This is a genomic window from Bradyrhizobium sp. S69 (assembly GCF_009766005.1).
In the GTDB taxonomy this organism is placed as follows: domain Bacteria; phylum Pseudomonadota; class Alphaproteobacteria; order Rhizobiales; family Xanthobacteraceae; genus Bradyrhizobium.
This window is the reverse complement of sequence record NZ_LMUK01000060.1, coordinates 565,011-657,266: the sequence shown is the minus strand read 5'-3', so window position 1 is coordinate 657,266 and position 92,256 is coordinate 565,011. Positions and strand designations below refer to the sequence as shown.

Here is a 92,256-nt window from a genome sequence, read left to right as displayed (position 1 = left end):
CGACGCGATGGCGCCGCGGCTGCGCGGCAGGTTGGACAAGAGCAAAGGCACGACACCGGAGGCCTATGACGAGGCGATTCGAATCGCGAGCAAGGCCAGGCATGCACTGGCGGCGATATTCGACGACGTCGATGTGCTGCTGACGTTCTCGGCGCCGGGCGCCGCGCCAAAGGGATTGGGGTCGACCGGCGATGCCCGTTTCAACTCGCTGTGGACCCTGATGGGCGTGCCGTGCGTGAACGTTCCGACTTACATCGCCGAGGGCGGGTTGCCGGTCGGCGTGCAGGTGATCGCCCGATATGGCAACGACGCCGGCGCGCTGGCGGCGGCAAGGTTCGTGGAGCAGGCGCTGGCGCGGTGAACCAATTTTTGTCGTTCCGGGGCGCGAGTGAAACGAGCGAGTCCGGAATCCATAACGCCTGCAGGGTGTTTGAAATTATTGATAACACTCATACTTTAGCAGAGATTGTCCAAAAGCTCATTCTATGAGAGCTAAGGAAAATACTGGAAGCCGTTTAGCGAGCCAATAAGAAAAAATATCGAAGCCGTCGCCGAGCGTCACACCCACAGCACATCGGCTTTCAAATATGCCGTTTCGGCGGATAAGAGTAGTGGCACTTGTTGATGGGGCATACCGCGGGCTATTCTCCGTGTTAGAGAAGCCAAGCGGTGAACTCATCATCCCCATCACACATGGCGGTCGCTATAGTGACTGGTCAACGTTGGATTACGATTCCGCCCCTACGATTTTAGAAGAACGAATTTCGATTCACCTGAGTCCGAATAGCGACGAGTTTACAACGATAAAAAAGTCGACCGTTCTTGCCGATGGAAGGCGAATTACGGCGGTCGCACTGACGGACGCTGCCAAACGAAAAACAGGCTTTAGCAATATCTTCGTTCGTCGCTACGAAAACCTGAGCGGAGAGGGATACGCACCCATTGGTAAGGCCAAAGTAGGGGACCGCTTACTTGTCGTCCCTGAGCATGACCCCAAATTTGATACGATGTTCAGCGGCTTGTATTTGGGTCATCCCGATGTCGAGTTCAAGGTCGCCAACAAAGACCCAATGCTTCACATTGAGGCGATAAGGTTCCGCAATTTCCAACTGGTGGTAATGTTTTCGTTGCAGCCCTTTCGTTCGCATTACACGACACACGTCGGGAGCAATGTTACATCTAATCCAAAGTCAGGTTCTGAAAGCAGGAGAGTACTCTTAGACGCTTTGATGCGCGGGAAGTCTGCTCAGATTTGCGTGGCGCAGTACCATATTGCCGTTTGGGCAATGTCGCGGCTTGTTCTGCGTATCGAATTAAAAGAAGCAACCAACCCTGAGGCAATCAAATTCTTCAAGAAATGTCTCAGACAAATACCCAAGTCGGTCACTCGGACTAGGCGGAGCAAAAGCAGGCCATCGACAACGTTCTTATACCCGCCCATCACTGAATTCGACTAGCAAGAACTGCTGGTCGCTTCTGTGCCAACCTCTTGGCGCGGACGAATGATCGGCCCCGCCGAGCGCGGAAGTTTCGCGCGAACAATTTCATGGCGCCGCGTGCGCACGTTTATTTTCACCGGGCAACCCCGAAAGGCTGCGGCTTTAACGCTTAGCCCTTCTGCCCGATCTTGCTTTCGGTCCCCGCCAGCAGCCGCTTGATGTTTTCGCGATGCACGAAGAACACCAGCAAGGTCAGCACGGCGAACAGCGCGGCGAGGGCGAGTTGGCCGAACCACCACAGCAGGATGGGCGTCACCAGGCTCGCGATCAGCGCCGATAGCGAGGAGTAGCGGGTGATCACGGCAACCGCGAGCCAGATCAGGCAAAACACCAACGCGGCGGGCCATAACAGCCCGAGCAGAACGCCGATATAGACCGCGACGCCTTTGCCGCCTCGAAACTTGAGCCACACCGGGAAGAGATGGCCGAGAAACGCGCCGAGTGCTGCCAGCATTGCGGCGTCAGGCCCGCCGAAATAGCCCGCTATGATGACCGCGATGGTGCCCTTGAGCATGTCGCCGATCAATGTCGCGGCGGCGAGGTCCTTGCGTCCGGTGCGCAGCACGTTGGTGGTGCCGATGCTGCCGGAGCCGATCGAGCGGAGATCCTGCGTGCCCGCCAATCTCGTGAGCACCAGACCGAACGGGATCGAGCCGAGGAGATAGCCGATCACGAAGGCTACGATGAGGAACATGTCAGCAGACATCGAAATTGCTCCTTGCGCCCGCTTCGCAAGCTCTAGAGCCTTTTCCGTTCCGACGGAATCGGAACGGGGCTCTGGTCTTTTGTTTTGACGCGTTTTCTTGACGCGAACCGGTAACCACTTCGCTCGAAAACGCTCTAGACATGCTCGTAGACCGTCCGTCCGCCGACGATGGTTCGCACGACGCGGCCGGAAAACCGCGCTTCGTCGAACGGCGTGTTCTTGCATTGCGATTTGAGATCGGCGGGATCGAGCACCCAGGGTATGTCCGCATCGATCACGATGATGTCGGCGGGCGAGCCCGCGCGCAGCGATCCACCCGGCAGTCCCAACAACTCGGCCGGGCGCGTCGACATCGCCCGTATCAGCGTCTTGAAATCCATCTCGCCGTTGTGGATCAGCCGTAGCGCCGCCGGCAGCATGGTTTCGAGGCCGATCGCGCCAGCGGCTGCTTCGGCAAAGGGCAGGCGCTTGACTTCGACGTCCTGCGGATTGTGATCGGACATCAGCACGTCGATCAGGCCGGAGGCGACCGCGCTGACCAGCGCCCGGCGATCGTCCTCGGTACGCAGCGGCGGCGACAGTTTCAAGAATGTCCGGTAGGGGCCGATGTCGTTCTCGTTCAGCGTCACATGGTTGATCGAGACCGAGGCGCTGACGTCGAGCCCGGCGTCGCGGGCGCGCTTGAGGATTTCCAGCGATTCCATCGAGCTCAGCGACGCCGCGTGGTAACGTCCGCCGGTCAGCGCGACCAGGCGCATGTCGCGCTCCAGCATCACGGCTTCGGCCGCGTTGGGAATGCCCGTCAGTCCGAGCCGGGCGGCGAATTCGCCCTCGTTCATGACGCCTTCCCCGACCAGATCGGGATCTTCGGTGTGATGCACGATCAGCGCGTCGAAATCGCGCGCGTAGGTCAGCGCTCGCCGCATCACCATGGCATTGGTGATGCTCTTGTCGCCGTCGGTGAAGGCCACGGCGCCGGCGGCCTTCAACAGGCCGATCTCGGTCATCTCCTCGCCGCGCATGCCTTTTGTCAGGGCTGCCATCGGGTGGATATTGACGATCGCAGTGTCGCGGGCGCGGCGCAGCACGAAGTCCACCGTCGCCGAATTGTCGATCACCGGTGAGGTATCGGGCTGGCAGATGATGGTGGTGATGCCGCCGGTCGCCGCGGCCTGGCTCGCGGAAGCAAAGGTTTCGCGGTGGCTGGCGCCGGGCTCGCCGACAAAGGCGCGCATATCGACCAGGCCGGGGGCGACGATCTTACCGGCACAATTGATGATGTCGGTGCCTTCGGGGACGCCGGCGGCGCCGATGCCGCGCCTTGAATCGCGGATCACGCCATCGGCGATCAGGACGTCGCCGGGGCCGTCGAAATCGCGCGAGGGATCGACGATTCGAGCGTTGGCGAGCAGGATCGGGCGGCGATCGGTCAGCATGATGTCACGCGTTCGGCAGGTTGCGGGCCAGTGCTTCGAGCACCGCCATCCGCACCGCCACTCCCATTTCCACCTGTTCGCGGATCAGCGATTGGGCGCCGTCGGCTACGATCGAGTCGATCTCGACGCCGCGGTTCATCGGCCCCGGATGCATCACCAGCGCATCCGGCTTGGCGTAAGCGAGCTTCTTCTGGTCGAGGCCGAAATAGTGAAAATATTCCTGGCTCGACGGCACGAACGAGCCGTTCATGCGCTCGCGCTGCAACCGCAGCATCATCACGATGTCGGCGCCGTTCAACCCCTCGCGCATGTCGCGGGCGACTTCGACGCCCATCCGCTCGATGCCACGTGGCAAGAGCGTGGAGGGCGCGACCACACGAACCCGGGCGCCCATGGTGTTGAGCAGGAGGATGTTGGAGCGCGCCACCCGCGAATGCATCACATCGCCGCAGATAGCGATCACCAGGCCCTCGAGCCGGCCCTTGTTGCGGCGGATGGTGAGCGCATCGAGCAGCGCCTGGGTCGGATGTTCGTGCGCGCCGTCGCCGGCATTGATCACGGAGCCGTCAACCTTGCGCGCCAGCAGTTCCACCGCGCCGGAGGCATGGTGCCGCACCACCAGGATGTCCGGGTGCATGGCGTTCAGTGTCACGGCCGTATCCATCAAGGTCTCGCCCTTGCGGATCGAGGACTGCGACACCGACATGTTCATGACGTCGGCGCCGAGCCGCTTGCCGGCCAGTTCGAACGAGGATTGGGTGCGGGTCGAGGCCTCGAAAAACAGGTTGACCTGGGTGCGGCCGCGCAGACTGGTGCGCTTCTTGTCGACCTGCCGGTTGAGCTCGACATATTCCTCGGAAAGGTCGAGCAGGCCGGTGATGTCGGCAGCGGAAAGGCCCTCGATTCCCAGCAGATGCCGGTGACCGAGGACGAAGGTCGATTTCGATGCAGGGGTCATTAAAACGAGAGCTATAGGGACGGATGCGGGGCGGGGCAAGGCCCAAACGGGACCAGGGGAGTTATCCCCTGAGATGTCGCCGACACGGTAAATCTGGGCGCCGCAAAGTCGCCATAGCTCGGCAGCATCGATCACGCCGGCGCGATCCGTTGGCGGTCGCGATGACCCGGCAAAGCTTGTGAACAAGGCTTGTGAGCAAGGCTTTGTGAACTATCCGAAGGCGTGCTGGCATTTTTCGCTGCCGGGCGCGGGCGGGGAGGCCTATGATTTCGCTACTCAACCGCGCCGCCATTGATTCCTGACAATCCCGTGAGGGACGGCCCATGACCCAGCCTTCATTCGCGACCCCTGAGGTCTTCAACCAGTCGCCGCCGTTCGAAGGCGTCGATCTGTTCACACTGGACCGGCCGCTCCAGGCGGCTGTCGCGGCCAACGGCGGAGCCTCGGCCGCGCAGGAACTAGCCGAATTCGGCAGGCATTGGGGCTCCGCCGCGATGGCCGAGCGCGGCCGTCTGGCCAATGAGAACACGCCAAAACTGCGGACCTTCGATGCGCGTGGCAACCGGCGCGATCAGATCGAGTTCCATCCGGCCTATCACGAGTTGATGGCGCGCAGCGCCCATGCGGGAATTCACAATTCGACCTGGACCGCGCAAGGAAAACCCGCCGGCGGGGCTTCCGAAGTGGTGCGCGCGGCAAAATTTTATATGGCAGCCCAAGTCGAGACCGGGCATCTCTGTCCCATCACGATGACACGGGCGTCGGTCGCGGCGATGGGGTCGCAACCCGATCTGTTGGCGAAGCTGATGCCAGTGATCGCAACCGATGCCTATGACCCCAGTTTCGCGCCGTGGTGGACCAAGCGCGGCATGACGCTCGGCATGGGAATGACCGAGAAGCAGGGCGGCACCGATGTGCGCGCCAACATGACGCGCGCGGAGCGCGACGGCGGGGCTTACCGTATTACCGGCCATAAATGGTTCATGTCGGCGCCGATGTGTGACGCGTTCCTGGTGCTGGCGCAGGCCGATGCGGGCCTCAGCTGTTTTTTCATGCCGCGCTTCAAGCCGGACGGCTCGGTCAACGCGGTCCATTTCCAGCGGCTCAAGGACAAACTCGGCAACCGCTCCAACGCGTCCTCCGAGGTCGAATTCGAGAACGCCTACGCATCACCGGTCGGCGAGGAGGGCAAAGGCATCCGCACCATCATCCAGATGGTGCAACTGACCCGGCAGGATTGCGCGATTGCCTCGGCCGGGTTGATGCGCTCGGGACTGGCGCATGCGCTGCATCACGCCCGTCACCGCAGCGTATTTCAAAAACATCTCGCCGATCAGCCGCTGATGCAGGCGGTGCTGTCCGACATGGCGCTGCATGTCGAGGCGTCGATCGCGCTGGTGATGCGGCTCTGTCGCGCGTTCGACCGCGCGCCCGACGATGCCGGCGAGGCGGCGTATATGCGGCTTTTGACACCCGCGATCAAATATTGGGTGTGCAAGAACGCGCCGGGATTTCTGTATGAGGCGATGGAGTGCCTCGGCGGCAACGGCTATGTCGAGGAGGGCATTCTGGCGCGTCACTATCGTGAGGCGCCCGTCAATGCGATCTGGGAAGGCTCCGGCAATGTGATGTGTCTCGACGTGCTCAGGGCCTTGTCGCGCGAGGCCGACGCGGCGATGGCGGTGTTGCAGGCGTTGACTCAGGAGACCAAGGGATTGTCCGGCGCCGCTGATACGGTTTCGTTCATCGGCAAGACATTCCGCCGGCCCGATGGCGAGCGCGTGGCGCGGCTCGCGGTCGAGCGACTGGCGCTGCTGGCGGCTGCGGCGGCCTTGAATGCCGTGTCGCCGCATCACGCCGAACTGTTCGCGCGGACGCGGTTGGCTGCACCCCACGCCGGCATGTACGGCGCAGTCGATCTCGCCCATGACGATATCCAAAGCCTGCTGGTGCGGGCCCTACCTTGAAGCCTTGCCTTGAAGCCTTGCCTTGAAAGCCAGTTGATGGATTCCCTCGATCCCGAAAGTCTTCCACCCGTCACCGTCACGCCTGTCCAGCGCCCGCCGCGGATCTGGAAGTTCTGGGGCACCGCGCTGTGGGGCCTTTTCATCTTTGCCGCGATGTTTGTCGGCCAGCTCGCGGTGGTGGGCTGGTTTCTGCTGCGGCAGGAGGGGCCGCTCGACATGGCGGCGGCGGTGCATGTGCTCGGCGGCGGCCTGACGATCTCGCTGTCGGTGATCACGGGTCTGCCCGCCGTGGTTGCCGCGGTGTGGGTGCCGGTGCGGCTGTCACGGACGCCGTTTGCGGATTATCTCGCGCTGCGCTGGACCAGTTGGCAAAACGTTCTGATCGGTATCGTCGCCATGGTCGTCGTGGTGATGGGCTGGGATATGGTGTCGCGCGCGACCGGGCGCGAAGTCACGCCGGGATTCATGGGCGACGTGCTGCAATCGGCGCGGGCCGATGGCGCTCTGTGGCTATTGGTGCTCGCATTCGCCGTCGCAGCGCCGGTCACCGAAGAATTTTTCGCGCGCGGCTTTCTCTATCGCGGCTGGTCGGAAAGCTTTCTGCGCGTCCCCGGCGCGATCCTGCTGTCGTCGCTGGTGTGGACCTCGCTGCATCTGCAATATGACTGGTTCTTTCTCGGCGAGGTATTTTCGATCGGCCTCGTGCTCGGCTATGTCCGCTATCGCAGCCAATCGATCTGGCTGACGGTGCTGCTGCACGGCCTCAACAATCTGGCCGCCTGCGTGCAGACGATGTGGCTGGTGGGATAGGCCTTCGTGTGGCAGGTAGAAGTATTGGGATTTTCTTCTGCAAGTTGTCACGAAAGTCGGTATGTCGAACGTCAAAAAGGCAGGTCCTCGAGTCCCGGTCTCGTCGTCACCACTCCGTACCTGGGACTTTTTCGAAACCACTCTTGTCGCGTTGATTGCCTATGGCGTACTCACCGAGACGGGCTGGTACGCCGCGATTTTCGCATTCAAAGCGTATGGCAGTTTCGAGGCTTATTCTCCGGCAGAACTGCGGGCGGCTTGGCTTAGGCTCCACGGAACCTGGCAAGGCGCCGGCTCTATTGTAGCTGTGCTGCCGACGATCGCCGTCCTGTGGGTTGCTATCCGAATGGCCGGCAGAGGGTTCGTGGAATATTTGGCGTTAAATTGGCCAACGCCGCGCGAAACGGCAGTCGCGTTCGGCGTCATGTCCATCGTCATGGTGGGCGAAAGCCTTCTCGGATATCTTGTCGGTGCCAAATCGGGCGTGACCCATTCGCATCTTGCCGTTCTTGGGCCAAGTGGCTTGATGATCATGTTGATAGGTAGCTGCATTGCAGCGCCGGTCGCTGAAGAGTTTTTGGTTCGCGGCTTCATGTTTCGCGGTTGGTCACAGTCATTTCCAGGGGCGACCGGAGCCATTGTGCTGACATCCGCAGCGTGGGCGATGAATCACACCCAGTATGATTGGTTCTTGCAATTGAAGATATTCGGAGAGGGTGTTGTGCTCGCCTATTTTCGCTGGCGTACCGCTTCGACTTGGCTGACAATCATGATTCATTCAGCCATTAATACTTTTGTATTTCTTCCGATAGGATCCTACGTTTAAGGCGAAGCCGCCGCGAGGCGATGGCAACCGGTATCGCAATTCTTCTCAGCGGTCGCCGCCGGCATTGCGCAGGGTCGCCAGCCGGTCGAGCGCGCCTTGCAGGATGAAGATCGCAGCGTGTTCGTCGATCACCTCCTTGCGGCGGGCGCGGCTCATGTCCATGCCGATCAGCTCGCGCTCCACGGCGACGGTGGAGAGCCGCTCGTCCCATAGTGCGATCGCGAGTGCTGTGAGTTGCGAGAAATTGCGGGCAAAGGCGCGGGTCGATTGCGCGCGCGGGCCTTCGCTGGCATCCATGTTGATGGGCAGGCCCAGTACAAAGCCGACCACGTTGCGTTCGGTCGCGATGGCCAGCAGACGGGCCGCGTCGGCTTTAAAAGCCTTGCGCTGGATGGTCTCGACGCCGGTCGCGAGTTTGCGGTCGGGATCGGACACCGCAACCCCGATGGTCTTGGTGCCGAGATCGAGCCCGACCAGCGCCCCGCGTTCAGGCCAGTGCGGCACGGCGTCGATCAGCGGTAAGATGAGGGCAGGCATCGCTCCGCATAGCACGCGGCCGGCAATGCGTGCAAAGTGCAAGAAAAAGCGGATGGATGACGATGGATCGGCTGACCTTATTCGGACTGTTCGCGGTCACCGCGATGCTGGTGTGCTACGCGCTGGAGGATCGCAGCCGCTGGTTCGTGCTCGGCTTTGCGGTCGCCTGCGCGCTGGGCTCGGTCTATGGATTCCTGCAAGGCGCCTGGCCGTTCGGGCTGGTCGAGGCGATCTGGTCTGTGGTCGCGCTGCGGCGGTGGAGTGTCAGGCGGCAATGACCTGATCGTTCTTGTTCAGGCAGCCCACAAAACCTTCCAGCGCACTGTAAAGATGCGCGCTGCGGCGCTGGATGAAGAGCGTATCCACCCGCGACTGCGCAGGGCTCAGCGTGTGCAGCGTGATGCTTTCACTTAAATCGCTGCGCGCCACGACGGCGCGGGGCAACAGCGTCACCCCCATGTCGGCGGCGACGCAGCCGATCATGCCGTCCAGTGTGCCCAATTCGAACCGGGTCGCGGACGGCCAGCCGAATTCCGAAAACAATTGTTCGAGCCGTTGCCGGTAGGTGCAGCCGGTACGGAACACCAGCGCGGTCGGACCGGATTGCGGCGTGCCGGCGCGCAGCGCGGCGAGGCTGCTCCAGCGCCGCGCCGTGACCAGCACCAGTTCTTCCCTGAACGCGATGACGGATGTGAGTTCGGCGTGATCGATCGGACCGGCGACGAAGGCGCCATCGAGCGAACCATCGAGCACGGCGGCCACCAGATCCGCGGTCGGGGCGGTGCGCAGGCTTAGTCGCACCGCCGGAAAACGCCGGTGGAAGTCCGCCAGCAGTGACGGCAGGCGAACCGCCGCTGTGGTTTCCATCGAGCCGATCGCCAGCGGCCCTTTCGGCTCGCCATCGTCACGCGCCGCCAGCACCGCTTCGCGCGACAACGCGGCCATTCTCTCGGCGTAAGGCAACAGCCGGCGGCCGGCGCCGGTCAGCGTCATGCCGCGGCTGTGCCGCTCGAACAGAGCGGTGCCGATTTCAGCCTCCAGCGCCTTGATCCGCTGGGTGACGTTGGACTGCACGGTGTTAAGCTCGTCGGCGGCGCGGGTGATGCCGCCGGTGCGCGCGACCGCCGAAAAAGTCACGAGGTCTGTCAGCTCCATAGCCGTTCCGTTTCATTTTAGAGATGGCAGAGTTCTCTAGTATTCATTTTTCGAGAATGGTAAATCGGCCTAGGGTCGCTGTCCAGACCGGAGCCCAAGGATATGCCGATCGAGACCTCATTGACTGCGCTGCTTGGCGTCAAACATCCGATCCTGTCGGCGCCGATGGATACCATTGCCGGCGCACGTCTTGCCGCGGCGGTCAGCGCCGCCGGAGGCTTCGGGATTTTGGGCGGCGGCTACGGCGACAAGGCATGGCTCGAACGGGAGACCGCGAAGCTCGCGGCCGCATCGGTGCCGTTCGGCATCGGCTTCATCACCTGGAGTCTCGCCAAAAAGCCCGAACTGCTGGACATCGCGCTCGGCGCCAAGCCGCGCGCGGTCATGCTGTCGTTCGGCGATCCCAAGCCGTTCGCGCCGCATATCAAATCCGCCGGCGCGCGGTTGATCTGTCAGGTTCAAACCGAGGACATGGCGCGGCAGGCGCTGGATGCGGGCGCCGACATCCTGATCGCGCAGGGCACCGAGGCCGGCGGCCACGGCGCCTCGCGCACCACGATCGACATTGTGCCGGCGATCGTCGATCTCGCGGCCGGCCGTGTGCCGGTCGTGGCGGCAGGCGGCATTGCCGACGGACGCGGGCTCGCCGCCATGTTGATGCTGGGCGCTTCCGGCGTGCTGCTCGGCACGCGCTTTTATGCGAGCCAGGAATGCGAGGGGACAGAAGAAGCCAAAAAGCTGATTTGCGACGCGAGCAGCGGCTCGACGACGCGCGGTGTAATCTTCGACCTGTCACGCAACATCATCTGGCCTGGGCCGTTTACCGGGCGCTCCCTGGTCAATGACCATGCGCGGCGCTGGATGGGCCGAGAGATCGAACTCCTGCAAAATATGCCGGCGGTTGCCGTCGAGTATGCGGCGGCCAGAGAGGCCCGCAATTTCGACATTGCGGTCGTCTTTGCCGGCGAGGCTGTGGGGCTGATCCACGACATTCCTCCGGCGGCCGAGATCGTTGAACGGATCGCCAGCGAGGCCGAAGGGATATTGCTTGGACGGCGCAACTCCTCCGCATCGTTACAGGCCTGATTCACTCTTCAATTCACGGAAGCGAGCAAACCATGTGGCCGGATCGCCGAATTATCGAGCTCTTCAAGACCGAGTTTCCGATCGTGCTGGCGCCGATGGCCGGCGTGATGGACGCCGAATTGGTGATCGCAGCAGCCCAGGGCGGCGCGCTGGGATCGTTGCCGTGTGCGATGATCTCGGCGGAAAAGGCCCGCGAACAGATCAACATTATCCGGCAGCGCGTGTCGGCGCCGGTCAACATGAACTTCTTCTGCCACCGACCGGTCGATGCCGATCCGGCGCGCGAAGCCGGATGGAAGAGGCACCTTTCGGGCTATCACGCGGAATTGGGACTCGATCCGGCGGCGCCGGTCAATGCCGCCAACCGCGCGCCGTTCGACGCTGCGATGTGCGAGACGGTCGAGGAATTGAAACCGGAAGTCGTCAGCTTCCATTTCGGACTGCCGGATCAGGCGCTGCTCCGCCGCGTCAAGGCAGCGGGCTGCCTGGTGATGGGCTCCGCGACGATCGTGAAAGAGGCGATATGGTTGGAGGAGAACGGCGCCGACATCATTATCGCGCAAGGCGCGGAGGCCGGTGGCCATCGCGGCATGTTCCTGACCGAAAACATCAGCGAGCAACCCGGCACCTTCGCGCTGGTGCCACAGGTGGTCGATGCGGTGAAGGTTCCGGTGATCGCGGCCGGCGGTATCGCGGACGGGCGAGGGATCGCCGCGGCGTTCGCGCTGGGCGCGGCCGGCGTGCAGATCGGCACCGCCTATCTACGGTGCCCGGAATCCAAGGTGATCGCGCCGGCACGCGTCGCACTGGCGCAGGCCGGCGACGATTCCACCGTCATCACCAATGTCATGACCGGACGTGCCGCGCGCGGCGTCGCCAACCGCGTGATGCGTGAACTCGGTCCGATTTCGCCGCACGCGCCGGCGTTTCCGCATGCCGCGACCGCGCTTGGGCCTCTGAAGGTGGCCGCCGAAAAGCTCGGCAAGGTCGATTTCACCAACCTGTGGGCCGGGCAGGCTGTCCGGATGGGTCGGGAAATGCCCGCAGCTGAGCTGACACGGGCGCTTGCCGGTGCCGCGCTGGCGCGGATGAGCGCGCTCAGCCGATAAATCTGGGGTCGGCGCGGTTCAGTGGGCCGGTTCGTCGCGGTGGACGTTTAAATGCTCAACCGCGAGGGACCGGTAGTGCGCGGCCATCTCGCGGTAATGTTGCCTTGAGATCGGATCGCTCGCGCTTTCGGCCCGGCGTTCGAACATTTCGGCCTTTTCCTGCAGTACTTTTGCGTCAGCCATGAATCCTGTCCTTGTTTCTCAGGCCAGGCAGGCGACGTAGAAGATCGCGGCGCCGAGCACGGTGCCGATCGACCAGAGCGCGAGGTCCCAGCCTTCCGACCGGGTGCTGTCTTCGCTCGTCCACATGAGGCGCCTCCAAATTCTTTGGTGCAGGACGAATAGAGCCCCCAACTGTTTCAGGACGACTACGCCGGGGGAGCAAAATGGTTTCGTCGAGGGGGCAGCACTGTCGAAATCGTGTACAGAAGTGGCTGCTTGGGTGCCCGAACCCGGGGCGACCTCGTTCCGGCGGTTGCGGCGCAAAAGGCCACTCTGCTATACGGCGGGCTGAATTCCGCCGTTTGGGACCCCATATCATGTCCGTCGATGCCGCCACCGTCCGCCGTATCGCGCATCTGGCGCGGATCGCGGTCACCGAAGCCGAGGTTCCTCACCTTCAGGGCGAACTGAATGCGATGCTGGCGTTCGTCGAGCAGCTGAGCGAAGTCGATGTCGAGGGGGTCGATCCCATGACGTCGGTGACGCCGATGGAAATGAAGAAGCGCCCCGACGTGGTCAATGATGGCGAGATCGCGGATGCGGTGGTCGCCAACGCGCCGGAGACCCAGGATCACTTCTTCCTGGTGCCGAAAGTCGTGGAATAATTTAGGGCGAGATTCCGATGTGCATGCTCTGCGACGACGAAAAGGCCTATCAGGCTTACATGAATTACCTCGACGAGATGGAGCGGCAGGGCAAGCCGGCGGATCCCGACAAGGCGATGGACGCCGTGCTCGACCAGCTCGAGGCCGCCGACAAAGCGCGTCGTGACGATCCCGCCAACGACAAGACGCTGTCTCCGTTCTTCTGCAGCCCGGTTGATAAATGACCGATTTGACATCGCTGACGATCGCCGAGGCTAGAACTGGCCTCGCGGGCAAATCCTTTACCGCGCTTGAACTGACCGACGCGCACCTAAGTGCGATCGAGGCTGCGCGCGTCCTGAACGCCTTCGTGCTGGAGACGCCGGATCACGCCCGCCGCATGGCGCGGCAGGCCGATGCCAAGATCGCCAAGGGCGAGGGCGGTCCGCTCGCGGGTATTCCGCTCGGCATCAAGGACCTGTTCGCGACCACGGACGTGCGCACCACGGCGTGCTCGAGAATCCTCGGCAATTTCGTGCCGCCTTACGAATCGACGGTGACCTCGCAGCTTTGGCGCGACGGCGCGGTGATGCTCGGCAAGCTCAATAATGATGAGTTCGCGATGGGCTCGTCGAACGAAACCTCGTGCTTCGGCCCGGTAGTCAATCCGTGGCGGCGCGACGGCTCCGATACCAGGCTGGTGCCGGGCGGTTCGTCCGGCGGCTCGGCGTCGGCGGTAGCGGCGCTGTTGTGCATGGGCGCGACCGCGACCGACACCGGCGGCTCGATCCGCCAGCCCGCGGCGTTCACCGGAACGGTCGGCATCAAGCCAACCTACGGGCGCTGCTCGCGCTGGGGCACCGTCGCCTTCGCATCCTCGCTCGATCAGGCCGGCCCGATCGCGCGCAGCGTGCGCGATGCCGCGATCCTGACGCGCTCGATGGCCGGTCACGACCCCAAGGACACGACATCGGTCAACCGCGCGGTGCCGGATTACGAGAAAGCGATCGGTACGTCGATCAAGGGCATGAAGATCGGCATTCCCAAGGAGTATCGCCTCGACGGCATGCCAGCGGAAATCGAAAAACTGTGGACCGAGGGCGCCGACTGGCTGAAGGCGGCCGGCGCCGAACTGGTCGAGGTGTCGCTGCCGCACACCACATATGCCTTGCCGGCCTATTACATCGTGGCGCCTGCGGAAGCCTCCTCCAACCTCGCGCGCTATGACGGCGTGCGTTACGGCTTGCGCGTGCCGGGCCGTTCGATCGGCGAGATGTACGAAAATACCCGTGCCGAAGGCTTTGGCGCGGAAGTGCGTCGTCGCGTCATGATCGGTACCTATGTGCTCTCGGCCGGCTATTACGACGCGTATTATCTGCGCGCGCAGAAAGTCCGCACCCTGATCAAGAAGGATTTCGAGGACTGCTTTGCCAAGGGTGTCAACGCGATCCTGACGCCGGCGACGCCATCGGCGGCGTTCGGCATCGGAGAGAAGGGCGCCGATCCCATCGAGATGTATCTCAACGACATCTTCACGGTGCCGGTGAACATGGCGGGATTGCCGGGCATCGCGGTTCCCGCCGGCAAGGACGTGCAGGGCTTGCCGCTCGGCCTGCAACTGATCGGCCGGCCGTTCGATGAAGAGACCTTGTTCTCGCTTGGCGAGGTGATCGAGCAGGCGGCGGGACGGTTTACGCCCAACAAATGGTGGTGAGGCGGTGATGAGCCCGGCGGATTTCAGGACCAGTCTGTCGGGTGCGGCTCCCGCATCGGACCTCGACGCGCCGCTCGCCGGCCTGTGGTGGGCCGCTAGAGGCAATTGGGACCAGGCCCACAAGATCGTGCAGGACGAATCGAGCGCCGACGCCGCCTGGGTTCATGCCTATCTGCATCGCGTCGAGGGCGATCTTGGCAATGCCGGCTATTGGTACCGGCAGGCGGGGCGGCCGGTCGCGACGGACTCGCTGGAGAGCGAATGGGAGCAGATCGTCGCGGCGCTGCTCGGGAGCGCACAAGCCTGAGCGTGAAGTTCCATTGGGCGCGTGCGGCTTTTGGGTTTGCGTTTCCTGGCGGGCTTGGTCATGGTTCGTTCATGAGCATGGTGCGCGTATGAGCGCTGACGATGGCGTCCCGCCTTCCCAGCAAATCGACCAGATTTTGGGTTCCTCGAAGCTCGCTTCGGCGCTCGAGAACGACCGCTACAAGCATTTGCTCGATCATGTTCCGGTCGCGGTCGCGATATCGCGCGGCACCGGCGATCAACAGCACATTGTCTACATCAACAAGGCTTTTGAACATCTGATGATGCTCGCGCCCACCGATGTGGAGGGGCAGAGCTGGACCAGCCTGGACGGCTTTGCGCTTGAGGACAGCGCGAGCACGACGCTGGGCGAGGCCATCAGGGACGGGGAAGATTTTATCGGCGTGTTCCGCCCCTCCGTGCCGCTCGACCGGCTGGTGATCGTGCAGGCCTATGCGTCGGTGATCGAAAGCGACAACGGGGTCGAGAATTTCCGGATCGCGGCGCTGGTCGATGTCGGCGGCCGCGAGCGGGCGCAAATCGAGCAATTCGAGAGCCAAATCCGCGATCGCGACATGCTGATGCGCGAACTTCAGCACCGGGTGAAGAACAACCTGCAACTCATTACGGCCTTGATCCGCCTGGAGGCGCGATCGGCCAAGGAAGGCGAGACGGTGGCGCTGGCCCGGCTTGCGAGCCGGATCGACGCGCTGACCGTGCTCTACCGCACCCTTTCGACCGAGGACGCCCCGGCCGAAATCGATCTCGGCCAGTATCTGTCCGATATCGCCAGCTCCGTGATGCAGGTCAGTGCGGCAGACAACATCAAGATCGACATCGAGACCGGCTATTGCCCGCTCTCGATCAACGTCGCGATGCCGGCAGGCCTGCTGGTCAACGAGATGCTGACCAACGCGCTGAAATATGCGTTTGTCGGCCGCAGCGGCGGCCAGTTGAAATTGATCTGCCGGCAGGAAAGCGGCCGCGTCACCATCATCGTATCCGATGACGGCGTCGGCCTCGACGAACATCAGCAATGGCCGTCACCCCGCAAACTCGGCGCCTTGATCCTGCAAACGCTGAAGGAAAATGCCGGCAATGTCGTATTCCGCGCCGAAACCATCCGCGGGCAGGGCACCTGGTTCACATTGATGCTCGATGCCGCGCCGGCCGCGATACCGAACTAAGCCGGTGACGTATGGCGGAGCTTTGCCGACCCCGACGCGCAAGCCTTTGATTCCGCGAGGCCCGTCCGTTATCCTGTCGATGTGTGGGGTAATTTGGGGAGAAGCGCGCGTGGGTGATCTGGCATGATGGGCAAGGCCACCGCCGGGGATTTTCTCGGCCGCTTTCGCGAGGTCATTTCCGATCCCCTGAACCTGTTGATTGAGCGTGTACCGGCGGCCGGCTTTGTCGATGGCGATCTCGTCTATCTCCACAACGGATTGCGCGTGCCAGTCGCGGGACCCGGCGCCTATTTCGGTCAGTTCAGCGAATTGCTGGTGCTCAACCGTGGCGTCCATGAGCCGCTGGAAGAGTATGTCTTCCAGCAGGTCCTCAAGCGCTTGCCCGATAGCCCCTCGATGATCGAACTCGGCGCGTATTGGGCCCATTATTCCATGTGGTTCAAGAAGCAACGGCCCAGGGGCAGCGTCATTCTGGTCGAGCCGGACGCGGAATGCCTGAAGGTCGGTCAGGACAATTTCGCGCGTAACGGCTTCCAGGGGGAATTCATCCAGGCGTTCGTAGGCGCCGGCAAATTCGAGATCGACGCCTTTTTCAGGAACCGCAAGATCAGGCAGCTCGACATTCTGCACGCCGACATCCAGGGCTTCGAGACCGAGATGCTGCAGGGGGCCCAGGACGTGCTGGCCAAACACCGCGTCCACTATCTTTTCATTTCGACCCATTCGCAGGCGATCCACGGCGTGATCGTAGGCCAGCTTAACCAGCTCGGATATCGCGTCGAGGTTTCCTGCGACGTCGATGTCCAGACCACGTCGTTCGATGGCTTGGTGTTCGCGTCCGCGCCCGAAGTCGCTCCTGTGTTCGGCGATATCCGCGTTCTCGGCCGCGAGGAGATCGCGCAATCTCGTCCGGAGGATGTCCTGAAGTCGTTGGTCGTACTTCACGGCGCCACGCCGGCCGGTTGAACGAAGTGATCGCGGCGACCCGCCCGCGGACCGCGATCGATCTCAGCGCACGATGCTGTTCGGCACGTGCCCGCCACGCCATATCTCAGCGTTGAGGTGATCCGGTGCCGGTGCCAGTAGCCGCGGCGGCAGCGCCACGGTTTCGCCTTTGCGCAGGCGCTGCAAAATTCGCCGACGCTCGATTTCGGCGGAAACAAACGGTTGCTTGCCCAGCCAATCGAGATCGACGCCTGAGTTGCCGAACAGCGATGAAAAGGCCACCGTTCGCTCGAACTGTTCGAGCGCCGCCGCCACGAACCATTCAACGACATTGGCGCCCGGCGGCACCTGGTCAAATCGCGGGTTCGCAGGCCAGAACGGCTCCATGATCCGGCCTTTTCCGCTTTTGAGCATATCCGCCATGATTTGCAGCACCCTGACGCTGATGGTGCGGCGGCCAATCTCGCATGCGATGCGGGCGAGCGAAGACAGCCTCGGCAGCGAGGCCTGCTGTTCGCACAGCGCCGTCAGGCTGTCGCAGGCGAACCGCAGCGCGGCGCAGCGTTCCGGCAGCGCAACGTCCTGGCAGCGCCAGATGGCGTAACCGGTGAGCGCATCGCGAAAGACAGGTTCTGCGGCGACCGCGCCGCCGGGCAACGCCGCGAACACCGCGGCGAACGGCTGCGCCTGGAAGAATTCCTGCGCCCTGGCCCGGCTGCGATCGTCCGGCGCCCATTCCGGGATCGCCTCGACCAAATATCCCTCCGCTGCGAGTGCGGCGGCGCGATCGGGTTTGGCTGCGAATAGATTGAGCTCGTAGCCGTCGAGCACCTCGTCCGCACCGGCGGGTACCAGCACCGGCGCCCCCGCGAGCAACCTGTAGAGGCCAAAGCCCATCGCGGCGAAGGCCGCGGGAAGATCGGCATTCTGCTTTTCGCCGGCGCGCACTTCGAACATCACGAGGGGCGAGCGGCTGGCGAAGAAGGCGGCAGCGCCCGCCAGAATTCGCTGCTCTTCGCCTTCGGCATCGATCTTGAGAAAATCGATCGCGCCCCAATTGCGGGCTTCTTGTTCCAGGTCCAGCGAGGTGATCTGCACGGTCTCCCCGGGGCCGCTGCCATCGAGCGAATTCAGCTCACTCGATGCCCCCAGCACCAGATGACCCTCGCGCTCGCCGTCGGACAGCGCGGCGGCGATGATATGCAGATTGTCGGCGCCGTTGCTGGCCTTGCTGATGGCGAGCAGACGGCGGGTCTCGGTTGCCGGCTCATAGGCGAACACCTGGCCCTCGGGCCCCACCAGCCGCGCCATCGGAAGGCTGTAGACCCCGAGATTGGCGCCGATATCGATCGCGGTCATGCCCGGCCGCAGCCAGCGGGCGACGAAAGCCGTCTCCTTCTCGAACCAGGTTTCCTGTTCGAGGATGACATAGGTCGTCATCGCGTCGAGCGAGGCGGGCACGGCGATCTGCGTTCCGTCGGTCATACGCAGAAGCATGTCAGCCATGGTGCCGTCTCGAAGCTGCCTGAGCGGAGAAAGATTGCGCTGGGATCTCCCGTGTATTGGCATGGATCGCCGCAAGTTTCATCCCCGTCGGGGTCGAAAAGCGCTGACGTCGCCGGTTGCATCGCCTCTCGCGCCGGCTTATTTTGCGGTGACACGGCATCATCCCGACGCATCGAGGCTGATCCGCCGCAAAACCATCGCCCAGCGAACGGATATCGAGCTATTTCGACGTCTTGGGCTGTGCATTCGCGTCGCAGGACGCGTAACCGACCGGGCCATTCATGAACGTTGCAGTCAAGCCATCCAACCTGATCAAGGGCGCCAGCGGCGATTGGGAAGTTGTGATCGGGCTCGAGGTCCACGCCCAGGTTACCTCGCACTCGAAATTGTTTTCGGGGGCCTCGACCGAATTCGGCGGCAAACCGGACGCGCATGTGTCGCTGGTCGATGCGGCGATGCCGGGCATGCTGCCGGTCATCAACGAGGAATGCGTCAGGCAGGCGGTGCGGACCGGGCTTGGCCTCAACGCGCAGGTCAATTTGCGCTCGGTGTTCGACCGCAAGAACTATTTTTATCCAGATTCGCCGCAGGGCTATCAGATCAGCCAGTACAAGTCGCCGATCGTGGGCGAGGGCGTGGTCGAGGTCGAGCTCGAGGGCGGCCACACCGTCACGATCGGGATCGAGCGGCTGCATCTGGAACAAGACGCCGGCAAATTGCTGCACGATCAGTCACCGACCATGTCCTATGTCGACCTCAACCGTTGCGGCGTGGCGCTGATGGAGATCGTCTCCAAACCGGACATCCGCTCGTCCGAGCAGGCCAAGGCCTACGTGACCAAGCTGCGGTCGATCCTGCGCTATCTCGGCACCTGCGATGGCGACATGGAGAAGGGTAGCTTGCGCGCCGACGTCAACGTCTCGGTGCGCAGGCCGGGCGGGCCGCTCGGCACCCGCTGCGAGATCAAGAACATGAACTCGATCAGCTTCATGGGTCAGGCGATCGAATATGAAGCGCGGCGCCAGATCGAAATCCTCGAGGATGGCGGCTCGATCGACCAGGAAACGCGCCTCTACGACCCCAACAAGGGCGAGACGCGTTCGATGCGCTCCAAGGAAGAGGCGCACGACTACCGTTATTTCCCGGACCCCGATCTCTTGCCGCTGGAATTCAGCGAAGCCTTTGTCGCCGACCTCAAGGCCGGGCTGCCGGAACTGCCGGACCAGAAGAAGGCCCGCTTCATCGCCGAGTTTGGCCTCTCGCCCTATGATGCCGGCGTGCTGGTGGCCGAGCGCGAGCGCGCGGAGTTCTACGAAACCGTATTGGCCCGGCTCGCCGACAAGGCCCGCGATGGCAAGCTTGCCGCGAACTGGGTGATCAACGAATTGTTCGGCCGTCTCAACAAGGAAGGCCGTGACATTACGGGCTCGCCGGTATCGGCGGCGCAGCTTGCCGCGATCGTCGATCTGATCGGACAGCGCACCATCTCCGGCAAGATTGCAAAAGATCTGTTCGAGATCGTCTGGCAGGAAGGCGGCGATCCCCACGCGCTGGTCGAGGCGCGCGGCATGAAGCAGGTCACCGATCTCGGCGCGATCGAGAAGGTGGTCGATGACATCATCGCCGCCAATCCGGACAAGGTCGCACAGGCGAAGGCCAAGCCGGCGGCGATCCAATGGTTCGTCGGTCAGGTGATGAAGTCGTCCGGCGGCAAGGCCAATCCGCAAGCCGTCAACGACCTCTTGAAGTCCAAACTCGGCATCTGAGCGGCGCGCGAAGCTCACGCCGCCGTCATCGGCGCGGTATCGATTGAACGCGCGCAAGTGAACGCGCGCGCGTTGGTCGAGGCGCCGTTCATCGTCTCGACCAAAAATCACCCTGCGAATCGGTGGCGGCGATTCGCGCGAAAAACCGGTTTTGGCGAGCGCCGATGAGACGCGATGGCGGCGACCGTGAAAATTTTTTCATTGCCAAAAACTGCGACTCAGAGTCCGTGCAGCGCGCTTTTGGTCGCCGCTACCGAGTCGGAATGGGCGCGATGACACAGGCATCGCTAGATGAAGAATTGCAGAAATGCCTGCCGCACAGTGGTTTCCTTCGATATTGACAAATGGATGTGTCGCGTTTCCGCATACTACTTGCATCGTCGCGCGGTTATCTTGTCGCGTTGACGATGAGCGCGCGTCGCACGCTCGGGCTTCGGCGTGTCAACACTTCCTTAAGCCGACACTGTTTTTTTCAATGTGTTGGTGTATTCGGGAGGTAGTGCATTTCGATTCCCGAGTGCACGCAGCGAATAAGCCATCTCACTTACATCGGAGGGCAACATGGCCAAGAAAGCTAAGAAGGCAAAGAAGGCGAAGAAGGCGAAGAGCGCAGTGAAGAAGACTGCGAAGAAGACCAAGAAGGTCTCCAAGAAGAAGTAACCTTCGCTTAAGAAATTGCCGGCGACTTGATGCCGGCACGTCACACGAGCCTTCAGGACATTCCGCTTCTCGAAGCGGTTTCCAACCCGGCGGCTCTGGTCGACGAAAGAGGGTGTCGGCGAGACATCAGGTCAAACGGCTGGATCGTCCTTTCGAAAGAGTTCGCTCTTGCGAAAACCGGTCCGGCAGAAGGAACCAGTTCCTTCGTTCGGTGCGGATCTCTGGTCCGCAATTTCATCGGGCCCAAAGCCCTCCATGAAATCTGGTCCTGACGTGTTCGCCGACGCCCTCGTTCCGCTGCCGTGGCTGAGCCCGGCACGCCAGATCTAGAAAATCTCCCAAAACAAGCGCTCGCCATCCACGGCCGCGGTCCCGCGTGGTTCCAGCGCGACGCCGGTCGTCCGCGGTCGTGCCCGGTTGCCGTTACCGCGCCCGAGGCGGGGCCGATTGCCGCGAATGGTTATCGTTTCGCGAAACGGCAGGGTAAACCGAATTGCCGAATTCGCCAGTAAGCCCCGTCAAATCGGGGTTTTTGCGATTTCCCGACAATCCTCGCGGCGCCTGCATTCACCTTCGATTCATCGCGATATTTAAACTGCCCTTCAAATTTGATCGGTCATGATGATCCCAACAAGCCGGCAAACGGCGTGGGGAATAACTGGACGTTTCAAACAGTGGACAGGGGCCGCGCTCGGCGACGGGACGGCGCAGAAAATCAAAAAGGGGACCAAGATGTTTCAGGGACACATCGATCTGGAAATGGCAATGCCGGTGGAAGCAAACGCGATCCCGGATGTGCTGTTCGAGCGTGGTTTGTATTGGGCCAGCGGGCGTTCCGGCGTGGTCAATCTCGTCGCCGCGCACAAATGGTTCAACCTCGCAGCCCTGAAGGGGCGCCGGGACGCCATTCCGATGCGCCGCGAAGTTGCCGAGTTGATGTCCGAGGTCGAGATCGCCACCGCCCAGCGCGAAGCGAGGGCCTGGATGACCACGCACTGAGCGCCGTCGGGAAGGGGTCTTCGGCCTCTCGCGATCGCTACGGCCAAGTTACCAAGCTACCTTGAAGGCCAAGTCCAGCTCGGTGGTTCGTAATCCTGGACCACCGTTTCGCCCAGCGTCTTTTCCAGCACGATCTGCCTGCTGTCGGGGTCGGCGTCGAGCGCCGAGACCAGCGCCTTCGCATGCGAGACCACGATCATCTGGGTCCGCTTGGAGGCCTGGACGATCAGGCGCGCCAGCGCGGGCAGCAGATCGGGGTGCAAGCTTGTTTCCGGCTCGTTGAGGATCATCAGCGCCGGCGGCCGTGGCGAGAGCAGCGCTGCGACCAGCAGAAGATACCGCAACGTGCCATCCGACAATTCCGATGCCGTGAGCGGGCGCAGCAGGCCGTGCTGCCGCATCTCGATTTCGAAATACGCCCCGGTCGTGGTCACCGCGACGTGGCCGCCCGGGAAGGCGTCGGCGATCGCGTCGTTCATCTGCCCGCCGTCGCCGATTTCGACGATGGTCTGCACTGCCGCGGCCAGATCCGCGCCATCGGATGCCAGCACCGGGGTGTAGGTTCCGACCTGCGGCTTGCGCGCCGGCGCTTCGGGGTCGGTTCGCATGTGATCGTAAAATCGCCAGTCCCGCATCCGCTCGCGCAGCACCAGGAGTTCGATCGCCTCGCGCGGATCGCTACAATGGGTCATCATGCTGTCGAAGGATGCGAGGTTTTGATGGGCCTGCCGCCATTCGCCATTGCCGTCTCGAATGCGTACGCTTGGACCGTTGCGAAGCGCGAAGGCGTTGGCCCGGCCCAGCCGTTCGCCGGTCCACAGGCTTTCGGCTTTGATATGCGGGTCAGTCGAGAACCTCGATGAACCGGGCGACGGGAGCCCGAGATCGATGGCGTAGCCGTAATCGGCGCCGGAGAATCCAAGCTTGAGGCTGATGGGGTTCTTGCGAACCAGTCCTTGCACGGGCTGGCTACCGGCCTTCATCGCGCGTGAGAAGGCTTCCGGACCTGCCCATAATGTCGATTGCAGGCCGCCCTCGGCAGCCAATGACTGGACGATACGACCCTGTGCGATCTCCGCCAGCAGCTTCAGCGCGCGATAGAGGCTCGATTTCCCGCTGCCATTGGCCCCGGTCACGATCGTCAATCCGGCCAAGCTGACCCTGATGTCGCGCAGAGAACGATAACCGGAGATCGCTAGTGTCGTCATCATGGCGTGTTGGCCTGGATCGATGGCTCATGCGGGCTAGCAACAAGCCTGTAGCAACGCTTGCGGCTTGTGTCCTATCCTTGCGATGACAGATATCAGAAAGACAGGCGAATGATCAGGTATGGGATGACCTTGTTGTGCTTGCTGCCGGCGCTGATCGCCTCAGCCAGAGCGGACAACTTAACCATTGAACCCGGGCAGTGGAAGGTAACCTCGACCACGGTGATGAATGGCGCGACCGCGCAGCCGGTGGTGAAGGGCCGTTGTCTGACGCCGGAACAGGCCGGTGACGTCGCCAAGACCTTCGGCGCGGTGAGTGGTACGGTGAATTCGACCTGTGAGCCCGCGGCATCCGAGACCGATGGCAGAACGCTGAAGTGGCATCTGCAATGCAAGGGACAGTTGAATCTTGATGTCCTGGGCAGCTTCAACTTCGACAGTCCAACTCATTACACCGCCACGGTCGCCAGCAAGGCCTGGATGGGCGGGTCATTGATGAGCGACGTGAAGACCGAACTGGAAGGCGAGCGTATCGGCGCGTGCGACGCGGCCGAAAAACCCAGTCCCGACGGGGGCGGATCGCATTAAAAACCGCTGTGTCGGAGCAGCCAAGTACCATATAGAGATCGCGGCCACGGGCAGACGGTTTGGCTTCGACGGCGATGATCTACTGCATCAGCGCAAGCCCTCGCGATCGAGAAAGATAGATGAGTTCCGCTGAAAAGATATTTCAGGATGCACTCGGCGCATTCAACCTTCAAAGATATGAAGATGCTGACCGGCTTTTCAAGAAATTCCTGAAAAGTCATCCGAGCCATGTCGGGGCGCTGAACCTCCTGACCATCGTGCTGATACGGATGGAGCGGTTTGCGGAAGCCGAGCCATTCATCGCCAGAGCCGTGAAACTCGATCAAAGCTCGGACGTCTCGTTCTATAATTACGGGATCATCCTGAGAACCCTGAATAGGCCGCAACAGGCATTGCAGCAATTTACCAGCGCGCTTGGCCTGAACGCAAAGGCGTGGGAAACCTGGAATAATCGCGGCACGGCCTACAATGATTTGCAGGCGTACGAAACAGCGCTGGCCGACTTCGATCAGGCGATTTCACTAAATCCCGCTTATGCCGATGCCGTCGTCAACAAGGGAAAATCCCTGGTCGGACTGAAGCGCTACGACGAGGCTCTCGCGGCCTACGAGAAAGCGCTGACGCTGAGGCCTGATTTGACCGAGGCATGGCTCGGTCGCGCCAATGCCTTGGCCGGCCTCGCACGCTATGTCGAAGCTCTCGCCGCCTATGACAAGGCGCTATCGCTCAGGGGCGATCTGGCCGCGGCCTGGTTTGGCCGCGCCAACGTCCTGCTCGATCTCCGGCGTTACGGCGAAGCCGCTGCCGCCTACGACAACACATTGACGCTGGAACCCGATCTGGCCGAGGCCCGGCTAGGTCGCGGCAATGCCCTGGCGGGCCTCGAGCGACACGACGAAGCCCTGGCGGCCTCGGACAGGGTGCTGTCGCTCAGGCCCGACTTGGCGGAGGCCTGGCTCAGCCGCGGCAATATCCTGGTCGAGCTTGGGCGCAGCGCAGAAGCCGTGACGGCCTATGACAAAGCGCTGTCGCTGAAGCCTGGTCTGATGGAGGCATGGCTCGGTCGCGGCAATGCCTTCACCGCGCTCAAGCGCGATGTCGATGCCTTTGCTTGCTATGACGAGGCACTTTCGCTGAAGCCCGATCTGGCCGAGGCCTGGCTCGGTCGTGGCAATGTCTTGTCCGACCTCAGGCGCCATGACGAAGCCGTTGCTGAATATGATAAGGCGCTGTCGCTGAACCCCGATATAGCGGAGGCTTGGCTTGGTCGCGGCAATGTCTTGTTCAACCTCAGGCGCCATGACGAAGCCGTTGCAGCATATGACAAGGTGCTATCACTGAAGCCTGGTATGTCGGAAGGCTGGCTCGGTCGCGGCAACGTCTTTTTCGAAACCCATCGCCCCGACGACGCCCTTGCTGCTTTCGGCAGGGCATTATCGCTCAACCCTGATCTTTCAGAGGGCTGGTCGGGGCGCGGCAACGTCTTCGTCGGGCTCAATCGCTACGACGATGCTTCTACGGCCTATGACAAGGCGTTCGCGCTCACGCCTGATCTGGCTGCCCTCGAAGGTGAGCGCATTCATTGCAGAACGCACCTTTGTGACTGGGGCAACTTCGAAACCGAACGCGATCATCTTGTTCGGTCGGTCCGCAACGGTAAGGAAAATACCAATCCGTTCGCATTTCTTGGGGTCGGTTCGTCCGCCGAAGATCAATTCGCATGCGCGCAATTGTGGACTCGAAAGCGATACCCGGCTTCAGGCCAGGCGGTCTGGCGCGGGGAGCTGTACAAGCACGACAAAATTCGTGTCGGCTATGTGTCTTCGGATTTTCGTCAACATCCGGTCGCGGACCTTATCGCCGGCGTTTTCGAATGCCACGACAGATCGCAATTTGATGTCCTGGGAATTTCCATTGGGGCGGATGACAATTCGGAAATCCGCCGGCGCGTGGTGCGCTCGTTTGACAAATTCATCGATGCCGAGGCGCTGGGCGCCGTTGAAATCGCCAAACGCATAAGCGAGGAAGAGATCGACATATTGGTCGATCTGAACGGCTCTACCCGTAACGCGCGCACCGAAATATTCGCTCGCCGTGCCGCGCCGATCCAGGTGAATTATCTCGGCTACCCGGGGACGATGGGTGCCGACTACATTGATTACATTGTCGCCGATCCCGTCCTCATTCCGGCGTCGCAGCAGAATAGCTATATGGAGAAGGTCGTTTATCTTCCCCACAGCTATTTGCCGCATGATGACACGAGCCGCCAGGTGTCGGATCGATCGTTCGAGCGCAGCGAGTTCGGGCTGCCCGCCGACGGCTTTGTGTTCTGCTGCTTTAATAACGCCTACAAACTCAACCCGCATCTGTTTCGATCGCGGATGAAACTGCTGAAGGCCGTTGACGGCAGCGTTTTGTGGCTGTCCGAACATAATGCGACGGCTGTTGATAATTTACGGAAAGAGGCCGCGGCCGCGGGCGTCGAGCCCGATCGGTTGGTGTTTGCCAAGCGTCTGCCATCGGCGGCGGACCATCTGGCGCGGCATCGTCTGGCAGACCTGTTTCTGGACACGCTGCCATATAATGCGCACACCACGGCAAGCGATGCCCTGTGGGCCGGCTTGCCGGTGTTGACGCAAATCGGCGAGACGTTCGCGGGCAGGGTGGCCGCCAGCCTGTTGAATGCGGTGGGTTTGCCCGAATTGATCGCCGAGACGCAGGATCAATTTGAAAGCATGGCCGTCGAACTGGCAACCACGCCGGAGCGGCTCTCTGCGATCCGACGCAAGCTCGCACAAAATCGTGCGACAAAGCCCTTGTTCAACACAAAGCTATTTACGAGGCATCTCGAAGGCGCCTACGCGGCGATGTACAGCCGCCGTCAAAATGGACTGCCGCCCGACCATATCCACGTTGCGCAATAGCGCGCGCCACGCCAGCGCGGCAGCAGGGTCGAGGTTGGCGGAGCCGGAGGGATTCGAACCCTCGATAGGGCTTTACAACCCTATAACGGTTTAGCAAACCGCCGCCTTCAGCCACTCGGCCACAGCTCCGTTACGGCCGATATGCCCGACACGGCGGCGTGCCGCAAGCGGCAGATTTCAGGCTGCCGGATTTCCGGCCATTTAAGAGTCTCCAGGCCGGATTAATCGACTGGAATTGATCGATGCGGACTGGCGTCCAGAGTTCGATCCCGGTCGTCTCCGGTCCTGGCACCGATGTGCCGCGCGTAAGTGGCAAAATGCAGCGCCGATTCGGACCGGTGTTGCGTCCGCAGATTCGCGCACGCCTTCCTTCACGTGGGTTTGCGCGCAGCTTTGGGCTCACACTCGCATCGGTATCGCGCGACAGGTTGGTATTGCGCCGCATGGAAAATCGCACCCGTCAAGATTGGATCGACGCTGTGTGACGCGCTGGCGTCGTACGCTCGCGATTCGTTTCGAGCCTGCGAGACAGGGGCTTTCTGCCACTTCGCCGGCGTTTGTCGGAACCCGTGTTTGGAACAATCCGACACAGGCAGCTGCTGACGGACCGTGCGGATTTCATTGCCTGCGCAGCGCTCGGAGCTAAATGACAGCGGTGTCATTCGCGCCCGTTGGTGCTGATACGCGATGGCGTAAGAAGGAACTATTCGCGGATATTTTGCGGCAAAGGGGTGGCTGTCACCGATCGATTCGGCACGTTTGGCGGCGTGGAACCTCGACGAGCCGGCGGCCCTATTCCCGGGCCGCGATCCGGAACAAAATAACCTCGAAAAAATTTTCATTTAAAATCAATTACTTGCACGAGAGGCGCAATCACATCTGCGTGTTATTTGTGCAACACCATTTTAAAAACAGTCTCTCGCCCAGCCTCCCGAGCGGTTCCTTTGTTGCGTGTGCATGGTCCTTCGGTAATTGTGGTGTTGCGACGGAGGGGGGCATCCCGAGGTCGTCCCGTTAGGTGGTTCGCTTAAGTCCCTCGCGTTTGCGGGTGTGTCCGATGGCGCGAAGCGACAAAGCGGGTTTCGAGGGATTAAGGGAACCAACCTCAAGGGTCTTTGTACCCGGCGGATCCGGAACCTTCCCTGCAGAGCAACTTGGAGGTTGAACATGAATATGGTTAAGAGCCTAGTCCTGGGCTCAGCGGCGACGATCGTTGCCCTGAGCGGGGCACAGGCGGCTGACCTTCCCGTCAAGGCCAAAGCGGTCGAATACGTGAGGATCTGCTCCCTGTATGGTGCGGGTTTCTATTACATCCCGGGCACCGACACCTGCATCAAGATCGGCGGCTATCTGCGCGCCGACGTGACCGTTCACGGCCAGAACAGCAACGGCCCGCTGTGGGGCGGTGACGGTGCGACCAACACCCGTTACCTGAATCAATATAACGACTACTCTCGTTTCGCGCTCACGGTCGATACCCGCACCGCGACCGAATACGGCGTCGTCCGCACCTTCGGACAGGCCGACTTCACATTCTCCACCCAAGGCTACTCGGGTGCGATGTCGAACTCGAGCAACACCACGGGCTCCGTCCTGACCGGCGGTACCGTCAACAACTATGCCGGCAACGGCGGTCTCGGTGTCGAATACGCGTTCATCCAGTTCGCGGGCTTCACCTTCGGTAAGTCGGCTTCGGCCTACGTCACGCCGTGGCAGGGCTTCCCGGGCAACAACACTTCGTATCTGGTCGGCGGTTACGACACCATCACCGGCATCAACAACGTCCAGTACACCGCCCAGTTCGGCAACGGTGTGTCGGCCTCGATCGGCATCGACGACAGCAGCGCCAGCGATTACAACCGTACCCAGATCGTCAACGCGGCAGTCGCCGGTTCAGCGAACAACACCGGCACCTCGCTCGTCCCGAGCACGGCCAACACGGCTTCCTGCGCCCTTGCGATGTATGGCGCTGCCAGCTCGAACTGTACCGCTCTGGGCACGTCTTACGGCGGCGCGCAGTTGCCGGACCTCGTGGGTAACGTCAGGATCGACCAGGCCTGGGGTGTCTTCCAGGTGTCGGGCGCTCTGCACGACGTCGATCCGGGCTATTGGACCACGGCCAATACGCTCACCAGCGGCAACTTCATTGGCGGCCAGGCCCAGACCGGTGCCCAAAACCTCGGCCATCCGGACTCGAAGGTTGGCGGCGCGGTCAACGTTGCCTTGCAGATCAAGAACCTGCCGACGGGTGCTGGCGACGACTTCAAGATCGAAGGCAGCTGGTCGCTCGGTGCGTCGAAGTACGTGTTGGGAACCTCGGCCCCGTTGGGCGGCTCCTTCTACCTGTTTGGTGATGGACCGACCGGCAGCGCGGGTAAACTTGCCATCGGTGCAATCACCGACGGTGTCTACTCGGGCGGTCCGGGTAACAGCGGAGCAGGCGGCACGCAGGTGCAGCTGACCCAGGGTCTGGGCATCCGTGGCGCATTCAACCACAACTGGAGCCCCGAGTGGTCGTCCAGCTTGTTCGGTGGTGCGTCGCAGTTGAGCTACAACAACACGTCCAAGGCGATCTGGTGCGCAAGCTACGTTGCCTCCGGCACGACCTTGACCCCCGGTTCGACCTGCAATCCCGGCTTCACGATGTCCGAAATCGGTCTCACGACCCGTTGGACTCCGGTCAAGAACCTGACGTTCAGCTCGGAAGTGCTGTACGCCTATCTCCACACCGACATGTCGGGTGGCGCGATCGGTACTGCGAGCGGCGCTTTCCCAATCGCATCGGGAACCGCAGCTTCGCCCTATATCTTCGGCGACAAGGGCACGGTTTCGGTCGAATTCCGCGCTCAGCGTAACTTCTGATCGGGTTCGTTCCACAAGAACGAAAACGGTTTGAGAATAGACCCTCGGCAGGAAACTGCCGGGGGTTTTTCTTTGTCGACATGATGCCGGAGCAGGGGCGTTTTGGACGACGTGGTCCATGGCGCGTGGTTTTTAAAACGATTGATCGGCATCAAGCGGCAGGTCCGACGGTTCAGGAGCCCGTGGCAAAAAATCCACGAGCCGGCTGCCCACGGTCACGTCCAGCGGCCGACGAAACCTGCGGTCCTATTCGACGTTGGCGCCGCGGTGCAGGTCGGCTTCGATCTGAAGCCGCGTTCCGCCGCCGAAGCGGGCGCGATAGACCTGCAGGTTCTCCATGATCCGCTGCACGTAATTGCGGGTCTCGGAGAACGGAATCTGTTCGACCCAATCGACCGCATCGACCTTGGGGTCGCGCGGATCGCCGTAGCGATCGATCCATTTTTTGACGCTGCCGCGCCCGGCATTGTAGGCCGCGAAGGTCATGATGTAGGAGCCGCGATAATCCTCGAGCAGGCCGCCGAGTTCAGCGGCACCGAGCGCGGCATTATAGACCGGATCGCTCTTCATCCGGCCGAGATCGAAATTGGCGCCGTATTTCTTGCAGACATAGCGGCCTGCGTCCGGCGTGACCTGCATCAGTCCGTAGGCTTGCGCCGGCGACACCACGGCGGGGTTGAAGGCGCTTTCCTGCCGCGCGATCGCAAAGATCACGCTCTGCTCGACGTCGGGTCCGATCGATCTGAACGGCGGGATGCCATTGACGGGGTAGGCGTAGAAATCAAACGGCAGCCCGCGATTGAGCGCGGCCTTGCCGAGCAGCAGCATGCCGCGCGCATCGCCGTTGCGCGCCGCCAGTTCGCCAAGGCCCACCAGCGCATCGGGATCGCCATTGTCACCCATATCGCCCAGGATCGGGATCGCGAGCTCGCGCTCGTCGAGCGCATACAGCAATTGCACCGCGCGAACGACTTCAAGCCGCTCGATGCCACGGCCGCGTGCGGCCGGCACGCCATTCAGTTCGATCTGCGGCAGGCCGAGCTTCGCACGCGCCAACTGACCATAATAGCTGGTCGATTGTTCCGCCGCCGCCGCGTAGGCCGCGCGCGCCTCCTGGGAGCGGCCGGCGGCTTCGGCAGCCCGGCCTTGCCAATAGCCGGCCCGCGCCAGCGCGGTCGGGTTGACGCTGCCGACGCCGATGCGCGCAAAATGCTGCGTGGCCGTCGCCGGATCGTTCAGGAAGCGCAGCGCAATCCAGCCCGCGGTGAACTCCTGCTCGGTCTTGTAGATGTCGCGCGCGGGAAGTGCCGCGTCGCGCGCGATCAGATAGGCGGTGCGGATCTCGTTGACGTCGAGCATCTTGCGCGCCAGCAGGCGGCGCTCGATCCACCATTCATCGACATTGTAGAGCCGGCCCGGATCCCTGGGCGCGCTCATCATCAGCTCGGCGGCCTCCGCGAATTTCTCCTCGCGGCGGAGCAACTGGATCTTGCTGAAGAGGTAACCGGCGTCGCCGCGCAATTCGTGCGGCACTTCCTCGAGCAGCGCCCTGGTGTTGGAGGATTTATGATTGGAGGCGATCCGCGCCTTGGCGAGGGCGACTTCGCCGCTGCCGAGCCGCTTCGCCGCGCGCAGCGCCGCGGCCTCCTGATCCGTGCCGTACAGCATCAGATCCATCCGCGCCTTTTGATCGCCCGGCGTCAGCAGCGCACCGAACAGATCGAGCGCGGTGTTCTCGGTGTCCTCGGACATCGAATCGTTTCGCCAGGCGTCGCGTACCAGGCGCTCGGCATTGGCTCGTTCGCCGCGGCCGATCATCACGCGTGCCAGCGCGAACTTGCCTTTGGCCGACACCGGTGACTCGTTTGCGAACCACGACCACACGGTGGCGTCGTCGCGATGGTCGTCCCACAGCGCCGCCTCCAGGCGCCGGCGCAGGAACGACTGCGAAGGCCAGCTTGGGTTGGCGGCGATGAAGGTGGCGTAGCGCTCGACCGACGCATTATTGTTGTCGCTGCGCAGCACGATCCACTCCGCGAGCTTCTTTGCAACCGGGTCCGATATCGTGGCTTCGGACTGGGTCGCATCGTCGGGCCGATGTTTGCCCACCAGCTCGACGACATTTGCCAGCGCCTCGGTGTCGGCTTGCGAGGTCGACGACGTCGCGGCCATCGCGGCCGGGATCGTCGGCTTGCGCGCCGGCGGCAGCGTTGCGTGCTGGCGGGTCGCGGCCTCGATCCCGGGCGGCGCGCGGGAGCCGACATTTTTCGCAGAGCTCTTGGCCTCGGTCTTGGCCTCGCTCGCTTTGCCCGTGGAACCGGCGTCATGGCCGGCCGGCCCCGTCTTCGGCCTGGGAACCTCTAACTTGCCGGCCTCTAATTTGGTAGCCTCTGACTTGGAAGCCTCTAGCTTGGAAGCCTTGGGCTTGGCGTCGGTCTTGGCCGTCTTATGCTTCGTCGTTTCAGATTTGCCAGTTTCAGATTTGGCCGCTGACTTGCCGGCTTCCGGTTTGGCGGCTTTGGATTTGGCAGATTCAGATTTCGCGGCTTCAGACTTTGAGGCTTCAGATTTGGCCGCCTTGGATTTGGAGGTATCTGACTTGGAAGCCTCGGATTTGGAAGCCTCGGATTTGGACGGTTTGGATTTGGAAGTATCCGACTTGAAAGTATCCGACTTGGATTTATCGGACTTCGATTTATCCGACTTCGACGCATCCGGCTTGGCGGCGTCGGGCTGGGTCGACGTTTGAGCGTATGCCGGTAATCCGCTGGTCAGTGCCAGGCCGGTTGCCACGCTGACCGACAAGGCCAGCGACAGGCTCATCGACAACGCCGTCGATCGCAAAGCGGCTGCGCGGGCGGACTGGGTCACGGCATTCCTTCGCGGCGAATCATCGATTCCCCTGGGCACAATGTCTATTTGCTTGAATATGTGGACAAAATACTAATTACGCTGGGCTTTTCTGGTGTCTGCACCATCACCACGGCAAAATCGCGGCCGGGACCCGGGCTTGCGCGGGCCTTTCGCAGGGACCCCAGAACCGATATGAGTTGGTCCCTTATCGGTTCAGACAACATTCAAGGCGCGTTCGGAGGAAGTCCATGGCAGCCAAGACGAATTTTCGGGGCTCATTCACCGCCTTGGTCACGCCCTTCAAAAACGGCTCGCTGGACGAGGCGGCCTTTCGTTCCCTCGTCAACTGGCAGATCGCCGAGGGGACCAACGGCCTGGTGCCGGTCGGCACCACCGGCGAAAGCCCGACCGTGAGCCATGACGAGCACAAGCGCGTGGTCGAATGGTGCATCGAGGAGGCCAAGGGCCGGGTGCCCGTGATCGCCGGCGCGGGCTCCAACTCGACCAAGGAAGCCATTGAGCTGGCGCAGCATGCGGAGAAGGCGGGCGCTAGCGCGGTGCTGGTGGTGACGCCCTACTACAACAAGCCGACCCAGGAAGGCATGTACCAGCACTTCAAGGCGATCAACGATGCGATCGGGATTCCGATCATCATCTACAACATTCCGCCGCGCTCGGTGATCGACATGAGCGTGGACACCATGGCGCGGTTGTTCGAACTGAAGAACATCGCCGGCGTCAAGGATGCGACCGCAAGCATGGTGCGGGTGTCGCAGCAGCGCGCGGCGCTCGGCGAGGATTTCAACCAGTTGTCGGGCGAGGACGCCACCGTGCTCGGTTACATGGCGCATGGCGGGCATGGCTGCATTTCCGTCACCTCCAACGTCGCGCCGCGGCTATGCGCCGAATTTCACTCGGCCTGGCAGAAGGGCGACGTCGCCGCCGCGCTCAAGGTGCACGACAAGCTGATGCCGCTGCACACCAATCTCTTCATCGAATCCAATCCCGCTCCGGTGAAATACGCGCTGTCGCTGCTGGGCAAGATGGATGAGAAACTGCGTCTGCCGATGGTGCCGGTATCGGAGCCCACGCGCGTGGCGGTACGCAGCGCGATGGTGCACGCAGGACTGATCAACTAGGATTCGAGTTTGCCGTGAACGTTTCGTTACATACCGCAGAGGCAAAGGGGTAGCAGATGCTCAAGGAATTCCGTGACTTCGCGATGAAGGGCAACGTGGTCGATCTCGCGGTCGGTGTCATCATCGGCGCTGCCTTCGGTGGCATCGTGGCCTCGCTGGTCAGTGATATCATCATGCCGATCATCGGCTCGATCACCGGCGGCCTCGACTTTTCCAATTATTTCACCGGCCTGTCGAAGGCGGTGACGGCGGGCAATCTCGCCGACGCCAAGAAGCAGGGCGCGGTGCTGGCCTGGGGCAACTTCCTGACCCTGACGATCAACTTCCTCATCGTCGCTTTCGTGCTGTTCATGGTCATTCGTGGCATGAACAAGCTGAAGCGGAAGGATGCCGCAGCCCCGGCCGCGCCGCCGAAGCCGACCCGCGAGGAAGAATTGCTCACCGAGATTCGCGATCTCTTGAAGAAGGCTTGATGTGGCCGAGAAGAACGAACGCCCGATCAAGGTTGTCGCCGAAAACCGCAAGGCCCGCTTCAACTATGCGATCGAGGACACGCTTGAGGCCGGGATCGCGCTGACCGGGACCGAGGTCAAATCGATCCGCAACGGCAAGACCACGATCGCGGAATCCTATGCGGATACCAAGGATGGCGAGATTTGGCTGATCAACGCCAATATCCCGGAATATCTGCAGGCCAACCGCTTCAACCACGAGCCGAAACGGCCGCGCAAGCTGTTGCTGCACCGAAAGCAGATCAACAAGCTGATGGGCGCGGTCGATCGCGACGGCATGACGCTGATCCCGCTCAAGCTCTATTTCAACGAGCGCGGTCGCGCCAAGCTGTTGCTGGCGGTCGCCAAGGGCAAGAAGCTGCACGACAAGCGAGAGAGCGAGAAGAAACGCGACTGGGGCCGCGAGAAGGGCCGCCTGCTGCGGGCGCGGGGATAAAGCGGCGAATAGGGGAGTAGCGAATGGCGAATGGGAGACTACCTTCGCCTCTATTCACCGCTCGCCATTCGCCACCTAGAGGATCGAACCAATGTCTCAATCAAACCTGCTCGACGTCGACTGGAGCAAAATCCCGGCACCCGCCGATGATGGCGCGGCGAAGCATCTTGTCGGCATGACGATTCCGCCGCTCGGCCTGCTCGCGACCGATGATACGTCGGTGACGCTGTCGACGCTGCCGGGCCGCACCGTGGTGTTCGGCTATCCCCGGACCGGCGAGCCCGGCAAGATCGGCCTGGTCGACGACTGGGACATGATCCCGGGCGCGCGCGGCTGCACGCCGCAGACCTGTGCGTTCCGTGATCTGTTCGCCGAATTGAAGGCCGCGGGCGCTGCCCACGTCTTCGGCCTGTCGACCCAGGACAACACCTACCAAACCGAAATGGCGTCACGGCTGCATCTGCCGTTCCCGGTTCTGTCGGATGAAAAGCTGTTGCTGACCGAGGCGCTCAGGCTGCCGACCATGCAGGTGGCAGGCCTGACCCTGATCAAGCGGCTGGCGCTGATCGTCGACGACGGGCGTATCACGCATGTGTTCTATCCGGTGTTTCCACCCGATCAAAACGCCGGTGATGTGCTGGAGTGGCTGAAGCACAATCCGGTTTAGCGGCGCTCTTTCCAGCCAAGAGAATCCAATGCTTGCCTCCCAGCGCCACCTGTTCGAGATGCCGCGCGACATCTGCTATTTGAGTTCGGCATCCTATAGCCCGTTGCCGCTGAAAACGCTGGAAGCCGGCTGCGCCGCGGTGGGACGCAAGGGCGCTCCCTGGACGCTCGACGCCGGCTTTGCGAACCGGCAGCACGAACGCGCGCGCGCGGCTGCCGCCGCGTTGATCCATGCCGATCCCGCCGACGTCGCGCTGATCCCTTCGGTCAGCTACGGCGTCGCGACGGCGGCGAAGCTATTTGCGATCGCCCGCGGTGCCCGCGTCATCGTGCTGGAAGACGATCATTCCTCCCCGGTGCTCGAATGGCGGATGCGGGCGGAGGCGGAAGGATTTACCGTCGATACGGTGCGCCGGCCGGACGACGGTGACTGGACCTCGGCGGTTCTCGCCGCGATCGAGCGGCCGGGCGCGCCGCCGGTCGGCCTGGCCTCGATCTCGTCGGTGCATTGGTCGGACGGGGGGCTGATCGACGTCGATGCGGTGGCCGCCGTGCTGAAGCGGCAGGGGGCGGTCTTTCTCATCGACGCGACGCAAAGCGCCGGCGTGCTGACGATGGACGTCAGCCGTCTCGACCCGGACTTTGTGATCTTTCCGACGTACAAGTGGCTGCTCGGCCCGTACGGTCGGGCGTTCATGTATCTGGCGAAGCGTCATCAGGGGGGCGTGCCGCTGGAGCAGACGGCGGCCGGCCGCCGCAACGTTCGCGCCGAGAACGAGGTCTATTTCACGGACCTTCGCTATGTCGCAGATGCACGGCGTTTCGACATGGGCGAGCGTGACCATTTTATCTCGATGGAGATGGCGGCGATCGGCATGGAAATGATGGCCGAGTGGGGCGCCTTGGCCGTCGCGCAGCGTCTGGCTTTGTTGACGGAGCGTATCGCCGAGGGCGTTCGCGGGATCGGCTTCTCCATCGCGGATCGCCGGTTGCGGGCGCCGCATATTCTGAGCCTCTCCTTCGCGCAGGCAATGCCGCAAGGGCTGATCGAGGGGCTTGCATCCGAAGGCATCTACGTCACCGCGCGTCTTGGTCGCCTGCGCGTTGCGCCGCACGTCTTCAACGACGAGGCCGACGTCGACCGTTTTGTTGCGGCTTTGGCGCGACGGCTGCGTTGAGAGGCTTCCAGGCTTTTCGAAGCTAACCGAGATCCGCCCGCACTTTCGCGAACACGCTGCGGAACATGTCGGGCGTCAGCACGCGCGTATTGGTGTTGTAACGCGAGCAATGATAGCTGTCGTAAAGCTTCAGCGCGCCGGCCTGATGGATCGCGCCGTGGCCAAACGGCGCCGCCGCGGCGCGCAGGCCCAGCGCCTTCAACGTCGAATCGTGCGCTATCCGTCCCAACACCACGATCGCGCGCAGATTGGACATGGTCTCGATCTTTCCGACCAGATATGGCCGGCAGGTGTTGATCTCCACAGGCAGCGGCTTGTTCTGCGGCGGCACGCAACTCACTGCATTGATGATCCGGCAATCGACCAGTGTCATGCCGTCGTCGGGGCGCGCCTGATAGACGCCCTTGGCAAAGCCGTATTCGAGCAGGGTCGCATACAGCAGGTCTCCGGCGTAATCGCCGGTAAAGGGTCGCCCGGTGCGGTTGGCGCCCTGCATGCCGGGCGCGAGGCCGACGATCGCGAGCCGACCGGCGGGATCGCCAAACGACGGCACCGGCGAATTGAACCATTCAGGATGGCGCGCGCGCGCTTCCTCGCGGAAACTCACCAGTCTTGGACAGAGCGGGCAATTGCGATCGGGATCGGAGCCGGGGAGGAATGTGAGGGCGAGCGGCGGTTTGCCGTTCGCGCTGACTTTCCTAGTCCTCGAAGTCGTCGTCATCAGCCCTCGGCGCCATGGTGGTCGCGCGCTGCAGGAATTGCGGCGCATGATGACGCGGCTCGCGCGGGGCGGGACGCTCGGACGGGTCGCGGCCGAGCTTGGATTGCAGTTCCACAAGGTCGGTGAAGACGTCGGCCTGGCGCCGCAATTCGTCGGCGATCATCGGCGGCTGGCTCGAAATGGTCGAGATCACGGTAACCCGGACGCCGCGGCGTTGCACCGCCTCGACCAGCGAGCGGAAATCGCCATCGCCGGAAAACAGCACGATCTGATCGACGTGCTCGGCGAGCTCCATCGCATCGACCGCGAGCTCGATGTCCATGTTGCCCTTGACCTTGCGGCGGCCGCTGGCATCGATGAATTCCTTGGTCGCCTTGGTGACCACGGTGTAGCCGTTGTAGTCGAGCCAGTCGATCAACGGACGAATCGACGAATATTCCTGATCCTCGATAATCGCCGTGTAATAGAACGCGCGTACCAAGGTGCCGCGGCTTTGAAATTCTTTAAGCAGACGTTTGTAATCGATGTCGAAGCCGAGAGTCTTGGCGGTCGCATAAAGGTTGGCGCCATCGATAAAAAGCGCGATCTTGTTCGAAGGAGATGACATCAAGTTTACTCGCGTTGTGAACGTTTTTGGCGCGGCGGCGACCGGCCGCGCGTTGCCGGGGAGGCTGTCTAAGTTCGGAAAATCCAACTCGCCAACGTCACCGCAAATGTGGTCTGGCGAGGGCGAAAAACCCGTCCTTTCGACTTGTAATGAAGTGCTTACTTTTTATGAAGCAATTTCTTGTCGCGGACAGTGCCAGAGACGTTTCTGGGCATGTCTGGACGCTCCGGCCTCCTGGCCCCGGCTTCCGTTAACAGGGCCGGTTGCGTCGGCCAAATCACAAATGGGTCTTGCGCAAGGCCGCCGGTCGCTATAACTAGCGGGTTCAACCTGCATTTTCGGTCCCAATTTAACGGAGCGACAGTCGATGGCGCGCGTCACCGTGGAAGATTGTATTGATAAGGTCGACAACCGGTTTGACCTGGTTTTGCTGGCGGCGCATCGCGCCCGCATGATCTCATCCGGCTCGCAGCTGACGATCGATCGGGATAACGATAAAAATCCGGTTGTATCGCTGCGAGAAATCGCGGATTCGACGATATCGCCCGAGGATTTGCGCGAAGAACTGGTCCATTCGCTGCAGAAATTCGTCGAAGTCGATGAGCCCGAGCCCGATACGGTGCCTTTGATCGGTTCGGCGGGCGCCAGCGTCGATGCCGACGACACCGAAGTCGCGGTCGAACGCATGACCGAGGAAGAGCTGCTGAAGGGTCTCGAAGGCCTCGCCCCGCCGGAAGAGCAGCCCGAAGAGGACGAATAAGCCGTCCATCTCGCGGCTCCGGCTGTCCCGGACCAATCTTGTTCACCAAAGGCCCAGGCATTCGCCTGGGCCTTTGCTTTTGTTGGGGTTTTTATGGTTACCTTGGGTCTCTCTCGGGCGCAGGCGCGATTCCGCGGAGCTGTCCTCGAATTGATCAGCGGGGCGCCGGTTTCGCGTTAGACTGCGCACCGTTTTGAAAAATCGAGCGTTTCCGCCGCACCTTGCCGTACCTTAAGATGCAGCGTCGCTCGAAAACGCACTAGATTGTACGGTGAGGCGGGCCGCATCCGATGGTCCGCACGAAGGCAGTGATTCGATGGTGAGTTGGCGTCGCACCCCCCGGCAGATGCAGGCCGCGAACGATTCGGTCGCCGTGGCGCCTGTCCTGCGTGAGGCCGCCAAGGAGACGGCCAAGGATTCGGTCAAGGCGGCCAAGTCGCCGCGCACGCGCATGATGCGGCAATATGATCTGGTTGAGCGGGTTCGGTCTTACAACCCGGACACCAACGAAGACATGCTGAACCGCGCCTATGTCTACGCCATGAAGGCGCACGGCACCCAGACCCGGGCGTCCGGCGATCCCTATTTTTCGCATCCGCTGGAAGTGGCGGCGATCCTCACCGACCTCAAGCTGGACGATGCCACCATCGTCGCGGCGCTGCTGCACGACACCATCGAGGATACCGAGGCCACCCGCGCCGAAATCGACCAGATCTTCGGGCACGAAATCGGTGCGCTGGTCGAGGGCCTCACCAAGCTGAAGCGGCTGGAGCTGGTTTCGCGTGAGGCCAAGCAGGCTGAAAACCTGCGCAAGCTACTGCTGGCGATCGCCGACGACGTGCGCGTGCTGCTGATCAAATTGGCCGACCGCCTGCACAATATGCGGACGCTGGAATTTGTGCCGCCCGCGTCCCGCCGTCGCATCGCCGAGGAAACCCTCGACATCTATGGGCCGCTCGCCGGCCGCATGGGCATGCAGGAGATGCGGGAAGAGCTCGAGGACCTGTCGTTCCGCATGCTCGATCCGGAAGCCCACGCGGTGGTGATGCAGCGGCTGGATTCGCTTGCCGAACGTAACCGCAATCTGATCGGTGAAATCGAAAGCCAGCTCTCGCGGAACCTGCAAAAGAACGGCATGGCCGCGCATGTCTATGGCCGGCGCAAGCAGCCGTTTTCGATCTGGACCAAGATGGAGCGCAAGTCGGTCGGCTTCGAGCAATTGTCCGACATCTTCGGATTCCGCGTCGTGCTGGATTCCGTCGAGGCCTGCTATCGCGCACTCGGCGTCGTGCACACGACCTGGCCGGTGGTGCCCGGCCGGTTCAAGGATTACATCTCGACACCGAAGCAGAACGACTACCGCTCGATCCACACCACGGTGATCGGGCCTGGCAATCAGCGCGTCGAGCTGCAGATCCGAACCGAGGAGATGGACCAGATCGCGGAGCTCGGCATCGCCGCGCATGCCTTCTACAAGGATGGCGTGGGCTCGCCGACCGAACTGCTCAAGCGAGAATCCAATGCCTTCGCCTGGTTGCGTCGTACCATCGGGATCCTGTCCGAAAGTGCCAATCCGGAAGAGTTTCTCGAACACACCAAGCTCGAGCTGTTTCACGACCAGGTGTTCTGCTTCACCCCGAAGGGAAAACTGATCGCGCTGCCGCGCCAGGCCAATGTGATCGATTTTGCCTATGCCGTGCATACCGATGTCGGCAACAGCGCGGTCGGCTGCAAGATCAACGGCAAGTTCGCGCCATTGTCGTCCGAACTGCAAAACGGCGACGAGGTGGAAGTGCTCACCTCGAAGGCGCAGGCAGCACCGCCGTCGGCGTGGGAAGCGCTCGCGGTGACCGGCAAGGCACGGGCGGCGATCCGGCGCGCGACCCGCACCGCCGTGCGCGATCAATATGCCGGCCTCGGCCGCCGCATCGTGGAACGTCTGTTCGTGCGCGCCAAGATCGAATACGCCGACGACAAGCTGAAGGGGGCGCTGCCGCGGCTGGCGCGGGCCTCGATCGACGACGTGATGGCCTCGGTGGGACGCGGCGAGTTGAAGGCCTCCGACGTCGCCCGGGCGATGTATCCGGACTACAAGGAAGAGCGCATCGGGCGGTTCGGCGCCAAAAAGAGCCTTGCCGACAAGCTGAAGCTGAAATCGCCGTCCGATCCCGCGCGCAGCCCGTCCGCTATTCCGATCCGAGGCATCAATTCGGATTTGCCGATCAAGTTCGCGCCGAACGGCGGCGCCGTGCCGGGCGACCGGATCGTCGGGATCGTCTCGCCGGGCGAGGGCATCACGATCTATCCGATCCAGTCGCCGGCGCTGCGGGATTTCGAGGAGGAGCCGGAGCGCTGGCTCGACGTGCGCTGGGATGTCGACGATACGACGCCGCAGCGCTTTCCGGCGCGGATCATGGTGGACAACGTCAACGAACCCGGAAGCCTTGCCCAGGTCGCCACCGTGATCGCCGAGCACGACGGCAATATCGACAACATCAGCATGTCGAGGCGCTCGCCGGATTTCACCGAACTCACCATTGATCTCGAGGTCTATGACCTCAAGCATCTCAGCGCTATCATCGCCCAGTTGCGCGCCAAGGCCGTCGTCGCACGGGTCGAACGCGTCAATGGGTAGCTTTTTTCGTCATTGCCGGGCTTGACCCGGCAATCCATCTTTCTCAAGTAGATGGATGCGCGGGTCGAGCCCGCGCATGACAATCGGGTTAGCGAGTTCGTCATGCTCAAACTTCCCCCCCTGCGTCTCGGCGTCAATGTCGATCACGTCGCCACCTTGCGCAACGCGAGGGGAGGCGAGCGGCCGGATCCGCTGCGCGCCGCCCAGGTTGCGATCGAGGCTGGTGCCGACGGCATTACCGCGCATCTGCGCGAGGACCGGCGCCACATCCGCGACGACGACATGGCGCGGCTGAAAGCCGGGATTTCAAAGCCGCTGAATTTCGAGATGGCGGCGACCGCGGACATGCTGCGGATTTCGCTCGCGACCAAACCTCACGCGGTGTGCCTGGTGCCGGAGCGGCGGGAAGAACTGACCACCGAGGGCGGTCTCGACGTGATCGGCCAGCACAACGCGCTCAAACCCTTCATCGCGCAATTGAACGACGCCGGGATCCGGGTGTCGCTGTTCATTGCCGCCGACCCGCGTCAGATCGAGATGGCGGCAGAACTGCGCGCGCCGGTGATCGAAATTCACACCGGCGCCTGGTGCGATGCCGTGGTGGACGGCGATGCCGCGAAAGCGGAAGCCGAATGGCAGCGCATCGTCAAGGGAGCGGCGCTCGCCCGCTCCGCGGGGCTGGAGGTTCACGCCGGGCACGGCCTCGATTACCAGACGGCGGAGACGATCGCTGGCCTGCCCGAGATCGCCGAATTGAATATCGGCTACTTCATGCTGGGCGAGGCGCTGTTCGTCGGCCTCGGTGAAACCGTCCGCGCGATGCGCGCCGCGATGGATCGCGGCCGCCAGGCCGTGAGCCGGGCATGATTATCGGCATCGGTTCTGACCTGATCGACATCACCCGCGTCGCCAAGGTGATCGAACGTCATGGCGATCGGTTCCTCGACCGAATCTTCACCGATGCCGAGCGCGCCAAGGCCGAACGGCGGTCGAAAAACCAGAAAATGGTGGTGGCGACCTATGCCAAGCGGTTTGCCGCCAAGGAAGCCTGCTCCAAGGCGCTGGGCACCGGAATCCGGCTCGGGGTCTGGTGGCGGGACATGGGGGTGGTCAACCTGCCGGGCGGCCGGCCGAGCATGCTGTTGACCGGGGGGGCGCTGGCCCGGCTCGGGGCGCTGACGCCGCCGGGCCATGAGGCGCGAATCGACCTTACCATCACCGACGACTGGCCGCTGGCGCAGGCGTTCGTCATAATTTCGGCGGTCCCCAAGGCCACTTCCTGAAGCAGCCGGCGGGGACGCTGCCAACACCAAGGCTAAAACTAAAAATATTCGACTAATCAATGGATTAGCAAGTTTTGATGGTGCCATTGATTGCGCGGCTGCGAACAACCGTCTAAAACGCCGCGGGGAAACAGGGCGAATTCGGGTTTGCGCCGGGATTCGCTTTCACATCAGAATCGATCATCTCCTTGACGCGAAACGGGCTTGCTGTTCGCGTGAGGAACATGTTCTGCCACCGTGCGGTAGACGCGACGGAAATCGGGAAAACGATGAGCGTGACATCCGGAACAAAATCTGAAAGCGGCTTGGGCGAAACCATCCGTGTCGTCATTCATGCGCTTCTGATCGCCCTGGTGATCCGCACTTTCCTGTTCCAGCCCTTCAACATTCCCTCGGGATCGATGAAGGCGACGCTGTTGGTCGGCGACTATCTGTTCGTCTCGAAATATTCCTACGGCTACAGCCACTATTCGATCCCGCTGTCGCCGCCGCTGTTTTCGGGACGTGTTTTCGGTTCTGAGCCGAATCGCGGCGACGTCGTGGTGTTCCGTCTGCCGAAGGACGATTCCACCGACTACATCAAGCGTGTGATCGGCTTGCCCGGCGACCGCATCCAGATGAAGGAAGGCCTGCTCTACATCAACGAGAAGCCGGTGGTGCGCGAGCGGCTGAGCGATTTCATCGGCGAGGACCCCTGTGGTTCATCCGACGCCACCGCGCGGGTGAAGCGCTGGAAGGAAACGCTGCCGAACGGCGTCACCTATGACTCGCTGGATTGCGTCGACAACGGCTTTTACGACAACACCAACGTCTACACCGTGCCGCCGGGCAATTTCTTCATGATGGGCGACAACCGGGACAATTCGACCGACAGCCGCGTGCTGTCGGCGGTGGGTTATGTGCCTTTCGAGAATCTGATCGGCCGCGCCCAGATGATTTTCTTCTCCATTGCCGAGGGCGAACAAGCCTGGATGTTCTGGCGCTGGCCAACCGCGGTGCGCTGGAATCGCATATTCTCCATTGTGCGATGAACGACGACGCACAGGACATCCAGACCCCCTCGCAGCCGGGCGAGGCATCCGCTCAGCCTGACGCTGGGGGCGAGCCGGCTGCAAAGAAAAAGCGCAGCAAGGTCAGCGCCAAGGCTGCGCAAGCCGCGCTTGAGGCGCGGATCGGCCACAAGTTCGCCGACGCGGCGCTGCTGGCTACCGCGTTTACGCATGTCTCGGCGCTGAAGCCGGCTACCCGTCATCGCGCCGACAGCTACCAACGCCTGGAGTTTCTCGGCGATCACGTGCTTGGACTGATCGTCTCGGACATGCTGTACCGCGCCTATCCAAAGGCCGACGAAGGCGAATTGTCGAAACGCCTGGCCGATCTCGTGCGCAAGGAGAGCTGCGCCGACGTCGCGAAGTCGCTGGCACTGCTCGATGACATCAAGCTTGGTGCGGTTGGCGCCGGCGCGGGCGCTCGCTTGCGCAAATCCGTGCTCGGCGACATCTGCGAAGCGGTGATCGGGGCGATCTATCTCGACGGCGGCCATAGCGCCGCGGCGCAATTCGTCGAGCGCAACTGGATCGAGCGGATGCGCAAGCCGCGGCGGCCGTTGCGCGATCCCAAGACCGTGCTGCAGGAATGGGCCCAGGGCAAGGGTCTGCCGACGCCGGTTTATCGCGAGGTCGAGCGCACCGGGCCGCATCACGACCCGCAGTTCCGCGTCGCCGTTGATTTGCCGGGACTCGACCCTGCCGAAGGTGTTGGCGGCAGCAAGCGCGCGGCCGAGAAGGTCGCGGCATCCGTAATGATTGAACGTGAAGGCGTTGGTGGCGGTAGCAATGACGGATGAAACTCCCGACACGGGCGCACCGGCGGCTGCGACGCGCTGCGGCTTTGTCGCGCTGATCGGCGCCCCCAATGTCGGCAAGTCGACGCTGGTCAACGCGCTGGTTGGCTCCAAGGTCACGATCGTTTCGCGCAAGGTGCAGACCACGCGCGCGCTGATCCGCGGCATCGTGATCGAAAACAACGCGCAGATCATTCTGGTCGATACGCCCGGGATATTCCTGCCCAAACGAAGGCTCGATCGCGCCATGGTGTCGACGGCCTGGAGCGGGGCGCATGACGCCGATCTGGTCTGCGTGCTGCTCGATGCCAAATCGGGCATCGACGAGGAAGCCGATGCGATCCTGAACAAGCTTGCGACGGTCAAGCACGACAAGATCCTGGTGCTCAACAAGATCGATCTGGTGCCGCGCGAAAAGCTGCTGGCGCTGGCCAAGGCCGCCAACGACCGTCTGCCGTTCCAGCAGACCTTCATGATCTCGGCGCTGTCCGGCGACGGCGTCGATGATTTGCGCGCCACGCTCGCCGCGATGGTGCCGCCGGGGCCGTTTCATTATCCCGAGGACCAGATGTCGGATGCGCCGCTGCGGCATCTGGCGGCCGAGATCACCCGGGAAAAGATCTTCCGGCAGCTGCATCAGGAATTGCCGTACCAGTCCACGGTCGAGACCGACAGCTGGACCGAGCGCAAGGACAAGTCGGTCCGCATCGAGCAGACGATCTTTGTCGAGCGCGAAAGCCAGCGCAAGATCGTGCTCGGCAAGGGCGGCGCGACCATCAAGTCGATCGGCGCGGATTCGCGAAAAGAGCTCACCGAGATCGTGGGTGTGCCCGTGCACCTGTTTTTGTTCGTGAAGGTGCGCGAAAACTGGAGCGAGGATCCCGACCGTTACCGCGAAATGGGCCTGGATTTTCCGAAGGAATAACCGGCGTCCCCAACTGCCACCTGGCAAAAACGACCTGAAATGAATGCACCGCGAATGAACGTACCCAGGAACGTGGTTTGGTTTGAGGCGCTGTTGTATTTGTCACTGACACTCGATGCGCTGTCGGTCGCGTTCCAAGATCGCACGCCGAGCGCGGAGATGACGGAACAGATGATTACGACCGCGACCGTGATGGCGGCCGGCATGATCCTGTTGCTGGTGTATTTCGTCTGGCTGGCGGCGCAACGGCGCAAGAGCTGGCCGCGCTGGGTGCTGCTCGCCGCGCTGATATTATCGGTCTATTCGCTGCTGGAGACTATCGGCGACGTCGGCATGCTGCTCGATAGCGCGATCGAAACCGTGTCCTGCGCATTGACGGTGGGCGGGCTGTATTTCTCCTTTACCGGCGACGCGAAGGGCTGGTTCAACGGGTGATCTGACAAGCGCGAGGGGCGAGTGAAAGGTCGGGTTATGGCGAAGAGCAGGACCGGACCGGTGAGTGCCACGGCAGCGGGCCGCCGTGGTCGACCCCGCTCCGCGGAGGCGACGAACGCCATTCTGCAAAGCGCCTACACGCTGATGGCGACCACGGGTCTGGCGGCCACCAGCATCGAGGCGGTGGCGCGTCATTGCAATGTTTCAAAGATGACTATCTACAAATGGTGGCCGTCGAGAGAGGCGCTGCTGATCGACGCGTTCCTGAACCAGGCATCCGTGGTGCTGCCGCTCTCGGGCACCGGCGACCCGGTGGCGCGCGTCAGACGTCACGCCGCAGCCTATACGGAAGCGCTGCTCGGCGAGTTCGGCAAGGTGCAACTCGCGGTGATCTCCGAATGCATCTCGAAGACCGGATCGGCGGAGATGTTCTACGAGCGCTATCTCAACTTTCGAAGGTCAGCCACCGTCGAGATCATCGCGGGGGGACAAGAGGATGGCAGCATCGGCGCGGTTGGAGCGCCGGAGAACCTGTATGACGCCATCTATGGCAATCTGTTCTACCGCTACGTCTTCGGGATCAAGCCGCTCTCGCCGGCCTACGCGCGCAATCTCGTCGACAGCCTGCTGAGACCGGAATCCGATAGCGGGCGCTAGTCAAGGTACCGCACGCTGCGGATCACTTGGCGAGATCATTTGGCAAGACGCCGCGTTTGCCGGAACCAGGCCCAGGTCTCCCGTGTCACAGCGCGGTAGCCGTGGCCGAGAAACACGATCTCGTCCGCGACAATCCGGTTCAGCTTCGGCAGCGCATGGAACGGGACGGAGGGGTAGGCGTGGTGCTCGACGTGATACGGCATGTTCCACGCAAACCATTTGACGAACCGCGCCGTGATGGTGGTGCGGGTGTTTTGGAAAGCGCTGCGCGTGCGTTCGCATCCGGTGTGTTCGGCATAGAGGTAGGGTCTCAGGATCATCTGGCCGAACAGCAGCGGGATAATCCATATCCAGAGCAGGATCGCGCTGTGGAGCGCCAATGAGGCGAGCAGCAGCAGCGCATAGGCTGCCACGTAGACGCGCGCCTCGGTCACGACGATGCGACGCTTGTGCTCGGGAACCCAGGGCACGGAGACGTTGCCGGTCAAGGCATGGCGAAACATCAATCGCACGCGGATCGCGACCTGCAGGAGACCGCTATAGGCGAGCGCCAGATGGGTGTCCGAGGCCGGGACCGGCCCCACCAGCAATTCCGGATCCCTGTCGGGGTCCTGCGTATGGCGATGGTGGTCCCAGTGGAACAGGCAGTAATACTCATAGGGCAGGGCGATCGCGAACGACGACAGATGGCCGGCGGCAAGGTTGAGCGCTCTGCTCTGAAAGGCTGTCTTGTGGGCCGTCTCGTGTACGGCCATGAACAGGAACGCCACGAAATAGCCTTGCACGGCGATCAGCGGCAACGCCCATCCGATGCCGTATCGCGAGGTCACCATCCAGACCAGCGTGCCCAAAACGGCGATGACGCCGTAATGGCTGACCACGCGAACGAGCCCCTGAAAATTGGACCGGGCCGATAGCTCGCGCAGCAGGGGCGGGCTCAACGGCCGTCTGTCTTGGGATTTCGGCCCGGAAGCTACGGCCTCGCTCATGGTCGCAATCGCCTCATGTGTACAATAACTGTACTAGTTGTACACTAATTGCGATGCGGCCGCAAGCGGAGCCCGTCACGCGTTCGCGCGACCCGGTGGCTTTGCCTACCCTGCGTGATAAACTTCCAACCATGGAATGGACCGACGAAGGCATCGTGCTGGGCGTGCGGCGGCATGGCGAATCCTCGGCCATCGTCGAACTGTTGACGCGCGAGCACGGCCGCCATCTCGGTCTGGTGCGCGGCGGCGCCGGCAAGCGGATGCGTCCGTTGCTGCAACCCGGCAACAGCGTCACCACGGTGTGGCGGGCACGGCTCGACGAGCATCTTGGCTATTATGTCGTTGAAGGCACGCGTTTGCGTGCGGCGACCCTGCTGGAATCGGCGCATGCGACCTATGGCGTCACCCATTTGGCCTCGCTGGTACGGCTGCTGCCGGAGCGCGATCCGCACGAAGACATCTACGAGATGCTCGGCCGGATCCTCGATGATTTCGACGACGCCGGCGATGCCGCCGTGCATCTGGTGCGATTCGAACTGGCGATGCTGGCCGAACTGGGTTTCGGGCTCGATCTGGAAAATTGCGCGGCGACCGGCGGCACCACGGAGCTGATTTATGTTTCGCCGAAATCCGGCGGCGCGGTATCGCGGGCCGCCGGCGAGCCTTACCGTGACCGGCTGTTGCGTCTGCCGGCTTTTTTGCGCGAAGGCGAGGGTGGGTCAAACAGCTGGTCGGATCAGGATTTGCAGGACGGTTTTCGGCTGACCGGGCTGTTCCTGTTGCGCCACGTGCTGGAGCCGCGCGGGCAGCGCCATTCCGATGCCCGCGACGGGTTTATCAATGCGGTAGCGAAGCACCGGGCCGGGATGCCGGTTCCGTGACGGCTGGGCTGCCCGCGTGGACGAAAAAACCCGCCCTGTCGAAGGGGCGGGTTAAAGTTGTTCATTGGGGCTAAATTTCCGCTTCCGAGCCGATTAGGATCAGGAGCGGCAGGAAAGTAGCCTCGCCAAAGCTTATCGCGGCGGCCGCCAGGGGCAACGGGATTAAAGCGAAGCGGTCCCAGGCCATATTCCCGGTCGTGGAGGCGACGATCCCGGTTTTGTGACCGAACACAGGCCGCGCCGCCGCACTGATTCGCGGCTTGCCCGATTCACCCCAAAAGTTTAACCCCTCCCCATGGGAAAGAGACTGATTCCGCCTGAACCGGCCGAAATTCACGAGGTGATGCTGCGTGACGCGCTCGAGGAGCGCTATCTCGCTTACGCGCTCTCGACCATCATGCATCGCGCACTGCCGGACGCCCGCGACGGCCTCAAGCCGGTGCATCGCCGCATTCTCTACGGCATGCAGCTGCTGCGGCTCGACCCCGGTACGGCGTTCAAGAAATCCGCCAAGATCGTCGGCGACGTGATGGGTTCGTTCCATCCGCATGGCGACCAGGCGATCTACGACGCCATGGTGCGGTTGGCGCAGGATTTCTCCTCGCGGTATCCGCTGGTCGACGGCCAGGGCAATTTCGGCAATATCGACGGCGATAATCCGGCCGCCTACCGCTACACCGAAGCGCGCATGACCGACGTCGCGCGGCTGTTGCTCGAAGGCATCAACGAGGACGGCGTCGAATTCCGTCCTAATTATGACGGCCAGTCGAAAGAGCCGGTGGTGCTGCCCGGCGGCTTTCCGAACCTGCTCGCCAACGGCGCGCAGGGCATTGCGGTGGGCATGGCGACCTCGATCCCGCCGCACAACGTCGCCGAACTCTGCGACGCCGCGCTGCATCTGATCGAGAAGCCCGACGCCAAGTCGAAGGCGCTGCTGAAATGGGTCAAGGGACCGGATTTCCCGACCGGCGGCATCATCATCGATTCCAAGGACAGCCTTGCCGAGGCCTACATGACCGGGCGCGGCTCGTTCCGCACCCGCGCCAAATGGAACCAGGAAGAAGGCGCCCGCGGCACCTGGGTGGTGGTGATCACTGAGATTCCGTGGCTGGTGCAGAAGTCCCGGCTGGTCGAGAAGATTGCCGAACTGCTCAACGAGAAGAAGCTGCCGCTGGTTGGCGATGTCCGCGATGAATCAGCGGAAGATATCCGCCTCGTCATCGAACCGAAATCGCGCGCGGTCGATCCCGAATTGCTGATGGAGTCGCTGTTCCGGCTGACTGAGCTGGAAAGCCGGATTCCGCTGAACCTCAACGTGCTGGTGAAGGGCCGCATCCCCAAGGTGCTCGGCCTTACCGAATGCCTGCGCGAATGGCTCGACCATCTGCGCGACGTGCTGTTGCGCCGCTCGAACTACCGCAAGGAGCAGATCGAGCATCGGCTGGAAGTGCTCGGCGGTTATCTGATCGCCTATCTGAATATCGATAAGGTGATCAAGATCATCCGTACCGAGGATGAGCCGAAGCCGGCGCTGATTAAGGCGTTCAAGCTGACGGAGGTCCAGGCCGACGCCATCCTCAACATGCGGCTGCGCAGCTTGCGCAAGCTCGAGGAATTCGAGATCCGCACCGAGGACAAGAACCTGCGCAACGAGCTGAAGGGCATCAAGTCGTTGCTCGGTTCGGAAGTGGAGCAATGGGGTAAGGTCGGCGACCAGGTCCGCAACGTGCGTGAGATCTTTGGACCGAAGACACCGCTCGGCAAGCGCCGCACCCAATTTGCCGACGCGCCCGAGCATGATCTCGCCGCCATCGAGGAAGCCTTTGTCGAGCGCGAACCAGTCACGGTGGTGGTGTCCGACAAGGGCTGGGTGCGGACGCTGAAGGGCCATGTCGCCGATCTCTCGACATTGACCTTCAAGACCGATGACAAGCTCGACCAGGCGTTCTTTGCCGAGACCACCTCAAAGCTGCTGCTGTTTGCGACCAATGGCCGTTTCTATTCGCTCGACGTCGGCAAATTGCCGGGCGGCCGTGGCCATGGCGAACCGATCCGGCTGTTCATCGACATGGACCAGGATGCTGCGATCGTGTCGCTGTTCGTCAACAAGGGCGGCCGCAAGTTCCTGGTGGCGAGCCATGACGGGCAGGGCTTTATCGTCAACGAGGACGATTGCGTCGGCAACACCCGCAAGGGCAAGCAGGTGCTCAACGTCGAGATGCCGAACGAAGCCCGCGCGATCGCGACGGTGATGGGCGATAGCGTCGCGGTGATCGGCACCAACCACAAAATGGTGATTTTCCCGATCGACCAGGTGCCGGAGATGGCGCGCGGCCGTGGCGTGCGGTTGCAGAAATACACCAGCGCGGCGTTGTCTGACGTGACGACCTTCGATCTCAAGGCCGGCCTGACCTGGAAGGATTCCTCCGGGCGCGACCAGAGCCTGACGTTGAAGGAACTGGCGGATTGGCGCGGCAATCGCGCCGACGCCGGCCGCCTCGCGCATGGCCTGCCGAAGTCCAACAAGTTCTTGCGCGGCGTCGAGTAGACGAAGCGGAAATCTTCAATCGTAGCCCGGATGAGCCAACGGGTCGCGCGAATGCGCGCCCGATGACAGGCTCCGCGACATCCGGGGTATCAGCTAGTCCCGCATGTGGCTTCGCTTATGCGGGCTACTGAGAGGACAGCGGGCGTAATAGTATTCGGGTTTTCAAGTGCGCTATAATCGCGGTCGAAGACATTGACCGGCAACGATTGTTCAGGCGCCATGGCCCATCAGCACGACCACGACCATCATGACCATTCCCATCAAGATGGCCACGGCCATGGCCATTCGCACGGCCATGTCGGGCACAGCCACGCACCTGACAATTTCGGATTTGCGTTCGCGGCTGGCGTTACGCTCAACACGGTGTTCGTGGTCGCGGAGCTGGCTTTTGGCTATGCCGCGAACTCGCTGGCCTTGATTTCAGACGCGGTTCACAATTTCTCCGACGTGATTTCACTGCTGTTGGCCTGGGCGGCGTTGTGGCTGGCCCGCAAGCAGCCGACGCAGCAGCACACCTATGGTTATCGGCGCGCCTCGATCCTGGCGGCGCTGGTCAATGCCGGCCTGCTGTTGATCGCGGTCGGTGGCATCGCGGTCGAGGCCGTCAACCGGATCCAGGAGCCTGCCGCAGTGGCGGGCTGGACCGTCGTGCTGGTCGCAGCACTTGGCATCCTCGTTAATGGCGGCACGGCCTTGTTGTTCATGCGGGGACGTCACGGCGATCTCAATATTCGCGGCGCCTATCTGCACATGGCGGCCGATGCCGGCGTGTCGTTTGGCGTGGTGATCGCCGCGCTGGTGATCATGGCGACCGGATGGCTGTGGGTCGATCCGGTGATCAGCCTTTGCATCGCGGCGGTGGTGCTGGCGAGCGGGTGGGGCCTTGCCAGGGACAGCGTCAATCTCGCGCTCGACGGCGTGCCGAAAGGCATCGAACTGGCAAAAGTGAAGGATTATCTGGTTACGCTCGAGGGCGTGACCGAGCTGCATGACCTGCACATCTGGGCCATGAGCACCAACGAAACCGCGCTGACGGCGCATCTGGTACGCCCGGCCGGCTTCAACGATGCCTTCCTGCACGGCGTTTGCGAAGAACTTTCGCACCGCTTCAACATCCATCACGCCACGTTGCAGATCGAGGCGAGCAGCGAGGTATGCAAGCTCGCGCCGGCGGAAGTGGTTTAACTGCCGCTTTCTGGGGACGCCCGAAGCCTTCAGCCCTGCGGCACCGACACGGCCGGCGGCGGCGCGGGTGGTGCCTTCTTCGGCTTTAGCGTCCCGGCATAGAACGAAAGTCCGCCGATCAGGATGAGCGCGACGAAATAGGTCGCGTAGGCTTGAGGCCGGGTGGTGGCCCACTGCACCAGGCCCTGGAAGCCGACCGGTCTATCGCTCTGATTTTCCATGACGGGGTTTTGCTTTAAAAGGGACCGGATTGAAAGGCCGAATTGCACCACGCTGCCGGCTGATGGCCGGTAGAGCAGTAGGGCTGCCCACGTTTCACAGGGCTCTTGCCGCTCGGCACGAAATTTGCTGGAATAAATTCGGGTGGCTGGAGAACCTTAAAGGAAATCTGGCAATGGCAACTCAGATCGTAATGGATCATACCGGCGATACCCGGCATCAGTTCGATGCCGAGGACCTCGAGGCGCTCGTAAAGGCTGAAGAGCGCTTTCGGACACTGACCGGACTTGGCTTTACCGCGGCCGTGCGCGGTGCCTCCGGCGACGTCGCACTAACGAAAGCGTTCGATCCGACCGCGGAAGAGACCTTGTTCTATCCGCGCCTAGTTGGTGGCTGAACAGACCCTCCGGATCATGTCGGTGCTTCGGAGGTGGTTGGCTCAGGGACGCTCGCGCATGTGCGCCTTGCGCGAGCGCCTGGGTGAGCTGCTGGCTGAAAATGATTGCGAGGCTCGCGGTCTCAAACTGCTGCGGGAATGGCTCTCGCCCGAGCAACTCGCCCAATTCAACGCCAACAGCTATTTCGACGTCATCGGGTGCGACAGCGGAAAGAAATACCGGATCCGCTATGGCTCATCGATGAATATCGAGGAACTCGACGACCGGGGACGCCCCCGCGCGTGCTATTGTTTCCTGCCCGATCTTCACCTCGTGCCGGGTGATATCCTGCTGGCGCAAAAGATCGCGCTTGAGGCCAACGAAGTTGCGGCGTTGGCGATCGCCAACAAGTTCACGCCCCGAACCAATATTCCGATGCCTCACTGAGATCCGCGCATGGCGGTTTCCGTGGCAACCCTGCGGTCCGCGGAAAATCGTTGGCGGCCGAGGGCAGCTCGCCACTCCGGCCCTTGTGCTGCGCAGGGTGACCGATCTAACCTTGCTCAAATGATCGGAGGTGAGGGCCATGTTCGGTTGGGGGCAGCCGAAACACCCAACGACGCCAAACCCGGCGTCGGATTTCGTCGGCGCCCTGTTGGACGCGGGCGAAATTCTCCGCGCCGTCGACACGATTGCGCCGCGATACATCGAGAGGGCCGACCGCGGCGAGGTGATTTATCCGGCCTGCAAACGCAAGCTGACCGATCCCGAGGGCGACCTCCGTTCGATCTGGGAGCACACCAGGCTCGAGGCGATCCGCTACGTCGCGATGGTGCCGGGGCGCCAAAACGCATTGCTGGTAGAACCGGCTCGACAGCCAGACATGCTCGATTCATTTTTGCGGCTGCAGCCGCACGACAAGACGGTGATCGATTTCACCGGCGTCGCGGCCGATGATCTGGCCATTGCCATCATCGCCGGGCTGAACTGGCTGGATCATTGCGCGCTATTGGCAGGCGTCGATCACCACCGATATTCCGGCACGCTGCGCAACTTCCGCAAGATCGCGGGCATAGCGCAGCAATGGTGGGCGATGGAAGATGCGTCATCGCGCTGCCTCCAGATGCTCCAGGCCAAGGAAAAGCCGCCGCTGATGCTGCATCTGGTCTGGCAGGATTATACCGGGCTTGCGAAGGAGATCGCGTCGGCGGCGATGTTTGGCCCGGCGCTCGACAAAACCATCGCCCGGCGACGCGACATGCTGGAACAGGAATTTGCCGAGCGCCCGGCCGAGTTCGATGCTGCGATCGCGGAGCTGACCGATGCCATGGCGGGCTTCGTGGCCGCGCGCGAACCCGACGACCTGCTGGGATAGCTCAGCAGCGTCGCGTTATCCTGGGTAGGTTTACGTCCGCTTCAATGCGCGTTTTCGGTGGCCGCAGTTCGTTCGGCTAGGATCGCCTCCTGGCGTCCGATCAGGCGGAAATCGACGGTCTTGCGACCGGACCTTTGGTCTTTCGAGAGCCGCGTTCGAGCGCGGCTGCGTTCGGCGTCGACCAATTCAAGGCAGCGCTGCAACTCGGCGCCGCAGCGTTTCATTTCATTGCGTAGTTCGCGCCGCTCGAATGTCGTCAACGACGAGCGCGACAGGCTGCGCCATGCATCGTCCAACAGCGCTTTGAATTCGCCAATTTTACGTTCGAGAATTTCCAGCTCGGTCATGAGAGCCTCGGGATTTGCCGCCGCGAATCAAGATGCTCGGAACAGCATAATTCTGATTCGCGTTTTAGGAAAATGCCATCAATTGCAATATCGGGAGCCAACGAAGGCCTAAGTTTCCAACAGGATTCAGCTAGCGCTTGGGCTGGCCGGCTTGACCGTCGTCTTTCGCATCCTGCCGCAGCAGGCACAGCGCCAGCAGCGCCGCGAGACTGAGGGCCGAGGAGACGATCAGGACCCGGCTTCCCATGGTGTCGATCAATAGTCCGAACGCCAGCGGCGCCACCGCCTGCGCCATTCGGGCCGGCGCGCCGATGATGCCGAGCCGGTAGCCGTAATTTTCCGCGCCGAAGATCGCCAGTGGCAGCGTGCCGCGCGCGATCGTCAGGATGCCGTTGCCGGCGCCGTGAAAGATCGCGAACACGCTCGCCGCACCGCCGCCCGCCAGCGCGAGGATGGCCGCGCCGATCGGGTGGGTCAGGCAGGCGAGCCGGGTTGAGGCCACCGGGTGATAGCGGCTCAAAAAGCCCGCCTCGGCGATGCGGGCGAGTACCTGGGCCGGGCCGATCATCGCGCCGGCGAACACCGCCTGACTTGTGCTCGCGCCGGCCGCTTCCACGATGCGCGGCAGATGCGCCGCCATCGCCCCGGTGACGCTCCAGGCCGCGGCAAAAGCGAAGGCCAGCAGGATCATGGTCCGATCTATCGGAATGTGCGGCTTGACCGAATTCTTGACCACGGCTTTCGCGCCGGTGACCACCGGCAGCATCCACCAATTGATCGGCAGGCCGATCAATATCTGCGCCGCGGCCCAGGCAAAGCAGGTCTCGCGCCAGCCGATCGTGTGCAGGCCCCAGGCGGTCAGCGGCCATCCGACGGTCGAGGCAAAGCCCGCGATCAGGGTGATGCCGGTGATGGCGCCGCGCGCGGCATCACCATAGATGCGCCCGAGCGCGGCAAAGGCCGCGTCATACAGGCCAAGCGCCATGCCGACGCCGAGCAGCAGCCAGGCGATGACGAGCAGGGGGATCGAACTGGTCAGTCCAAGCAGTACCAATCCGGCTGCCAGCACCAGATTGGAAATCGACAACACCGAACGGCCGCCGACCAGGTCGATCTCGCGGCCGATCCGCGGGCCGAGCAGGGCTGCGAGCACCAAGGCGACCGTGAAGGCGCCAAAGACCCAGTTCGAGGAAACCCCGAGATCGCGCGCGATCGGATCGGCCAGGATCGCCGGCAGGTACATGCTCGAGGCCCACGCCAGGGTTTGCGTGGTGCCGAGAGCCAGGATGACGGGAAGCCGGCGCCCGCTCATGCCGGGGGCGCTGCCGTTGGGTCGTGCCGCGTTCGCATATCCGGCTATTTTGCGCGCCGCAGGCCTCGGGCGTCAAGCCGAGCGGCCGAAGCTTTGACCCGCGACGATTGCGCGGCATAATGGCGGCATGGAACTTTCCTCCCGCGTCGAGCTGATGAACTGGCTGGTGGGCCAGGGACTCACAGGCCTTCCCGAGCCCGATCTGATCCGGGGCTTCTGCGAGCGTTGCAGCGCTGGCGGCCTCGATTTGTCACGCATGATGGCTTTCATCGATACGCTGCATCCGATCTATGAGGGGCGCGGCTTTCGCTGGAGCGACCGGCCCAGCAACGAAAGCGACACGTTCGAGTACAAATCGTCAGCCGAGGGCGATGCCGCCAAGAACTGGCGGCGCTCCGCCTTCCATCACATGCTCGAAAACGGCCACGACGAGTTTCAGCTCGATCTGGCCGACGACGCCGCGCTGAAATTTTCGATGATGGCCGACCTCATCGACAAGGGGCACCGGCATTTCCTTGGCTTCATCCATCGTTTCGGCGACGCCGGCACGCTCGGCCAGATGGATTGCTTCTACTCTTATTTCGCGACCCGCCGCGAGCGCGGCTTCACCGACGGCGAACTGGAGGCGCTGCGCGACCTGGTGCCGCCGCTGGCGCTGGCGATCAAATCAGCGCAGCAGGTCGACATCGCGCGCACGCTCGGGCGCGTCTATCTCGGCCGCGACGCCTCCGAGCAGGTGCTGCGCGGGCGCATCACCCGCGGCGTCACCGAGCGCATCAATGCGGTGTTGTGGTTCTCCGATCTGCGCGGCTCGACCGCGATCAGCGAAAGCATCGGCCCGGACGAGATCATTCCCTTTCTCAACGATTATGCCGAGGCCTCGATCGACGCGATCCATGAGGCCGGCGGCGACGTCTTGAAGCTGATCGGCGACGGCGTGCTTGCGATCTTCACCGGCGAGGACATGGCGGTGGCGCGGCGGGCGGCGCTCGCCGCCGAGCACCGCTTCCGCCTCAGCACGAAAGAGGTCAACGAGCGGCGCAGCAAAGAGGGCAGGCCGATCACCACGGCCTATATCGGCCTGCATGTCGGTGAAGTCTTTTACGGCAATATCGGCAGCGAGGACCGGCTCGACTTCACCGTGGTGGGACCCGCGGTCAACGAAGTCAGCCGCATCGCCTCGATGTGCCGTTCGGTCGACCGCGAACTGCTGGCGTCGGAGGCGTTTCGCGCCGGCCTCGATACGCCCGGGCGCGGCTATTTCGTGTCCACCGGCCGGTTCGCGCTTCGCGGTATCGGTCACGCCCAGGATCTCTACACGCTCGATCCCGACATCGCGGCGGACGAGGTGGTGGCCGGAAAATACGAGCGCTATCTGGCGGCTTGATCCGCGAACTCGCCGCGCGGCCACATCCTCAACACCTTGCGGGTTCGCCGACCATGTCCGGCTGCCGCGTCAGCGCGACGGCGGGCGACAGCAGGATCACCAGCGCCTGCGCGCCGAAGATCGCGACCGCCAGATAAAGGCAGGCTTCGGCGCCGTAGAAACCACCGACCAGCGCGCCGAGCGCGGCGCCGACCGGGCGTGCGCCGTAGCTCATGATATTGATCGCGGAGACCCGGCCCAACAGGGAGGGCGGCGTCACCGATTGCCGCAACGTCGTGGTCGAGATCACCCACAGGATCGGCCCCGCGCCGAGCAGAAAGAAGCCGAGACCGGCGAGCAGGGGACTTGGAAACAGCGTCGTCAGCGCCAGCACCGCCGATGCCGCAAAGCCAGTCACCGGCCCGAGTCCGATCACGGTGCCAAACGCCAGCCGTCGCATCACCCGCGTTGCCGACAACGCGCCCGCCACCATGCCGACGCCGTACATCGCCAACGTCGCACCGACGCCCGCGGCCGACAATCCGAGACGGTGCACCGCATACGGCACGAACACCGCGAGCACCAGGAACGACGCGGTATTGAAGATGAATTGCGTGATGAACACCGGCCGCAACAGCGCATGGTTGAACACGAACGCAGCGCCGTCCCTGATTTCCTGCATTGGATGGCGGCGCGGCGCGGGCGCCCTGGCCGGCTCGTAAATCCCCGACAGCAGCACCACCGCGGCAACGGAGAGTGCGGCGGCAAACCCGAAGGCGGGTGCAGCGCCCACCCATCCGACCAGCACGCCCCCGAGCGCGGGTCCGCTCGCGAAGGCAACGGTGCGCGCCAGCTCGATCCGCGCATTGGCCGCCGGTAGCGACTTGGCCGACACCAGCGAAGGCACCAGCGCAGGTGCTGCCACACTGTAAGCCACGGTTCCGCATACCGCGATGAAGCCGAGCAAAGCGAGCAGAGGCAGCGTCATCTGCCCGAGCCAGATCAAGATCAGGATCCCGACCAGGGAGACGGCCCGCAAGGCTTCCGCTGATGTCATCAGCCAGCGCCGGGAGATCCGATCGGCCAGCATCCCGGCCGGAATCGCGAACAGGATAAACGGCAGCGTCAGCGCGGTCTGCAACAGGCCGGTCTGGCCTTCACCGACGCCGAGCAGCAACACCGCGACGATGGGTGCAGCGGCCAGCGCGATCTGCTCGGCCGACTGCGCCGCAAGATTGGACCACGCAAGGCGGTTGAAGGTCGGGGGCAGGGTGGACGTGTCGTCGATCGGGGACATAGCGGTACTCCGCGAGATTGGAATCTGACTTCCAATGTCGCGCGCCGGGTGCGCCAAGCCCACCCGCTTTCCGATAGGATTGTTCCGGTCGCGGATATGCGGGTGCCGTCGTCCCGGATATCGCTGCGCTCATCCGGGCTACGCGCCGATCAAATATTCTGATTCAATTGTCAAACAGCTCACGAACAAGCATCCGCGTTCTCGCGGCGCGATTTCGCCCGAGCTTTGCAAATTCATCGGCCCCCAAAAAAGAGAGGGCGCAGGGAAGACCGGATGCGCGCTGCACCCGCGGTCTCATGTGCAAAGGTAGCAAACAAAAACGCACATGAGCATACAGGTTCAGCGGAAGCAGTCCGGCCTTCCCTGCGCAATGGTTTTACAGCTTATATCGTGCTCTCCCCGGCGAGACCGAGGCTTGCTTGTCACCGTCACCCCCAGGAAGCGTGAGCCTCCCAGGAACTTGACACCAGCCATTGGGGCGTCAGGACCACACGACTTTGCTGTCCGTGTCGCGCGCACTCGTCGGTTGCGCGCTTCACGTCCACCGCATCCCACCGCACGTTCGTGACGTCGCGAGCCGCCCCTCTTGTCGGGTGGGACAGGCGAATTGTTACAGTGATTTGCATTTCGGAAAAACAGAAATATTTTTATTTCGGGGGCTTGCCAAGCCGGGCAAATCAGGGATTCAGGCATTCAGCAGTGGGTAATAAAATCGGCATATAGTCCTTGCCGTGCAGCCTTCAATTCAGAGACCGACGGCTTAGAAAATGTCCCCTCGAAAAGCCGTTGTCGTCGGATGCCTTCTATTGCTGGGCGGCGGCGCTGCGGTGATAGCGTGCTTTGGCCCGATTCTTTTCCACTGGTACGTTACAGATGAACTTTATATTCTTAGCCGAATGAGAGGCGGTTATTATACAGCCTATTCCAACTCGCCTCTCACTGTCGTGTATTACCTTGGCATCTATGGCATCGGCTTCGCATTCGGAGTGCTATTGATCACAACGGCTCTCTACGCGATGGTGCGTTATTGGGCTCGACTGACACAGCGAGATCTTCCGACGGCAAATTAACGGTGGCTCGCGCCGCTATAGCCGTTAGCGCTTCGCAGCATGTCCTAAGAATGCCGACTTTCGCTTCGGGTCATTCGCACCGAGTTTGGTACGTCCGCCACAGGTTCGGTCTATCCCGATCAACGGAAATCATCAGACCGGCTTGGTTGGTCCGGTTCATTTTCGTCATGGCCGGGCTTGTCCCGGCCATCCACGTCTTTCTTGCGGCCGACGCCAAAAGACGTGGATACCCGGGACAAGCCCGGGCATGACGAGTTTCGATATGCAAGCCCCGCTTCTTTGGCTGCTTTTTGAGTCGGATAAGCCATTTATGACGCAGCAAGACTAGCCCGTGCTGCGCGGTTCGCCGTTGATCGTTGGAGCGCCATAGGGAGCTCCGGACTTCTCGACGTGAGGGGCTGGGAGCTTCTCGATCGTGGTGTCCGGTTTGCTTTGCGCCAACGCATTGGTCAGGCTGGTCAGCGCGTCGGGGCCAGCCGCAAAACCGGCTTCGGTCAGGATCTTGTCGATCATCGGCTTGAAGGCGGAGACCGATAGCAACTGCGCCGCGAGGCCGTCGCCTAGTCCCAAACCACCGCCATTGGCGCTGCCGCCGCCGGCACCACCACGGCCGAGCAGGCTGCCGGTGTCGAAGATCCGGATATCGGAAATCTTCTCGATAGGCTTGACGGCTTCCGCCAGCGCGCTCGGGATGATGTTGATGCGGGCCAGATTGAGATCGTAATCGACCATCGCGGGTGCGAGCTTGTTGCGGGCTTCGGCTTTCAGCGTCGCGACTTCGGCCTCGGCCTGGCCGAGCGATTTGACGCCGGCGGCGCGGGTGGTTGCGGCATTGGCGTCGGCCTTCGCCAGCACGTTGATGGCTTCGGCCTTGTTGGCGGCGGCCTGCTTTTCGGCTTCCGCCATCACGGTGATCGGCATCGCATTGGTTTCCGCGGCCTTGCGCGCCGCGATCACGTTGATGGTCTTGTCGCGTTCGGCGATTTCAGTCGCGCGCGCGGTGGTGACCTTTTCCTCGGCCGCGATCGCCAGCGCGCGGGCGGTCTCGGCGATGGTCTGCGCTTCCGACTGCTCCTTGCTCTTGGTGGCGACGGCGATGGCGCTTTCCTGCGCCACGATCTGGAGATCGCGCTCCATTTCGGTATTGCGGCGCTTGACCGCGAGGTCGGCCTCGATCTTGCGGGTATCACGGGCCTGACCGGCCTCTGTCTGCTTGTTGGCGACCGCCAGCTCCTGCTGGATGCGGTATTCGGCCTCGTTCTGCAGCGCGGTTTGTTCGACCTGCGCGGTCTGCGCGCGCATCGCCGCGGTCTTGTTGGCGATGTCGCGCTGCTGGGCGAGTTCCGCCTCGCGCTTGGTGCTTTCGATCGTCAGCGTGGTTTGGCGGGCGATCAGGTCCTGCTGGGCGATATTGACCTCGGTGGTGCGGATGATCTGGTTACGCTCCTGGTCGCGCTCCTTGGTGATCTTGGTCAGGGTCGTGAGGCCATGCGCGTCGAAGAAATTGGTTGGATTGAAGTGCTTGATGTCGCTCTGGTCGAGCCGGGTCAGCGATACCGATTCAAGTTCGAGGCCGTTGTTCTGGATGTCGGCGCCGACCGCGTCCTGCACCGCCTTGACGAAGATCGCGCGCTGCTCCTGAAGGTCCTCCAGGTTCATGGTCGCTGCGACCGAGCGCAGGCCATCGACGAATTTGGCTTCAACCAGTTCGCGCAATTCCGCCGCATCGTTGGTGCGGTTGCCGAGCGTCTGAGCGGCCAGCGCGATCGAGGAGGCGTCGGGTTTGACGCGCAGATAGAACTCGGCGCCGATATCGACGCGCATGCGATCCTTCGTGATCAGCGAATCCGGGCCGCCGCGCGCGACTTCGAGCCGCAGCGTTTTCAGATTGACCGCCGCGGTCGAATGGAAAACCGGCAGCACCAGCGAGCCGCCGTCGAGCACGACTTTCTGGCCGCCGAGGCCGGTGCGGACATAGGCTTCGTCACGCGTCGAACGCCGATACAGCTTTGCCAGCATCAACCCGATCACGAGGATGACGACGACGCCGATGGAGACGGGTATTGCGAGCTCCCACATTTTTTAGTTCCTGCCTGATGGTTGTTATTGGGTGATAAGATCGGTTGGTGCGGAAATGGCGATAAAGCTTCTGGTGTCGCGGTCGACCAGCAGAACACGGGCGCCGACGGGTAAAGGTGCCGAATCGGGGCTGGCGCGCGCCGCCACACTGTGCCAATTGCCGAAGACATCCTTGAGTCGGACGCGGCCGGGCAAGCCCTGGTCGAGCGGGCCGATCGCAACCTCGGCGACATGGCCGACGAAATCGGCCTCGTTCACCACATAGGTTTCGTCGCGCGGGATGATGCGGGCGATGCCGCGGCTGGCGACCCTGATCACGGGAAGGCTGAGGCCGGCGGCGACCAACGCCGCGATCGAAACCGGCATGGTGGCGCTGGCGCTGTGCGCGATGGCCTGCAACCAGAATCCGGCGATCGAGAAGATGCCGAGCGCCAGGATGATCAGGATCAACAGCGGCAGCCGTCCCGCATTGATCCACAGGAACAGGCCGCCGATGGTGCTGTGGGTCTCGCTGTCGAGCGCGAAGTCGTGACCGACGAGTTCGCTGATCGAGAAGCCGACGATCATGGTCAATAGTTCGATGCCGCCGAGTGTGACCATGATCGCGGCCGCGACCGCGAACGGGCGTACGTCCGGCGCCAGCAGGATATCGGCTGCTACACTCATTGTTGCGATTTGATCCTTTCAAGCCGAGCCGCGATTTCCCTTTCGCGATGCAGCCGGTCGAGTTCATCAAGCTCGTTGTTGCCGAGCACGCTTGCTGCGGGAACGCCAGTCACGCGCGCGATCGCTGCCATGGCCCGGTCGGGACTTATTGACTTGGTCGCGCCAGCGGCCTTTTCGGTTTCATGCGGCGCATGCTGCGAAAGGCTAAGTTCGAGATCGGCGAGGCGGACTTCGGCCTCGCGCCGCGCCCCCAACATCGCCTGTAAGGCCTTGGTCTGTTCATCGATTTCAAGTTCGATGAAATCCATCGCGCGTTCCAGCGCCAAGCCTTGCGATTCCAGATCAATTTGCCGTGCGACGCCGGCGCGCGCGAGATCCTCGCGGTTTTCCGCAAGCGCGAGACGAATTTTCTCGGTCAGTGTCAGGGTTTCCCGATCCAGCTCGTCGCGTCGCCGCTTCAGCCGGAATTCCTCGGCGCGCGATTTGCCGAGTGCGTAGCGCGCTTCGTCGGCGCCCAAATCGATTTCGCGGATGGCTTGCTTGACCATCGCGACCTTGTTGCTGCTCTCGGCGTTATCGATGGTCTGGCTGGCGATGGCGGCCAGCAGCCGGCCCATACGCGCAAGGATGCCTTCGTGAAGCATAGTCTTCTCCTCCGGTTGCGTTGATTTCGATTTGACGGCGATGTGGATTTCGTAACCGCTTCCGTCCGAGACCAAGTGAGCCGGGAAAGGGCTTTCCCAGCCGGCAAGGTAGCCCGGGATATCGAACGGCACCAAGACGCGTCCGCTGACAGTGCTAATAGTCAGTGAAGTAGGTCCCTTGATCGCAAACAACTTGTCGTCGAGTGGAATCCGGCGGCTGGTCGGGCCCGCCGTATAAGACGCACGGTCGCGCAGGCCGAGCGTCACCAGCCGCGCGGGCAGGCCGGTTTCACGGCGGATCCGCTCATAGGCCTGGGCATGAAGCGAGACGAGGTTGGCGCCAACAGGGGCGACCTCACCGAGGATCTCCATCATCCGGTCATAAGCGGCAAATGTCGCCTCGATCGCGGCAATCGCGGCCTCGTCGGGCGCTAGCGCGTAGCGCAGGGTCGCGGCAGCGGTTTCTGTGGGCAGTTTGATCATGCCCTAACATAAAGCACTTCTTCAGTACTTTACAAGATTGCACGCTAGTATCATTTTCGTGATCCCAGATGCATTTGCAAATGAGTTGCAATAAGAAAAAATATCGTCCACGTTGGGCGCATGGATGCACGCACTCCCGATTTGATCCCTGATTTCGATGCGACGGCGGTTATACCCGGACCACCCGAGCGCTCCGGCTGGCGCATCGAGGCGGCGGCCGATACCCGGCCGAGCCTGCCCGAGGTCAACCGGACCATCGCGATCCCGATCGGCGGCCATTGGGTGCGCCGGCTGCTGGCGTTTGCGGGCCCCGGCTATCTGGTTTCGGTCGGCTACATGGACCCCGGCAATTGGGCGACCGATCTCGCGGGCGGTTCGAAGTATGGCTACACGCTGTTGTCGGTTGTCCTGCTGTCCAACCTGATGGCGATCCTGTTACAGGCGCTCGCCGCACGTCTTGGCATCGTCACCGACCGCGATCTCGCCCAAGCCTGCCGCGCCACCTATTCGCCGCGGGTCAACTTCATGCTCTGGCTGGCCTGCGAGGCGGCGATCATCGCCTGCGACCTGGCGGAAGTGATCGGCACCGCGATCGCGCTGAAATTGCTGTTCGGCATTCCCCTGATCGGCGGCGCATTGCTGGCCGCGCTCGACGCGTTCCTGCTGTTGGTGCTGATGAACCGGGGTTTTCGTTTCCTCGAGGCCTTCGTGATCGCGCTGTTGCTCGTGATCGCGGTCTGCTTCACGGTCCAGATCGTGGCGGCGGCGCCTCCGGTCGGTGCGATGCTGCGCGGCTTCATGCCGTCCGCCGAGATATTCACCAACCCCGAGATGCTGTACATCGCGATCGGCATCATCGGCGCCACCGTGATGCCGCATAATCTCTATCTGCACTCCTCGATTGTGCAGACCCGCGCCTATGAGCGATCGGACGAAGGCCGCCGCGACGCGATCAAATGGGCGACGGCGGATTCGACCATCGCGCTGATGCTGGCGCTGTTCATCAATGCCGCGATTCTGGTGGTCGCCGCCGCGACGTTCCATAAAAGCGGTCATTCCGATGTCGCCGAAATCGGCCAGGCGTTCGAATTGCTGTCGCCGCTGCTTGGCCTCGGTATCGCCTCGACGCTGTTTGCGGTGGCGTTGCTCGCCTCGGGCCTCAACTCGACGGTGACGGCGACGCTGGCCGGCCAGATCGTGATGGAAGGCTTTCTCGATCTGCGGCTGCCGAGCTGGGCGCGGCGGCTGGTCACGCGCGGCATTGCCATCGTCCCGGTGATTGCCGTCACCGCGGTCTATGGCGAGCGCGGCACCGCGGATTTGCTGGTGTTCAGCCAGGTCGTGCTGTCGATGCAGTTGCCGTTCGCGGTGATCCCGCTGGTTCGCTTCGTTTCGGACAAGCGCAAAATGGGCGATTTCGCGATTTCGGTGCCGGTGGCTGCCACGGCGTGGGCCGTGGCCGGCGTGATCGTGGTCCTGAACCTGAAGCTGCTGTACGATGTGATGTTCGGTTAGCAGGCGAATAGCGAGTAGCGAATGGCGAATAGCAATCTTCTACTCGCTATTCGCCAACTTCAATCCTTCGGTTCCGACAACACTTCACCGGCCGCATCGATGCGCAGCCAGCCGGAGGGCGCCAGCCGTTGCTGCGGCAGGAAGCGGCCTTTGTAGTCCATCTTCTTGGAGCCTTCGATCCAGTAGCCGAGATAAACGTAAGGCAGGCCCTGCCGCTTGGCGCGCGCGATGTGGTCGAGGATCATGAAGGTGCCGAGCGAGCGGCTTTCCTCGGAAGGTTCGAAGAACGAATAGACCATCGACAGCCCGTCGCTCAGCACGTCGGTCAGCGCCACCGCGAGCAGATCGGCGCCGCGGCCGGTGATGCCGCTGTCGACGTTGCGGCGGCGGTATTCGATGATGCGGGTCTCGACGTGGCTGTCTTCCACCATCATGGCGTAGTCGAGCACGGTCATGTCGGCCATGCCGCCGTGGCGGTGGCGCTGGTCGAGATAGGCGCGGAACACCGAATATTGTTCGGAGGTCGGCACCGCGCTGCGCTGCTCGCCGACGATGTCGGCGTTGTGGGCCATGATCTTGCGGAAATTGCGCGATGGCCGGAACTCGTTGGCGACCACGCGGACCGAAACGCAGGCGCGGCACTGGTCGCAGGCCGGGCGGTAGGCGATCGACTGGCTGCGCCGGAAGCCGCCATGGGTCAAAAGGTCGTTGAGATCGCCGGCCTTTTCGCCGACCAGATGCGTGAAAACCTTGCGCTCGTGCCGCCCCGGCAGATACGGGCAGGGCGAGGGCGCAGTGAGGTAGAATTGCGGGGTGTCACGCGAATGCTGGGTCACAGGCGGTCGTCAGGCTCCGAAGCACCAACCCGCAGCATCGCGCTGCGGGGGCGAATGGTCAATCGGTTTGGCTTGGCGACCTTTGGCGAACTGCCTTGCGCCGGCGACTACCAGGTTCGGGCCGGCTGCGGCACCGCGACCCGAACCGAGCTGTTGATCACGACGGTTCCCAACAGGATGTCATGCAGCAGGCGCCGGCGGCCGTTGAACAGGCCGACCAGCAGCACCAGCGGCGTCAGGAACGAGACCGACATCCAGAATACCAGCGCGTGGGCCGCGCCCAACACGAAATAACCCGGCGCGCCGTACCAGATGCGCAGCTCCAGATCCATCAAGCGCATGCCCAGGGTAGCCGAGTGCGGACCGCCGAGCGACGAGCCGTAATAAACCAAAGCCCAGAGGATCGAGGCCGGCGACACCAGCCAGAACAGCGCCCAGCCGAGCCCGAGCGTGACCACGCCGAAGATCGCGATGAAGATGCAGGCCAGGATGACCGGCACGGCCAGCACCACGAGGTCGATCAGGCAGGCGAACACCCGCCGCGTCAGCACGCCGCGGAACAATTCCGGCTCCAGGTCAGGATCGAAGGCATGCGGCGGAATCCCGCCTTCGCTGCGCCAGGCGCCGCCGGCATTCCAGGCGCCGCCAGCACTTGAAGCGCCGCCAGCACTTGAAGCGCCGCCGGCACTTGAGGCGCCGCGACTACCATTAGGCGAACCGCTATAAGACATGATCACCCCTCCCGAGGGTTATTGCCGCTCAGCACATGGGAACCGGGGGCACGCGCACAAGTCCCGCCGACCATTAACAAGCGGAAATATTCGGGCGATTCGGGGGCGGGAGAGGGTTTGTAGGGTGGGCAAAGGCGCTCTTGCGCCGTGCCCACCATTTCGTCCGCTGACGGACGTTGGTGGGCCCGCTTCGCTTTGCCCACCCTACGAAATCTATCGCTCCGCCTTCAGCTTCTCCGCCGCCTGGGCCGCAAAGTAGGTCAAAATGCCGTCCGCGCCGGCGCGCTTGAAGGCGACCAGGCTTTCCATCATCGCCCGCTCGCCGTCGATCCAGCCATTGTTGGCGGCGGCTGTGATCATCGCGTATTCGCCGGACACCTGATAGACGAAGGTCGGCATCGCGAACGTGTCCTTGACCCGCCGCAGCACGTCCAGATACGGCATGCCCGGCTTCACCATCACCATATCGGCGCCTTCGGCGATATCGAGTTCGACCTCGCGCAGGGCCTCGTCGGAATTGGCGTGGTCCATCTGGTAGGTGCGCTTGTCGCCGGTCAGCGTCTTGGCCGATCCAATGGCGTCGCGGAACGGGCCGTAGAAGGCGCTGGCGTATTTCGCCGCATAGGCCATGATCTGGACGTCGAGGAAGCCGGCGGCATCCAGCGCCTCGCGGATGGCGCCGACGCGGCCGTCCATCATGTCGGAAGGCGCGATGATGTCGCAGCCGGCCTCGGCCTGCACCAGCGCCTGGCGCACCAGCACGGCAACGGTCTCGTCGTTGAGGATGCGGCCGTCCTCGATCAGGCCGTCATGGCCGTGACTGGTAAAGGGATCGAGCGCTACGTCGCACAGCACGCCCAGACCGGGGAATTCCTGCTTGATCGCACGCACCGATTTGCAGACCAGATTGTCGGGATTGACCGCCTCGGAACCCTGCTCATCGCGCAACGAAGGCTCGGTATAGGGAAACAGCGCGACACAGGGGATGTTCAGCTTCATCGCCCGTTCGGCGTCGCGCACCGCCTGGTCGACGCTGAGCCGCTCGACGCCGGGCATCGAGGCGACGTTGGCGCGCTGGTTGATGCCGTCGATCACGAACAGCGGCCAGATCAGATCGTCCGTGGTCAGGACGTTTTCCCGCACCATGCGGCGCGCCCATTCGGCCTTGCGGTTGCGGCGCGGGCGAACCGCCAGATCGAGCGAGGGGGTGGCCAGCGCCGGTTTGGCGCGCGCAGGCTCGCGCAGTTCGATCGGACGCCCAAATTTGATCGCCATGGGTGGATACTCCTGGAGCGGCAGGCCGCTTTTGCGGGCCAGTTTCGACTTGCTCTAATTCTAGCACCCCGCGGCGGCGCCGTCACCGCGGCCTGCCGATAACCTTGTCTGCCGTAACGGCAATTGATTTTGCCGCCCCGGCGGGTCATGACGTCCGACTGAGCCGGTTGTTGGCGCCCATTCGTGCTGGCAATCGGGTTCGTCCCAACGATGAGCATCGTTTCGCATGTCTGAAACCCCGTCCCGCGACAACAGGGATAACGCGATGTCGGTCGCGGCGATCTCGTCGGAGCGGATCGAATCCGACGACAATGCATGGACCCGGCGGCTGGTGCTGTTCCTGCGCGTCATGGCGGTGCTCGCGGTGGCCAAGGGCCTCTATCACTGGGCGCAGGTCACGGGTTTTATCGGCGGCGAAGAGGAAGCCTTCGAGAACCAGCCAATGGCCTGGCAGACCGCGACGGTGTATTTCGCGGTGATCGAACTGGTCGCCGCGGTCGGACTATGGCTCGCCACGCCATGGGGTGCGGTGGTGTGGCTCACTACTGTGGTGTCGATGGCGGTGATCGAACTGATGTTCCCCGCCATCTACGGCGGCAGTCTTGCGATCGTCGCCGGCGAGGCGGTGATGCTGGCGGCCTATCTCGCGCTGGCCTGGATGGCCGCGCGCGAACGGCCGCCATAGGCCAACAAGATCGGGGCTTGTGTTCGTCATTGCAAGGAGCGTTTGCGACGGCACAATCGAGTTCTTGCTCGCGGTCCTGGATTGTTTCGCTGGTGCTCGCAATGACGAGCCGAGAAATCTCGCGCAAATCCAACTTTACCGCATAAGATTTTCCGCAATTTCTTCCGGTAACTTTTCAGTCACCCTAAGGCCGCGCTAACGCCGCCGCCACACCTGTTACGCAGGTATTTCCAATTTGAGCGATGCTGTTTCCATATGCGACAAGTAGTGCAGACGAAGCGTGAACATCGTGCTCGCACCGTCAATGAAACGTTGCGAAAAGCCCTTTATCCATGGGCTTAATCCGTGATTCACTGTCTTAAATTCATGATCTCTTTATTGTCTTATTTAAGCTGATCTTCAAACCGGCCCCTTAAGTTGAAGCTATCGGACGGGACACAAGTTTCGTCGAATAAGTCGATAAAAACGACACCAACGATAACAGGGGAAGTGGTCATGATGAAAGCCGTTGCGACGGCGGTGGAAACCGCTGAACGCGCTCCGGGGCAAGCTCCGGTGCAGCCGCTCTATCTCGAAGCGTTGACCTTGGTGGAGCGGCTGCACCGCCGGCTGCTCGACGTCATCAAGGACGAATTCGATCGGCGTGGGCGCGCCGACATCAATTCGGTGCAGGCGCTTTTGCTCTATAACATCGGCGACAAGGAATTGACCGCGGGCGAACTGCGTACGCGCGGTTACTACCTCGGCTCCAACGTCTCCTATAATCTGAAGAAGCTGGTCGAACTCGGCTTCCTCGATCATCAGCGTTCGCGCGTCGATCGCCGCTCGGTGCGTATTCGCCTGACGCCGCAGGGCCAGGAAATCCGCCGCATCGTCGATGCGCTCTACCAGAAGCACGTCAAGACCGTGGAGCAGGTCGGCGGCATCTCGAACGAGGAGTTCGCGACGCTGAACAAGTCGCTGCACCGGCTCGAGCGTTTCTGGACCGACCAGATCCTGTATCGGCTTTGAGAACTACATTTCACAGGATGGCGTGAAAGACCGCGCGGGTGCACGAAAGTTCATTCAGCGTTCTGGCGGATAACGCCAGTCACTCGCCAGCCTGAAATACCCCTGTTGTCAGTCGAAAGCCGGATTGCCCTCCGGTTCAGATCGGTCTCTTCGCAAGAAGAGGCCGATCTTTCGTTTCTGGGCTGCCGGACCGGGCAGATTGGCACAGGGCGAAATGTCGCCCCCTCTGAGGCAATAGCCCACAACGACTTGCCGGCCACGTCGCGCCAACATTGCGGCCGTCCAAGCCGCAATCCGGCCGTGACGGAGGGCACCGCATGAGAACCTTGAGAGCGCTTATGATCGTGGCGTCGGTGCTCGGCCTGCTCGGCGTGTGTGCAATGGCTGCTGTCCAGATGTCCGCGAGCCAGAGCCAGACCGCGAAATACAGCAATCCCCAGCCCTTCAACTCCAAGGGCGTCGCGTTGCTGCAGTACCGTTATCTGTCGGACGATCAGGTGAAAGCGTACGGTATTCTGGAGGTCGTCGCGGTCGGAGCGTTCGGGGTGTTGGTCGCGCTCGTTCTCGTCGTGAGGCTCGCGAAGGGGCGCGCGCAAATCTAACGCCTTGAAGTCGGGTGCCTTGAGATATCGGGCATTGCCGCGCTGCAAAAAAATAGATGTTCCGCTATGGAACCGGCTGCCATGCTTGCAGCTTATCCCTGCATAGCGGAGGCTGAAAATCATGTTGGTCGAGCGCGGCTTGCAGGTGATGAATCTCGAGGTGGTCGGCGACGCCTACGCCATCGCCTCCAACTATCTCCGCAAGAGCGGTGCGGTGTCCGGTTCGCTCGCCACCAATGACCGGCTGCTGGAGCTCATCGTCGGGATGTTTCATCGCGGCGAGCACAACAAGATCAGGCTCGCCAACCGGGCGATTGCGAAATTCGAAGCCGCCGAGTCCTGCTGATGTAAAGTCCTGCTGATGTGAAGTCCGTTTGAGGCAAGCCCGGCCGAAATAATCCCGCGATAGAATTTCCAGCCCCGCTGAAGAATTTCACGTGCAAAGAGGACGTCATGGACACCGCCATCGATCGCATCATGCAGACCTATGCCTTGCTGGCAAATCGCTCCGCCGACGCCTGCGCGGAGGCCCGTGACAAGGTGACGGCTTACGTATCCATGTTGTTCGAGGCTGGCGAAAAGGACCCGCATCGCCTGACGGTGTGCGGCTTGACTTATCTGCGCGAACTCGACGGCAGCAGCGATCCGGTCAAGGCCGGATTTACCGGGCTTTGAGGGCAGGGCTTTGAGGGCAGGGCTTTGAATTCAGTTGCCGCCGAGCAAGGTGACCTTGCAAGGCTTCCCTGGCCAACAAGGCTTCCCTGAGAGCAACGCGCGTTTCAGACAATTCCATCTAATGCGGTGTGCTGGTTTCGTCCCTGGCCGGAATCCGCAACTCTGCCGCGCGTTCCGCGCGATCTTTCTTGCGAAACTCGATCTCCCGCCGTTCGAATTTGGCCATTTCGTTTTGCGCGGCCTGCATGAAGCGGTCGCGCGACGTCGCGCCAATAACACTGTGCTCAGCCATCATCGTCCCTAATGCTGCTGTTGCATCGCAGTGTAGTCCGATCGATGCAGCTCGCAAAGCTTCATGTCAGTAGAATTACGGCATTGTGAAACGCGGACGCGGTCGAAATCGATAGACATTGAGATCACTGGCATTTCCAGCGCCGTTGACGGCAAGCGAGGCGTGCAGGCTCGCGCGGCTCTCGCGATGAGGGCAAATTTGCGCGGCGTGCTGATTCGTTGTCATCGGAAGCGCATTCGCGCTACCCGTTGGCTCGTCATCTCAACCGCCGCACTGAACAGGCCGAGGAAACCCCATGCTCACGCTTCACCATCTCAATGATTCTCGCTCGCAGCGGATCCTGTGGCTGCTGGAAGAACTCGGCACGCCCTATGAGCTCAAGAGCTACCAGCGCAACGCAAAGACCCGGCTGGCGCCGCCGGAATTGACCGACGTGCATCCGCTCGGCAAGTCGCCGGTCATCACCGATGGCGATGTTAAAATCGCGGAATCGGGGGCCATCGTCGACTACATCATTCGAAGCTACGGAAAAGGCGCGATGATGCCGGCGATCGGCAGTGCCGAATACGAGCCCTATAACGAGTGGCTGCATTATTCCGAAGGCTCGGCGATGCTGCCCTTGATGCTGAACCTCTATGTATCGAGGTTGAAGGAGGCGGCTCTACCACTGCAACCGCGCATCGACAGCGAGATCGCCAATCACCTCGGCTATGTCGACGGCGCGCTGAAGGGCCGCGAATTCTTTGTCGGGACAGCGCTGAGCGGCGCCGATATCCAGATGAGCTTTGTCGGCGACATGGCGAAGGTCTACGACAAGCTTGGGCCGTATCCGGATTTGGCGGCGTGGCTGTCGCGGATGCAGGCGCGGCCGGCGTTCCAGCGCAGCATTGCGAAGGGTGGGACGTACCGGTTCGCGGAGTGAGAGGGGCACACCCGCAGGGTCGTCCCAGCGAACGCTGGGACCCATAACCCCTGGCGCTGGTGGAAAAAGGAAGGTGTTCGCCCCAGTGCCCCGACGAGATGGCACGGCGTATGGGTCCCAGCGTTCGCTGGGACGACAGAACGTCCGGGACAAGGAACCGGCTCTGGGAATCCCCGCGATCTACACCATATCTGGCATAAATATCGGGGTACTACCGCAAGCCCTTGGCCATTTCCGGCCAATGTGCTATTTCGCCTGCGCCGCTTCTGATCGTCACACGTGACCGCCCGCTAGCCCGTAACCGGCTGCGGCGGCGGAGATATTTGACCCATGAGCTCTTCGACCAGCGCCAATCCGGCCAACGCGCCCGACTCATTCTTCACCGCCCCGCTCACCGAAGCCGATCCGGATATCGCGGCCGCGATCCGCGGCGAACTCGGCCGGCAGCGCCACGAGATCGAGCTGATCGCGTCGGAGAACATCGTCAGCCGCGCGGTGCTGGAAGCGCAGGGCTCGGTGCTGACCAACAAATACGCCGAGGGCTATCCGGGCAATCGTTATTACGGCGGCTGCGAATGGGTCGACGTGGTGGAGAATGTGGCGATCGATCGCGCCAAGAAGCTGTTCGGCGCGGGCTTTGCGAATGTGCAGCCGAATTCCGGCAGCCAGATGAACCAGGCGGTGTTCCTGGCGCTGCTGCAGCCCGGCGATACCTTCATGGGCCTCGATCTCGCCGCCGGCGGACATCTGACGCATGGCTCGCCCGTCAACATGTCCGGCAAATGGTTCAAAGCCTCGCATTACACGGTGCGGCGCGAGGACCAGATCATCGACATGGATGAGGTGGCAAAACAGGCCGAGCAGGTCAGGCCGAAGCTGATCATCGCCGGTGGTTCGGCCTATTCGCGTGCCTGGGATTTCAAACGTTTCAGGGAGATCGCCGACAGCGTCGGCGCCTATTTCCTGGTCGATATGGCGCATTTTGCCGGTCTCGTCGCCGGCGGCGTCCATGCCTCGCCGGTGCCGCATGCCCACGTGACCACCACCACCACGCATAAATCGCTGCGCGGGCCGCGCGGCGGTCTCATTCTCAGCAACGACGAAGCGCTGGCCAAGAAGCTGAACTCGGCGATCTTCCCGGGTCTGCAGGGCGGTCCGCTGATGCATGTGATCGCCGCCAAGGCGGTGGCGTTTGCCGAAGCACTGCGGCCGGACTTCAAGGTCTACGCCAGGAACGTGGTCGAGAACGCCAAGGCGCTGGCCGAATCGTTGCGCGCTCATGGCTTCGACATCGTCTCGGGCGGCACCGACAACCATCTGATGCTGGTCGACCTGCGGCCCAAGGGCCTGAAGGGCAACGTCTCGGAAAAGGCGCTGGTGCGCGCGGCGATCACCTGCAACAAGAACGGCATTCCGTTCGATCCGGAAAAGCCGTTCGTGACCTCGGGTCTTCGGCTGGGGACGCCCGCGGCAACCACGCGCGGCTTCGGCGTCGCCGAATTCCAGCAGGTGGGTGGCCTGATCGCCGAAGTGCTCAACGCCATCGCGCAATCGCCGGACGGCAAGGCGCCTTTGGTGGAAGCGGCGATCAAGGAACGGGTGAAGGCACTCACCGACCGCTTCCCGATTTATTAGTAAGGGTCTTGCGGCGAGGGTCTCGCAGCAAGAGTCTGGCAACAAGGTCTTGCGATAAAATCTCGTCAATAAAGGTTTTGCCGGATGCGATGCCCCAGCTGCAACAGTCTCGATACGCAGGTGAAGGACTCGCGTCCGACCGAGGACTCCGCGGTGATCCGGCGACGGCGGATATGCATCACCTGCAATTTCCGCTTTACCACGTTCGAGCGCGTGCAGTTGCGCGAACTCACGGTGATCAAGCGCGCTGGCCGCCGCGTGCCGTTCGACCGCGACAAGCTGGTACGCTCGCTGCAAATCTCCTTGCGCAAGCGTCCGGTGGATTCCGAAAAGGTCGAAACAATGGTATCGGCGATCGTCCGCGAGCTCGAAAGCGGCGGCGAGGCGGAGGTCTCGTCGGAGGCGATCGGCGAGATCGTGATGGAGCATCTGCGCCAGCTCGACGACGTCGCCTATGTCCGCTTTGCCTCGGTCTATCGCAATTTTCGCGAGGCCAAGGATTTTGAGACGGTGCTCGGCGAACTCTCCGGCGATGAGGACGCGCGGCCGGCTTTGTTGCGCAAATGATCTTCCGGATTCTGGAAGATCGCCTGGCGCAGCAATCGAAAATGTCGAAGGCGGCCGATCTGCGCTTCATGCAACTCGCGCTGACGCTGGGGCGGCGCGGGCAGGGGCGAACCTGGCCCAATCCCGCCGTCGGCGCGGTGCTGGTCAAGGACGGCGTCGTGGTCGGCCGCGGCTGGACCCAGCCGGGCGGCAGGCCCCATGCCGAACCCGAGGCGCTCAAGCGCGCCGGCGAGGCTGCGCGCGGCGCCACGCTGTATGTGACGCTGGAGCCGTGCTCGCATTTCGGCAAATCGCCGCCTTGCGCCGATGCCATCATCGCCGCCGGTGTGGCGCGCGTGGTGTCGGCGATCGAAGATCCCAATCCTGAAGTGGCGGGGCAGGGCCACGCCCGGCTTCGCGCGGCCGGCATTGCGGTCGATATCGGACTTTGCGGGCTCGAGGCCGCACGCGATCATGCCGGACACTTCCGGCGGGTCCGCGACAAGCGTCCGCATGTGATCCTCAAGCTCGCGGTGTCCGCCGATGACATGATCGGCGCTGCCGGTGGCAAGCCGGTCGCCATCACCGGCGACGCGGCGCGGGCGCGGGTGCATCTGTTACGCGCGCAATGCGACGCGATCCTGGTCGGCATCGGCACCGTGCGGGCGGACGATCCGCTGCTGACCTGCCGGCTGCCGGGCATGGAAGCGCGTTCGCCAATTCGGGTGGTGCTGGATCGCGCGTTGCGGCTGGCGGGGACCAGCCAACTGGTTCATTCCGCCCGCCAGACGCCGCTATGGGTGATGACATCGGATCTTTCGGAAGCGGCCGCCGCGACCAAACTCGGCGCCGCCGGGGCGCAGGTCATCCGCGTGCCCACCACGGCGGCGCCGCCGCCAGGGCTGGATCTTGCGGCCGTCCTGCGCGCGCTGGCCGACAAAGGCATCACGCGGCTGATGGTCGAGGGCGGCGCCAGGGTGGCGTCGTCCTTTGTATCGGCCGATCTGGTCGACGAGGTCTGGCTGCTGCGCGGCCCCGAGACGATCGGCGCCGGCGGCATCGCCGCGCTGGACGCATTGCCGCTCACGACAATCACGCAGTCGCCGGGCTTGCGCGTTCGTGCTAGCGAGAGCCTCGGTCAGGACACTCTTACGATTTACGAGCGTATCTAATGTTTACCGGAATAGTCACCGACATCGGTGAGATCACCGCCCTGACGCCGACCGCGCAGGGCCAGTTGCACCGGCTGCGGATCGCCTGCCGCTACGATCGCGCGACCATTGCCGATGGCGCCTCGATCGCCTGCAACGGCGTCTGCCTGACCGTGGTGGCTTCGGGTGTCGAGGCCGGCAAAACTTGGTTCGATGTCGATGCCGCCGCCGAGACGCTGGGCATGACCACCGCAAGGCATTGGCAGGTCGGCACCAGGCTCAACCTGGAGCGCGCGCTGAAGATCGGCGATGAACTCGGCGGCCATATCGTCGCCGGTCATGCCGACGGCATTGCCGGCATCGTGCAGCGTGACGACCTGCCCGATATGGCCCGGTTCGAGCTGAAAACCACCCGCGAACTGGCGCGCTTTATCGCCGCCAAGGGCTCCGTGACGCTGGATGGCGTGTCGCTGACGGTCAATACCGTGCACGACGTGCTGTTTTCGGTGCTGATCATTCCGCACACCCTCAGTGTCACGACGCTGAGCGGCTGGCGGGCCGGCAGCGAGGTCAATCTCGAGGTCGATTTGATGGCGCGTTATGCCGCGCGGCTGTCGGAAATGAAGTAGACTAGGTGGCAATATGGGCGGGCAAACGACGGGATCGGCGCGTCAGAGTGTCCCGGTTGGTCCGCGCGACGCGCTTACCATCGCTCGGATCGCCAGGGTCAATCACGCCGGTGAATTCGGCGCGATCAGGATTTATTCCGCGCAGCTTCTGGTGTCCGGATGGTTCTGGCCGGATTGCAGGCCGGCGCTGGCGGAGATGCTCGGGCATGAACGCAATCATTGCGCGATTTTCCGCGCGGCGATGCCGCCACGGCAATCCCGGCCGTGCCGCGTGATGCATTTCTGGAGCTATGGCGGCTGGCTGCTCGGATTTGTGACCGCTTGTCTTGGCAGAAAGGGAATATGGGCGTGCACGGCTGCCGTTGAAGCCGCGGTGCACCGGCACCTCGACGATCAACTTTACTTCGTCCGGGATCGTGATCCCGAGTTGTACCGGATCATTCTTTCGATCCGGGAAGAGGAACTTGCTCATCTGCGGCATGCGGAAACGCAGCTCCGTTCGCCCGGTGCGATGCTTCAGATGCTGCGGCGGATTATCGCTCTGACAACGGATGGGCTGATCTGGCTGTCGACATGGGGCGATTCCAGCCGGATGGCCTATGCGTTGAAGGCGCGCGAGACCTGAAAAAGCGCGTGGCAGACGCCGAGCCCTGGATGGTATTGCCCTTGGCTTTGGTGGCCTCTGCGCCTAAAAGCTGCACAACCCGAAAATAGTTCCGATTGGCAGACAATGGCAGACGCACGGCGCGCGGCGCTCAAGGACCAGACCGACATCACAGGCGCGCGAGCGCTGATCGTGGAAGCGCGGTTTTACGACGACATCCAGGACGCGCTGCTCGAAGGCGCGCTGGCGGAATTGAAAGCCGCCGGTGTCGGCCACGACATCCTCACGGTGCCCGGCGCGCTGGAAATTCCGGCCGCGGTCGCGATCGCGCTCGATGCCGCCGAGAGCCAGGGCAAGCCCTATGATGCGGTGATCGCGCTGGGCTGCGTGGTGCGCGGTGACACCATCCATTTTGAAATCGTCTCGATGGAATCCTCGCGCGCGCTGATGGACCTCGCGGTGTCCCGCAAAGTTCCGCTCGGCAACGGCATCATCACCGTCAATACCGACGCGCAGGCCTGGGCGCGGGCGCGCGCCGGCGAACTCAACAAGGGCGGCGACGCCGCGCGCGCGGCGCTGGCGATGTTGCGGATCAAGCGCCGGCTGGCGCGGGCTTGATCATGGCAGACAACAAAAACAACCAGGACAAGAAGCCGGCGAAAACTGCCGACAAGAAAGCCAACCGGCGCGGCGCCGCACGGCTCGCGGCGGTGCAGGCACTGTATCAGATGGATATCGGCGGCGCCGGCATCAACGACATTTTTGCCGAGTTCGAGAGCCATTGGCTCGGCAACGAGGTCGAGGGCGACACCTATCTGCCGGCGGAAGCCGCGTTCTTCCGCGACGTCGTGTCAGGCGTGGTGCGCGATCAGGCCAAGCTCGATCCCTTGATCGACGAGGCGCTGTCGAAGGGCTGGCCCTTGAAGCGGATCGACGCCATCCTGCGCGCGGTATTGCGGGCCGGTTCCTACGAACTCGAGCATCGCAAGGATGTGCCGGGGCGGGTCGTAGTTTCCGAATATGTCGATGTCGCCCATGCCTTTGTCGAAGCTGAAGAGACCGGCATGGTGAATGCGGTGCTCGACCAGATCGCCCGGCAGTTTCGGTCGGACGAGTTTATCCGTGGCTAGCGCGTCCGCCGAGGACTCGCTGATTGCGCGCTATTTCATGCCGCTGGCGACCGATCCCGGCGCATTCGATCTCGGCGACGATGCGGCGATTCTCAAGGCGTTGGGCGACGATATCGTGGTCACCACAGACGCCATCGTCGAAGGCGTGCATTTCCTGCCCGACGATCCGCCCGACACCATCGCGCGCAAGGCGCTCGGGGTTAATCTGTCGGATCTCGCGGCCAAGGGCGCGTCGCCGGCCGGATGCGTGCTGACGCTGGCGCTGCGGGCTGCCGATGACGGCTGGCTGAAGCCGTTCGCGCAGGCGCTCGGCGAGGATACCGCGCGGTTCGGCTGCCCGCTGCTGGGCGGCGACACGGTCTCGACCCCGGGGCCGCTGATGATTTCGATCACGGCGTTCGGGCGCGTCGGCGCGGGCAGGATGGTTCGCCGCAGTGGTGCCAAGCCCGGCGATCTCGTGGTGGTGACGGGAACGATCGGCGACGCGGCGCTCGGTCTTGACGTTCTCAAGCACGGTGCGGTCGCAACCGCGCTTGCGGACGACGCCGCGGCCAGGGATTTGCTGGTCGGACGCTATCGCGTGCCGCAGCCGCGCACCGCACTCGCCTCGGCGGTTCGCGATCACGCGCAGGCCGCGATGGACGTATCCGATGGTCTCGCCGGTGATCTGACAAAGCTTTGCCGTGCCTCCGGCGTGTCCGCGACCATCGATGTCGCGCGCATCCCGTTGTCTGGCGTGGCCGCGTCGCTCGTTGCAAGCGGCACCGTCGGGATCGAATCCATCGTCTCGGGCGGCGATGATTATGAGATTTTATGCGCGATTCCACAGAATCACATTGAGGCGTTCGCCCGGGCCGCGGGGCTGGCCGGGATTGCCGTGACCGCGATCGGCACGGTCACCGCGGGAAAGTCGGTTCCTCGATTTTTGGACGCTGAGGGCAGGGATATCGCGCTCCAGCGGCTGTCCTACAGCCATTTTTGACGGTTCCGCGCGCGATGGCGCAAGGCTAGCTTCGATCTAAACAAGCCTGGCTTTCGTCTAAATACCGTCTGAAATCGACGGTTTAGGCCCTCCACGGCGTTGCGCCCGGGATGTGATTTTGGCATGGTCCCGCCGATTTGAGGGGCCGCCCAGTGGGCAGGGTAAGGCCTCCGTTTTATGCGCCGACCGCGTCCGCGGTTATGGCGTGGGGGTTACAATCAGGGATCTGAGGCAAATTCAATGACAGCATTATGGGCGATTGTGCTCTGCGGAGCGCTTTCCATCGTTTACGCCATCTGGGCCACGGCATCGGTGATGAAAGCCGACGCCGGCAATGCGCGGATGCAGGAAATTGCAGCGGCGGTGCGCGAAGGCGCGCAGGCCTATCTGAAACGCCAGTACATGACGATCGGTATCGTCGGCATCGTGATCTTCGCGCTGCTCGCCTACTTCCTCGGCATGCTGGTCGCGGTCGGCTTCCTGATCGGCGCGGTGCTGTCGGGCGCTGCCGGCTTCATCGGCATGAATGTATCGGTTCGCGCCAACGTGCGCACCGCGCAGGCGGCGACGACGTCGCTGGCCGGCGGACTTGAACTCGCCTTCAAGGCCGGCGCCATCACCGGCATGCTGGTGGCGGGTCTGGCGCTGCTCGGCGTCACCATCTACTTCGCCTATCTGACGCATGTTCTCGATCTCGCCCCCAACAGCCGCACCGTGGTCGATGCCATGGTCGCACTCGGCTTTGGCGCTTCGCTGATCTCGATCTTCGCCCGTCTCGGCGGCGGCATCTTCACCAAGGGTGCTGACGTCGGCGGCGACCTCGTCGGCAAGGTCGAGGCCGGTATTCCCGAAGACGATCCGCGTAACCCGGCGACCATCGCCGACAATGTCGGCGACAATGTCGGCGACTGCGCCGGCATGGCCGCCGATCTGTTCGAGACCTATGCGGTGACCGCGGTCGCCACCATGGTGCTCGCCGCGATCTTCTTTGCGACCTCGCCACTGCTGGTGAACATGATGACGCTGCCGCTCGCGATCGGCGGTGTCTGCATCCTCACCTCGATCGCCGGCACTTTCTTCGTCAAGCTCGGGGCCAGCCAGTCGATCATGGGCGCGCTGTACAAGGGCCTGATCGCGACCGGCGTGCTGTCGCTGTTCGGCGTCGCCGGCGTGATCTACTGGCTGGTCGGTTTCGGTCCGCTGGAAGGCGTCAAGTACACCGGCATGGCGCTGTTCGAATGCGGCATCGCCGGTCTTGTCGTGACCGGCTTGATCATCGTGATCACCGAATACTACACCGGCACGGACTATCGCCCGGTGAAGTCGATCGCAGCGTCCTCGGTCACCGGCCACGGCACCAACGTGATCCAGGGTCTGGCGATCTCGATGGAATCCACCGCCGGCCCGGCGCTGGTGATCATCGCCGGCATTCTCGTCACCTACAGCCTTGCCGGTCTGTTCGGCATCGCGATTGCCACCACCACGATGCTGGCGCTGGCCGGCATGGTCGTGGCGCTCGACGCCTTCGGTCCGGTCACCGACAATGCCGGCGGCATTGCCGAAATGGCCGGCCTGCCCAAGGAAGTGCGCAAGGCCACCGACGCGCTCGACGCGGTCGGCAACACCACCAAGGCGGTCACCAAGGGCTATGCGATCGGCTCGGCCGGTCTCGGCGCGCTGGTGCTGTTCGCGGCCTACAATGAAGACCTCAAATTCTTCATCGCCAACGCCGTGAAGTATCCGTACTTCCAGGGCGTGCTGCCCGACTTCTCGCTGAACAATCCCTACGTCGTGGTCGGCCTGCTGTTCGGCGGCCTGCTGCCGTATCTGTTCGGCGCGATGGGCATGACCGCGGTCGGCCGCGCGGCGAGCGCGATCGTTGAGGAAGTGCGTCGTCAGTTCCGCGAAAAGCCAGGCATCATGCAGGGCACCGACAAGCCGGATTACGGCAAGGCGGTCGATCTTCTGACCAAGGCGGCGATCAAGGAAATGATCATCCCGTCGCTGCTGCCGGTGCTGTCGCCGATCTTCGTCTATTTTGTCATCTACGGCATTGCCGGCGGCGGCGCGGCCGGCAAGTCGGCGGCGTTCTCGGCGGTCGGCGCCATGCTGCTCGGCGTGATCGTGACCGGTCTGTTCGTCGCGATCTCGATGACCTCGGGCGGCGGCGCCTGGGATAACGCCAAGAAGTACATCGAGGACGGCCATTACGGCGGCAAGGGCTCCGACGCCCACAAGGCCGCGGTGACCGGCGACACCGTCGGCGATCCCTACAAGGATACGGCGGGTCCGGCGGTCAATCCGATGATCAAGATCACCAACATCGTGGCCCTGTTGCTGCTGGCGATCCTGGCGCACTAGACTCTTATTTTGACGCGTTTTCTTCACGCGAACCGGTGCCCACTTCGCTTGAAAACGCTATAAGCGGCGCACCAACGTTCAAGACCAGAAGCCCCGCGGTGCAAGCCGCGGGGTTTTTCCATTCCCGGACAACAAGGAGATCAACCGATGTCGCTCTCATCCGCACGGAACTATGCACTCCGCGCTTCCAAGTCGCAGGACCAGAAGGAGGCGATCGAACTGCTCTCCAAGGCTATCCTGGAGCTTGCGATGTCGATCGAGGCCAGCGACGCCAAGATCAAGAAGATCAACAAATCGTCGTAGCGCAATTCGCTCCCTGCTTTGCAGTTCGCTCCCTGCTTTGCAGTTCGCTCCCTGCTTTGATTGCGTCTTGCAGGGAGCGCAGGGCATGGGCGCAGCCGCCCCGGCGGCTGCGCGTAAATCAGCGCGGTTACACCAGCGCGTCTGCGTTCTTGGCAAACGCCTCGTCAGTGGTGAACGGAATCTCCTTCACCTTGACGACCTCGTGCTTGTTGCTGCCGATCACCACGATCTCTTTGAGGAACGCCCCGGGGAAAGTCCCGTGGACCTTGTACGGCTTCGTGCCTTTGCCAAGCGGACCGGTCCACCCCATCACCCTGATGGCCAGACCGCCGACCCACTCCGGGTCGCGGACCAGTTGGATACCGGATGTGAAATTCGGGGCGTGCCCCTCGACGGTGACGGAGAAGAAGCCCGGCGAGCCGAGGCCCGTCCAGACATAAGTGACTTGTGCGGTATCGAAAGGTTCCGGTCCATAAAAGCCCATGACACATCTCCTGCTGAATTGTGACTGGTGAGAGCCATCGTGATGAGGCTCGCAACCGTCCTAGCAGGAGGGACGAAACGCACGTGTGAATTATATCACAGGCAATCATAAATTGTGTTTGCGCGGACGGCGACACGTCGCGCCGCGATACGTCCGGAAACAAGCAGGGCTAGTTGAAGCTGATCAGCTTGAACAGCGGCGTCAGGTAGCTGAGCTCCTGGCCCGAGGTCGGCGTGGTGCGGCTGATGAAGTCGAAGATCTTGCCGTCTTGCAGCCCGTAATTGGCGAGCCGCTGCACCTGGCGGTTTTTGTCGAAATAGATCGCGATCACGCGCTGGTCGACGACGCGCTGGTTCATGAAGGCGATCGGGCGTTCGGAGCGCTGCGAGATGTAATAGAAGACTTCGCCGCTCAGGGTCGCGACCGTCGAGGGCGTTCCCATCACGATCAGGACCTGGTCCTGGCTCGCCCCGATCGGGATTTGCTCGAGCGCGCCCGGGGGCAGAATATAGCCCTTCTGAAACTGCTCGCCGGTCAGGCAGCCGCCCAGCACCGCGCACATCAAGGCAACGGCTGCGGCCGTGCGCAAGCCGCGCCAGCGTGCGGCAAGGCCACGCGAAGTCGCGGGCAGGCCACGCGAAGTCGCGGGCAGGCCACGCGCAGCCTGCGCGCGGGAGCATATCGGGCTCGTATCGGTCATCCTGGAACTGGTCCCGTCCCCTTGCATCGCGTGAGGCGTTGACGTACCGGGCAGCATGCTGGATTGCAACAGGCGCGGGCCGGAAGGGCTCGCTTGCGGAACCCACAATGCTTTGGCCGTTCAATCACTTTAGGAAACCCCGGGTCGCTGCGCGCGGCACCATTGAGGCCATCTATGGCATGATCGTGACGCAGGCGCGAGAACCGTTGTTTTATCGGGACTTGGGCGTGCCGGACACGGTTAATGGCCGTTTTGACCTGCTGGTGCTGCATCTGTGGATGGTGCTGGGGCGGCTGAAGTCGCTTCCGGGGGGGGCTGAGCTGTCTCAGGCGCTGTTCGATCGCTTCTGCAACGATATGGACGATAATCTGCGCGAAATGGGGGTTGGCGACCTTACCGTGCCAAAACGAATGCAGGCCTTCGGGGAGGCGTTTTACGGCCGGGCGGCGGCCTATGATCTCGCGCTGGAGGCAGGCTTGGAGCCGCTGGCGCAAGCGCTGTGCAAGAATATATTGAACGGACAGGGCATCGAACACGCACGGCGGCTGGCGCTCTATGCGAGATCGGCGATCGCCGCGCTCGCGGGCTTTGACGAGGCCGCATTGCAAAACATTTCTCGGCAAGACACTTCCTGGAAATTTCCCGTGCCAACGGGTTTGGTCCCACAGAGCTTGAGCACCTAGCCATGAACAGAGCACACGGCATGACGGATCCGGCCGATCCCTGGAGCGTTCCGATCGCGGTGGAGAAGATCCCGGAGACCGGATTGCATCGCGACATCGAAGCCGATCGCGCCGCGCGCGATGGCATGGCGGAGGCCGCGGGCTTGCGCGAAATCCTGTCGGCGAGCGCCTCGATCGACGTGACCCCCGACAGCGGTGGCCGCTTCCATGTGGTGGGCTGGGTCCGGGCCCGGATCGGGCAAACCTGCGTCGTGACCCTCGATCCGATCGAAAACGACATCGATGAGCCGATCGATCTGATCTTGGCGCCACCCGAGCAAATCCCTGCGCTCGCCGATCTGGTCGATGACGGCGACGAAAGCGAAGCCGACATTCCGGACCCGCCCGAGCCGATCGAAAACGGCATGATCGACCTTGGCCGGCTGGCGACCGACGCGTTGTTCCTGGCGATCGATCCCTATCCGCGCAAGCCGGACGTGGTTTTCGAAGCGCTGGTCGCGGCTGCCGATCCCGAGGATCATCCGTTCGCCGCCCTGAAGGCACTTCAGCTCGATCCAAAGGCGCCGGGCGGCAAGAAGCCCAAAAAACGCTAAAACAAAGCGCTGACGGGACGCGCTGATACGAAGAACCGGCAAAGCTTGAGGAAGCAACGCCGCAGCGCGGTTGAGGGGGCGCACCCCGCGCGAGCATTCGCGTGATTCCCGTTAAGGTGAATACAGAGTCGGCTAAAAAACCCTCTAATACTCTGAATTAGCTTATGTTATCGGTTTTTTACGATTCGAGCTCACCGCGGCTCGACACATAAAAGGGCGGGGTCAAGAGGTTGTGTCGGGACGGGGAGACGCTATTGTCGCGGTGTGGCCGAGGTGCGGCGTTGCGCTTGGCCGATCGCCGCTATCTGCGACGATTTCCAGTTTGCGGCCGAGCACTTTGAGGTCCGCACAAGATCAGGTTTCCGGGACGGACATGCCTCAAAAGGTTCGAATCGCGCTTGACGCCATGGGTGGCGACGTGGGCGCATCGGTCATCATTCCCGGCGCCGCCGTTTCGCTGTCACGACACCCCGACACCGAGTTTCTGTTGTTCGGCGATAGCGCGCTGATCGAAGCGCAGCTCGCCAGGCATCCGGCGATGAAGGCGGCGTCGCGCGTCGTTCATACCGATGTGGCCGTCGGCAACGACGACAAGCCGAGCCAGGCTTTGCGCCGCGGCCGCAAGACGTCGTCGATGTGGCTTGCGATCGACGCCGTCAAGAAAGGCGACGCCGACGTTGCGGTCTCCGCGGGCAATACCGGCGCGTTGATGGCGATGGGGCGATTTTGTCTGCGCATGCTGCCAGGCATAGACCGTCCGGCGCTCGCAGCGATTTGGCCGACGGCCCGCGGCGAATCCGTCGTGCTCGATCTCGGCGCCACCATCGGCGGCGACGCGCAACACCTCGTGGCCCTGTCGGTAATGGGCAGCGCCATGGCGAGCGTGTTGTTCAACCTTGAGCGGCCCACGGTCGGCCTGCTCAATATTGGCGTCGAGGAGATGAAAGGCCATGAGGAAATTCGCGAAGCTGCCGAGCTGTTGCGCGCGATGAAGCTGCCCCAGCTCGACTATATCGGCTTTGTCGAAGGTGACGGCATCGGCAAGGGCGCGGCCGATGTGATCGTGACCGAGGGCTTCAGCGGCAACATCGCCTTGAAGACCGCCGAGGGGACCGCACGACAGATCACGGAGTTTCTGCGCAGCGCCATGGCGAGCAGCTGGCGCTCCAGAATAGGCTACCTGTTTGCGAAAAACGCCTTCAGGGCGTTGCGCGACAAGCTGGACCCCAGCAGGTCCAATGGCAGCCTGCTGCTCGGATTGAACGGCATCGTGGTCAAGAGCCATGGTGGGACCGACGCCGAAGGCTTTGCCTATGCCGTTGATGTTGGCTATGAGATGGTCCGCTACGATCTCCTTACCAAGATAAATCAGATGCTCCACCGCGAGCAGGAGGCTGTCTCGTGACTGCAATACGCTCGGTCGTGCTCGGCTGTGGCTCATATCTACCACAGCAGATTCTGACCAATGCCGAACTGGCGGCGCGGGTTGATACGTCCGACGACTGGATCGTGCAGCGCACCGGTATCCGGCAACGTCATATCGCCGCCGAGGGTGAATTCACCTCGCATCTGGCGATCAATGCCGCGCGCGCCGCGTTGGCCAATGCCGGGATCGATGCGCAGGCGATCGATCTGATCGTGCTGGCGACCTCGACACCGGACAATACCTTTCCCGCCACCGCGGTCGCGGTACAGCACGGGCTCGGCATCAACCACGGCGCCGCGTTCGACCTACAGGCGGTCTGCTCGGGCTTTGTGTTCGCGCTCGCCACCGCGGACAATTTCCTGCGCACCGGCGCGTTCAAGCGGGCGCTGGTGATCGGCGCCGAAACCTTCTCGCGAATTCTGGACTGGGAAGACCGTGGCACCTGCGTGCTGTTCGGCGATGGCGCGGGCGCCGTCGTGCTCGAAGCCCAGGAGCAGCCCGGCAACACGTCCGACAGCGGTATCCTGACCACGCATCTGCGTTCCGACGGCCGGCACAAGTCGAAGCTATACGTCGACGGCGGCCCGTCCTCGACGCAGACGGTGGGTCATCTGCGGATGGAAGGCCGTGAAGTCTTCAAGCACGCCGTCGGCATGATCACCGACGTGATCGTGGACGCGCTCAACGCGACCGGCATGACGGTGGAGGACATCGACTGGTTCATTCCTCACCAGGCCAACAAGCGAATCATCGATGCGTCCGCGCACAAGCTGCATATTGCGCCGCAGAAAGTCGTGCTGACCGTCGATTTACACGGCAACACCTCGGCGGCGTCGATCCCCCTGGCGATATCGGTCGCGGTGGCCGACGGACGCGTCAAAAAAGGCGATCTGGTGCTGCTGGAGGCCATGGGTGGTGGCTTCACCTGGGGTTCCGTGCTGTTGCGTTGGTAAGCGCGGGATTAAAGATTACCACCACTTTGCAGGCGTCTTCATGCCATTGCATTGATGAGCGCTGTTGACCATCGTGCGTTAAGCTCATAATTTTAAGCTATAAATTGTTCGCCGAGAGTGCGGGGCAAGGCGATGACCGGATCCGGGAAAACTGTAACACGCGTCGATCTATGTGAGGCGGTCTACCAGAAGGTGGGCTTGTCGCGCACGGAGTCGTCTGCGTTTGTCGAACTGGTCTTGAAAGAGATCACTGACTGCCTTGAGAAAGGCGAGACCGTGAAGCTGTCGTCGTTCGGATCGTTCATGGTGCGCAAGAAGGGTCAGCGCATCGGACGTAATCCGAAGACCGGAACCGAGGTGCCGATTTCACCGCGGCGGGTGATGGTGTTCAAGCCGTCGGCGATCCTCAAGCAACGGATCAACGGCAACGGTACCGGCGACATCAAGGCCGATTAGAAGAGCAGCCGGTCGAAGATCGGCTGATCGAGCAAAGGTCCAACAATTTCTTGGATCCAACAGTCTCTTGGATCCAACAGTCTCTTGGATACAACAGTCTCTCGAACAGGAGCGGGCATTTGGACAAGGCGCCGGATGCGTTCCGAACCATCAGCGAGGTCGCCGACGATCTCGACATCCCCCAGCACGTCCTGAGGTTCTGGGAGACGCGGTTCACCCAGATCAAGCCGATGAAGCGAAGCGGCGGCCGGCGCTACTACCGCCCGGACGACGTCGACCTGCTCAAGGGGATCCGCCGACTGCTCTACGGCGAGGGCTACACCATTCGAGGGGTGCAGCGCATTCTCAAGGAGCACGGCATCAAGTCGGTTCAGGGACTGGTCGACGGATCGTCCTCAACCCCGTCCTTTGCGCCAATCGACGAGCCCGCATTGCGCGGGCATTCGGACCATCAGGAGAGCGAGCCCGAGATCGACGCCAGCGAAACGGAGGATATCGAGGACGACGAGATCACCGAGGCGCCCGCGGACGTGCGCCGTGCGCCGGAATTCGCGCCGGCGGTGCGGCGGCCCGATCCGGCGGTTCTGTCGCCGGCACGGCCCGTGGCAGCGGTCAGGGCCGAGAATGGCGCGGCCGCGCGCAAACTCGACATCGACAAGCTCAAGGTGGCCCTGGACGATCTGATCGCCTGCCGGCAGTTGCTCGATCAAGCGTTGCAGGAGGGCTGAACTTTCCGGCGCTCGATGGCCGTTGGGCCTGATCTGCCGCCTGCTGGCCCCATGGAACCGGGATTTTCGTGAAGGCGCGATATGACCACCGCGGTTCTTGCGCCCGGGCCTGATCGAAGCTAAGGGAACAGCATCGGAGCGTGGCGCAGCCCGGTTAGCGCACTAGTCTGGGAGACTAGGGGTCGGAGGTTCAAATCCTCTCGCTCCGACCAAAAAAGCTCCGTTAATGCGGGGCTTTGTATTTTTCGGCTCCGGTGGCCGAAGGAACGGACAGTCAACAAAACCTAAAAAATCACCGGCGACAGAAACCGCCGGAGCGTTCTGGGTTGGCTCGGGCGGCCGGTTGGGTACTGTCCGTGTTTGACCCTCAGTGTCCTAGTTTGAATCCGAGAGTTCCTGATTCGCCTTGAACGGGAACTTAGGCGCCCCATTTACCATCGATTAACCAATCGATGGAGGCGGATGTGGAATTGGTTCGTTTCGGTCAAAGTTACAAAACGAAATCGCAGGATGAAGCCTACAACGTCGATAATGTCGATCCTGCTGCCAAAAGAGTGCAAATTCAGTTTCGCAGTTTCGGGCGTGGGCCTGAGCGTAGGAGCGAATTCGGCGTCAATCTTCGCTGGCAGGATGTCGAAGCGGTCCTCAAGTCATTTTCAGATATGGGGCACCCCGAAGCCATCAAACTGCGAAACGCCCTAAGCCTTGCAAACGCTGCCGAAGAGGTCGGTTGGCTAGCTTCTGACAAATCCGCATCTAGCTAATTACACACGAAGGTCGCCTCAGTTGTCGGCCTCTTTCATTGTGGCGAACCCGAATTCATATCCCAATCGGTGGCGGCTTGTCGGTGTCGAGCCAGAGTGCTTCAATGGGCTATATCCGTCTTAAGCCGCCGCTATCCCGAACGCCGTGTTTGCGGGCGCTGCGATCCCGGCAACGGCGGGCGCGTAGACTTGTCTGGCAACACTGGCTTTTCTAACGATTTTACGCATACAATTGGCAATGCTAGATGAAACCAAAATTCGAGACATCGCGCTACAGGTCGCAACGGCAAATCTGAGCAGTTCGGCGGCCATCTCGCACGTTAAAAGCTCGTCCTTCGTCGATTCCGAGGGACACGACGCTTTGCGCATAACGATCGTTCTCAGCCCCAATGGACAAAGTGAGATTAAGGGCGACGCGACCCTCGATACGCTTATTGGAATTCAGAACAAGCTTCAGGCAGCGGGAGAGGACAGGTTTCCCCTCGTGGAATACGCAACGGAAGGGGAGACGGACGACGGTGGCGATTCTTAACCCTGAACACTTGTTCGAACAGGCCGAGGAATTGATCAAGCCGTTAGCTGCGGGGCCGCCGAGGCAGGTCAACATAAGGCGTGCGATCTCGACAGCCTACTACGGTCTTTTTCACGCAATGCTTGCCGCAGGAGCCGATCAATTTATTGGCGTAACTAAACGCGATACCAGCCAGTACAGCTTGGTCTATCGCTCCGTAGATCATCGAGGCCTGCGGAACTTGTGCGAAGAAATCAAGAAACAGAATCTGCCCGCAAGATACCAGCCATATGCGCCGTCAAACGGATTTGGTCCCAACATCCAGGCTCTCGCGAGCACAGTCGTCGAACTACAAGAGAAGCGACATGCTGCTGACTATAATCCGATGCAGCGAATGAGACGCATTGATGCCGATTTGGCTATAAAAACGGCGCGCGCCGCGCTGATGCGTTTCGAAAAGGCATCTCCTAAGCGTAAGCTCGCTTTTCTTGCCCTTCTTCTTTTTCCTCCCCGCTCCGCCTGAACGCGTTGCGCGCTAACGGTGATGTTCTCGACATTACGGAATATCGAAGCAGTACTGCCTCACCTTCATGATTCCCGCATGCGTCATCGTCATCGCAACCGGCCGGGTCGATCCAGCCGTTCGCGGCGCCGGCTCGCCGTCAGGTTCCGCCACGAATTGCTCGACAACTACTGTGTGCAATATCCGTTCGTCGGTGGAGGCCCGCCGGGGCAGGCATTGCTCAAAAATCGAAGCAAGAACCACCGGAACAAGTCGCGGAAAGCCGGTTAAAGCTTGCACGGAAAGGGTTATTCGGGTTACGACCGGATGCTTGGGAGACTAGGGGTCGGAGGTTCAAATCCTCTCGCTCCGACCAACTGAACCTTTGATTTCCTTTGCTGCAATTATGACCATTTTCCCGTTGATTCTGGCATGCGGTTCTGCGGAAGAGGTTGAGGGAGTAAACGCATGAAGGTTTTACGCGCGACTGTGGTCCTCGCGTTACTGGCCGGTGGCGCTGCCTACGCCCAAGCTGCCTATGCCCAGGATGATCACATTCAAAGGTATGGCGAGCCGGACAAGGAAAAGTCCCAGACCGAAATCCGGGCGGACAAGGCAGCCGAGAGAGCCTACAAGAATTCGCTTGGCAACATTCCCGACGCCGCTCCCACCGATCCCTGGGGCAGCGCCCGCGGCGCTGGCGCACCCAAGCCCGTGGCAAAAGACGCCGCAAAGCCGGCTGCGAAAACCACGGCGGCAAAGCAGCCCAAGGCCGGCACCACTTCCAACTAGACAACAAACGGCAATACGAAATCGCCGGGCCTCTGAGAGGCCCGGCTTTATTTTATGTGGCTGGATATCGCTGGGGGCGAGGTGGCGATCGCTTCACACTTCGCGATTGTCGAACAGCAGCATATCAGCGCCGCCGGTTGCAAATTTCTGCACATCGGCGCCCGCGGCCTTTCCCTCAGCGCTGCCGAAACCGGCCTGCACCGCAGCCATGTTGTCGAAATAAAGCGTCGCGATCAGGTGAAAACCCGACGGCCCCGCGGGCGTTCCAACCGGCCCCTGGCTCACTTCATATTTTCTGAGACCCGGTATTTTCTTCGCGATCGGAACGTGCGTCTCGAAATAATATTTATCGAAGGCGGTTGTATCCTTCGGCGTTTTATACATCACCACGACATGGGCCATTACGTTTCCTCCTCACGGTTCCTGATATGGTTCTTCGACCGGTTCTTGTACCCAAGCTTTGGTCGGACCCTGTGCTTTGTCAAGCAGCGTTCGCTCTGTCGCCCGCCGGGTTCCCGGCATCCGCGGTAAAAAAAGCGCGTCAACATTGCTGTTGGCGCGCAGTTGGTGGTGCGACCTGGAAGCTGGCCGCGACGGTTGCGGACTTAAATCGAGCGCGCGGCGCCGTCGGGTTCAGCTAATGGGTTTCAGCTATTGGTTGTTGGCGTTGATCTCGGTCTGAATCGCCGCTGCCTGGGCCGCCTCGTTTTGCGCCTCGGCCGCCGCCGTCGACGCGTTCAAGGCATTTTCATCGTTCATCGACTGCATGGCCTGGGCTTCCGCATTGGACGAATCTGTCGCCGCGGAACTGGTATCGACCGCGGGTGAACTGTCGTAGGATGTTGACCCACCGTAAGAACCTCGTGATTGGCGCGAGGCCCGCGCCGACAGCCTGGAATATTGCATCGGCTGGCCACCGAATATCGACTGGAAGAATTGCCCGATGTCGCCATTGGCCTGGCCTTGCGGCAGACGCTGGACGATGTGCCTGACTACTGGGGCATGCTTGTGGGCCGGAAGTGTCGCGGCCATCGCCGTGTTTCCGATCAACGCGAGTGAAGCAACCAGCAGTCCTCCTGTGATGAACGATTTCATGACACGCTCCTTTGTTTGATGTTCGACTTCGAATCTTGGCGAAGACAAACATCAGTCGCGGCTGCTGGCGCAGGCGGTTCGAACGCGCCGCGTTACAAATTGGACATCCCCGGTGCATGAAGGCGCGGTAATGAACGACCGCTGGCATGCTGCGCCGCCGAACGCCAAATGGGGCTTGCGAGGCCGCTGGTTCTGAGACTTATGGGATGTTGTCAGTTTGGCGCGGGGGCAGCGAATTCGAGCTCACGCGCGCAGCAGGAAGGTCAGCGGCCCCATGAAGGATTTCGCCGGAAGAATTGCGGTTGTCACCGGAGGCGGTACCGGCATGGGCCGCGAGCTGGTGCGTCAACTGGTTGCCGAAGGCTGCAATGTCGCGATGTGCGACGTCTCCACCGAGGCGATGGCGGAAACCAAACGGCTGTGCGAGATCGAGAAGCTGCCACAGGGCCTGCGCGTCACCACCCATGTCGCCGACGTTTCGATCGAGGGCCAGCTCCAGCGCTTTCGCGACGAACTCGCCGAGCAGCAATCGACCGACAAGATCCATCTGTTGTTCAACAATGCCGGCATCGGCGGCGGCGGCAGCCTGTTCACCAATACGCGCGAGCAGTGGGAGAGGACCTTCAACATCTGCTGGGGCGGCGTTTATCTCGGCGTCCGCACCTTCATGCCGATGCTGCTTAGGGCTGATCAAGGCCACATCATCAATACATCCAGCGTCAACGGCTTCTGGGCCACGATCGGATTGGGCGTGTCGCACACCGCCTACAGCGCCGCGAAATTCGCGGTGAAGGGCTTTACCGAGTCCCTGATCACCGACCTCAGGCTGAATGCGCCGCACATCAAATGCTCGGTGGTGATGCCCGGCCATATCGGAACCTCGATCGTGTCCAATTCGCGCAAGATCCAGAGCGGCGGCGAATCCGACCGTCTGAACGAGGCTGAAATCGTCGCGGCCCGTCAGCGCCTGGAGGGCAGGGGCATCGATATCGCCGCGATGTCGGACGACGATATTCAGAATATGGCGCTCGACCGCGCCCGAACGTTTCGCGACGAAGCCCCGATGACGGCGGCGGCCGCAGCCAAGGTCATTCTTGATGGCGTCAAGGCCGAGCGCTGGCGCATTTTGGTCGGCGACGACGCCCACAAGCTCGACGAGCGCGTGCGGCAAGCCCCCGAACGCGCTTATGACGCGGAGTTCTTCGAAAGCTTTGCCGCCGAGGTCGATTGGCGGGTGGGATGAACTGTCGGTATTTGGGATCGAACCCATCCCGATCGTACCGGGCGTCCTATTTCCGGGCGACGCGGTGCTGGGAGTTCGGCCGGTAGGCGAGCCGGCTGTGGCCGGCACAATAGGGCAGGCTTTTGATCGGCGTGTTGCCGCAGAAACAGAAGTCCTCGGTACCGGGGGTGTTGATCGGCCAACGGCAACGTTCCTCGCTTAGTTCGAGCAACGAGCAACGGTGTCCGTCGTGGATCGGTTCTTGGATCGGCGCGTCGATCGCATCCTGCGGCTCGCCATACAACGCGACGAGCATTTGATATTGCTGTCGCGGCGCAGTCTTGGCGCGGCGTTCTTTCGCAGCATTTTTTCGTGCCGGGCGTTCATCGCCGTTGTTGTCGCGAGTCAAATTGA

Annotated in this window: 95 protein-coding genes and 2 tRNA genes; 68 read left to right on the top strand and 29 right to left on the bottom strand. The window is 62.3% G+C overall.

What is annotated here, in order from left to right; all coding sequences use genetic code 11:
- Together GSQ88_RS34840 and GSQ88_RS34835 are read left to right on the top strand one after the other, a co-directional pair.
- A partial coding sequence (locus GSQ88_RS34840; RefSeq protein ID WP_246785202.1) for an amidase family protein occupies positions 1 to 361 on the top strand: 361 nt, incomplete at its 5' end.
- A gap of 250 nt (positions 362 to 611) precedes the next feature.
- Positions 612 to 1,457, top strand: a complete 846-nt coding sequence (locus tag GSQ88_RS34835) for a hypothetical protein (protein WP_159012757.1) — start codon at positions 612 to 614, stop codon at positions 1,455 to 1,457.
- A gap of 151 nt (positions 1,458 to 1,608) precedes the next feature.
- Here GSQ88_RS34835 and plsY read toward each other — a convergent pair whose 3' ends face one another.
- The 3 genes from plsY to GSQ88_RS34815 all read right to left on the bottom strand — a co-directional run bounded on the left by plsY (position 1,609) and on the right by GSQ88_RS34815 (position 4,599).
- Positions 1,609 to 2,205, bottom strand: a complete 597-nt coding sequence (plsY, locus tag GSQ88_RS34830) for a glycerol-3-phosphate 1-O-acyltransferase PlsY (protein ID WP_159012756.1) — start codon at positions 2,203 to 2,205, stop codon at positions 1,609 to 1,611.
- Positions 2,206 to 2,339: 134 nt separating this feature from the next.
- A complete protein-coding gene (locus GSQ88_RS34820) occupies positions 2,340 to 3,641 on the bottom strand; it encodes a dihydroorotase (RefSeq protein ID WP_159012755.1) in 1,302 nt (433 codons plus the stop codon).
- Positions 3,642 to 3,645: 4 nt separating this feature from the next.
- A complete protein-coding gene (locus GSQ88_RS34815; RefSeq protein WP_159012754.1) occupies positions 3,646 to 4,599 on the bottom strand; it encodes an aspartate carbamoyltransferase catalytic subunit in 954 nt (317 codons plus the stop codon).
- Positions 4,600 to 4,922: 323 nt separating this feature from the next.
- Here GSQ88_RS34815 and GSQ88_RS34805 point away from each other — a divergent pair, with 323 nt between their 5' ends.
- The 3 genes from GSQ88_RS34805 to GSQ88_RS35915 all read left to right on the top strand — a co-directional run bounded on the left by GSQ88_RS34805 (position 4,923) and on the right by GSQ88_RS35915 (position 8,202).
- Complete coding sequence (locus GSQ88_RS34805) at positions 4,923 to 6,566, top strand: isovaleryl-CoA dehydrogenase (RefSeq protein ID WP_159012753.1); 1,644 nt, start codon at positions 4,923 to 4,925, stop codon at positions 6,564 to 6,566.
- 36 nt (positions 6,567 to 6,602) lie between these two features.
- Entirely contained in the window at positions 6,603 to 7,376 is a 774-nt protein-coding gene (locus GSQ88_RS34800) for a CPBP family intramembrane glutamic endopeptidase (RefSeq protein WP_159012752.1), read from the top strand.
- 61 nt (positions 7,377 to 7,437) lie between these two features.
- Positions 7,438 to 8,202: a CPBP family intramembrane glutamic endopeptidase gene (locus GSQ88_RS35915; RefSeq protein WP_246785201.1), complete on the top strand. Its 765-nt coding sequence runs from the start codon at positions 7,438 to 7,440 to the stop codon at positions 8,200 to 8,202.
- 45 nt (positions 8,203 to 8,247) lie between these two features.
- Here GSQ88_RS35915 and ruvX read toward each other — a convergent pair whose 3' ends face one another.
- Entirely contained in the window at positions 8,248 to 8,739 is a 492-nt protein-coding gene (gene ruvX / locus GSQ88_RS34790) for a Holliday junction resolvase RuvX (RefSeq protein ID WP_159012751.1), read from the bottom strand.
- Positions 8,740 to 8,801: 62 nt separating this feature from the next.
- Here ruvX and GSQ88_RS34785 point away from each other — a divergent pair, with 62 nt between their 5' ends.
- On the top strand, positions 8,802 to 9,017 hold the full coding sequence (locus tag GSQ88_RS34785) for a hypothetical protein (protein ID WP_159012750.1): 216 nt from the start codon (positions 8,802 to 8,804) through the stop codon (positions 9,015 to 9,017).
- On the opposite strand, the gene GSQ88_RS34780 is transcribed toward GSQ88_RS34785, so the two are convergent.
- Positions 9,004 to 9,894, bottom strand: a complete 891-nt coding sequence (locus GSQ88_RS34780) for a LysR family transcriptional regulator (RefSeq protein WP_159012749.1) — start codon at positions 9,892 to 9,894, stop codon at positions 9,004 to 9,006. The genes GSQ88_RS34785 and GSQ88_RS34780 overlap by 14 nt on opposite strands.
- A gap of 78 nt (positions 9,895 to 9,972) precedes the next feature.
- On the opposite strand from GSQ88_RS34780, the gene GSQ88_RS34775 reads away from it, so the two are divergent.
- Positions 9,973 to 10,980 carry an NAD(P)H-dependent flavin oxidoreductase gene (locus GSQ88_RS34775; RefSeq protein WP_283810730.1) on the top strand — a complete coding sequence of 336 codons (1,008 nt, stop codon included), beginning with the start codon at positions 9,973 to 9,975 and terminating at the stop codon, positions 10,978 to 10,980.
- A gap of 32 nt (positions 10,981 to 11,012) precedes the next feature.
- Positions 11,013 to 12,089, top strand: coding sequence for an NAD(P)H-dependent flavin oxidoreductase (locus tag GSQ88_RS34770; protein WP_159012747.1), 1,077 nt, complete (start codon positions 11,013 to 11,015; stop codon positions 12,087 to 12,089).
- Positions 12,090 to 12,107: 18 nt separating this feature from the next.
- On the opposite strand, the gene GSQ88_RS34765 is transcribed toward GSQ88_RS34770, so the two are convergent.
- Positions 12,108 to 12,272 (bottom strand): hypothetical protein, encoded by a 165-nt coding sequence (locus GSQ88_RS34765; protein WP_159012746.1) that lies wholly within the window; start codon positions 12,270 to 12,272, stop codon positions 12,108 to 12,110.
- A 356-nt stretch (positions 12,273 to 12,628) separates the two neighbouring features.
- Between GSQ88_RS34765 and gatC the strand changes: the two genes are divergently transcribed.
- The 6 genes from gatC to GSQ88_RS34735 all read left to right on the top strand — a co-directional run bounded on the left by gatC (position 12,629) and on the right by GSQ88_RS34735 (position 17,068).
- The gene (gene gatC / locus GSQ88_RS34760) at positions 12,629 to 12,916 is read left to right on the top strand and encodes an Asp-tRNA(Asn)/Glu-tRNA(Gln) amidotransferase subunit GatC (RefSeq protein WP_159012745.1); all 288 of its coding nucleotides are present in this window, start codon (positions 12,629 to 12,631) and stop codon (positions 12,914 to 12,916) included.
- A gap of 17 nt (positions 12,917 to 12,933) precedes the next feature.
- Positions 12,934 to 13,140 (top strand): hypothetical protein, encoded by a 207-nt coding sequence (locus tag GSQ88_RS34755; RefSeq protein WP_159012744.1) that lies wholly within the window; start codon positions 12,934 to 12,936, stop codon positions 13,138 to 13,140.
- Positions 13,137 to 14,609: an Asp-tRNA(Asn)/Glu-tRNA(Gln) amidotransferase subunit GatA gene (gene gatA, locus GSQ88_RS34750; RefSeq protein ID WP_159012743.1), complete on the top strand. Its 1,473-nt coding sequence runs from the start codon at positions 13,137 to 13,139 to the stop codon at positions 14,607 to 14,609. Before GSQ88_RS34755 ends, gatA begins: the two co-directional genes overlap by 4 nt.
- A gap of 7 nt (positions 14,610 to 14,616) precedes the next feature.
- Positions 14,617 to 14,916, top strand: coding sequence for a hypothetical protein (locus GSQ88_RS34745; protein ID WP_159012742.1), 300 nt, complete (start codon positions 14,617 to 14,619; stop codon positions 14,914 to 14,916).
- Positions 14,917 to 15,004: 88 nt separating this feature from the next.
- The gene (locus GSQ88_RS34740; RefSeq protein ID WP_159012741.1) at positions 15,005 to 16,102 is read left to right on the top strand and encodes a sensor histidine kinase; all 1,098 of its coding nucleotides are present in this window, start codon (positions 15,005 to 15,007) and stop codon (positions 16,100 to 16,102) included.
- Positions 16,103 to 16,225: 123 nt separating this feature from the next.
- Positions 16,226 to 17,068: an FkbM family methyltransferase gene (locus tag GSQ88_RS34735; protein WP_159012740.1), complete on the top strand. Its 843-nt coding sequence runs from the start codon at positions 16,226 to 16,228 to the stop codon at positions 17,066 to 17,068.
- A gap of 42 nt (positions 17,069 to 17,110) precedes the next feature.
- Here the strand turns inward: GSQ88_RS34735 and GSQ88_RS34730 are convergent, their stop codons facing one another.
- The gene (locus GSQ88_RS34730; protein WP_159012739.1) at positions 17,111 to 18,553 is read right to left on the bottom strand and encodes an FkbM family methyltransferase; all 1,443 of its coding nucleotides are present in this window, start codon (positions 18,551 to 18,553) and stop codon (positions 17,111 to 17,113) included.
- 281 nt (positions 18,554 to 18,834) lie between these two features.
- Here GSQ88_RS34730 and gatB point away from each other — a divergent pair, with 281 nt between their 5' ends.
- On the top strand, positions 18,835 to 20,319 hold the full coding sequence (gatB, locus tag GSQ88_RS34725; RefSeq protein ID WP_159012738.1) for an Asp-tRNA(Asn)/Glu-tRNA(Gln) amidotransferase subunit GatB: 1,485 nt from the start codon (positions 18,835 to 18,837) through the stop codon (positions 20,317 to 20,319).
- Positions 20,320 to 21,711: 1,392 nt separating this feature from the next.
- A complete protein-coding gene (locus GSQ88_RS34720; protein WP_159012737.1) occupies positions 21,712 to 21,978 on the top strand; it encodes a hypothetical protein in 267 nt (88 codons plus the stop codon).
- Between the two features lie 56 nt (positions 21,979 to 22,034).
- Here the strand turns inward: GSQ88_RS34720 and GSQ88_RS34715 are convergent, their stop codons facing one another.
- Complete coding sequence (locus tag GSQ88_RS34715; protein WP_159012736.1) at positions 22,035 to 23,189, bottom strand: AAA family ATPase; 1,155 nt, start codon at positions 23,187 to 23,189, stop codon at positions 22,035 to 22,037.
- A 138-nt stretch (positions 23,190 to 23,327) separates the two neighbouring features.
- On the opposite strand from GSQ88_RS34715, the gene GSQ88_RS34710 reads away from it, so the two are divergent.
- Entirely contained in the window at positions 23,328 to 23,774 is a 447-nt protein-coding gene (locus tag GSQ88_RS34710; RefSeq protein WP_210253957.1) for a DUF3617 domain-containing protein, read from the top strand.
- Positions 23,775 to 23,893: 119 nt separating this feature from the next.
- Positions 23,894 to 26,698, top strand: a complete 2,805-nt coding sequence (locus tag GSQ88_RS34705; RefSeq protein WP_159012734.1) for an O-linked N-acetylglucosamine transferase family protein — start codon at positions 23,894 to 23,896, stop codon at positions 26,696 to 26,698.
- A 35-nt stretch (positions 26,699 to 26,733) separates the two neighbouring features.
- On the opposite strand, the gene GSQ88_RS34700 is transcribed toward GSQ88_RS34705, so the two are convergent.
- Positions 26,734 to 26,827, bottom strand: a tRNA-Ser gene (locus GSQ88_RS34700).
- Positions 26,828 to 27,865: 1,038 nt separating this feature from the next.
- Here GSQ88_RS34700 and GSQ88_RS34695 point away from each other — a divergent pair.
- Complete coding sequence (locus GSQ88_RS34695; protein ID WP_159012733.1) at positions 27,866 to 29,560, top strand: porin; 1,695 nt, start codon at positions 27,866 to 27,868, stop codon at positions 29,558 to 29,560.
- Positions 29,561 to 29,806: 246 nt separating this feature from the next.
- On the opposite strand, the gene GSQ88_RS34690 is transcribed toward GSQ88_RS34695, so the two are convergent.
- On the bottom strand, positions 29,807 to 32,431 hold the full coding sequence (locus GSQ88_RS34690) for a lytic transglycosylase domain-containing protein (protein WP_502706789.1): 2,625 nt from the start codon (positions 32,429 to 32,431) through the stop codon (positions 29,807 to 29,809).
- 230 nt (positions 32,432 to 32,661) lie between these two features.
- Here GSQ88_RS34690 and dapA point away from each other — a divergent pair, with 230 nt between their 5' ends.
- The 5 genes from dapA (at position 32,662) to GSQ88_RS34665 (ending at position 36,344) form a co-directional block, all read left to right on the top strand.
- Positions 32,662 to 33,552, top strand: a complete 891-nt coding sequence (dapA, locus tag GSQ88_RS34685; RefSeq protein ID WP_159012732.1) for a 4-hydroxy-tetrahydrodipicolinate synthase — start codon at positions 32,662 to 32,664, stop codon at positions 33,550 to 33,552.
- A gap of 56 nt (positions 33,553 to 33,608) precedes the next feature.
- Positions 33,609 to 34,025 carry a large conductance mechanosensitive channel protein MscL gene (gene mscL / locus GSQ88_RS34680; protein WP_159012731.1) on the top strand — a complete coding sequence of 139 codons (417 nt, stop codon included), beginning with the start codon at positions 33,609 to 33,611 and terminating at the stop codon, positions 34,023 to 34,025.
- Position 34,026: 1 nt separating this feature from the next.
- Positions 34,027 to 34,500 carry an SsrA-binding protein SmpB gene (gene smpB / locus GSQ88_RS34675; RefSeq protein WP_159012730.1) on the top strand — a complete coding sequence of 158 codons (474 nt, stop codon included), beginning with the start codon at positions 34,027 to 34,029 and terminating at the stop codon, positions 34,498 to 34,500.
- A gap of 91 nt (positions 34,501 to 34,591) precedes the next feature.
- Positions 34,592 to 35,167 (top strand): peroxiredoxin, encoded by a 576-nt coding sequence (locus GSQ88_RS34670; protein ID WP_159012729.1) that lies wholly within the window; start codon positions 34,592 to 34,594, stop codon positions 35,165 to 35,167.
- A gap of 28 nt (positions 35,168 to 35,195) precedes the next feature.
- Positions 35,196 to 36,344, top strand: coding sequence for an aminotransferase class V-fold PLP-dependent enzyme (locus tag GSQ88_RS34665; RefSeq protein ID WP_159012728.1), 1,149 nt, complete (start codon positions 35,196 to 35,198; stop codon positions 36,342 to 36,344).
- A gap of 22 nt (positions 36,345 to 36,366) precedes the next feature.
- Here the strand turns inward: GSQ88_RS34665 and GSQ88_RS34660 are convergent, their stop codons facing one another.
- Together GSQ88_RS34660 and GSQ88_RS34655 are read right to left on the bottom strand one after the other, a co-directional pair.
- Entirely contained in the window at positions 36,367 to 37,065 is a 699-nt protein-coding gene (locus GSQ88_RS34660; protein WP_159012727.1) for a uracil-DNA glycosylase, read from the bottom strand.
- A complete protein-coding gene (locus GSQ88_RS34655; RefSeq protein WP_174248184.1) occupies positions 37,043 to 37,672 on the bottom strand; it encodes a LabA-like NYN domain-containing protein in 630 nt (209 codons plus the stop codon). Before GSQ88_RS34655 ends, GSQ88_RS34660 begins: the two co-directional genes overlap by 23 nt.
- A 367-nt stretch (positions 37,673 to 38,039) precedes the next feature.
- Here GSQ88_RS34655 and rpoZ point away from each other — a divergent pair, with 367 nt between their 5' ends.
- The 9 genes from rpoZ (at position 38,040) to GSQ88_RS34610 (ending at position 46,210) form a co-directional block, all read left to right on the top strand.
- A complete protein-coding gene (rpoZ, locus tag GSQ88_RS34650) occupies positions 38,040 to 38,432 on the top strand; it encodes a DNA-directed RNA polymerase subunit omega (protein ID WP_079603537.1) in 393 nt (130 codons plus the stop codon).
- Between the two features lie 316 nt (positions 38,433 to 38,748).
- Positions 38,749 to 41,067 carry a RelA/SpoT family protein gene (locus GSQ88_RS34645; protein WP_159012725.1) on the top strand — a complete coding sequence of 773 codons (2,319 nt, stop codon included), beginning with the start codon at positions 38,749 to 38,751 and terminating at the stop codon, positions 41,065 to 41,067.
- 102 nt (positions 41,068 to 41,169) lie between these two features.
- Positions 41,170 to 41,934 carry a pyridoxine 5'-phosphate synthase gene (locus GSQ88_RS34640; RefSeq protein WP_159012724.1) on the top strand — a complete coding sequence of 255 codons (765 nt, stop codon included), beginning with the start codon at positions 41,170 to 41,172 and terminating at the stop codon, positions 41,932 to 41,934.
- Entirely contained in the window at positions 41,931 to 42,350 is a 420-nt protein-coding gene (gene acpS / locus GSQ88_RS34635; protein ID WP_159012723.1) for a holo-ACP synthase, read from the top strand. The genes GSQ88_RS34640 and acpS overlap by 4 nt, the downstream gene beginning before the upstream one ends.
- 269 nt (positions 42,351 to 42,619) lie before the next feature.
- Positions 42,620 to 43,381 carry a signal peptidase I gene (lepB, locus tag GSQ88_RS34630; RefSeq protein WP_159012722.1) on the top strand — a complete coding sequence of 254 codons (762 nt, stop codon included), beginning with the start codon at positions 42,620 to 42,622 and terminating at the stop codon, positions 43,379 to 43,381.
- Entirely contained in the window at positions 43,378 to 44,196 is an 819-nt protein-coding gene (gene rnc, locus GSQ88_RS34625; protein ID WP_159012721.1) for a ribonuclease III, read from the top strand. Before lepB ends, rnc begins: the two co-directional genes overlap by 4 nt.
- Positions 44,186 to 45,118 (top strand): GTPase Era, encoded by a 933-nt coding sequence (gene era / locus GSQ88_RS34620; RefSeq protein ID WP_159012720.1) that lies wholly within the window; start codon positions 44,186 to 44,188, stop codon positions 45,116 to 45,118. The genes rnc and era overlap by 11 nt, the downstream gene beginning before the upstream one ends.
- A 54-nt stretch (positions 45,119 to 45,172) precedes the next feature.
- Positions 45,173 to 45,553 carry a hypothetical protein gene (locus GSQ88_RS34615; protein WP_159012719.1) on the top strand — a complete coding sequence of 127 codons (381 nt, stop codon included), beginning with the start codon at positions 45,173 to 45,175 and terminating at the stop codon, positions 45,551 to 45,553.
- A 36-nt stretch (positions 45,554 to 45,589) separates the two neighbouring features.
- A complete protein-coding gene (locus GSQ88_RS34610; RefSeq protein WP_159012718.1) occupies positions 45,590 to 46,210 on the top strand; it encodes a TetR/AcrR family transcriptional regulator in 621 nt (206 codons plus the stop codon).
- A gap of 35 nt (positions 46,211 to 46,245) precedes the next feature.
- On the opposite strand, the gene GSQ88_RS34605 is transcribed toward GSQ88_RS34610, so the two are convergent.
- On the bottom strand, positions 46,246 to 47,199 hold the full coding sequence (locus tag GSQ88_RS34605) for a fatty acid desaturase (RefSeq protein WP_159012717.1): 954 nt from the start codon (positions 47,197 to 47,199) through the stop codon (positions 46,246 to 46,248).
- Positions 47,200 to 47,330: 131 nt separating this feature from the next.
- Here GSQ88_RS34605 and recO point away from each other — a divergent pair, with 131 nt between their 5' ends.
- From recO to GSQ88_RS34590, 3 genes are all read left to right on the top strand, one after another.
- Entirely contained in the window at positions 47,331 to 48,080 is a 750-nt protein-coding gene (gene recO / locus GSQ88_RS34600) for a DNA repair protein RecO (protein ID WP_159012716.1), read from the top strand.
- Positions 48,081 to 48,375: 295 nt separating this feature from the next.
- The gene (parC, locus tag GSQ88_RS34595) at positions 48,376 to 50,628 is read left to right on the top strand and encodes a DNA topoisomerase IV subunit A (RefSeq protein ID WP_159012715.1); all 2,253 of its coding nucleotides are present in this window, start codon (positions 48,376 to 48,378) and stop codon (positions 50,626 to 50,628) included.
- Positions 50,629 to 50,847: 219 nt separating this feature from the next.
- Positions 50,848 to 51,813, top strand: a complete 966-nt coding sequence (locus GSQ88_RS34590; protein ID WP_159012714.1) for a cation diffusion facilitator family transporter — start codon at positions 50,848 to 50,850, stop codon at positions 51,811 to 51,813.
- A gap of 29 nt (positions 51,814 to 51,842) precedes the next feature.
- Here GSQ88_RS34590 and GSQ88_RS34585 read toward each other — a convergent pair whose 3' ends face one another.
- The gene (locus GSQ88_RS34585) at positions 51,843 to 52,034 is read right to left on the bottom strand and encodes a hypothetical protein (RefSeq protein WP_159012713.1); all 192 of its coding nucleotides are present in this window, start codon (positions 52,032 to 52,034) and stop codon (positions 51,843 to 51,845) included.
- A 173-nt stretch (positions 52,035 to 52,207) separates the two neighbouring features.
- Between GSQ88_RS34585 and GSQ88_RS34580 the strand changes: the two genes are divergently transcribed.
- From GSQ88_RS34580 to GSQ88_RS34570, 3 genes are all read left to right on the top strand, one after another.
- Positions 52,208 to 52,429 (top strand): hypothetical protein, encoded by a 222-nt coding sequence (locus tag GSQ88_RS34580; protein WP_159012712.1) that lies wholly within the window; start codon positions 52,208 to 52,210, stop codon positions 52,427 to 52,429.
- A gap of 58 nt (positions 52,430 to 52,487) precedes the next feature.
- Positions 52,488 to 52,856 (top strand): hypothetical protein, encoded by a 369-nt coding sequence (locus GSQ88_RS34575; RefSeq protein ID WP_159012711.1) that lies wholly within the window; start codon positions 52,488 to 52,490, stop codon positions 52,854 to 52,856.
- 139 nt (positions 52,857 to 52,995) lie between these two features.
- Positions 52,996 to 53,784 carry a hypothetical protein gene (locus GSQ88_RS34570; protein WP_159012710.1) on the top strand — a complete coding sequence of 263 codons (789 nt, stop codon included), beginning with the start codon at positions 52,996 to 52,998 and terminating at the stop codon, positions 53,782 to 53,784.
- A 41-nt stretch (positions 53,785 to 53,825) separates the two neighbouring features.
- Here GSQ88_RS34570 and GSQ88_RS34565 read toward each other — a convergent pair whose 3' ends face one another.
- The gene (locus GSQ88_RS34565) at positions 53,826 to 54,131 is read right to left on the bottom strand and encodes a hypothetical protein (protein WP_159012709.1); all 306 of its coding nucleotides are present in this window, start codon (positions 54,129 to 54,131) and stop codon (positions 53,826 to 53,828) included.
- Between the two features lie 130 nt (positions 54,132 to 54,261).
- The gene (locus GSQ88_RS34560) at positions 54,262 to 55,443 is read right to left on the bottom strand and encodes an MFS transporter (RefSeq protein WP_159012708.1); all 1,182 of its coding nucleotides are present in this window, start codon (positions 55,441 to 55,443) and stop codon (positions 54,262 to 54,264) included.
- A 127-nt stretch (positions 55,444 to 55,570) separates the two neighbouring features.
- On the opposite strand from GSQ88_RS34560, the gene GSQ88_RS34555 reads away from it, so the two are divergent.
- Positions 55,571 to 56,830: an adenylate/guanylate cyclase domain-containing protein gene (locus GSQ88_RS34555; RefSeq protein WP_159012707.1), complete on the top strand. Its 1,260-nt coding sequence runs from the start codon at positions 55,571 to 55,573 to the stop codon at positions 56,828 to 56,830.
- A 28-nt stretch (positions 56,831 to 56,858) separates the two neighbouring features.
- Here GSQ88_RS34555 and GSQ88_RS34550 read toward each other — a convergent pair whose 3' ends face one another.
- The 4 genes from GSQ88_RS34550 to GSQ88_RS34535 form a co-directional block, all read right to left on the bottom strand.
- Positions 56,859 to 58,106 carry an MFS transporter gene (locus GSQ88_RS34550; protein WP_159012706.1) on the bottom strand — a complete coding sequence of 416 codons (1,248 nt, stop codon included), beginning with the start codon at positions 58,104 to 58,106 and terminating at the stop codon, positions 56,859 to 56,861.
- Positions 58,107 to 59,500: 1,394 nt separating this feature from the next.
- Positions 59,501 to 61,255 (bottom strand): flotillin family protein, encoded by a 1,755-nt coding sequence (locus GSQ88_RS34545; RefSeq protein ID WP_246785199.1) that lies wholly within the window; start codon positions 61,253 to 61,255, stop codon positions 59,501 to 59,503.
- Between the two features lie 24 nt (positions 61,256 to 61,279).
- The gene (locus tag GSQ88_RS34540) at positions 61,280 to 61,921 is read right to left on the bottom strand and encodes an OB-fold-containig protein (protein WP_159012705.1); all 642 of its coding nucleotides are present in this window, start codon (positions 61,919 to 61,921) and stop codon (positions 61,280 to 61,282) included.
- Entirely contained in the window at positions 61,918 to 63,048 is a 1,131-nt protein-coding gene (locus tag GSQ88_RS34535; protein ID WP_159012704.1) for a PspA/IM30 family protein, read from the bottom strand. Before GSQ88_RS34535 ends, GSQ88_RS34540 begins: the two co-directional genes overlap by 4 nt.
- A gap of 120 nt (positions 63,049 to 63,168) precedes the next feature.
- Between GSQ88_RS34535 and GSQ88_RS34530 the strand changes: the two genes are divergently transcribed.
- Entirely contained in the window at positions 63,169 to 64,563 is a 1,395-nt protein-coding gene (locus tag GSQ88_RS34530) for an Nramp family divalent metal transporter (RefSeq protein ID WP_159012703.1), read from the top strand.
- 59 nt (positions 64,564 to 64,622) lie between these two features.
- Here GSQ88_RS34530 and GSQ88_RS34525 read toward each other — a convergent pair whose 3' ends face one another.
- From GSQ88_RS34525 to hemB, 3 genes are all read right to left on the bottom strand, one after another.
- Positions 64,623 to 65,399, bottom strand: coding sequence for an arginyltransferase (locus GSQ88_RS34525; protein WP_159012702.1), 777 nt, complete (start codon positions 65,397 to 65,399; stop codon positions 64,623 to 64,625).
- A 107-nt stretch (positions 65,400 to 65,506) separates the two neighbouring features.
- Positions 65,507 to 66,130, bottom strand: coding sequence for an RDD family protein (locus tag GSQ88_RS34520; RefSeq protein ID WP_159012701.1), 624 nt, complete (start codon positions 66,128 to 66,130; stop codon positions 65,507 to 65,509).
- 213 nt (positions 66,131 to 66,343) lie between these two features.
- Complete coding sequence (hemB, locus tag GSQ88_RS34515) at positions 66,344 to 67,405, bottom strand: porphobilinogen synthase (RefSeq protein ID WP_159012700.1); 1,062 nt, start codon at positions 67,403 to 67,405, stop codon at positions 66,344 to 66,346.
- A gap of 226 nt (positions 67,406 to 67,631) precedes the next feature.
- Between hemB and GSQ88_RS34510 the strand changes: the two genes are divergently transcribed.
- The 5 genes from GSQ88_RS34510 (at position 67,632) to GSQ88_RS34490 (ending at position 70,378) form a co-directional block, all read left to right on the top strand.
- Positions 67,632 to 68,090, top strand: coding sequence for a DUF6163 family protein (locus tag GSQ88_RS34510; protein WP_159012699.1), 459 nt, complete (start codon positions 67,632 to 67,634; stop codon positions 68,088 to 68,090).
- Positions 68,091 to 68,585: 495 nt separating this feature from the next.
- Entirely contained in the window at positions 68,586 to 69,101 is a 516-nt protein-coding gene (gene ldtR / locus GSQ88_RS34505) for a transcriptional regulator LdtR (RefSeq protein ID WP_159012698.1), read from the top strand.
- 338 nt (positions 69,102 to 69,439) lie between these two features.
- The gene (locus GSQ88_RS34500; protein WP_159012697.1) at positions 69,440 to 69,703 is read left to right on the top strand and encodes a hypothetical protein; all 264 of its coding nucleotides are present in this window, start codon (positions 69,440 to 69,442) and stop codon (positions 69,701 to 69,703) included.
- A 121-nt stretch (positions 69,704 to 69,824) separates the two neighbouring features.
- Positions 69,825 to 70,049 (top strand): hypothetical protein, encoded by a 225-nt coding sequence (locus tag GSQ88_RS34495; protein ID WP_159012696.1) that lies wholly within the window; start codon positions 69,825 to 69,827, stop codon positions 70,047 to 70,049.
- A 107-nt stretch (positions 70,050 to 70,156) separates the two neighbouring features.
- Positions 70,157 to 70,378: a hypothetical protein gene (locus tag GSQ88_RS34490; RefSeq protein WP_159012695.1), complete on the top strand. Its 222-nt coding sequence runs from the start codon at positions 70,157 to 70,159 to the stop codon at positions 70,376 to 70,378.
- A gap of 118 nt (positions 70,379 to 70,496) precedes the next feature.
- On the opposite strand, the gene GSQ88_RS35110 is transcribed toward GSQ88_RS34490, so the two are convergent.
- On the bottom strand, positions 70,497 to 70,670 hold the full coding sequence (locus GSQ88_RS35110; protein ID WP_174248183.1) for a hypothetical protein: 174 nt from the start codon (positions 70,668 to 70,670) through the stop codon (positions 70,497 to 70,499).
- A gap of 295 nt (positions 70,671 to 70,965) precedes the next feature.
- Here GSQ88_RS35110 and GSQ88_RS34485 point away from each other — a divergent pair, with 295 nt between their 5' ends.
- The 11 genes from GSQ88_RS34485 to GSQ88_RS35105 all read left to right on the top strand — a co-directional run bounded on the left by GSQ88_RS34485 (position 70,966) and on the right by GSQ88_RS35105 (position 80,933).
- Complete coding sequence (locus tag GSQ88_RS34485) at positions 70,966 to 71,592, top strand: glutathione S-transferase family protein (RefSeq protein WP_159012694.1); 627 nt, start codon at positions 70,966 to 70,968, stop codon at positions 71,590 to 71,592.
- 330 nt (positions 71,593 to 71,922) lie between these two features.
- Complete coding sequence (glyA, locus tag GSQ88_RS34480) at positions 71,923 to 73,227, top strand: serine hydroxymethyltransferase (RefSeq protein WP_159012693.1); 1,305 nt, start codon at positions 71,923 to 71,925, stop codon at positions 73,225 to 73,227.
- 84 nt (positions 73,228 to 73,311) lie between these two features.
- Entirely contained in the window at positions 73,312 to 73,794 is a 483-nt protein-coding gene (gene nrdR, locus GSQ88_RS34475; RefSeq protein WP_159012692.1) for a transcriptional regulator NrdR, read from the top strand.
- On the top strand, positions 73,791 to 74,945 hold the full coding sequence (gene ribD, locus GSQ88_RS34470) for a bifunctional diaminohydroxyphosphoribosylaminopyrimidine deaminase/5-amino-6-(5-phosphoribosylamino)uracil reductase RibD (RefSeq protein ID WP_159012691.1): 1,155 nt from the start codon (positions 73,791 to 73,793) through the stop codon (positions 74,943 to 74,945). Before nrdR ends, ribD begins: the two co-directional genes overlap by 4 nt.
- Positions 74,945 to 75,553 (top strand): riboflavin synthase, encoded by a 609-nt coding sequence (locus tag GSQ88_RS34465; protein WP_159012690.1) that lies wholly within the window; start codon positions 74,945 to 74,947, stop codon positions 75,551 to 75,553. The genes ribD and GSQ88_RS34465 overlap by 1 nt, the downstream gene beginning before the upstream one ends.
- A gap of 13 nt (positions 75,554 to 75,566) precedes the next feature.
- Positions 75,567 to 76,178 carry a demethoxyubiquinone hydroxylase family protein gene (locus GSQ88_RS34460; protein ID WP_159012689.1) on the top strand — a complete coding sequence of 204 codons (612 nt, stop codon included), beginning with the start codon at positions 75,567 to 75,569 and terminating at the stop codon, positions 76,176 to 76,178.
- 105 nt (positions 76,179 to 76,283) lie between these two features.
- Positions 76,284 to 76,775: a 6,7-dimethyl-8-ribityllumazine synthase gene (gene ribH, locus GSQ88_RS34455; protein ID WP_159012688.1), complete on the top strand. Its 492-nt coding sequence runs from the start codon at positions 76,284 to 76,286 to the stop codon at positions 76,773 to 76,775.
- A gap of 2 nt (positions 76,776 to 76,777) precedes the next feature.
- Entirely contained in the window at positions 76,778 to 77,287 is a 510-nt protein-coding gene (nusB, locus tag GSQ88_RS34450) for a transcription antitermination factor NusB (protein WP_159012687.1), read from the top strand.
- Positions 77,280 to 78,269: a thiamine-phosphate kinase gene (gene thiL, locus GSQ88_RS34445; RefSeq protein ID WP_283810727.1), complete on the top strand. Its 990-nt coding sequence runs from the start codon at positions 77,280 to 77,282 to the stop codon at positions 78,267 to 78,269. Before nusB ends, thiL begins: the two co-directional genes overlap by 8 nt.
- 240 nt (positions 78,270 to 78,509) lie before the next feature.
- Positions 78,510 to 80,630 carry a sodium-translocating pyrophosphatase gene (locus tag GSQ88_RS34440; protein WP_159012685.1) on the top strand — a complete coding sequence of 707 codons (2,121 nt, stop codon included), beginning with the start codon at positions 78,510 to 78,512 and terminating at the stop codon, positions 80,628 to 80,630.
- 147 nt (positions 80,631 to 80,777) lie between these two features.
- Positions 80,778 to 80,933, top strand: a complete 156-nt coding sequence (locus GSQ88_RS35105) for a hypothetical protein (RefSeq protein WP_174248182.1) — start codon at positions 80,778 to 80,780, stop codon at positions 80,931 to 80,933.
- A 127-nt stretch (positions 80,934 to 81,060) separates the two neighbouring features.
- On the opposite strand, the gene GSQ88_RS34435 is transcribed toward GSQ88_RS35105, so the two are convergent.
- Positions 81,061 to 81,417: a hypothetical protein gene (locus GSQ88_RS34435; protein WP_159012684.1), complete on the bottom strand. Its 357-nt coding sequence runs from the start codon at positions 81,415 to 81,417 to the stop codon at positions 81,061 to 81,063.
- Positions 81,418 to 81,586: 169 nt separating this feature from the next.
- Complete coding sequence (locus GSQ88_RS34430) at positions 81,587 to 82,117, bottom strand: outer membrane protein assembly factor BamE (RefSeq protein WP_174248181.1); 531 nt, start codon at positions 82,115 to 82,117, stop codon at positions 81,587 to 81,589.
- Between the two features lie 107 nt (positions 82,118 to 82,224).
- On the opposite strand from GSQ88_RS34430, the gene GSQ88_RS34425 reads away from it, so the two are divergent.
- From GSQ88_RS34425 to GSQ88_RS34380, 10 genes are all read left to right on the top strand, one after another.
- The gene (locus GSQ88_RS34425) at positions 82,225 to 82,800 is read left to right on the top strand and encodes a ubiquinol-cytochrome C chaperone family protein (RefSeq protein WP_159012682.1); all 576 of its coding nucleotides are present in this window, start codon (positions 82,225 to 82,227) and stop codon (positions 82,798 to 82,800) included.
- Positions 82,801 to 82,802: 2 nt separating this feature from the next.
- On the top strand, positions 82,803 to 83,393 hold the full coding sequence (locus tag GSQ88_RS34420) for a YceD family protein (protein ID WP_159012681.1): 591 nt from the start codon (positions 82,803 to 82,805) through the stop codon (positions 83,391 to 83,393).
- A 373-nt stretch (positions 83,394 to 83,766) separates the two neighbouring features.
- Positions 83,767 to 84,798 carry a phosphate acyltransferase PlsX gene (gene plsX, locus GSQ88_RS34415; RefSeq protein WP_159012680.1) on the top strand — a complete coding sequence of 344 codons (1,032 nt, stop codon included), beginning with the start codon at positions 83,767 to 83,769 and terminating at the stop codon, positions 84,796 to 84,798.
- On the top strand, positions 84,795 to 85,772 hold the full coding sequence (locus GSQ88_RS34410) for a beta-ketoacyl-ACP synthase III (protein ID WP_159012679.1): 978 nt from the start codon (positions 84,795 to 84,797) through the stop codon (positions 85,770 to 85,772). Before plsX ends, GSQ88_RS34410 begins: the two co-directional genes overlap by 4 nt.
- Before the next feature lie 132 nt (positions 85,773 to 85,904).
- Positions 85,905 to 86,228 (top strand): integration host factor subunit alpha, encoded by a 324-nt coding sequence (locus GSQ88_RS34405; protein ID WP_159012678.1) that lies wholly within the window; start codon positions 85,905 to 85,907, stop codon positions 86,226 to 86,228.
- A 119-nt stretch (positions 86,229 to 86,347) separates the two neighbouring features.
- A complete protein-coding gene (locus GSQ88_RS34400; protein WP_159012677.1) occupies positions 86,348 to 86,956 on the top strand; it encodes a MerR family transcriptional regulator in 609 nt (202 codons plus the stop codon).
- A 134-nt stretch (positions 86,957 to 87,090) separates the two neighbouring features.
- Positions 87,091 to 87,168 (top strand) — tRNA-Pro (locus GSQ88_RS34395).
- A 252-nt stretch (positions 87,169 to 87,420) separates the two neighbouring features.
- Positions 87,421 to 87,720 carry a hypothetical protein gene (locus tag GSQ88_RS34390; protein WP_159012676.1) on the top strand — a complete coding sequence of 100 codons (300 nt, stop codon included), beginning with the start codon at positions 87,421 to 87,423 and terminating at the stop codon, positions 87,718 to 87,720.
- 518 nt (positions 87,721 to 88,238) lie between these two features.
- Positions 88,239 to 88,754 (top strand): hypothetical protein, encoded by a 516-nt coding sequence (locus GSQ88_RS34385; RefSeq protein WP_159012675.1) that lies wholly within the window; start codon positions 88,239 to 88,241, stop codon positions 88,752 to 88,754.
- A gap of 447 nt (positions 88,755 to 89,201) precedes the next feature.
- Entirely contained in the window at positions 89,202 to 89,525 is a 324-nt protein-coding gene (locus tag GSQ88_RS34380; RefSeq protein ID WP_159012674.1) for a hypothetical protein, read from the top strand.
- A gap of 93 nt (positions 89,526 to 89,618) precedes the next feature.
- Here the strand turns inward: GSQ88_RS34380 and GSQ88_RS34375 are convergent, their stop codons facing one another.
- Together GSQ88_RS34375 and GSQ88_RS34370 are read right to left on the bottom strand one after the other, a co-directional pair.
- Entirely contained in the window at positions 89,619 to 89,927 is a 309-nt protein-coding gene (locus GSQ88_RS34375) for an EthD family reductase (protein ID WP_159012673.1), read from the bottom strand.
- Positions 89,928 to 90,176: 249 nt separating this feature from the next.
- Positions 90,177 to 90,620, bottom strand: a complete 444-nt coding sequence (locus GSQ88_RS34370) for a hypothetical protein (protein ID WP_159012672.1) — start codon at positions 90,618 to 90,620, stop codon at positions 90,177 to 90,179.
- A gap of 274 nt (positions 90,621 to 90,894) precedes the next feature.
- Between GSQ88_RS34370 and GSQ88_RS34365 the strand changes: the two genes are divergently transcribed.
- On the top strand, positions 90,895 to 91,863 hold the full coding sequence (locus tag GSQ88_RS34365; protein ID WP_159012671.1) for an SDR family NAD(P)-dependent oxidoreductase: 969 nt from the start codon (positions 90,895 to 90,897) through the stop codon (positions 91,861 to 91,863).
- A gap of 46 nt (positions 91,864 to 91,909) precedes the next feature.
- On the opposite strand, the gene GSQ88_RS34360 is transcribed toward GSQ88_RS34365, so the two are convergent.
- A partial coding sequence (locus GSQ88_RS34360; RefSeq protein ID WP_246785198.1) for a GcrA family cell cycle regulator occupies positions 91,910 to 92,256 on the bottom strand: 347 nt, incomplete at its 5' end.

Coding starts and splice junctions, on each gene's coding strand:
- GSQ88_RS34440 (WP_159012685.1), top strand. CDS start 78,510: ATGACAGCATTATGGGCGATTGTGCTCTGCGGAGCGCTTTCCATCGTT.
- GSQ88_RS34705 (WP_159012734.1), top strand. CDS start 23,894: ATGAGTTCCGCTGAAAAGATATTTCAGGATGCACTCGGCGCATTCAAC.
- parC (WP_159012715.1), top strand. CDS start 48,376: ATGGGAAAGAGACTGATTCCGCCTGAACCGGCCGAAATTCACGAGGTG.
- nusB (WP_159012687.1), top strand. CDS start 76,778: ATGGCAGACAACAAAAACAACCAGGACAAGAAGCCGGCGAAAACTGCC.
- GSQ88_RS34560 (WP_159012708.1), bottom strand. CDS start 55,443: ATGAGCGGGCGCCGGCTTCCCGTCATCCTGGCTCTCGGCACCACGCAA.
- GSQ88_RS34715 (WP_159012736.1), bottom strand. CDS start 23,189: ATGATGACGACACTAGCGATCTCCGGTTATCGTTCTCTGCGCGACATC.
- GSQ88_RS34435 (WP_159012684.1), bottom strand. CDS start 81,417: ATGGGCTTTTATGGACCGGAACCTTTCGATACCGCACAAGTCACTTAT.
- GSQ88_RS34610 (WP_159012718.1), top strand. CDS start 45,590: ATGGCGAAGAGCAGGACCGGACCGGTGAGTGCCACGGCAGCGGGCCGC.
- GSQ88_RS34485 (WP_159012694.1), top strand. CDS start 70,966: ATGCTCACGCTTCACCATCTCAATGATTCTCGCTCGCAGCGGATCCTG.
- GSQ88_RS34460 (WP_159012689.1), top strand. CDS start 75,567: ATGGGCGGGCAAACGACGGGATCGGCGCGTCAGAGTGTCCCGGTTGGT.
- gatB (WP_159012738.1), top strand. CDS start 18,835: ATGAACGTTGCAGTCAAGCCATCCAACCTGATCAAGGGCGCCAGCGGC.
- rpoZ (WP_079603537.1), top strand. CDS start 38,040: ATGGCGCGCGTCACCGTGGAAGATTGTATTGATAAGGTCGACAACCGG.
- GSQ88_RS34565 (WP_159012709.1), bottom strand. CDS start 54,131: ATGACCGAGCTGGAAATTCTCGAACGTAAAATTGGCGAATTCAAAGCG.
- GSQ88_RS35105 (WP_174248182.1), top strand. CDS start 80,778: ATGTCGCTCTCATCCGCACGGAACTATGCACTCCGCGCTTCCAAGTCG.
- GSQ88_RS34800 (WP_159012752.1), top strand. CDS start 6,603: ATGGATTCCCTCGATCCCGAAAGTCTTCCACCCGTCACCGTCACGCCT.
- GSQ88_RS34530 (WP_159012703.1), top strand. CDS start 63,169: ATGGATGCACGCACTCCCGATTTGATCCCTGATTTCGATGCGACGGCG.
- gatC (WP_159012745.1), top strand. CDS start 12,629: ATGTCCGTCGATGCCGCCACCGTCCGCCGTATCGCGCATCTGGCGCGG.
- GSQ88_RS34655 (WP_174248184.1), bottom strand. CDS start 37,672: ATGTCATCTCCTTCGAACAAGATCGCGCTTTTTATCGATGGCGCCAAC.
- glyA (WP_159012693.1), top strand. CDS start 71,923: ATGAGCTCTTCGACCAGCGCCAATCCGGCCAACGCGCCCGACTCATTC.
- era (WP_159012720.1), top strand. CDS start 44,186: ATGACGGATGAAACTCCCGACACGGGCGCACCGGCGGCTGCGACGCGC.
- GSQ88_RS34605 (WP_159012717.1), bottom strand. CDS start 47,199: ATGAGCGAGGCCGTAGCTTCCGGGCCGAAATCCCAAGACAGACGGCCG.
- GSQ88_RS34570 (WP_159012710.1), top strand. CDS start 52,996: ATGTTCGGTTGGGGGCAGCCGAAACACCCAACGACGCCAAACCCGGCG.
- GSQ88_RS34405 (WP_159012678.1), top strand. CDS start 85,905: ATGACCGGATCCGGGAAAACTGTAACACGCGTCGATCTATGTGAGGCG.
- GSQ88_RS34785 (WP_159012750.1), top strand. CDS start 8,802: ATGGATCGGCTGACCTTATTCGGACTGTTCGCGGTCACCGCGATGCTG.
- GSQ88_RS34580 (WP_159012712.1), top strand. CDS start 52,208: ATGGCAACTCAGATCGTAATGGATCATACCGGCGATACCCGGCATCAG.
- gatA (WP_159012743.1), top strand. CDS start 13,137: ATGACCGATTTGACATCGCTGACGATCGCCGAGGCTAGAACTGGCCTC.
- GSQ88_RS34645 (WP_159012725.1), top strand. CDS start 38,749: ATGGTGAGTTGGCGTCGCACCCCCCGGCAGATGCAGGCCGCGAACGAT.
- GSQ88_RS34510 (WP_159012699.1), top strand. CDS start 67,632: ATGTCTGAAACCCCGTCCCGCGACAACAGGGATAACGCGATGTCGGTC.
- plsX (WP_159012680.1), top strand. CDS start 83,767: ATGCCTCAAAAGGTTCGAATCGCGCTTGACGCCATGGGTGGCGACGTG.
- GSQ88_RS34770 (WP_159012747.1), top strand. CDS start 11,013: ATGTGGCCGGATCGCCGAATTATCGAGCTCTTCAAGACCGAGTTTCCG.
- GSQ88_RS34755 (WP_159012744.1), top strand. CDS start 12,934: ATGTGCATGCTCTGCGACGACGAAAAGGCCTATCAGGCTTACATGAAT.
- GSQ88_RS34425 (WP_159012682.1), top strand. CDS start 82,225: ATGCTTTGGCCGTTCAATCACTTTAGGAAACCCCGGGTCGCTGCGCGC.
- GSQ88_RS34550 (WP_159012706.1), bottom strand. CDS start 58,106: ATGTCCCCGATCGACGACACGTCCACCCTGCCCCCGACCTTCAACCGC.
- GSQ88_RS34495 (WP_159012696.1), top strand. CDS start 69,825: ATGTTGGTCGAGCGCGGCTTGCAGGTGATGAATCTCGAGGTGGTCGGC.
- GSQ88_RS34815 (WP_159012754.1), bottom strand. CDS start 4,599: ATGACCCCTGCATCGAAATCGACCTTCGTCCTCGGTCACCGGCATCTG.
- GSQ88_RS34375 (WP_159012673.1), bottom strand. CDS start 89,927: ATGGCCCATGTCGTGGTGATGTATAAAACGCCGAAGGATACAACCGCC.
- rnc (WP_159012721.1), top strand. CDS start 43,378: ATGAACGACGACGCACAGGACATCCAGACCCCCTCGCAGCCGGGCGAG.
- GSQ88_RS34520 (WP_159012701.1), bottom strand. CDS start 66,130: ATGTCTTATAGCGGTTCGCCTAATGGTAGTCGCGGCGCCTCAAGTGCC.
- GSQ88_RS34805 (WP_159012753.1), top strand. CDS start 4,923: ATGACCCAGCCTTCATTCGCGACCCCTGAGGTCTTCAACCAGTCGCCG.
- hemB (WP_159012700.1), bottom strand. CDS start 67,405: ATGGCGATCAAATTTGGGCGTCCGATCGAACTGCGCGAGCCTGCGCGC.
- GSQ88_RS35915 (WP_246785201.1), top strand. CDS start 7,438: ATGTCGAACGTCAAAAAGGCAGGTCCTCGAGTCCCGGTCTCGTCGTCA.
- GSQ88_RS34430 (WP_174248181.1), bottom strand. CDS start 82,117: ATGACCGATACGAGCCCGATATGCTCCCGCGCGCAGGCTGCGCGTGGC.
- GSQ88_RS34575 (WP_159012711.1), top strand. CDS start 52,488: ATGTGCGCCTTGCGCGAGCGCCTGGGTGAGCTGCTGGCTGAAAATGAT.
- GSQ88_RS34370 (WP_159012672.1), bottom strand. CDS start 90,620: ATGAAATCGTTCATCACAGGAGGACTGCTGGTTGCTTCACTCGCGTTG.
- recO (WP_159012716.1), top strand. CDS start 47,331: ATGGAATGGACCGACGAAGGCATCGTGCTGGGCGTGCGGCGGCATGGC.
- GSQ88_RS34615 (WP_159012719.1), top strand. CDS start 45,173: ATGAACGTACCCAGGAACGTGGTTTGGTTTGAGGCGCTGTTGTATTTG.
- GSQ88_RS34535 (WP_159012704.1), bottom strand. CDS start 63,048: ATGATCAAACTGCCCACAGAAACCGCTGCCGCGACCCTGCGCTACGCG.
- GSQ88_RS34695 (WP_159012733.1), top strand. CDS start 27,866: ATGAATATGGTTAAGAGCCTAGTCCTGGGCTCAGCGGCGACGATCGTT.
- GSQ88_RS34740 (WP_159012741.1), top strand. CDS start 15,005: ATGAGCGCTGACGATGGCGTCCCGCCTTCCCAGCAAATCGACCAGATT.
- GSQ88_RS34820 (WP_159012755.1), bottom strand. CDS start 3,641: ATGCTGACCGATCGCCGCCCGATCCTGCTCGCCAACGCTCGAATCGTC.
- ldtR (WP_159012698.1), top strand. CDS start 68,586: ATGATGAAAGCCGTTGCGACGGCGGTGGAAACCGCTGAACGCGCTCCG.
- lepB (WP_159012722.1), top strand. CDS start 42,620: ATGAGCGTGACATCCGGAACAAAATCTGAAAGCGGCTTGGGCGAAACC.
- GSQ88_RS34365 (WP_159012671.1), top strand. CDS start 90,895: ATGAAGGATTTCGCCGGAAGAATTGCGGTTGTCACCGGAGGCGGTACC.
- nrdR (WP_159012692.1), top strand. CDS start 73,312: ATGCGATGCCCCAGCTGCAACAGTCTCGATACGCAGGTGAAGGACTCG.
- GSQ88_RS34465 (WP_159012690.1), top strand. CDS start 74,945: ATGTTTACCGGAATAGTCACCGACATCGGTGAGATCACCGCCCTGACG.
- GSQ88_RS34640 (WP_159012724.1), top strand. CDS start 41,170: ATGCTCAAACTTCCCCCCCTGCGTCTCGGCGTCAATGTCGATCACGTC.
- GSQ88_RS34745 (WP_159012742.1), top strand. CDS start 14,617: ATGAGCCCGGCGGATTTCAGGACCAGTCTGTCGGGTGCGGCTCCCGCA.
- GSQ88_RS34765 (WP_159012746.1), bottom strand. CDS start 12,272: ATGGCTGACGCAAAAGTACTGCAGGAAAAGGCCGAAATGTTCGAACGC.
- GSQ88_RS34500 (WP_159012697.1), top strand. CDS start 69,440: ATGATCGTGGCGTCGGTGCTCGGCCTGCTCGGCGTGTGTGCAATGGCT.
- GSQ88_RS34540 (WP_159012705.1), bottom strand. CDS start 61,921: ATGAGTGTAGCAGCCGATATCCTGCTGGCGCCGGACGTACGCCCGTTC.
- GSQ88_RS34490 (WP_159012695.1), top strand. CDS start 70,157: ATGGACACCGCCATCGATCGCATCATGCAGACCTATGCCTTGCTGGCA.
- GSQ88_RS35110 (WP_174248183.1), bottom strand. CDS start 70,670: ATGGCTGAGCACAGTGTTATTGGCGCGACGTCGCGCGACCGCTTCATG.
- plsY (WP_159012756.1), bottom strand. CDS start 2,205: ATGTCTGCTGACATGTTCCTCATCGTAGCCTTCGTGATCGGCTATCTC.
- GSQ88_RS34720 (WP_159012737.1), top strand. CDS start 21,712: ATGTTTCAGGGACACATCGATCTGGAAATGGCAATGCCGGTGGAAGCA.
- GSQ88_RS34735 (WP_159012740.1), top strand. CDS start 16,226: ATGATGGGCAAGGCCACCGCCGGGGATTTTCTCGGCCGCTTTCGCGAG.
- ribD (WP_159012691.1), top strand. CDS start 73,791: ATGATCTTCCGGATTCTGGAAGATCGCCTGGCGCAGCAATCGAAAATG.
- GSQ88_RS34555 (WP_159012707.1), top strand. CDS start 55,571: ATGGAACTTTCCTCCCGCGTCGAGCTGATGAACTGGCTGGTGGGCCAG.
- GSQ88_RS34665 (WP_159012728.1), top strand. CDS start 35,196: ATGCTTGCCTCCCAGCGCCACCTGTTCGAGATGCCGCGCGACATCTGC.
- GSQ88_RS34585 (WP_159012713.1), bottom strand. CDS start 52,034: ATGGAAAATCAGAGCGATAGACCGGTCGGCTTCCAGGGCCTGGTGCAG.
- ruvX (WP_159012751.1), bottom strand. CDS start 8,739: ATGCCTGCCCTCATCTTACCGCTGATCGACGCCGTGCCGCACTGGCCT.
- acpS (WP_159012723.1), top strand. CDS start 41,931: ATGATTATCGGCATCGGTTCTGACCTGATCGACATCACCCGCGTCGCC.
- GSQ88_RS34670 (WP_159012729.1), top strand. CDS start 34,592: ATGTCTCAATCAAACCTGCTCGACGTCGACTGGAGCAAAATCCCGGCA.
- ribH (WP_159012688.1), top strand. CDS start 76,284: ATGGCAGACGCACGGCGCGCGGCGCTCAAGGACCAGACCGACATCACA.
- mscL (WP_159012731.1), top strand. CDS start 33,609: ATGCTCAAGGAATTCCGTGACTTCGCGATGAAGGGCAACGTGGTCGAT.
- GSQ88_RS34380 (WP_159012674.1), top strand. CDS start 89,202: ATGAAGGTTTTACGCGCGACTGTGGTCCTCGCGTTACTGGCCGGTGGC.
- GSQ88_RS34420 (WP_159012681.1), top strand. CDS start 82,803: ATGAACAGAGCACACGGCATGACGGATCCGGCCGATCCCTGGAGCGTT.
- dapA (WP_159012732.1), top strand. CDS start 32,662: ATGGCAGCCAAGACGAATTTTCGGGGCTCATTCACCGCCTTGGTCACG.
- GSQ88_RS34730 (WP_159012739.1), bottom strand. CDS start 18,553: ATGGCTGACATGCTTCTGCGTATGACCGACGGAACGCAGATCGCCGTG.
- GSQ88_RS34780 (WP_159012749.1), bottom strand. CDS start 9,894: ATGGAGCTGACAGACCTCGTGACTTTTTCGGCGGTCGCGCGCACCGGC.
- GSQ88_RS34545 (WP_246785199.1), bottom strand. CDS start 61,255: ATGTGGGAGCTCGCAATACCCGTCTCCATCGGCGTCGTCGTCATCCTC.
- GSQ88_RS34660 (WP_159012727.1), bottom strand. CDS start 37,065: ATGACGACGACTTCGAGGACTAGGAAAGTCAGCGCGAACGGCAAACCG.
- GSQ88_RS34590 (WP_159012714.1), top strand. CDS start 50,848: ATGGCCCATCAGCACGACCACGACCATCATGACCATTCCCATCAAGAT.